The following is a 115343-nucleotide window of genomic DNA, read 5'->3' as shown; positions in this document are numbered from 1 at the left end:
TAGCAACGAATATCGAACCGGCAGAAATACTGCTTTCAGTGAACAACATTGAAGTCGTCTACGACGAAGTAATACTAGTACTTCGCGGTGTGAGTTTAGAAGTTCCAAAAGGGCAGATTGTGACCTTACTGGGCGCCAACGGTGCGGGTAAATCCACAACGTTGAAAGCCATTTCTGGTTTATTGAAAACCGAAGATGGTGAAGTGACGCGCGGCGAAATCAACTTCATGGGCGAGCGTATAGACAACAAAAACCCGGAAGAGATCGTCCGTTCGGGCATCTTCCAAGTTATGGAAGGGCGCCGAATTGTTGAAGATATGACGGTAATAGAAAATCTTCGCTTAGGCGCTTATACACGCACTGACAACGAAGTTGAACAAGACATCGAAATGGTGTTTGACTATTTCCCGCGACTCAAAGAGCGCACTGGCCTGGCGGGCTATTTGTCTGGCGGTGAGCAACAAATGTTAGCGATTGGCCGAGCATTAATGGCTCGACCGAAGATGATTTTGTTGGACGAACCGTCTATGGGGCTTTCTCCACTGCTAGTTAAAGAAGTATTCAGCATTATTAACAAGATCAACAAAGAGCAAGGTATTACCATGCTTTTGGTTGAGCAGAATGCCAACTTCGCTCTTCAAGCGGCCGATTACGGTTACATCATGGAATCAGGCAAAATCGTACTAGATGGCAGCAAGCACGAATTGCTAAACAATGAAGACGTAAAAGAATTCTACCTTGGCGGCGGCGATGAAGATCGCAAGAGCTTTAAGAATCTGAAATCTTACAAACGTCGTAAGCGTTGGTTGTAAGGAGCAAGGATGAACGAACTATTTGATGCGAAAGAATCGTTGTCTCTACAGGCGCGAGAAGAGTCGCTGTTTCAACGTTTGCCAGCACTGATTGAGAATTCGAAAGCCAATAGCGAACATTACGCAGCGCATTTTTCTGAGTTAGATCCTACATTGGCAAACAATCGTGAAGGGCTTGCTCAGCTCCCGATTACACGTAAGTTCAATGTACCTAATCAGCAGCAACTTAAACCGCCGTTTGGTGGCTTAAATAGCGTTGCCATTGGTCAAATGGCGCGCGTATTCCAATCTCCTGGGCCGTTATATGAGGCTCAAACGGATGAGGCCGATTTCTGGCGTATGGGGCGCGCGTTTCACGCTGCTGGGTTCTGTGCGGGTGATTTAGTGCATAACACGCTCTCTTACCATTTCTCTCCTGGCGGATTTATTATGGATGGTGGCGCAAGGGCTTGTGGCTGTGCGGTATTTCCGGCTGGAGTAGGCAATACCGAAGCGCAAATAGAGGCAATTAAACAGCTTCAACCTAATGGTTACACTGGCACACCTTCTTATTTGCTGACGTTGCTACAAAAGTACCAAGAGAAATACAATGAGCTGCCTAGCTTTGAGAAAGCTCTGGTCTCTGGTGAAGCGGTTACAGCAGACATGCAACAGATGTTTGAGGAAAAAGGCATTGCAGTCTTTCAAGCCTACGCAAGTGCAGAGCTTGGTTTGATTGCTTATCAAGTGTCTGGTGAACAAGGATTAGTGATTGCCGAAGATATTATTGTTGAAATCGTTGATCCTGATGGTGTTCCTGTACAACCGGGAGAAGTCGGTGAAGTCGTTGTAACGTCGCTCGATGAGAAGTTCCCGCTGATTCGCTACGCAACGGGAGATTTATCGGCATACCTAGAGACAAGTTCTGATTCTTCACGCACGAATGCACGAATTAAGGGCTGGATGGGACGAGCAGACTCCGCGGTGAAAGTAAAAGGGCTGTTTGTTTATCCGCATCAGATCCAAGAAGTCTGTCGTCGCCACGATATTAAAGGCTCCTTGAAAATTGAGCGCGATGGCTTCAACGATGCCATTACTTTCTGTTGTCATGATGTGCATGTATCAGCAGAGGACATTCAAGCAACACTCCAGTCTGTCACTAAACTGAAAGGCAATGTCCAGTTTGTACCGAACCAAGCGGAGCAGCCGTTAATCAATGATCTTCGCAGTTAACTCATTGGTGGCATAAGTGCAGTAGAAAGTGGTTGTCATAAAAAACTAACAACGTCAGACAAAAGGCTAGAAAAGGGATACCACATTGCGCTGCGTATCCCTTTATTTTTTACTACCGCAATCAGGGAGCGGGTAAATGAAACAGGCACCAATGATTAACACACAATTCTGGGATGATTTGTTTATCCGAGGCACTATGCCTTGGGATGCCCAATCGACACCTCAAGAACTCAAGGACTATCTCGACAATTCACTTCATGTAGGCCAGTCAGTGTTTATTCCTGGGTGTGGTGCCGCTTATGAACTGAGCACTTTTATTCAATATGGGCATGACGTGATCGCGATGGATTACAGCCAAGAAGCGGTAAAAATGGCGCAATCAACGTTAGGTAACTACAAAGATAAAGTCGTATTGGGTGATGTATTTAATGCCGATTTTTCTCACTCGTTTGATGTCATTTACGAGCGGGCCTTTCTCGCAGCACTACCGAGAGATATGTGGTCAGAATACTTTTCGATGGTGGATAAATTATTGCCAAGCGGAGGTTTTCTAATTGGTTTTTTCGTCATTGATGATAATTACCTATCACGCTTTCCTCCATTTTGTTTGCGAAGTGGGGAGTTGGCATCTTTTCTAGAGCCCACGTTTGAACTTGTGAAGTCCTCAGTGGTGGCAAACAGTGTTGAGGTTTTTAAAGGCAGAGAGCAATGGATGGTGTGGCAGAAACGTTAGTCGTCACTGAGACTTCTTTAGAAAGTATTCGCGGAAACTGTCTGGTTCTTTTTTAATCGCTGAAAAGTAAGTCACAAATGTATGATATTTGGTCGATGCCATGAGCCAGAGAGCGATAATAGGAAAAAGTACAAAACTAACAAAAAAAAGTTTATGTTCATCTTCAAGAAGGAATAGGCCAAGAGCGTAAACAAGGAACTGAAAGTAAATATTGATTAAGTTGATTTCTGCCGCTTTAGGTTTGCCTCTAACAATCATCATGTTTGGGATAACAAGCAGTAGAGTCATGACCCCAGCAAAAGAAAAGCTTAGAGCCAAGAAAGTATCAGTAGTTAAGTGCTCAGACGACTGGTCAATCAATATTGCCAGCAACGTTACTGCCATGCCGCCTCCCATCATAATCAAGGTAATGACTGCCACGCCAACAAGAAAAACCCAAATAGAAAGGTAATGGTTGTCAAAAAACTCTTCTGCCTTCAATCTTTTAAACCTCATCGATACATACTGTGAAATAACAGAGGTTACTTCACTCTATTCCTGTTGAGGGGATACTCACACAGAAAGAATACGTATGTAAAATATCAATAAGCGTTAGTTTTAAAGGCGGGAGTTACCCCCATAATAGGTCGAAAGGTATTTCAGAATGGCTTCGCGATTATCACCCGGCAGTTCATCCATCCCTTGCTCTTCAATCATCCAGTCTAAGGTTTCATCTCATCGTTGGCGGCTTAGTCATTGTTGTGTGACCATGTGTAACGAATGACAGGCTGAGCAGACTGCCGCGACGAGTTCCATATTCTCTCCTGGCGCTAATATCCCATCACCAGCTGATTTGACCTCCACTTCAGATGAAGCAGTATTCCAATCTGGTGGCGTGTAGGGTTTTGGGTTGCTAGCCATGCAATGATTGCGGCTCGCGCACCCGGGTCTTTTACGCCGGGAAAGACCATGTTTGTGCCCGGAGCAAACTCCTGTGGTGACGCCAAAAACAGCATCCAGTTTTTCTGCGTCCCATTGACCTTGATGCTGTTTGATGGCTTCGCTGTAATTGAAGCCTGTAAAGCCGGCAATATCACGCTCTGCTAAGCCCCAAAGAGGCAGCCCCACAAGCACTTCCTCCATTTTTCAAACTGGTGACAAGCTTTACACACCATCGCTTGCTGTTCGCCTGCGGCTATCAACTCGTCATTGTTTGCTAAGGCTGAGTAACTTAACAGCGCGAGAAAAGTAAACGAGAGCGGGAAAACCCGCTTATTTAAGGATGTTGCTTTCACTGTTATTCCCCCTTCATGTTTAACCCTTAACAATCAGCGCGATTCGGTGGAAGGTGTTGTTGAGGTAACCTTTCGGGTTCCATGTGATAGCAAAAGGTTGGCCCACCTCTTGGTCATCAGTCGCCTTTGCCCCAACTTCGTAGTAGCCCGCTTGGGGGAATGTCACTTTGGCGTTGAACGTCTGCCAAGCGCTGTCATTGGCTGGGGCTGCGAGTTCGGCATCCATCCATGTTGCGCCAAAATCAATCCTTTCTCGCTGCACTACCGAGAGACCAGTGGCCAGATTACTTTGCTATGGTGGATAAATTGCTGACAAGAGACGGTTTGTTAATTGGTTGTTTCGTTATAGATGATGATTACCACTCTCGCTTCCCTCCATTTTGTTTGCGAAGTGGGGAGTTGGAGGGTTATCTAGAACCGACGTTTAAGCTTGTGGAATCCTCAGTGGTGGCAAACAGTGTTGAGGTTTTTAAAGGTAGGAGCGCTGGATGGTGTGGCAGAAAAGTTGCCGTATTTAAACGCTATGGCATCAAATAATGAATACAAAATCAGCGTCACATAATGCATCTTTTAAAGACAATTATTCTTGTGGTAACGATAAGTGTTGTGAATTGGCGAAGTTGCGAGAAATGTGGATCATGTCCTTTGAAAATATAAGGATATATAATATGGACAAATCATTTTCTCTCATCGATAAGCCTACCTTCTTAGGCTCACTCTTTCTTTTACTCAGCGTCGTTATACCCTTAATTTTATTTCCCACACAAGGTGCGGATTGGATAGCTTCGGCCAAATTTTTCATGACCGATAAGCTTGGTGTGTTATACCTCGCACTGGGTATCGCAGCAATGTGTTTTATGATTTACACCGTGTTCAGCGATCTTGGCCAAATCAAACTTGGTGAAGCCGACGAGCAACCAGAATTTGGTAACGCCTCATGGGCTGCAATGCTATTTTGTGGAGGTATTGGCGCAAGTATTCTGTATTGGGGGTGTATCGAGTGGGCATACTACTATCAATCACCACCATTTCAGTTGGAAGCAGGCAGTGAAGAAGCCATTCGCTGGGCCGCGACTTATGGTCTGTTTCACTGGGGACCGATTGCTTGGTCAATTTACCTTATTCCTGCTCTGCCTATCGCTTACTTCTTTTATGTACGCAAACAACCTGTTTTGAAAATCTCTAGTGCGTTAATGCCTGTATTAGGAGAAAAGCGTGCAAACGGTGGTATTGGCAAGTTTATTGATGTGTTGTTTATTTTTGGTATGTTGGGTGGCGCGGCGACTACGCTTGGCTTAGCAGCGCCTCTTATCAATGGTGGTCTACATCATATCTTCGGTCTTCCAAACAATACCTTCAGCCAAGTGGCTGTATTACTTCTCTGTACTGCTATTTTTGGTTACTCCGCGTATGCAGGGCTTGAGAAGGGGATCAAATTCCTTAGTAACATTAACTTCTGGGGTGCGATGGGCTTGTTACTCTTTATACTTGCCGTTGGGCCAACCGTGTTCATGTTAGAAACGGGCTTAGATTCAATTGGTCGTATGTTGTCTAACTTCTTTGTTATGGCTACCTGGGCGGAGCCGTTTGGTGGTTATGGTGAGTTTACAGATACACACTTCCCGCAAGACTGGACTATTTTCTACTGGGCATGGTGGTTGGTCTTTGCTCCTTGTATGGGATTGTTTGTTGCGCGTATCTCGCGTGGAAGAACGATCAAACAGATGGTCGTAGGTTCTATATTTTACGGTTCTTTAGGTTGTTTCTTATTCTTCATTGTTTTAGGTAACTATGGTTTATCGTTGCAATTGACGGGTGAGCTTGATGTCATTGCAATCCTCAACGAATCAGGCGCGCCAGCGGCTATTTTTGCAACGTTAGACACATTACCGTTAGGGCCAATCGTTATTGGTGTTTTTACACTATTGTGTATCATTTTTACGGCGACTTCGTTTGACTCTATCTCGTACATTCTTGCGTCTGTGGTTCAAAATGATGTGACGGAAGAACCGATGCGCTGGAACCGTTTGTTCTGGGCGTTTACTTTGTCTTTTCTGCCAACCGTCCTAATGTTCATGGGAGGTTTATCGACATTACAAACCGCTGCGATCGTGGGAGGTTTACCGTTGTTAGTTATCTCGGTGATGTTGATGGTGTCCTTTGTCCGCGCGGCGAGCCTAGATATTAAACATCAAGCAGAATACGAAGAGCCAACCATTAACATTGAAGAACTGCCGGAAATTGACCCTTGGTCAACAGAGGGAATGGCTTTGGCGAAATTTGAGCGCTTTAAAGACTTAGCTCAACAGGCGGCTGAAGAAGAGCGCGAAGCAATGGCGGCCCTGATGAGCATGCGTAAGAGAATTCGCGCATTTGCCTTAGAACACAGCTGTGAATCTGGGTTTTCGGACCATCATTTACCAGAAGAGATGCAAACAGAGCTACAGCAACTAACCGAAGCGCTTGAGTTGGCTCAAAAGAAGAAACAAGAACTGTCTGAGCAAGCCCAAGAATCTCGAATGGAATTTAATCATGTGTTATTAGGCGGCGCGTCGGCAGGTTTAGCAACATCGCAGGCTTAAGAACAGGCACACAAGAGCCGAGTACAAACTCGGCTCTTTTTTTGCGTGGATACCTTACAGTTAAAAATTCTGCTCAATCAGTGTTAATGCTTACACTATTTTAGGTTGACCATCTGATGCGGTGGCACCGCCGTCTACAGGTAGGTTTACGCCATTAATGAAAGATGCGTCATCACTTGCCAAGAAAGTCACGACGGACGCAATTTCTTCAGGTTCGGCGGCTCGGCCGAGCGCAATGCGCTCATTGAATTTATCGCGGATTTCCTGCGGCCAGCCGTTCGTCATGTTGGTTTTTACTAAGCTTGGGCATACGGCGTTAATTCTTACGCCCTCCGCACCATGGTCCAATGCCATCGCTCGGGTAAGGTTCACCACTGCGCCTTTACTCGCGCAATAGAATGCGGCACCCCAGTCACCACCCAAACCGGAAACGGACGCGGTATTTACCATACAACCTTTCGTTTTTAAGAGTTCAGGCAAAGCAAACTTCGCGCAATAAACAACACCATCAATGTTTACACCAGAGATCTTCTTCCAGTCTTCCACACTACCTTCAATCACGGAACCAGGGACATGTACGCCAGCATTGTTTACTAAAATATCCAGTTTACCGAAACGGGTAACAACATCAGAAATCAGTGCTGCGACTTTTTCTGGGTCAGAAACATCAATAGAATGCGCAGACACACGCTGTTTATCAAAGCCCTCAACGGCGTTTGCCAACTGCTCTTCATTCCAATCGGCAAGAGCGACGTTTGCGCCTTCTTCATACAAACGTTTTGCGATGGCCAAACCAATACCATTGGCAGAACCAGTGACGAGTGCGACTTTATTTTTTAATCCTCTCATGCGATTTCTCCTTCGAAACTTACAAAAACGGGATCTTGATTTTTCTCTGTGCGCGGCAACATCAGTTTGTCGTTGTCGCTGTAATCTACGGGGATAGCCACCACTGCTGGTCCTTCAACGTCCATGGCTTTATTCAATGTCGGTAGCAATTCGTGTTGACTAGTCACTGCGAAGCCTTTCGCGCCAAATGATTCGGCGTAGGCCTTGAAATCAATTGGTCCAAATTTCACACCAGAGCAGCGCTGATATTTGTTGATCTCTTGCATTTCTACCATGTTGTAGGCGTTATCAACCCACACAATATGGACGATATTGCAGTTCAGTCTAACCGCGGTTTCTAACTCCATGCTCGATTGCATAAAACCGCCGTCTCCCGATATCGATACCACTTTGCTACCAGGTTTTAGTAGGCTGGCACCAATGGCCCATGGTAGTGCAACGCCCATTGTTTGTTGGCCGTTAGACACCAGCATTTGGCGAGCTCGAAAACAGCTCAAGTAACGAGCGATCCAGATGTGGAAGCTCCCCATATCAAGGCATAGCGTGGTATCCGGTGTGATGATAGATTGCATAGCTTTTATTAGCGCCAGTGGATGAAATCCTTGCTTGTTATAGACATTGGGATAGGTTTTGATCACTTGCCGTTGCAGTGCGACCTCTTCCAGTACTGAAAGTGCCGTTGGGGAAAGGCGAGCATATTCAGAGATATAGCTGCCCATCTTGTCTAATGACTGCGCAATGTTTCCGACGATTTCAACACAAGGCTGATAATTAAGTTGGTATTCTGCTGGTTCAATATCGAGGTGAATCACTGGGTTGCGGTGGCTGTTCCAAAGCTCAGGGTCATACTCTATTGGGCTAAAGCCGATGGTGAGAATTAAATCGGCGTCCCGCAGTAAAACATCGCCAGGTTGGTTATTAAACAAACCGACACGCCCAGCAAAGTGATGATAGTAATTGATGTCTACCGTGCCGGCGGCCTGGTAAGTGCCGACAACGGGTAGCTGCGTATTTTGAAGAAACCGAGCGATAGCAGCAGCGTTTTGACTGCGGCTCGCGTGAAGGCCAAGTAAAACCACACAGCGCTTTGCTTTACTGATTCGACTGACCGCTTCTTCGATTGCTGCGATGTCTGCGCAACCAGGCTGTGTGTAAGGCGAGGGGACAATAATGTCCGTTTGGGTTTGCTCGGATAAAACATCTTGGGGGAGACTCAAAAAGCAAGCCCCAGGACGACCTGACTCTGCGATACGAAATGCGTTCGCCATGATCTCGCTTGCGGCGTCCACATGCTGCACTTCAGCACTGAACTTAGTTATAGAGCGAAAAATACTGACGGTATCCATGCTCTGGTGTGTTTGTTTTTGCTGGTCAGTTCGTTTCACCGCACCACCGATAGCAATCAGCGGATCGCCTTCGGAGTTTGCTGTTGCAACCCCCGTAACTAGATTTCCACAGCCAGGGCCTGACGTAACCATTGTGACGCCTGCTTTGCCGGTTAGTCTTCCCATAACGCCCGCCATAAACGCGCCGTTAGCCTCGTGACGTACCGGAATCATTTGGATGTTAGTGTCTTCAATCGCATCGAACAGTCGATCTATTTTTGCACCAGGAATACCGAAAATGTACTTAATGCCGAGAGACTCTAGCTGTTGAGCGATCAACTGAGCTCCATTTTTATTTGAAGGTTTGGATTGCATTTGTTGTCCTTATTATTTGCCTGACTTTGTTACTTTTCCGCCTTTTCTATGGCGGTATTTATATCTTCCGGAGCCAAATTGGCGTTGAGGAAGTCTGTCGATACTGGGGTATCAATCACTAGCCGTGAGACTTTGCCAATCTGGAGGAACCCTGACGAAATGCTGTAATCCTGGATATGACCACCTCCTTGGCGGTCATCGGTAATAAAGTGTTCGTGATAGCCGGGCACATTAATGCCAGTCGTGTATTTAGGACTGCGAAAGCCGGCGACCACGCCTTGCTTATGCGTGAAGCGGAATGTTGGTTGTTCTTTGACCACTTCAAGCATTGGCCGATAAGGGCGTGTTTGTTTAGGTACGGTACGAGTGCGAACTGAATCGAAAACGCCATCAATGCGCACTGCGCAAAATAGGTTATCGCTTGGAACCATGTCGTCTATGAGGTTATGGACTTCATGACGTGACATGCGCGATGTCAGTGGCAGCTCGATATCAGGTTTAAAAAAAGTCATGACAGCAAAGGGCGTTTTTTGCGCTAGGTCTGCCGGGTTTGCGGAGCCATCCGACTTGAGTTGAAAAACTTCCTTATCAAAAGCAATCAACTCACCATCCAATTCATTGAACGTACCTAAACCAAAATCCCCATGTTTCAGCAGTTCTTCTATGGTTGTTGAGCCTTCGTAAACACCAGCTATCAAAGCACTCATTAACGAAGTCTGATAAATCTCACCATCTCCGGTAACGTGATGGTATTCAGAAAATTCTTTCGCTACTTCAAGCGAACAAGCGCATAGAGGGTTATAAAATCCACGCATGAGTAAGACCAGTTATGCAATGAAGAGTATATTTAGATTGACTTCTACACGGTGCTAAATCCAATATAAAAAAGATTTATTTTGATATGGAAAATATATGGAATTTCGCTACCTGAAGTATTTTGTCGCGGTCGCCGAGACTCGTCACTTTACCCGAGCAGCTGAACAGTTAGGGATTGCGCAACCTCCTTTGAGTCAACAAATCAAAAAGCTAGAGCACGAGCTTGGCGTGGACTTATTTAAGCGCTTGTCTAGAGGAGTAGAACTGACCCATGCAGGGCAAGTCTTTTATACGGATGCGGTAAATATTCTTGCTGATGTGGAACGCGCTAAAGCAAAAGCCCGACAGATTGCCCGTGGTGAAAATACGCAGGTTAAAATCGCGTTCGCGACGTCAACATCAACCTGCATTAAGGTATTGGAGAGGATTGGGCGTATTCAAGAGAATGGGGTTCATTTACAGACGGCGGAACTATCAATGCCAGAGCTTGCCACTCAGTTAAAAAGCAAACAACTTGATCTCGCAATCATGCGGCTACCCTGTTACGCCAGTGAGCCTTTTGAGCACAAGGTGTTGTTTAACGACCCGTTTGTCGCGGTGATTCCGGCGGGGCACGAACTGGCAAAATATCCCTGTATCCAGATGAAACAGTTGAGAGGCCATAAAATTTTACTGTTTCCACGAGAGACTGGACCCGCATTGTTTGATGGCATGAGCACACTTTTTGCCGACGCAGGAGTAAGGCTCGAACCACAGTTCGCAGCACCGCAACTTCGTACGACGATTGCCATGGCGCAGGCTGGGTTAGGTATCGCTCTCGTTCCGCGCTCACTGGCTGAACATCTCGATGATTCCGCGACAGTCGCCGAGATTGAGGATATCCCTCTCACTAGTCGTGTTGTTGTTGCTTGGGAGGCGTCTAATCTCAATAAACAAGCGCTAAAAGTAGCCATGCACATCGGTCATGTTGAGGCTTAAAGCTTTGTCATATAACCTGTCGATTGTACCCAACGAACAAAACTTACTGAAGATTGCGACTCTGTTGTCGTATATATTACCTACATCAAGTTGACTTGATAGCTGAACTCTCGTTTTTATCGAGATGATAATGACGAGGACCTTGATTTAATGCATGGTTAAACCGCAAGGGTGATGGATGATTAAAGCGCAAATATTTGATGTATTTTGTGATGAGTTAGCTCAAGGTAATCCATGTGGCGTTGTCGAACTAAATCACTGGCTGAGTGATTCTGAATTACTTCAAATCACTCATCAGGTCGCTCAACCTGTCACATCATTTGTGGTTCAGTCTGGCAGTGACTACCACATTCGCTGGTTTAGCCTAGAAGGAGAGATCAACCTATGCGGACACGGAAGTTTGGGCGCAGGCGCTGCAATCATTTCCAACTATCATAAGAACGAGGTCATTCTACAAAGTCAGTATGGTCATGTTACCGTTACTGGACTGGATGGAATGTATCGGATAGTGATGCCAAGTTGGCTAGCCAAGCCTCATGCCATCCCCTTGGGTATTTCAGGCTTTTCCAATCACCCCGTAGATGCTTTTACAACGCGTGATTTGGTTGTTGTTCTCGAATCAGAAGATGATGTTGTTCGCTATCAACCTAACTTTGATGAGCTGATTAAAATTGATGAGTTTCATGCTGTCATCGTGACGGCTCAAAGTTCTGATAGTGGCTATGTGCTGCGTTACTTTGCACCTAAAATCGGTATTTCAGAAGATCTTGCCACAGGTTCGGCTCAGTGCTCATTGGCGCCTTATTGGTTTGAAAAGCTAGGCAAAGAAAAATTGACGGCTCGTCAGCTATCTCGTGCTGGTGGTTATTTTGAAGTGGCTCGCGGTTTAGAATCTACGATCGTATTGTCTGCACACGTGAAAAGTCGGACTTGAATGCAAACGCCTCTAGCTCTTACACAAGATCTAGAGGCATCCATTTTTTATTGACTTAAACGTGCCGAGCTAAGATTTTAACCCTGCAGCGGTCATCATGACGCGAAATAACATAGACACTAACCCTAATGCAGCGACGCTAACGACCCATATTCCAACCATCCAAGCCCATTGGCGGCACCAATTTTTGATTTTCATACTCACTCCTTATCAACTCGTTAATGGTACGCTTCGCCTTCTTTTACTTTTCCGGAGAAGACGTAGTAACTCCAAAAGGTGTAAGCCAGAATAATCGGGATGATGATCACTGCTCCAACGAGCATAAAGCGCTGACTGCTTGCAGGAGCCGCTGCTTCCCATATTGATATGCTAGGAGGAATGATATTTGGCCAGATACTGATGCCAAGCCCAGCGAACCCGAGAATCACGATCACTAACGCCATCACGAAAGGGCTGCGCTCTTTACGCTTTTTAACGGAGTCGGCAATCTTCAAACATACCAGCCCAGTAATGACAGGTACGGGCAGTAAGTAGAACAAATTAGGCAGAGAAAACCATCTTTCCGCAATGGCAGGGTAAGCAAGTGGAGTCCAAGCGCTCACAATGACTAATGCGGAGATCATCGCCAGTAGTGTTTTGTTAGTGAAGCGGTGCATCGTGTTTTGCAGTTCACCTTCCGTCTTCATGATGAGCCATGTGCTACCAAGCAGCGCGTACGTTGCGACTAAACCCAAACCACAAAAGATGGGAAAAGGGCTGAGCCAGTCGAGTTGGCTACCTACGAAGACGCGGTTTTCCACCGCAAAGCCTTGAATTACCGCGCCAACAACGATGCCTTGGAAAAACGTGGTTAAAATCGAGCCGACCATAAAAGAGCGATCCCAGAACTTTAAGTGATTTTCCAATGCTTTAAAGCGAAACTCAAACGCGACGCCACGAAAGATCAAAGCAATCAACATCAACGTTAAAGGGATGGTTAGCGCTTCAATAATTACCGCGTAAGCCATCGGAAAAGCGCCAAATAGAGATGCGCCTCCAAGCACAATCCAAGTTTCGTTGCCGTCCCAAACTGGCGCGACACTGTTGACCATGACGTCTTTTTGTTTTTCATCCTTGATGAAGGGCATCAGTATTCCAATACCCAAATCGAAGCCATCCATGATGATGTACATCAAAGTGGCAAAAACGATGATCGCGAACCAAATCACGGATAAATCAAAATGCATATTCTCTACCTTAACTTTGTGACAAATTCTAGATGCGGCCTGAAACGGTCGTCATGTCGTGCTCATCGTGTTCGATTGCATCGGGGCCTTTCTTGATTTGGTGGATCATGTAGTAATACCCAAAACCAAACACCAAGCTGTACACAACAAGGAAACACAGCAGGCTGATGCTCATTTGTAGGTCTCCGTGTGCAGAAACCGCGTCACGCGTTTTTTGTACGCCATACACCACCCAAGGTTGCCGACCAACCTCAGTCGTAAACCAGCCAGCGAGTATTGCGATAAGACCAGATGGCCCCATAAATAATGAAAACTTGAGGAACCAACGCGAGGTATAAAGCGTGTTCTTTTTTCGTAACCATATGCTGTAGAAGCTCTGTAAAATCATCAGAAGTCCTAGCCCGACCATGATTCGAAATGACCAAAAGACGATAGGTGAGTTCGGTCGTTCCTCTTTCGGGAAGTCTTTCAGCGCCGGGATTGGCTCAGTTAAACTGTGGCGTAGGATCAAACTTCCTAAAACAGGAATTTCTAAGGCATAGTCTGTGCGTTCTTGTTCCATGTTTGGCATGCCGAACAATATCAATGGGGTTGGTTTGCCATCGCTGTTATCCCAATGTCCTTCGATGGCAGCGATTTTGGCGGGCTGGTGTTCCAGAGTGTTTAGCCCGTGCACATCGCCAATCACGGCTTGGAGTGGCGCAAGGAACACTAAGATCCCGAGCGACATCGAAAACATGGTTTTTACCGCAGTCGATTGATTGCCTCTCAATAAATGCCAAGCGGCTGACGCGCCTACAAAGAGTGCTGAACTGACGAAAGCCGCGACGCTCATGTGCGCCAAACGATAAGGAAATGAAGGATTGAAAACGATAGCAAACCAGTCGGTTGGCACCACACGTCCGTCGACAATTTCATAGCCTTGTGGCGTTTGCATCCAACTGTTGGAGGCAAGAATCCAGAACGTCGAAATGATCGTTCCTAACGCCACCATCGAGGTTGCAAAAAAGTGCAGCTTTTCGCCGACGCGACGCCACCCAAACAGCATTACGCCAAGAAATCCGGCTTCGAGAAAGAAAGCCGTTAACACTTCATAAGTCAGTAATGGGCCTGTGATAGAACCAGCGAAGTCGGAGAAACCACTCCAGTTGGTGCCGAATTGATAAGCCATGACAAGACCAGATACAACACCCATTCCAAAGTTAACCGCAAAAATTTTCGACCAGAAGTGATAGAGCTTTTGGTAATCGGGATTACGTGTTTTTAGCCATAAGCCTTCCAGCACGGCGAGATAGGTGGCCAAACCTATGGTGATAGCGGGGAAAATAATATGAAAGGATACCGTAAAGGCGAACTGTATCCGTGCAAGCATAAATGCGTCGAGGCCAAACATTAAACTTCCTTTGATCTTTTAAGTTTTATGAGAGAGCTATTTTAAAAGGAGCGGAATGAGGGAAGTAGGTACAGACAGTGACTATAAACCTATAACAGATTAAATATTGAAGTGTTATTATTTTGAATTCGGCTTTATGGAAGGGGATTTGCGTTTGGCGAAGTATCAAGAGTTAGTGGAACAGCTTAAAAGGCAGATAAAATCGGGGATATGGCATCCGGGTGACAAGCTGCCTTCGCTGCGTCGCCAATCTGAACACTCGGGTTTGAGCTTGATGACGGTGTTGCACGCGTATCAAATTCTGGAATCTCAAGGCTGGGTCACGTCACAGCCGCGCTCTGGTTATCGAGTCGCGCCCAATATTAAGAGTTCAAGTGAACCCCAAGCGCCAGCAGCAGTTTCGTGGACAGAGCAGGTAGACATCAATGAGTTTATCTTTGATGTTCTGCAGGCGAGCAAAAATCCATCCATGATCAATTTTGGCTTTGCCTATCCAGACCCAAGTTTGTATCCACGCTATCACGTGAATCGGGCGATGAGCGCAGCCGCTCGCAATATGCCGATTTCCACCACCTTTGATAACTTACCGCCGGGAAACGAACAATTACGCACCATCATCGCGAAGCGTTATGCTGCGAAAGGCATTGAAATTTCACCCGATGAAATTGTCATTACGGCAGGCGCGCTGGAGGCGTTAACGCTCAGTTTGCAAGCCTGCACAAGACCGGGAGATTGGGTGGTTGTGGAGTCGCCTGCATTTTATGGTGCTTTGCAATCCTTAGAGCGGTTAGGCTTGAAAGCGCTCTCAGTAAGAACAGACCCAGTCACGGGCATTGACCTAGACTCATTGGAACGAGCGCTGCAAACACACGATGTGAAAGCATGTTGGCTGATGTCGAACTTCCAAAATCCTCTGGGTTTTACGCTCACCAACGAGAAAAAACAAAAGCTGATTGAGCTGACACAGCGATATAACGTGCCAGTGATTGAAGATGATGTGTACAGCGAACTGCATGCCGAGAATGACTCGGTTTACCCACTAAGAATGTTTGATGACACGGGCAATACCATGTTGTGCTCCTCGTTTTCAAAATCATTAATCGCAGGGCTACGTATTGGTTGGGTTGCGGCGGGAAAGCGGGCGCTAGAGGTACAAAAGTTACAGCTAATGAGTACATTAGCGACGAGTGCACCAGTGCAAATGACATTGGTGCATTATTTAACAAGCCGCAATTATGAATTGCATTTGAAGCAGTTACGGAAAAAGCTGTTTGAACGCAAAAGTAAGATGACGGGTCTGCTCAGTGAGCTGTTACCTGAAGCAGTCAACGTGTTAAGCCAAAGCGGCGGGTACTTTATTTGGTTAGAGCTCCCCAAGCATATTGATGCCTTGCCAATATATCGAGAAGCACTAAAAGGTAATATCAGCATCGCACCGGGAAAGATGTTCAGCCTGACAGAACAATACGATCACTGTATTCGTCTTAACGCTTCTTTTGAGCTCAATGACAAATACGTTCATGCTCTCATTCTGCTTGCCAATATTATTCGCGACCATTTGGCGAAATAGCGACTTTCTTCAGTTTTTTGGTTTAATGGAGCGCGCCGGATTTCCGACAACTCGATCGCCCGGCACAACGTCTTTGGTTACGACAGAGCCAGCGCCAACGATGGCCTGGTCGCCAATGGTCACGCCTGGCAGTATGATAGCGCCCCCACCAATCCAAACGTTATTACCGATTTTTACCGGTTTGGCGATCTCATCTCCGGCTAAGCGTCTTTGTGTATCGAGTGAATGAGCGGCTGTGTAAATTTGCACTCTAGGCCCAATCATGACGTTCGCGCCAACCTCAACCTGTCCATTGTCCAGAATAATGGCATCCCAGTTGATGTAGGTGTTTTCTCCGATGGACAAGTGACAACCGTAGGTAAGTTGAAGCGGTGGCTCTATACAGGCGCTGTTTTTTAATTGGACGCCCATTTCCGCCAATAGTTGTCTACGGATATCTGGGTTTGGCTCGTAGTTAAATTGGAAGACAAGCTGCGCAGTTTTGGCGCGCATTAGCTTTAGTTCTTCATCCAGACAATTATAGGTTTCTCCAGAGCGCATCCGAGTCAGTTCTGACATAACAATCATTCCATCAATGTTATTCGCAATAAGGTGCATAATAATTGAAGGTGATTCGAAGTGAAAATTTGATGCTTAAAAATCAGAAAGTTGTCACTGATTTGCCTTGCGTATTCAGTTGGTTGATTGGCTCGTTTAGTACACAAAGACGTAGTCCCTAAATGGCTTAATCGGTTGAAGCCAAAGTGGCAAACCACTCGAAGCGTTTTACGTAGATTACAATATAGTTAATAAGAAGAACTTAATTGAGCCGCTGCGCTATCGATTGATCCAAAAATTTATGACTTATGCGCTCTGGCTTGCTGGCAACGATGAATCAAGAGTGAGCACTTTATGTTCGAACGGGTCATTTCATTTTTAGAAACAACACTGTTTACCTTTAACGAACAACCTATCACGTTGTGGGCGATATTGATGGTGCCGACATGGGGGATTGTCGCTTTATGGTTGTCCAAAATTTTAATCAAAACCGTTACGTCAAGAATGTCCTCATCGGGGAAAGATCCAAACGTTATTCATTTGGTTAAACGGATATTATTTGTCATCGCTCTCGCCATTATTTTTATGACCACACTTTCGATGATCAATGTGCCAATTACCGCGTTTGCCTTTCTGTCTGGTGCCATCGCTATCGGCTTCGGTTTTGGTGCGCAAAACATCATTAACAACTTCATAAGTGGCTGGATTTTGATTGGTGAAAAGCCAATCCGAATTGGGGACTTTTTAGAGGTTGAGGGCGCCAAAGGCACTGTCGAGCAAATAAATACACGTTCAACGCGAATCAGGCGAACCGATGGCGTTCACATGCTCATTCCCAACAGTCAATTGATTGAGAACGTGGTGATCAACTGGACGTTATGCGACAGATTAGTTCGTGGCTCGGTCGTTGTCGGTGTCGCGTATGGGAGCGATGTCAAACAGGTTGCTGCCTTAATGGCGGAAGTGACTTCGCAGCAAGCGCAAGTTCTGAGTTCGCCAGCGCCAGATGTGTTTTTTCAAGACTTTGGTGACAATGCTTTGATCTTCGAATCTTATTTTTGGATTAACTCAACGGTTGAGGGCGGTATTCGCTCGGTCGCAAGTGCCATGCGTTTTGAAATCTACGAAGCTTTCGAAAAGCACGGCATTGAAATCGCGTTTCCACAACGAGATGTGCACATTGATGGGCAAATCAAGTTGTCTAGGGAGAGAAACGGATAGGGCGATAAGCGGTATTGGTGTTCTTATCTTGGTGTCGAGTAACCATAGCGAGGCGGTCACAACACGGATTCACCTCGCTAGAAACCAGTTTGAAGGCGTTATTGGTTGTCCCACATGACTTCGCATTCTTCTTTGATTGCTGATTTTAGCAACTCAATCAGTGGAAAAGCTCTGCGTCCTAGGCTTACCGCGGGCTCTGCTTGTTCTTCCTCTTCGTCTACATCAGTAGGGAGGTTTTCTTCAGCTGCATTTTTCGCCGATAGAGCAGAAGTTAATCTTGATAGCGCGTCAGGAACATCTTGAGCGGAAATTGATCCCGGCACAGTGCCGCTGTGACCCATCATTTTGAGCATATCTAATGCAATATCACCAAACATTGTGACGTTTGAGTGGCTTCGACAACGAAATGTTATGAGCATTTACCTGATCCTGTTTTATATGTTCGCTTTGAAACTAAATTGTAGCTGAAATCAGGCACTAATTAATGTGATGAAGACCGTTGAGCGTTAAGGTTTTTATGAGTAACAATAAAAAACGGGCACGTACGTCTGCATGCCCGTTTAAATACATTATTTGATTATGATGGTTGATGATTTACAAGCTATACGGATCGCCTAGAGCCAATGCGACCCTAGAAGCTGGAGGTTTTCCTAACGCACGGCAAATTTGCCAACCCGCTTCATTGATGACGCTAAGGTCAACGCCCGTTTCAATCCCAAGTTGCTCACACAGATAAAGTACATCTTCCGTTGCAACATTGCCACTGGCACCTTTCGCGTAAGGGCAGCCGCCCAAACCAGCAACCGCACTATCAATGGTGTTGATGCCCATTAACAAGGCTTGGTAAATATTGGCTAAAGCTTGCCCATAAGTGTCATGAAAATGTACTGCGAGCGCGTCTTTTGGCAGTAGCGTTAACAACGAATCCAGCATGGCGATAACGCGATTAGGCGTTGCTTTACCGACAGTATCACCGAGCGAAATCTCATAACATCCCATATCAAACAACGTATTGGCGACCTTGGTAGTTTGCTCTGGCTTGATTACTCCCTCATATGGGCACACCATGGTACAAGACAAGTACCCGCGTACAGGAATGTTATGCTGGTTCGCCAATTCGATAACGGGTTCAAAACGGGCAAGGCTCTCCGCAATGTTGCAGTTGATGTTCTTCTGGCTGAACGTTTCTGAAGCGGAGCCAAACACCGCAATTCGTTTTACACCGCTTTCCAGCGCACGTTCTAACCCTGCGAGATTTGGTGTGAGCGCGCTATAAACCACGTCAGGCTTTTTTGAGATACCAGCGAACACCTGATCGGAATCGGCCATTTGAGGCACCCACCTTGGAGAGACGAAAGATCCCGCCTCAATATGCTTTAAGCCACTGCTGCTTAGTTGGTTAATCAAACGGATTTTATCAACCAGCGTCACTGACGTTTCATTTTGCAGACCATCACGAGCGCCGACTTCGACGATATTAACCTTCGCTGGTAGCATATTCGCGCTCCTTATCTTCACTGACGTTATCCGATATCAAAGCCAAATTCAGCAGGATGGAACCGTGCTGTACTTGGTCCCCGTGCTGATAAAACAATTCGTCGACTTTTGCTGCTACCGGAGCCGTGATGGTGTATTCCATTTTCATTGCTTCGAGTACCAAAAGCGGATCGCCCGCCGCCACTTCGTCACCTTTAGCCACCATAACTGCTGAAATTATGCCGTTGAGTGGTGCGGTTGGACTTAGTTCATCATCTACATCTTTTGCAGAGTCAAAGTTAGGTTGATGAGCGAACGTGCGCTGCTGACCAAGATAAAATAGTGTTGTCTTTTGTTCGTTGCTAAGTGCATTAAAGGTGTAACGCACATTATCAATATCGACGATAAACTGGTTGTCACTTTCAAGCAGGATGACCTGATGCAACTCCTCACCGCATCGGACAGTGAAGTGAGATCCTGTATCTTGCGATGATTGTTGCAAACGTGCCTGATGGTTGGCATTGGCATCCGTGAAGTTAAATCGGTAAACGTTGTCAACTGACAGTCTAAAACCTCGTTTGGTTGGCGCGGGTAACGTTGAGCTGTCTGATTTTGAAATGAGATCATTCCAACGAGCAACCGCCGCCAATGTAAGCCAGATTGAATCCGACACGTCTTGCTGCTCATTTATGCCTTGTTGATGTGTTACGAGGAAACCTGTATCGAGCTCAATCTCGGCAAAGGCTGGCTGCGAAATAATACTGTGCAGATAACCAATGTTTGTCGTTACTCCACGTACGTGATATTGAGTTAACGCCTGCTTAATCTGCTTTAGAGCGATATCACGAGTTTGCCCCCAGACGATCAGTTTGCTGATCATTGGATCGTAATATTCGCTGATGCTATCGCCTTGGGTAACACCACTATCAACGCGTACGCACGCTAGGCGCACACTACTGTCTGATACGGGTTCTTTTAAGTAGTCAATGCGGCCAGTCGACGGCATAAAGTCATTGTCTGTATCTTCTGCGTAAATTCGCAGCTCAATTGAATGACCGTTGTGGGTGATTTCAGATTGCGAAATAGGTAAATGCTCGCCAGCTGCGACTTTTAATTGCCACTCCACCAAATCAACGCCGGTGATCAATTCAGTAACAGGGTGTTCAACTTGCAGACGAGTATTCATTTCCATGAAGTAAAACTCACCGCGGCTATCGAGCAAGAACTCCACCGTGCCCGCGCCAACATAGTCGATCGCTTGAGCGGCCTGAACCGCAGCTTCACCCATTTGTTTACGCAGTTCATCACTAAGACCGGGAGCTGGTGCTTCTTCGACTACTTTTTGGTGACGGCGTTGAATGGAGCAATCGCGATCAGAAAGATAGACACAGTTGCCATGTTGGTCAGCAAATACCTGAACTTCAACGTGGCGAGGCTGCAATATACATTTTTCGATTAGAAGCTGCTTATCGCCAAAGCTTGAAAGTGCTTCACGCTGCGCACCGTCGATGGCCAGAGGCATTTCGGCTGCGCTATTGACCACTCGCATGCCTTTACCGCCGCCCCCTTGGGTTGCTTTAAGCATCACTGGGTAACCGATTTTTTCAGCTTCCGCTAATAAGTGCTCTACGCTGTTGTCTGTGCCGTGATAGCCGGGAACCAAGGGCACGTTCGCCTCTGACATGATTGCCTTGGCTTGAGATTTAGAACCCATTGCCTCAATTGCGCTGGTGGAAGGGCCAATAAAGGCGATGCCATTTTCGCTGCACGTTTTCGCCAGTTTCGGGTTCTCGGAAAGAAAACCATACCCAGGGTGGATAGCATCGGCTTGCCATTTTTTCGCAGCACCGATAATCGCATCGATATCGAGATACGATTCACTCGCCGGAGCGGGGCCAATGAATTCAGCGAAATCCGCTTGTTTAACATGTAAGCTGCTGCGATCCGCTTCGGAATAGACGGCAACCGTCTCTATAGCCATGCTTTTTGCGGTTTTAATGATTCGGCAGGCAATTTCACCGCGGTTTGCGATCAGTATTCTTTTAAACATGATTCCTCCAATTGGCGGCGCGCTTTTCAAAAAATGCAGCTAGTCCTTCTTGTCCTTCACTGGACACGCGAGCGGTTGCAATAGCTTGGCTGGTGTATTCAATTAATGAATGATCGATAGGTTGGTTATCACAGCGTAAACAAAGTGCTTTTGCAGCCTGCATGGCTTGTGGACCGTTGTTGAGCAGGTGATCAATGGTGCGATTGACGGCTTCACGTGGTTGAGAGTCTATCTGATGAAGAATACTCATCGATAGTGCGGTTTCGGCATCAATCAGTTCCGCGGTTAAAAAGTAGCGTCGGCTTTGTCGTTGTCCAATCGCTCGAATGACGTAGGGTCCGATTGTCGCGGGTAACAAACCGAGTTTCACTTCACTCAAACAGAAGCGGCTTTCAGGTGTACCGATAGCGATATCGCAGCAGCAGATAAGCCCAAGTGCGCCGCCAAATGCAGCGCCATGCACCATAGCAATGGTTGGTTTGCTAAAGGTATCCAGTTTGTGCAAGAGCAACGCTAACTGCTGTGCATCTTGCAGGTTTTCCCCCTCGGTTTTGGTGGCCATTGACTGCATCCAGCCAAGATCCGCACCCGCAGAAAAGTGTTTACCTTGCGCCGTTAGTACCAATGCACGTAGAGAGTTGTCTCTCTCAAGTTTTTCCAAGGTGTCGATAAGTGAAGCAATTAATTCATCATTAAACGCGTTGTGTTTCTCTGGTCGATTGAGGCTCAACCAAGCAACGCCATTGCTGTCTTTTTCAAGCAGTAGTCCGGTCATGTGACTTCCTTTGTCTGACATTTCAGTCTGTATTTCAATGCTCGCTAACCATTACTTTTTAAACATCGGTATTCGCGAGGAGTTAAGGTTTGCCTTGCATCCGGCTACATGCGGAAGATGCCAAATTTACTGTCTGGTATTGGCGCATTAAGCGCAGCAGACAGAGCAATGCCGACAACATCACGGGTTTTCGCAGGGTCAATAATGCCGTCGTCCCACAGGCGTGCACTGGCGTAGTATGCATGGCTTTGAGTCTGATATTGCTCCGCAATTGGACGTTTGAACGCTTCTTCTTCCTCTACGCTCCAGCTTTCACCTTTGCGAGTTTTGATATCGCGGGTCACTTGCGCCATCACGCCAGCCGCTTGCTCTCCACCCATGACGGAGATGCGCGCGTTTGGCCACATCCACATCATGGTTGGATCATAAGCGCGGCCACACATGCCGTAGTTTCCTGCGCCATACGATCCACCAATAACCACGGTAAACTTCGGCACGTCTGCACACGCAACAGCAGTTACCATTTTCGCACCATGTTTGGCGATGCCTTCGGCTTCGTACTTCTGACCGACCATAAAGCCCGTGATGTTCTGCAAGAAGAGCAGAGGAATTTTGCGTTGTGCGCACAGCTCAATAAAATGCGCGCCTTTTTGTGCTGATTCCGAAAATAGAATGCCGTTGTTAGCGACAATGCCAATCGGCATACCGTGAATATGGGCAAAGCCACAGACCAAGGTTTCGCCGAACAAGGCTTTAAATTCATCGAACTGGGAATCATCAACAATTCGGGCAATGACCTCTTTAACATCAAACGGCTTTTTAAGATCGGTTCCGACGATGCCGTACAGCTCTTGGGCAGGAAAACGTGGTTCCTGAGGTGCTTTTTGCTTGAGTTGAACGGGTTTCAAGTGGTTGATTTGTGAAACCGCTTGTCTTGCCAACTCTAACGCGTGGTGATCATTTTCTGCGTAATAGTCCGCCACACCAGAGGTGCGACAGTGAACGTCTGCGCCACCAAGATCTTCCGCGCTGACTTCTTCACCTGTCGCTGCTTTTACAAGAGGTGGACCTGCCAAGAAAATCGTACCTTGTTCTTTGACTATGATGGAAACATCACACATCGCAGGAACATAAGCGCCGCCAGCGGTACATAGCCCCATGACCACAGCGATTTGCGGGATACCCTTGGCTGACATTCGGGCTTGGTTATAGAAAATACGACCGAAGTGGTCTTTGTCTGGGAAGACCTCATCTTGGCGGGGTAGGTTAGCGCCGCCAGAATCGACTAAGTAAACACACGGCAGTTGGCATTTTTTTGCAATTTCTTGTGCGCGTAAGTGTTTTTTCACCGTAAGTGGGTAGTAACTGCCGCCTTTTACCGTCACGTCATTGGCGACGATCATGCACTCGGTGCCGTCAATTACGCCAACACCCGCTACTACGCCCGCGCATGGAACGTAATCTGGATACACATCCCAACCCGCGAACTGGCCAATTTCTAAGAAGGATGAACCGGGATCGAGGAGGGCAAGAATGCGCTCACGTACCGGAAGTTTGCCTTTCTTCTGCTGATGCTCGCGGGCTTTCTCACCACCACCATCTTCTATTTGGGCAGTCACGGTATAAAGTTGATCTACAAGTGACGCCATAGAGCGGTAGTTTTCCTGATACTGCTCTGAGTGGGTATTAATATTGGTCGTCAAACAAGCCATAAATAGCCGATCTCCATTCGGTAGACGGGTGACACCACCCGCCTTTATCTATGTTGAATAAGATTTAGGTTGAATAAGGAATTTATTTAGATTCAGAACGCCTAGGTATGTTGATTAGGCGCTTTCGTTAAACAATTCGCGACCAATAAGCATGCGGCGAATTTCTGAAGTGCCCGCACCGATTTCATACAGCTTGGCATCTCGCAACAAACGGCCCGTATCAAACTCGTTGATGTAGCCGTTACCGCCAAGTAGTTGAATCGCATCCAGTGCCATCTTGGTTGCCAGCTCTGCGCTGTAGAGGATCGCGCCAGCAGAATCTTTACGTGTGGTTTCACCACGATCACAAGCGGCAGCGACGGCGTAAACATACGCTTTAGCGGCATTCATTTGTGTGTACATATCCGCGATTTTTGCTTGAACTAGCTGGAATTCACCGATGGATTTACCGAACTGTTTACGGTCGTGAATGTAAGGCACAACGATATCCATACACGCCTGCATGATGCCAAGTGGGCCGCCTGCAAGCACCACACGCTCGTAGTCGAGGCCGCTCATCAATACTTTCACGCCTTGGTTTTCTTCGCCGAGAATGTTTTCCGCAGGGACTTCGCAGTTTTGGAAGACCAGCTCACACGTATTCGAGCCGCGCATACCCAACTTGTCGAGTTTTTGTGCTTGAGTAAATCCAGGGAATCCGCGTTCCACAATAAATGCCGTGATGCCTTTGGAGTGCTGGCTTGGGTCGGTTTTTGCGTAGACAACATAGGTGTGTGCATCAGGGCCGTTGGTGATCCACATTTTGTTGCCGTTTAGCAGGAAAATATCGCCTTTACGTTCGGCTTTAAGCTGCATAGAGACCACATCAGAGCCGGCGCCGGGTTCACTCATAGCAAGGGCGCCGATATGTTCACCGGAGATGAGCTTAGGTAGGTATTTCTCTTTTTGCGCTTGTGTGCCGTTACGGTGGATTTGGTTGACGCAAAGGTTGGAGTGGGCGCCGTAACTTAACGCAACCGAAGCGGATGCTCGGCTGATTTCTTCCATAGCGATAACGTGGGCGAGATAGCCCATGCCTGCACCACCAAACTCTTCGCTGGTGGTCACACCTAAAAGACCCATGTCACCTAATTTGGACCAAAGATGGTTTGGAAAGTCGTTAGTTTGGTCGATAGATTGCGCTAGCGGCGCAATTTCTCTTGCAGCAAAACTATTGATTTGCTCGCGAAGCAAATCGGTATTTTCGTCATAAACAAAGTTCAGGGAAGAGTAGGTAGATTTCATTGCGTGTCCTTGCCTTTACGTCACCTACATCCCAGAGTTGAGGTGTTAGGTGACTTTTTCGCCTTTCATGGATCTCAGTGTGTTTTGGCATCGCAACTGCGCAGCATTTAACTCCATCATTACCGCTTGAATGTCGTTTGCTTGCTGTTGCAATGCTGCCTTCTTCTCTTCGATCAACCGAATCATATAGTTCAACTGCTCAGTACTTTGATCGGTATCGTAGAGTTCAAATAACTCTTTGATATCTGCAAGAGAAAAGCCCAATCGCTTACCTCGCAAAATCAGTTTTAGTCGAATTCGATCACGACCATTGTAGATTCGAGTGTTGCCTTTACGTTCTGGAGTTAGGAGACCTAAATCTTCGTAGAAGCGAATGCTTCGAGTAGTAATGTCGAACTCTTTCGCGAGCTCGCTGATCTTAAATGTGTTCATTCCTTAACCTTACGACTTTCGTATAACATTTACATGAATATACAATTCGTTAACGTTAAAGTAAACAAACAACATCCACTCTTGAGCCTTGATATCACTCGCATTTACTCGAAATCAAAGAATCACTCGAACAAACAATAATCTCAAACTTGACGTTAACGTAAATGTTAGTATAGTTATGACGTAAACGTCAACAAAAGGTTAATGGAATGAAAAATGAAACATGGATTGTTGCCGCTAAGCGAACGCCTATCGGCTCTTTTCAAGGTGCATTAGCTTCAACAGATGTCACGGAACTCGGTGCGAAAGCCATTCAAGGGGCGCTAGCCGAAAGCCAACTCGATGTGCACAAAATAGACGAAGTGTTGATGGGGTGCGTTTTACCCGCCGGTGTGGGGCAAGCGCCTGCAAGACAAGCAAGCCTTAAAGCTGAAATGCCACAATCGATTGGTTGTACGACACTGAACAAAGTTTGTGGATCGGGTATGAAAACCGTGATGCTGGCATATGACCTTATTCAATCTGGTAATGCGCATGCTGTCATCGCTGGTGGCATGGAAAACATGTCGTCTTCTCCTTATCTATTAAAGAAAGCGCGTGATGGTTTCCGTTTAGGTCACGAGCAAGTGCTTGATCACATGTTTTATGACGGTTTGCAGGATGCCTACCAAGGCGAGCTGATGGGTGTCTTTGCAGAACAGACGGCGCAAAAGTATCAGTTCAGCCGTGAAAGTATGGATGCCTGGGCGCAGCAGTCGGTGACTCGTGCGCAGCAAGCAATCGAGCAAGGTTTGTTCAAAGAAGAGATCGTGCCTGTTAACGTAAAAAGTCGGCGCGGCGAAACCTTGGTTGTAGATGATGAGCAACCGAGCAAACTCGACGTCACTAAAATTCCTACCTTACGCCCTGCGTTTGCCAAAGATGGCGGCGTAACCGCAGCAAACTCTAGTTCCATTTCGGATGGTGCGTCGGCAATGATCTTAGTCGATAGTGAGTTTGGTCGTCAGGAAAACCTTCAGCCTCTAGCCAAAATTGTCGCGTACAGCACGCATGCAAGACAGCCTGATGAGTTCACCATCGCACCAGTCTTCGCGATTGAATCGCTGCTGGAAAAAACGGGCTGGGACAAATCAGACGTGGACCTTTGGGAAATCAATGAAGCTTTTGCTGTCGTGACTCAATACGCGGTGAAAGCTCTCGAACTGGACGAGAGCAAAGTGAACCCTCGCGGAGGGGCGTGTGCGCTGGGGCATCCAATAGGCGCAAGTGGCAATCGAATCCTTGTCACTTTGATTCATGCGCTAAAACAAACTGGTGGTAAGCGTGGCGTTGCATCGCTTTGTATTGGCGGCGGCGAAGCTACCGCTATCGCGATTGAAATCTGCTAAATCACTCTCAACAAAGTTTCACTTACATAACAGTAGTCAGTAACAAGCTGAAAAATACAAGGATGTCATCATGACAGAACAAGTAAAGCAGTATATCGGTGGTGAATTTGCCATCTCCGATTCAAAACAATGGCTAGATGTAACCAACCCGGCAACCAACGAAGTGATTGCACAAGTACCTTGTGCCACGGAATCGGAAATGAATGCGGCGATTGCCAGCGCAACAGAAACGTTCAAACGCTGGAAAGAAGTTGCAGCGCCGGAGCGTGCTAGATTGATGTTGCGCTACCAACATCTGTTAAAAGAGCAACACGATGAGTTGGCGATACTGCTTTCAAGTGAGACAGGCAAAACCCTCGCGGATGCAAAGGGTGACATTTGGCGTGGGATTGAAGTCGTAGAACAAGCGGCGAACATTTGTAGCTCAATGATGGGCGAAACGGTTGAGAACGTCGCGACCAATATTGATGGTTACTCTTACATTCAACCGCTCGGCGTTTGTGCTGGCATTACACCGTTTAACTTCCCTGCGATGATTCCATTGTGGATGTTCCCGATGGCGATCGCTTGTGGCAACACCTTTGTTTTGAAGCCGTCAGAGCAAGTGCCACTAACGGCAATGAAACTGGCGGAGCTGTTTGAACAAGCTGGCGCACCAAAAGGCGTATTGCAAGTTGTTCACGGGACCAAAGAGCAAGTCGACCGCATTCTGACTGATCCAGCTGTTCGTGCGATCTCTTTTGTTGGCTCTGTGCCCGTTGGTGAGTACATCTACAAAACAGGTACAGACAACCTGAAACGCGTGCAGTCATTTGCAGGTGCTAAGAACCACATGGTCATCATGCCGGATGCAAACAAACAGCAAGTCATCAATAACCTAGTTGGCGCGTCAGTTGGTGCAGCAGGCCAACGCTGTATGGCGATTTCGGTTGCCGTATTTGTCGGCGAAACCAAAGAATGGATTCCAGAGCTTAAAGAGGCGTTAGCTCAGGTTCAGCCTGGCGCGTGGGATGATGAAACCGCCGGTTATGGTCCACTGATTAGCCCTCAAGCGAAGCAGCGAGTGGTGAATCTGATTAATGAAGGCAAAGCGTCAGGCGCGAATTGTGTTCTGGACGGGACAGACTGCCAAGTACCTGGCTTCCCGAACGGTAACTGGGTGGGGCCAACACTGTTTACTAACGTGACCACAGACATGTCGATTTATCAGGAAGAAATTTTCGGGCCTGTACTGTTAACTATGGAAGTGGATGACCTAGATGAAGCGATTGAACTGATCAATGCAAACCGCTTTGGTAATGGTACGTCTATTTTCACGGCGAACGGCGCTGCCGCGAGAAAGTATCAACACAATATCGAAGTAGGTAACGTAGGAATCAACGTACCGATTCCGGTGCCATTGCCGTTCTTTTCGTTTACTGGGTGGAAAGGCAGCTTCTACGGCGACCTGCATGCTTACGGTAAACAAGCGGTTCGCTTCTACACCGAGACGAAAACTGTCACCGCGCGTTGGTTTGAAGATGACATTCCAAGCGGTCCAAACATGACTATTCAACTTAGCTAATTACTGGATTAGCGACACCTCTAGCCAAGCCCTTCATCCTTTTAGAGGGCTTGGCTCGGATACAAATGCAACGAATTAGACCTTAGGACTTCAAGATGGATTTTGAATTAAACGAAGATCAACTCGCGTTTGCCGAAGTAGCAAAGCAGTTTGCAGACCAAATGTTAGCGCCGCACGCGGCCGAGTGGGATGAAAACCATCACTTCCCTAAAGATGTACTGCGTCAGGCGGGTGAGCTGGGCTTTTTGAGTATCTACACGCCACCAGAGCACGGTGGCTTGGGGTTATCTCGTTTGGATGCGGCGATCATTTTCGAGCAGTTGGCTATGGGTTGTACCGCGACTACTGCGTTTATGACCATTCACAACATGGCGACGTGGATGATCACCAGCTTTGCCAAAGCCGAAGTGGCGCAGCAATTTAGCGCGGATCTAATTTCGGGTGAAAAGCTCGCTTCCTACTGTTTAACCGAACCTAATGCCGGCTCTGACGCCGCTTCTCTAACGACTAGTGCAGTGCGTGACGGCGATGAGTTTGTCCTGAATGGCGCAAAAGTGTTTATCTCTGGTGCGGGTGATACGGACGTTCTTGTCGTGATGGCGCGTTCGTGCGGCGAAGGAGCGGGTGGCGTTTCTGCATTCGTTGTTCCTGCTGATTGCGAAGGCATTAGCTACGGTAAAAAAGAAGCCAAAATGGGTTGGAACTGCCAGCCAACTCGCATGATTACCTTCGAAAATGTCCGCATTCCGGCTGACTATCTGTTGGGTGAAGAGGGAGAAGGCTTTAAGTTCGCCATGCTTGGCCTTGATGGTGGTCGAATCAATATCGCTACTTGTTCCGTCGGTACTGCGCAACAAGCACTGAACGAAGCCAAGCAATATATGAACGAACGCAAACAGTTCGGCCGTTCACTGGCGCAATTTCAAGCGTTGCAGTTCAAGCTTGCTGATATGGCGACTGAGCTGGTCGCTGCGCGTCAAATGGTGCGACTCGCTGCCGCTAAACTCGATGCCCAGCACGCAGAAAAAAGTGCGTACTGTGCCATGGCAAAACGCTTTGCTACTGATGTGGGCTTTAAAGTCTGCGATCAGGCGCTGCAAATTCACGGTGGCTATGGCTACATCAAAGAATATCCAGTCGAGCGCCATTTCCGAGACGTTCGTGTTCACCAAATTCTTGAAGGTACCAACGAAATCATGCGTCTGATCGTCGCAAGACGATTACTAACGGAAGGCGTTGAGCTGCTTTAATCAGCGAGACACAGCCTTACCCAAAGAAATTAAAAAGGACTGAAAGATTATGACGGCACAAATCAAATTAGAGCGCGAAGCGCATATTGCCAAGCTCACGATTAGTAATCCGCCAGCGAACACTTGGACACTTGAGTCTTTGAATCAGCTAAAAGAGTTGGCGATTGAACTTAGCAATGATCGCTCTATTTATGCGTTGGTTTTAACAGGCGAAGGCGAGAAGTTCTTTTCTGCTGGAGCAGATCTTAATAACTTTGCATCGGGTGATAAATCACAAGCAGCAGACATGGCGTTCGCATTTGGTGAAGCGTTTGAAGCGCTGTCTGCATTCGATGGGGTTTCTATCGCAGCGATTAATGGCTATGCGATGGGCGGCGGTCTGGAAGTGGCGATGGCGTGTGACATTCGTATCGCAGAAGAACAAGTACAAATGGCACTTCCTGAAGCATCGGTAGGTTTGTTGCCGTGTGCGGGAGGGACGCAAAACCTGACCGCGTTGGTAGGTGAAGGTTGGGCGAAGCGTATGATCCTGTGTGGCGAGCGTGTGACGGCCGAGCGAGCGGAAAAAATTGGTTTAGTCGAAGAGGTGGTGGCGAAAGGTCAAGCACTCGAAGCGGCTATGGAGCTAGCACAGCGTGTTGCGAGCCAATCACCGAAATCCATTTCTGCGTGCAAAACGCTCATTCAAGGTCGACGCAGCCAAACTCACGCGGCTGGATTGGTTTTAGAGCGTGAACTGTTTTTACAGCTGTTCAATACACAAGATCAGACTGAGGGTGTGAATGCGTTTTTGCAAAAGCGCAAGCCACAATGGACAAACAGCTAGCGGAGGCCAAATGACAGGTACAGTAAATGTTTCAAAGCTTAAGTGCGCTGATGGCTCTGTTATTGGTGTGCTGGAGCTTGATAATCCAGCTGCTCTCAACGCGTTGAGTTACGTGATGATTGAGAAGTTGTACAAACAGCTGAATGAATGGCAAACGGACGACAGCGTCGTCGCGGTATTCTTGCATGCTCAAGGTGAAAAAGCGTTTTGTGCTGGCGGAGATATTCAAGCGATCTACCGTGCACTTGAAAACAAAGAGCAAGATTTTGATTCTGCGTTTTCAGCGATGGAAACCTTCTTTGACCTCGAATATCGCTGTGATCATCTTATTCATACTTATCCAAAACCGATCATCGCGTGGGGACATGGTTATTTGATGGGCGGGGGAGTTGGCCTGTTTATGGGTGCCAGCCATCGCGTTGCAGAAACCACCACACGCTTTGCAATGCCAGAGATTAAAATTGGCCTTTACCCAGATGTAGGTGCGACGTACTTCCTAAACCAGTTGCCAAAACATTTGGCACTGTTCTTAAGTTTGACGGCTTGTCAAATTAACGCAACAGATATGAAAGCGTTGGGGTTAAGCCAATGGATTGCACAGCCAGAAAACAAGCAAGTGCTGCTGGATCTGCTGGCATCGGTAAGTTGGAAAGGTGAAGCGAACATCAACGAAAAAATCGCCACTACGCTGCGTTCGGTACACGTGGACGAGCCAACCGAAGGGATGTTGATGCCCTATGCGGAATTGATTGAGCAGTTATGTTCGGGTGACTTAGCGTCAATTGTTGATGCAATCAGCCGTGCTAACGTTGATAACAAGTGGTTCGTCAATGCGCAGAAGTCACTGAACTATGGCAGTCCGTTGTCGCTCAGTATCACTTATCAGCAGTTAACGCAGTATCAAAACCTCTCTTTGAAAGCGTGTTTTGATATGGAATTTAACCTAACACTACGTTGTGGCTTAGAAGGTGATTTTAGAGAAGGGGTTCGTGCGCTGATTATTGATAAAACCAATCAACCGACTTGGCAACATCGCACGGTTTCTGACATAACGCCACAAGTTTTGGAGCGCTTCTTCTCGCCAATTGACTCAGCAGAATACCCACTGACCGCATCGTCGGTAGCTATAGCGGCACTTTAGTACAAGGAAGAAATACGATATGGACAAAATTGCATTTATTGGCCTTGGTAACATGGGTGCGCCTATGGCTAAGAATCTACTCAAAGCGGGCTTGAACGTCGAAGTATTTGATTTGAACCCAAACGCAGTTGAGGAGTTGACCGCATTGGGCGCTTCAAGTGCCGATTCCGTTCAGCAGGCAGTACAAGGTGTTGACGTGGTTGTCACTATGCTGCCAGCGAGCCAACACGTTCAAAGCGTTTATCTTGGTCAAGATGGCATCTTAGATAGCGTCGAATCAGGTACCTTGCTGATTGATTCTTCCACCATCGATCCTACGACTGCTCGTTTGGTTGGCGAAAAAGCATCGCAACTTGGTATCAGTTTTGTTGATGCACCAGTATCTGGTGGCGTTGCGGGCGCAGCAGCAGGTACGTTAACTTTCATTGTTGGCGGCTCACAAGAGAACTTTGTTCAAGCCAAAGCGGTGCTTAGCCACATGGGTAAAAACATCTTCCATGCAGGCGATGCTGGAGCTGGTCAGGTGGCGAAGATCTGCAATAACATGATGTTGGGCATTTTGATGAGCGGCACCTGTGAAGCACTCAATTTAGGGATGGAAAACGGACTCGATCCCAAAGTGCTTTCCGACATCATGTTGCAAAGTTCAGGACGTAACTGGGCGCTAGAGCTTTATAACCCTTGTCCAGGTGTGATGGAAAATACGCCTGCAAGCAATGGTTATCAAGGCGGCTTTATGAGCCAGTTAATGGCTAAAGATCTGGGTCTTGCGATGGAAGCGGCGGTTGCCTGTCAAACCTCAACGCCAATGGGCAGCTTGGCTCGTAATCTGTTTAATTTTCACAACGGTCAGGGCAACGGGCAAAAAGATTTTTCAAGCTTGTTTGAGTTCTACCAAAAGCAAAATCAGGCCTAAGGAGCGCTTATGGAGTTAGCAAATAAGGTCATTGCGATCACGGGGGCAGGGCAGGGGCTGGGTAAACAAATGGCACTGTCACTGGCGGAAAATGGCGTTCATCTTGCGCTTATCGACCTCAATTCAGAGCAACTGGCTGAAACGAAAGCGGAATGTGAATCTCTCGGCGTTACCGCTCGTTTTTATGTGACGAACGTGACTGACGAACAGCAGGTATGCACTGCTTTTGAGCAAATTGAGGCAGATTTCAAGCAGCTCAATGGCGTTATCAATAACGCAGGTATTATGCGTGATGGTATGTTCATTAAAGTCAAAGATGGTCAGGTTAACACGATGTCGCTGGAACAATTTCAGTCTGTTCTAGATGTGAATGTAACAGGCACTTTCCTGTGTGGCCGTGAAGCGAGCAAGGTAATGCTGAACACCGATAGCAAAGGGGTTCTGATCAACATATCCAGCGTTGCGCGTGCCGGGAATATTGGTCAAACCAACTATTCAGCATCTAAAGCGGCGGTAGCCACCATGGCAACGGTGTGGGCGAAAGAGTTAGGGCGTTTCGGAATTCGCTCAGTGGCGATTGCTCCGGGTGTCATCAAAACTGCCATGACAGACCAAATAAAACCTGAAGCGATGGAACGTTTAATCGGAATGATTCCGGTTGGACGTTTAGGTTTGGCGGATGAAATTTCATCGACCATAAAATACGTGTTAACCAACGAATTCGTGACCGGACGAGTGTTCGAAGTCGATGGCGGAATGCGAATGTAACCCCCTCTGCAACATAAAAAAGGGGAGCGAGTTTGATTGTCCGCTTCCTTCCACTTTCTTCTTTCTTTTATTGCTTCTATCTGAAAAATGTATTGGATGCATGGTCGACTGCTATCTCATCGAACGGTATAAAAATTGATTCTATTTCTAATGTGAATGGTTAGTTCTATATTGCTTGTCATGTAAATGTATTAACTCACAACTAAGACGATCTTTTGTCTCACTAACGAGATCGTCATTCTTGGTGTGTAAAAAACACTCTTATTGGTCATATTGTAACCGAAAACTATTTCGGCATCTAAAGATGGTGATTTATTATTCAGCGCAAAATACATGGGAATATGAGGCTGACTGAATAACCTTCAGTTGTCTTAATAATAAATAATCAGAATTCTCAATTACACTGAAGTAACTACCCATTAGGGAAGAGCAATAATGTCACTATTTCATTCGCTTAGGACGATGCCGCTATTATTGGGGTGTCTGTGTTTTTCTGTTCAGGCCTCCACAGAAAAGGTGGAACAGGAAGGTAAGTTTTTACAGTCGTTAGAAGGCATCGAAAATCAAATTTACGCATTACCTCAGAGTTCTTTAGCTTTGATTGAAGCGTTAGAAGAAGAGTCTTTACTACAAAACCAACCAACAGCGCTGTTGGTGCGTTACTGGCTTGCCAAGGCCACGGTTTTAGAGCTGCTAGGGCGCGTAGAAGATAGTCAGAGTGTCGTTCAAAAAGGATTGGAGCTTGTACGTCCACAGAGCCATGAGTATCTCCTGTTTAAGTTGATTCAGATGCGAACTATGGTTGGAAAGAGCGATATCGATACCGCGCTTTCTGCGTTGGATAGCTTGTTGGAAACATCGCGTGAGAATGGTGATAAGCAACTTGAATCAGAAATCCTGTTGCTAAAAGGACGCTATTACGATGAGCAAGGTGAGTTTAAAAAATCCTATGCTGCACTTATGTCGTCCATGGATGCGGCTGAATCTTCAGGTGTTCACGGGCTGGTCGAACGTGCAGCACTAGAGCTAGGTGACGTACTTGTCAAAATTCAGGGTTACGACCGATCTGAGGCGCTTTTGGAACAAGCATATCGCTATTTTAGGGATAGGCGTATGTCGTTCAATGAGTTGTTGAGCGTTTTGACGATAGCGAAACTTCATAAAGCACAGTTCCAATACGAAGAGGCGATAGCGTCATATCAGCGAGCGTTAAAGCTGGCTCAAATTATCGGTGATGGACGCTTTAGATTTCGAGTTAACCTTGAACTTGCAGCTTTATATCGCGAGACGAAACAAGAAAAGAAGATGGTTAATCACTTGAAGCTGGCGGAGAATTTACAGTACAGAGAAACGTCTAGCGCGTATTTGGCAACATTTAAGTTGTTACAAGCCGAATATATGTTAGAGCAGCAGCAATTTGAAATACTTTTAGCGATGATCGCGCCAATGCTGCCGGAGACTATAGAGAGTCGATACGTCAAGCAACAGCAAATGGAGCTACTAAAAGTCGCCGCTATGGCCTATGCGGGAAGCAATGACTTTAAACTAGCATTCGAAACTTACGGTAACTATCACGATAAATTTATCCAATTTAGCAATCAAAGAGAAGTTGAAAATCTTGAGCGCCAGCAGACGTTATTTGAGTTGGAACGACTTGAATATGAGAACGAAGATCTCAACTGGAACAATGTTTTGCAGCGTATGGAGCTAGAAAATAACCGTCGTACTTTTTACTTATTGGGTGAAGCGCTACTTGCGCTCATCGGTGTTCTATTTTTGATGGCGGTAGTATTTCTCGTCGTCAATCGCTCGCGTTTGAGAATGCGTCGCCTCGCAAAGACAGACACATTGACAGGGTTGTTCAATCGCCGTTTTTTAGAGGACTGGTTCACTATGCCAGTAGAAGTGAGGCGTGAGCGAAAAGAGAAACCGGTACCTCAATCTAAGCAAGAAAAAATACAACACTTTGTTTTTGAGCAAGTCGAGCAAGTTAAGTACGGTTATCTAGCTTTAAATAAATGGGTAGATAGCAAACTCGATAAACAGAAAATGGTGCCAAATAAACCACAATCGGGGCCAGTAACTTTAGCGTTAATCGATGTGGATTATTTCAAGCAGGTAAATGATACCTATGGGCATGTGTTTGGAGATACCGTACTAACGGGCGTTGCCAAAGTGTTGGAGGAAACTGTACGTGAAAACGACATTGTTGCTCGCTTTGGTGGTGAAGAGTTTGTTGTTGTTATGCCCAATACAGACCATGAAAACGCCCTTATTACTGCCGAACGTTTACGTAGCGCTTTATCCCTACATGGCTTTGTTACGGAACAGAAAGAAGAAGTGAGAGTGACCTGTAGTTTTGGAGTCGTTACCACTGAAGATAATGAGATGAGCTTTAAATCACTTTGCGATCAGGCCGATAAATTGCTTTATCAAGCGAAAGCGAACGGACGCAACTGCGTGAAAGGTCGCTCGCTAGCGTAACAGAAATCAAGAGTTCAGGCTCATCGCACGATGAATCTGAACTTATCCCTCCCATTTACTTTGATAGCCAAGTGACTTTGAGATCCTTGCTTCGAATATAAAACGCTGAATCTAACATCTTAAAGTCACTTGGCGATATTACTTAAAAATGGCTTAAGGATATCGAATCGCATATTCATGGCGTTCAACATAACCTCTCTTTTTGCCTCCTTCACCTTCAAAGTGCGAATGCCAGTTGTGTCTACAAAACTATAACAAACTAGTGTGTCTATTCTTTGTACAAATAAACCGTGTACAGGTGAAATGATTAGTGGTCGATATAAATTTTTTGTGGCACAGATTTTTGTTGTTCAAAAATCAACTCGTTCATCATCGTTTTAAAAATAGAGAAAGAGTTAAGTGTTTGATTTTGTTTTTCTTGTTTGTTTGTTCTTAAACTGAAATCTAGTTATCCCGACAAGTTCTTACCGAGCGATTTTTCGTACACCCTCAACTTTTCATCCTTTTTTACTAACATTTTTCTTTAAAAATAATTTGAGTTCGAATTAATTTTCAGGCATTTTATATTTAACTAACCGTTCAATTAAAAATAACAGGGACGCAAAATGCCAAAGGTGGGGATGCCTGAAATCAGAAAACCGCAGCTTGTGAAAGCGACAATGTCAGTGATTGATAGAGTCGGTTTACACGCGGCGAGTATTTCGTTAATCAGCAAAGAAGCCGGTGTATCAACGGGGATTATCAACCACTATTTCGGTGGTAAGCACGGATTGCTGGAGGAAACGATGCGAGAAATCTTGCGTCAGCTTTCGTCCACTATCACACAGAAGTTACGTGAGCTGCCAAGTGATGCTCATCACCAAAGAATTAATGCAATCATTGACGGTAACTTTGTCGGCTATCAGGCAGAAAACCAAGTTGCTAAGACTTGGCTGGCGTTTTGGTCGTACTCAATGCATGACGAGCAGCTCAAGCGTTTACAGCGTGTCAACGAACGACGTCTATTGTCCCACCTAAGAAAAGAACTCAAAGCATTATTAAATGCAGAGCAGGCTGAATTGGTTGCTCATGGTATTGCATCACTTATTGATGGAATTTGGCTGCGCGGAACGCTCAACCCGCAAGGCATTGATGCAGAAAGAGCGAGAATCATCATCAACGATTATCTCGAAAAACAACTTACGTTTTATTCTGAAAAAATATAAAAGTTACAGGTCTTCAAAATGGAAATGAAAGCACACTATATCAATGGTGCGATGTACGACGGGTGTTCAGATGAACACTTCACCACTTACAATCCGGCGAATGGTGAGCCATTGGCCAACATTAAACAAGCGAACCAAGACGATCTTCAAGCAGCGATTGAATCGGCAAAAAAAGGTTTTGCTGCATGGTCGGCGATGACTGCGATTGAGCGCAGCCGTATTTTACACAAAGCCGTTGCCATTTTACGTGAGCGTAATGACGAGTTGGCTGCATTGGAAGTGGCAGATACTGGTAAGCCCATTCAAGAAGCTATCGCGGTTGATGTCACAACAGGTGCCGATGTTCTTGAGTACTACGCTGGCCTTGCTCCAAGTCTACAAGGTGAACAGCAGCCGCTCAGCGACGATCAGTTTTTCTATACACGTCGTGAGCCATTGGGCATTTGCGCGGGTATTGGCGCTTGGAATTATCCAATTCAAATTGCGATGTGGAAATCGGCGCCAGCACTGGCTGCGGGCAACGCAATGATCTTCAAGCCATCAGAAGAAACACCATTAACGGCGCTTAAGCTCGCCGAAATTTATTCAGAAGCGGGCATGCCAGATGGCGTATTTAATGTCGTGCAAGGGGATTACCGAGTAGGACAGATGCTAACGGCGCATCCTGATATCGCAAAAGTGTCATTCACGGGTGAGTCAGGCACCGGTAAAGTCGTCATGAGTGACAGCGCTAAGACACTAAAACAAGTAACGATGGAGCTTGGTGGTAAGTCTCCACTGATTATTTTTGATGATGCGAAGTTAAACGATGCCGTTTCTGCGGCCATGGTGGCGAACTTCTACACCCAAGGTGAGGTTTGTACGCACGGTACACGTGTATTTGTCCATGAAGGTATTTATGACGACTTTATCGCACAGCTTAAAGCCCGAACCGAGTTGTTAGTCGTCGGCGATCCGCTTGATGAGAACACGCAAATTGGCGCGCTAATCTCTAAAGATCATGAATCGAAAGTTCTAGGAGCGATTGAAGCCGCGAAAGCGAGTGGCGCGACGTTACTGACTGGCGGCTACAAAGTAACAGACAATGGCCTAGCTAATGGTAACTTTGTTGCTCCAACCGTATTTGTCGATTGCGATGATGACATGAGCCACGTTCAACAAGAAATCTTTGGCCCGGTAATGTCAGTTCTGAAATTCCGCGATGAGTCGGAAGTGATTGCGCGTGCAAATGGCACCGATTATGGCTTAGCGGCAGGTGTATTTACTCAAAACCTATCTCGTGCGCACCGTGTGATCCATCAAGTTCAAGCGGGTATTTGTTGGGTGAACACATGGGGTGACTCACCTGCGGAAATGCCAGTTGGCGGCTACAAGCAATCAGGTGTTGGCCGTGAAAACGGAGTCGAAACCCTTAAACATTACACACAAACGAAGAGTGTTCTGGTTCAGCTAAGCGACTTCGAAAGCCCTTACAAATGATACTACTCATAGTAGATAACTGACCACTTTAGCTTGTTAAAATGCTCGATAACTACGTTGTCAATTTTGATTGTAGGTTAACTACTTATCAAAATTTCCGCCTTGTTCTCAAGCATTTTTCCTACGCTAATTTCGTTCACTTATCTACGGTGATGAGTATTAACTCCTAGGAGAATAAAAATGCAACAACACTACGATTACATCATCGTCGGTGCGGGTTCGGCCGGCTGTGTGTTAGCGGATCGCTTAAGTGAAAGTGGTCAAAATTCGGTCCTATTACTCGAAGCGGGTGGGTCGGATAAAAGTATTTTTATCCAAATGCCAACAGCGCTTTCTTACCCGATGAACACTGAAAAATACGCGTGGCAGTTTGAGACGGTTGAAGAGCAAGGGTTGGATGGTCGCCAACTTCATTGTCCTCGCGGAAAAGTTCTGGGCGGTAGCTCATCTATCAACGGCATGGTTTACGTTCGCGGACACGCTTGTGACTTTGACCAGTGGGAAGAGGAAGGCGCGAAAGGCTGGAATTATCAGTCGTGTTTGCCTTATTTCCGTAAAGCAGAGTCTTGGATTGGTGGTGCTGATGAATATCGGGGTGATCACGGTCCAGTCGGCACATGTAACGGCAACGATATGAAGCTCAACCCGCTGTACCAAGCTTTTATTGATGCAGGCAAAGAAGCGGGCTACCCAGAAACAAAAGATTACAACGGTTATCAGCAAGAGGGCTTTGGCCCAATGCATATGACCGTCGACAAAGGCGTACGCGCTTCGACCTCTAATGCATACTTAAGCCGTGCTAAAAAACGCAAAAACTTCACCCTAATGAAGAGGGTGACGGTTCATCGAGTTTTATTAGAAGAAACTGGTGCAGAAGGAAAGAAAGCGGTAGGCGTTGAATTTGAAAAGTCAGGTTCAATTCAGCAATGTTTTGCGAATAATGAAGTGATTTCGAGTGCGGGTTCGGTTGGCTCCGTTCAGCTGTTGCAGCTTTCAGGCATTGGCCCTAAGGCAGTATTAGAAAAAGCGGGCATTGAGGTGAAACACTCGTTGGAGGGAGTAGGTAAAAACCTGCAAGATCACTTAGAAGTGTACTTCCAATATCACTGTAAACAACCTATCACGCTCAACAGCAAATTAGGTTTGGTGAGCAAGGGCTTGATTGGCACTGAGTGGATATTAACTCGCAAAGGCCTTGGTGCGACTAACCACTTTGAATCGTGTGCATTTATCCGCTCTCGAGAAGGGCTAAAGTGGCCAAATATTCAATATCACTTCTTGCCAGCGGCAATGCGTTATGACGGGCAAGCTGCTTTTGATGGTCATGGTTTCCAAGTGCACGTTGGACCTAACAAGCCAGAAAGTCGCGGGTCGGTCGAAGTTGTCTCTGCGAATCCGAATGATAAGCCGAAGATTGAGTTTAACTACATTTCCACTGAACAAGATAAGCAGGATTGGCGTGATTGTATTCGCCTTACTCGCGAGATCCTCAATCAGCCAGCCATGGATGAGTTTCGTGGGGATGAGATCCAACCCGGTCTGAACATCACAACGGATGAACAGATTGATGAATGGGTGAAGCAAAACGTCGAGAGTGCTTACCATCCATCTTGTACCTGCAAAATGGGCGCAGATAATGACCCATTAGCCGTCTTAAATGAGCGATGCCAAGTACGCGGTATTCAAGGCTTGCGTGTGGTGGACTCTTCTATTTTCCCAACCATTCCGAACGGTAATTTAAATGCGCCAACGATTATGGTGGCAGAACGCGCCGCGGATATGATTTTGGATAACGCCCTAGAAACGTCGAACAACGTACCAGTTTGGATTGCACCGGACTGGCAAGAGATGCAACGAATGCATCCGCCAAAAAGAGATCTCGATTCGATCTCATAAAATGAAAAAGTCAGTAATCATTACAAGGAATTCAACATGTCTAAGATGACAAAAATCTTCTCAACAATTGCACTAAGTACTTTAGCAACAGGCGCTTACGCCAACCAATGTGAAACGGTTCGTTTCGCAGATGTAGGTTGGACTGACATCACTGCGACCACTGCCGTTACATCAGAGTTACTTAAAGGGTTGGGGTACAAAACGAAGACTGATCTTCTGTCTGTGCCTGTAACTTACTCCTCTATGGCTAATGGCGATATCGACATTTTCTTAGGTAACTGGATGCCAACGATGGAAGGTGATATCGCGAAATACCGTGATGCAGGTACTGTTGAAACCGTACGCGCGAACCTCGTTGGCGCAAAGTACACGCTAGCTGTTCCAAAATACGTTTATGACGCAGGCGTAACCAACTTCGCTGACCTAGTAAAACATGCCGACAAATTTAAAGACCGCATTTACGGCATTGAACCAGGAAACGATGGCAACCGCTTAATTCAGTCAATGATTGATAGCAACGCATTCGGCCTAAAAGATTTCAGCCTAGTTGAGTCCAGTGAAGCTGGCATGGTGTCTCAAGTATCACGTGCCGCACGCCGCAATCAATGGATTGTGTACCTAGGTTGGGCGCCGCACCCAATGAATAGTAACGTTGAAATGGAATATCTAGCGGGTGGCGATGACTTCTTCGGTCCTAACTACGGCGGCGCGAACGTCTACACAAACGTACGTAAAAATTACCTCGCTGAGTGTCCAAATGTAGGTCAGCTAGTGAAAAATCTAGAGTTTAACCTAGAAATGGAAAATGAACTGATGGAAGCGATTCTTAACCAGAAACAAAAGCCATCAAAAGCAGCGCAAGCATGGTTGAATGCAAACCAAGAGCAAATTGAAGCGTGGCTAGAGGGCGTGAAAACGGTAGATGGCCAAGATGCGCTAACAGCTATTACAAACTACTTAAAAACAAACGCTTAATAAGCAGTATTTGAGCTCGTTTTTTTAAAGAAAGTGGGCAGAATTTTGCCCGCTTCATTAACACAAAGGTTTTATTTTGAATTTTATTACGGACAACAAACTACCGTTGGGCCAATGGATGGAAACTGGCGTCGATTGGTTAACCATCAATGCATCGGGTTTTTTCGATGCAATCTCTATTACACTTGAAACGATCATTCTTTTCGTGGTGGACATTTTTAAATGGATGCCACCTGCAGCGCCAATCATTATGACGGCGGCAATTGCTTGGTTCTTACATCGCAGCATTCCTCTTGTCGTATTTATCGTGTTGGCCTTACTCGCAATTCTCAACCTTGGTTACTGGCAAGAAATGCTGGAAACCTTTGTCCTTGTGTTTGCAGCGACAACGATTTCCGTATTAATTGGCGTGCCGTTGGGCATTATGGCGGCGCACCGTCCTTGGTTATACACCTTGTTGCGGCCAATACTCGATTTGATGCAGACCGTACCGACATTCGTTTACCTAATTCCAACCTTGGTTCTGTTTGGCTTAGGTATTGTCCCTGGTCTAATCTCGACCATCATTTTCGCTATCGCTGCGCCAATTCGATTGACGTACCTCGGCATTATTAAAGTGCCGGAGGAGCTACTTGAAGCGGGTAAAGCATTTGGTGCCAGCCGCATGAAGCTACTGTTTAAGGTGGAGTTACCTGCGGCATTGCCAAGTATTATGGCTGGCGTTACGCAGTGCATTATGTTGTCTCTGTCTATGGTGGTCATTGCGGCGCTTGTTGGTGCTGATGGACTTGGTAAACCAGTCGTACGCGCACTGAATACGGTAAACATCTCGCAAGGTTTTGAAGCTGGTTTAGCGATTGTACTCGTTGCCATCATTCTTGATCGCTTGTGTAAAGCACCAAACCAGAAGGAGGCATAATCATGGACGCTATTACTATTAAAAATCTTGATGTCGTTTTTGGTCAGCAACAAGCACAGGCGCTAGCACTACTAGATCAAGGGAAGTCTCGACAAGAAATCATTGATGAAACTGGCCAAGTGGTTGGGGTTGATAATGTTTCGCTGAACGTGAAACAGGGTGAGATCTGTGTCTTGATGGGGCTTTCAGGCTCGGGTAAATCAAGTTTGCTGCGAACGGTTAACGGATTGAACGATATTTCTCGTGGCTCTCTGAAAATTAAAGATGGCGACGATATGGTTGAGCTCTCTAACTGTGACGAACAGAAACTGCGCCACCTTCGTACGCACCGCGTGTCCATGGTGTTTCAGAAGTTTGCATTGATGCCTTGGTTAACGGTGTTAGACAATGTAGCGTTTGGTCTAGAGATGCAAGGCATTGGTAAAGCAGAGCGTCGTAAAAAGGCGCGTGAACAGCTCGAAATGGTCGGTTTATCTGAGTGGGAAACCAAATTCCCGCACGAGCTTTCTGGTGGTATGCAGCAGCGTGTTGGCCTAGCGCGAGCGTTTGCGATGGACACAGATATCTTGTTAATGGATGAACCGTTTTCAGCACTTGATCCATTGATTCGTGCTCAGCTTCAAGATGAATTGATTCTGCTTCAAGAAAAGCTAAACAAAACCATTCTTTTTGTAAGTCACGACTTGGATGAGGCGCTTAAAATCGGCAACAACATCGCCATTATGGAATCAGGAAAGCTGATTCAACATGGCAAGCCAGAACAGATCATTCTTGCTCCAGAAAACGATTATGTGGCGGACTTTGTTGCTCACACTAATCCATTAAATGTGCTGAAGGGACGTTCCTTAATGCGTGACGATTTGGTTCGCGAAGATACGCGTGTTCTGATTTGCCCTGATAAAGATATTTGGGTGATACAAGAGAGCAAGGGGTTAAGTTTAGCGGATAAAGGTAAATCGTTGATTCAATGGAAGAGCAATTCTTCGAACCTTGACGAAGTTAATGAAAACTCTCTGGTTCAGGTTAGCCCAGAAATCAGTATGCGAGAAGCGATTGAACTTAAACAGCGTAGCAATCAGCCTCTGCTTATGGTTGAAGATAATAAGCTGGTTGGTGTGTTAAGCGACAATGAGCTTTACGATGCATTGCTTGGTAATTTTAAGTCAGAGCAAGTTGCGTAAAGTTGACGCAGAACCAAGTAAAAAAGAGCCGCACATTAATGCGGCTCTTTTTAGTTTAAACAATGAGTTAAGTCGCTAAGCTAAGACAATGGTCGACTATAGAGTCGTAATTACGTCATCCATTGCAAGGCGCGCTTTTGGAAGACCATGATTATAATCTTCCCCATCTTTATGGTAGCCAATCGCTAGCGCAACTTCACAAATATGGCCCTCGAGCTCTTCTTTAAACTCTTCTCCAATCAGAGCCGGATCGACACCTTCCATCGGTGTTGAATCAATGCCTAGTCGTGCCAATGTGTGTAGTAGGTTGCCTAGTGCCAAATAGACTTGTGCTTTTGTCCAGTTTCCGTTGAAGCCATTTTCGTCCGTATTTGCATCGGCAAAAGCGTAAGCACCCATAAAGTTGTTGTACATCTCCGCTGGCAAGTGGCCAGATGTTACTTCTGCATCCACACGCTTCGCAAATTTCTCTTTAGTAAATTTAGGATCGTAAGCAAACAGAATCGTATGTGATGCGGCTTTCGCGTGTGGTTGGTTAAACTGATGCATATTTGCAAACGTATTGTGGAAACGTTGCTTCGCTTCATCACTTTCAATAACGATGAATTTCCATGGTTGTGAGTTGATAGAAGACGCCGACAAACGCAGTGCTTCTTTGATTATCGCCATGTCTTCTTGAGAAACGCGCTTGGTTTCATCATATTTTTTTGCAGTGTAACGGCTATTTAGATCGGTAATGATTTGATGGGACACGTTTATATCCTCTTTATGTGATGACAGATGAGGATGCACTAGCATCGACAACCATGCGTACCTCGAATATGGGTTCATGATAATGGATATTTTTTCATTGATAAGAGGGTGTTTATTTAAATCACTTTTTACTTTTTGTTGAAAATCGATGTGAGTTGATCGATTTGAAACTTAAATGTCCTTATTTGGAAGCTTTTATTTGATACTAAATTAAACTCATATTGAGGCGTAGGGGAAAGCAACATGAACGTGATTGAAGTTTTTAATGATAGCTATGAACGTTGTACTTCAGATCAGGAGTTTTTCGACTTGTTCTACAAAAATTTATGGTCGAAAAGTGCCAACTTTAGACAGAAGTTTGACGGTATAGACATGCACCAACAAGTGAGAATGCTTAGAGGGTCTATCGTATTTTTTATGATGGCAGATACCTCGACCGAAGCGCACAAAATGGTGGAAAAGTATGGGAAAAAGCATGCAAGTGCAGATATTGGTATAGAGCCGCAGGATTTTGATGTTTGGCTTGAGAGTTTGTTAGAAACGGTTCGACAGTGTGATTCCGGGTATGATGCCGATGTTGAAACCGCTTGGCGAACATGCTTTAAAACGGGCTTAGAAGTAATGAAACAAGAATGTGATAAAGAAGATGGGCACATCCTTAAAGCGAGTACTAAATAAGGAAGTAACGTGAGTGGTCGTTACTTCCTAGGGTCAGAACCTTACTTATCTTGTGTCTCTTTATTCTTTTTCACCGCTTCGGCGATATCACTGACAGCTTCGACAAGATTGATCGGCATTGGAAAAATAATAGTGGATGTTTTGTCTGTAGTGATTTCAGTGAGTGTCTGCATGTAACGTAATTGCAGTGCATTCGGTGCTTCGTTGAGCATTTGCGCTGCTTCTTTTAATTTATTTGAAGCCTCTAACTCACCAGTAGCGTGAATGATCTTCGCCCTACGGTTACGTTCTGCTTCTGCCTGACGGGCTAGGGCTCTGACCATGCTGTCATTTAAATCAACATGTTTGACTTCAACCGTAGCAATCTTGATTCCCCAGTCATCAGTCTGTTGATCGAGAATGGATTGTAAATCCTTATTGAGGCGTTCTCGCTCTGATAGCAATTCATCGAGTTCATGCTGACCCAATACCGAGCGCAGCGTGGTTTGTGCTAACTGGCTGGTGGCATCGCTGTAGCTTTCAATATTGTTAATCGCCATTTGAGGATCGACTACGCGAAAATAAACGACCGCGTTGACGCGCACAGAAACGTTATCTTTGGTAATCAAATCTTGTGTCGGCACATCCAAAACGACAGTACGTAAATCAACCCTCACCATTTGCTGAATAAATGGGATAAGGATGATCAAACCAGGTCCTTTGACTTCTTGAAATCGACCAAGAAAGAACACAACCCCACGTTCGTATTCTCTCAAAACCTTGAACATTTGGGTCGCTAGTGCGAACAGCAGCACCACGATCACCGCAACGGTATAGAGCATCATAAAGCGCCTCCTATTTATTTTGGCGGTCATCAGGCATCACAGTTAAGGTCAGCCCTTTAACATTAACAATGGTGACGTGATCACCTTGTTTGAATTGTTGATGGTCTTTGGCTTTAGCTCGCCATAACGCACCGTTGAGTTGAACGCGTCCTTCGCCATCGATAAAGTCATCGCTTACCACGGCGACCTTCCCAGGGTAAGTCTCTAAACCCGTCGTTACACGCCGGCGACGAATTTTGAGCAGCAGGCCGACGGTCAGCACGATTAGAGCCACGGAAAATATGGCAATACCAAAAATCAAAGGAAGGGCGATCTGGAATCCTGGTAACTCACTGTCCATGAGAAATATCGAACCGAGTACAAAGGCGACAACGCCGCCTAAGCCCAAAATACCAAAGCTCGGGCTGAATGCTTCCGCTATCATTAGTGCAATACCGAGTAACAGCAGACCAAGACCTGCGTAGTTGACGGGCATCATTTGTAGTGCGTACATGGCAAGAAGCAGACAAATCCCACCTAGCACACCGGGTAAGCCAATTCCTGGGTTGTAAAATTCAAGAAGTAAACCGTAGATGCCGATGAGCATTAGGATGTAGGCAACGTTTGGATTGGTGATAACGGCTAACATTTCTGCTCGCCAATCTGGCGTTCTTTCAACCCATGTTGGATTTTCAAGTGACAATGTCACAGTGCGATTGTTTACTTTAACAGTTTGCCCATCTATGGCTTTGACTAAGTCCTCTGGCGAATTGGCGATGTAATCGATCACGTTTAATTCTAATGCTTCTGTTGCATCCAAGCTCGCCGCCTCGCTTACTGCTTTCTCTGCCCATTCTGCATTTCGTCCATGAAGTTTTGCTAAGCCTTTAATGTAGGCTTTGGCATCGTTAATTACCTTTTTCTCCATTGCGGTTTTAGCGGGAACTTTCTCTGAGCTTTCGTTGGTTCCTTCTGGCGTTTCTTCCGCGTTTTGATCTTTGCCATCATCCGATGAAGGAGGTTGAGGCGCACCACCTAACGCGACGGGCGTTGCAGCTCCGAGGTTTGTCGCTTCAGCCATGGCGGCTACGTGACTAGCGAGCAAGATGTATGTTCCTGCACTGGCAGCTCTAGAACCAGATGGGCCGACCCAAGTTGCAATGGGAGTCGAGGAGGTGGTAATCGCGTGAATAATATCTCGCATTGCGCTATCTAAGCCGCCTGGTGTGTCCATCTCTAAGATCACTAAACTGACACCGTTTAGTTGAGCTTCTTCTATTTCACGAGATAAATAGTCGCTAGTAGCAGGCCCTATAGCGCCTTTGATAGGAACAATCCAAACGGTATTCGCCAGTGCTTGACTGGCAATCAAGAGTAAAGGTAAGAACCATATCCATAGTCGTTTCATGCAGTCCTCCTTGTGTGGTCACAGGGACTTTTTGAAATCCTAATTCAAGTATATCCAAATAACTTAGAGATGCTTGAGTATAGGTTCTAATGAATAAGTTCCCGAGGCTAATTAGGAGACTACTTTTTTATATATAAACGCTGTGTGAGATAGTAAACTAAAGCAAATTATTGGTAATTGTGATGTTTATGTTTATTGTTCAGCGTTTGATTAAGTTGGCCGTTATCTGTGCCGTATTCTTTACTATTTTCGATCTGATCTCCTATGGAGAGGTGACTTGGTTTCAACGGTTTTTGGCTTTTCTACACTAAACTCAGATTTCAATACGTTAGCTACTCATAAGGCGATAGGTTTCTTCCTATTCGCCTTATTACTCCCTCTTCAACCAAAGCCTTAAACAAAGCAATACTTAACTCGTTTTTTCAACTTCCTGTCGGTGGAAAAAACGCCAAAATGCAACTAAATTCATATCAATGACAAGTTTAAGGTATGTAGTTGATGAGGCAATTCAGCGCAATCGCACTAGCTGTTGTAACACTCATTTTGAGCCAAACAACAACCGCAAGAAACGCGAAGATGTTAGGTGATATCTCCCTAGTTCAGCCCATACAGGGTGATCCTAATGTGGATATTAAGCTAGCGAGAATTGGCTGGCATCTCTTCCGCGATCCTCAATTATCGTCAAATGGTAATGTCAGCTGCGCGACATGCCACAATCTGCAAACCAATGGCGCTGAAAATACACCAGTCTCTACGGGGGTGAAAGGTGATGGAATTAGAAATTCTATAACAGTGTTTAATGCAGCGTTAAATTATCGTTTTTTATGGGATGGTACGGAAAACACCTTGATGGCTCAGATTGATGGTCCAATCCATAATCCAATGGAAATGGACTCAAACTGGCAAACAATAGAGCAATATGTAAAAGAGAGTGAACATTATCAAGCGCTATTTAATCGTGACGGTGAATTGCCGATTAACGTTCATAATATCAAGTCCGCTATTGTGGAGTTTGTTGAAGGGCTGCAGACGCCTGGCGCACCATTCGATGCTTACTTATTGGGTTACACGCATGTATTGAGTGAACAGCAAATCAGAGGTTGGAAAACATTTCAGACTTCAGGTTGTGTGCAGTGTCATCAGGGCAAAAATATCGGCGGAGCGATGATCCAAAGGTTCGCCTATTTCAAGGATAAGCCAGTAGTAGAGGACTCGGGCAGGCAACTCGTTACGATAGAAGATGAAGAGCGATTCTATTTTAGAGTAGCCAGTTTACGCAATGTCGCGCTAACGAGTCCTTATTTTCATAATGGGCAAGTCGATAAGTTATCCGACGCGATACAAATCATGGCTAAAACCCAGCTCGGTATAACGATGAACGATGAGAATGTCGCGGACATTGAAGCATTCTTGCAGTCGTTGACAGCACCTAGACCCATAATTTTAGAGGTGTTGGAAAATGAATAAATTCAAACTGATCAACTTTTGCTTTTTTATTGGGATACTGACGTGCTGCACACTGGCGTATATGTCGTATATGAATTCAAAAAACGCTCAAGAATTTCATGCAGGGCTAATGAATATCGGACATGAGTTGATTGAAGAGCGTGATGTTATCGTGAACCGATATGCCGTTGAAGATAGGAAAAACTATGAGTTAACAACATCTTTAGTAGAGATAGAAATCGCAGCACAGGCACTGTTGGAATCATCAAAGGCATCAGTTTGGTTTCCCGTGACACCCAATCGTATAAAAGTTAGGGATACGCTTGAACAGTTTAAGGAGCGAGTGCTTCAAACAACGTTGAAGCTTGATATGTTAATTGGTGTTCAGGTAGAAAATCGGTATGCATTACTCATGTTGTTCAATTTATATCAGCAAGATGTTTCTACCGAGAGCGGTCAATCTTTGGGTGGCAGTCGTTATCTTGAATTTCTCAACCAGTTGCTTCTAACACAAACTGAAGTTGAGAGTGAAAAGGAAGCGAACTTCCTTAAACGGCTTCAAACGAGTGATAAAAGAATTGAATTGCTGACGAATGAACTGCTTGATCACACTTATATTGAGTTTGTCGAAAGCTCAGAGCATCGGTTACTCAATATTGCTCAAAGTGAGGCGCGTTTTACGTGGTTGTTTGTATTTATCGCGGTGATGTTTCTAGTTAGCGCGTTTGTTTATCAGTCACATCACCGAATGCATAACTTAAAACAGTTGAATCTTGAAATTGAAGAGGCGAGAAACAAAGCCGAGCGAGCGGCAAAAGCGAAATCAAATTTTCTCGCTGCAATGAGTCACGAACTAAGGACGCCGATGAATGGTGTACTAGGGCTTTCTCAAATGATTGCAGAAGAGACCAAAGAGCCGACGACGAAAGAGCATATTAGGGTTATTCTTGATTCTGGCCAGCATCTGATGACTATCCTCAACGATATTTTGGATTTTTCTAAAGTTGAAGAAAACAAACTGGAATTTGAGCAAGCTAAGTTTAAGCTCGATCAAGTGCTTTCTCCGGTGTGTAGCGCAATAAAACCACTTGTTGATGAAAAAAATATCGAGTTAATCTTGGAAAACGAGGTTTCTGAATATACTGAATTTACTGGAGATTGTGCGCGTTTACGACAGATCTTGTTTAATCTCGCCGGTAACGCGGTGAAGTTTACCAACGAAGGGCATGTGCTGGTTAGAACTGAGTTAGATGAATCGAATCAGTTGTTGGTCATGCGCGTGAGCGACACCGGTATTGGTATTGCGCCAGACAAACACGAGCATATTTTTAACTCGTTTGAGCAAGCAGACTCATCAACGACTCGAAGGTTCGGCGGAACAGGGCTTGGGTTAGCCATCGTCAAAAAACTAACCGATTTGATGGGTGGCCATATTACTCTGAAGAGTATAGAAGGCGTTGGAAGTCAATTTATCGTTGAGTTGCCGATTCCTTGGGTAGAATCTGCTCCGAAAAAGCAGCAAGAAGCACCGAAACCTCGCGCAAAATCACACCATTTAAAGATACTACTTGCTGATGATAACCGTGTGAATGCCATTGTGGCAAAAGGGTTTTGCGAAAAGCTTGGGCATGAAGTGGAAGTTGCAGAAAATGGATTAATCGCGGTTAAAAAGGCGAAAGAGAACGAGTACGACCTGATCTTGATGGACAACCATATGCCCGAGATGAATGGCGTTGAGGCGACACGCGTTATCCGACAAGAGTTAGGTATCAAGACATTACTCTTTGCGTACACGGCAGACGTATTTCGTGAAGCTCACGATAGCTTTATTGAAGCAGGAGCAGACCATGTGCTTACGAAACCGCTACAGCATGAGAGCTTTTCAGACGCTCTCAAACAGTTTGCCGCCAGACTCGAACCGAAACAGAATCCGCCACTAACGAGTGACAGCAATGTGCTTCAATTGCAACGTAAGCCAATCGAGAACTTAAGGTTAACAGAGGAAGAACTCTCCCGCTCAGGCATGTTTACTTCTTTACGAGATGAGCCAGAAGCGCTCGACGAGTTGCTAAAAAGCATTATTGTCGATTTTGAGACTTCGGTTGATGAACTTATTGAATACTTTATGGCTGAAGACTTTGCTTCATTAGCGCTGACGTTGCACAAAACGAAAGGGATGGCACTGAACCTAAGTTTACCTATTTTGGCGAGCCAAACGGAGACCCTGGAAACTCAACTTAAAGCCAACCAAAGTCCCGAGATTGAGCAGTTACAGATGCTGATCAATCGGTTACAGGTCAACATCCATCAGTCTCATAGACTTTTGGATGATATCCAGAAGAACAATGCCGATCCTCAACAGATTTTATAGTCCCTGTGAGTGCGATGCTTTCCTTAACTCATTTTGTTGTGGTTTACTGTGGCAAGGACGGATAGTGTTGATTCGTCGTCGGAAAATCAGGGAGTTAGAATGAGTAAGCATTCCGCTTTAATCAAATGGCATCGTAAAGCTGGCGAAGAGTTTAGTGATAATAAGTATAGTCGGGCACACATTTGGCAATTTGATGGAGGGTTGCAAGTCCCAGCATCTCCATCTCCCCACGTAGTACCATTACCACTATCCGTAGAAGAAAACGTTGATCCAGAAGAAGCGTTTGTCGCGGCACTTTCTAGTTGTCATATGCTCGTTTTCCTGTCTATTGCAGCAAAGCGACGTTATGTTGTGGACAGTTACTTCGATGAAGCGGTAGGGGAGCTTGAAAAAGGCGAAAACGGAAAAGAGTGGGTATCAAAGGTAACGTTAAACCCTAAGATAACATTTTCAGGTGAAAAACAACCGACACCATCTCAATTAGAAAAACTGCACCACATGGCCCATGAGAATTGCTTTATCGCCAACTCCGTTAAAACAGAAGTGACAACGCTTATTGCGAATTAAGTGGAGCTCTTTATCAAAAAGCGCGGCCTATTGCGGAGTTATATTAAGCCAGCAGTCATCCTGCTGGCTCGTTCATCTAGACGACACCTTGCTCAATCATTGCATCAGCGACTTTTCTAAAGCCTGCAATGTTGGCGCCTAAAACTAAATTTCCAGGTTGGCCAAACTCTTTACTGGTTTCGTTTGCATTGATGAAAATATTTTTCATGATGGTTTGCAACTGACTATCCACTTGTTCAAACGTCCAGTTTTGCATGCTGGCGTTTTGCGCCATTTCAAGTTGACTGGTTGCAACGCCGCCTGCATTGGCTGCTTTTGCAGGCCCATAAGCTATGTCCGAGTCCACGATAATATTGGCAGCATCACGGGTGGTTGGCATGTTCGCCCCTTCACTAATCAAAATACATCCGTTTTCGATAAGAGCCAGTGCGTCGTCTGACGTTAATTCATTTTGAGTCGCACAAGGGAAGGCAGCATCAGCCTGATATCGCCAAACAGCATGTCCTTCATTAGGATAGTCGCCCTCTGGTGTGTATTCTGCTTCAGGGTAAGTTTCTAAATATTCTTCTAAGCTTGCTCTTTTCACTTCTTTCAGTTGTTTTAGGAGCTTAAGATCAATACCGTGCTCATGATAGATCGTACCTCGAGAGTCGCTGCATGTAACTGGCGTTGCTCCCATATGGTACAGTTTTTCAATGGCGTAGATAGCCACGTTGCCAGCACCAGAAACGAGGCAAGTTTTCCCTTTCAATGAATCGTTGCGGTCGTTGAGCATGCACTCTGCAAAATAGACGGCGCCATATCCTGTCGCTTCTTTTCTGGCGAGTGAGCCACCCCAAAGCAGACTCTTGCCTGTAAGCACACCTTCGTAGCGGCCCGTCAATCGTTTGTATTGACCAAACATATAGCCAATTTCGCGCGCCCCGACACCGATATCGCCTGCGGGCACATCGGTGGTAGGACCGATGTGACGGTACAACTCGTTCATAAATGATTGGCAAAATCGCATGATCTCGCCGTCGGATTTTCCTTTAGGATCGAAGTTTGAACCGCCTTTGCCGCCACCGATAGGAAGGCCAGTCAGTGCGTTTTTAAAGATTTGCTCAAAGCCGAGAAATTTTATGATGCTCGCATTGACTGAGTGATGGAATCTCAATCCTCCTTTGTACGGCCCCAAAGCAGAGTTGAATTCAACTCGATAACCTTTGTTTACTTGTACATTTCCAGCATCATCAACCCAAGGAACTCGAAACATGATTTGACGTTCTGGCTCGACGATCCTCTGGATAATCGCTTGTTCCTTATATTTATTATTGCCTTCTATTACCGGCGCGAGAGAAGTTAATACTTCTTCTACCGCTTGGTAAAATTCTTTTTGCGCAGGGCTACTGTGTTGCAACGCAACAATAGTATCGTGTATGTATGACATAGATTTCTTCCTTGATGTGAATAGGCAATCAGTTTATATGAATGTATTTCCATTAAATAGTGATTTTGACCAAGATTCAATGGTTGTAGTGGTCTTTCCTGCGGATGAGAATGTGCAGCTTCTAACCCAGGCAGTGTTGGTTGAGATAGGTAGGGCGAGCTAAGTAAGCGGGTGGTTGAGTGATCAGTTTCACATATAACAAGCAGAAATCACTTTAGTCGATGTTGTTGTGCAGTTACGCAAATTGTTTATGTTAACGTCATGTTAAAGTTTTGGTGTGTGATAACTTGTGAAAAGACAACTATATGGATGAGCTTAAGGTTCTGAACTCGTTTATTCAGCAGAATGGTCTACCAGCGTTTGGCCACCTTGATGGAATTCCAACATCGTTACAGCTAGATAAATTTACTTACCTCGATGAGATGGATAAGCCAGTGTCTAAGTGGCGCCGTTACCGCGATTATAAGCAGTTTCAGTTCGTCAATTTGGTCACACCTGATTACGTCATTGGAGTAGCGATTGCTGATATACGGTATTTAGCATCCGGCTTTTGCTACCTGTTTGATATTAAAAAGAATAAGTTGATTGAGCAACAATGGTTGAAACCTTTTAATATAGGTTATCAAACTCAGCCTTCCAGTTGGTGCAGTCTTGCCCATCTTGCTAACAAAAGAATTCAGTTTTCTATTAAGGATGGTATTTGGCACGTCCACTTTGTGACAGAGTCAGTCAATGCGGATCTCTATTTACGTCCAGAAAATATGAGTTTGCCATTAATGTTGTGTACGCCAACAGGTTATGCGGGTTGGACATATACTCAGAAGCACAATGCGTTAGCAGTAGACGGTAACTTGTTCATATTAGGAAAAGAGCAAGATCTTTCAGAGGTGGCTGCTGGTTACGATTTTTCCGCTGGGTACATGCGGCGAGAAACAAGTTGGCGCTGGGCGAGTATCAATTGCTTTGAGGATGACAGGCGTCTGGGGTTGAACTTGGCAGCTGGCGTTAATGAAACTGGCTATTGCGAAAATGTATTGTGGATTAATGGTCAGCGTCACTTTTTGCAACCTGTGCAGTTTCAGTTTTCACGAAGTGATGAAGGGCAAAAGTGGCATATTACGTCTGAAGATAAACGAGTTAACTTACAGTTCATGCCTTTGAATCGACGCTCAGAGAAGAAAAATTTTTGGCTTCTCAAAAGTAACTTTCGTCAGTACATCGGTTATTTCTCTGGCTATATTATCGATGGAAATGGTATCAAACATCAGTTAGAAGAAGTTATGGGTCTTACTGAAGATCACTATGCAAAATGGTAGAAACACAATGGATTGGACGCAGTTGATGGACCGCCCAGAATTACTTCTGATGATTCTGGCTCCAGTTTTCTTTTTCTGCATGCTTGCCGAATATTGGTTCGGACAAAGAAGGGGACGCTTGCCTGAAAGCGCGACGTATTACTTCCCTGAAGTAGCGTGTAATTTTGTTCTTGCGGGCTTACACCAAGCGACAGACATACTCACGGGTTTACTGATTGCTCAGTTGTATTTGTGGTGGTTCGATTGGCGTTTGTTTGATATCGAAATGAGCGTCTCAGCTTTTCTTTTACTTGTTGTCCTGCAAGATTTTTTCTATTACTGGTTTCATCGGGCTAGCCATCGTATTCGTTGGATGTGGGCCGCGCACGTTGTTCATCACAGTTCGGAAAGAATGAACTTCAGTACCGCCTTTCGTCAAAGTTTAATGTATCCGCTAGCGGGGATGTGGATTTTTTGGTTGCCCTTGGTGATTATTGGTTTTGAGCCAAAATGGGTTGTCTTCGTTGTGTTGTTTAATCTGGGCTTACAGTTTTTTGTTCACACCCAATCAATTCGTTCGCTCGGGCCACTAGAGTGGGTATTTAACACGCCGTCTCATCATCGCGTTCATCATGGTGTGAACCGTCAGTACATCGACAAAAATTATGCGGGTGTATTAATTATTTGGGATCGAATGTTCGGAACGTTTGAACCAGAGGTGGAAACGGTTCGGTATGGGGTTTCTAAACCTGTAAACAGCTTTAATCCCATCCGCGTGACGTTTGCAGAATGGAAAGACATGTTTTATGACGTAACTAGACCAAACTTATCATGGAAACAACGCTGTCGCCGTTTGTTCGCTCCGCCATCGGATTTTTATGAGTAAATTGAGATAAAGAGATTGGAGCGGGCAGCGGGAATCGAACCCGCATCATCAGCTTGGAAGGCTGAGGTAATAGCCATTATACGATGCCCGCGCATCGATAGGACTCAGTTAATATGCCACACTGGACGAAAAAGAAAAGTCTTTTCTCATCAAATGTTTGTCAGTTGCCTAAAAAAGTAGCGGACTGATGTTAAAGTGTTCATTGTCTCTGGTTTTTTGTGGCACTCGCGATTTCGCTACTAAGCCTAGAGGGTCGTAAACACCGAATTCTTGGGTGTTTAGATGTTGATGATATTCAAGATTTTCTGTGTAAAGGTTAATCTCGTTTATTGAACAGTCACGTTTCATGGTCAAGACTAGATATTGAAATGATTACTTTTTACTGTTGATGCGTATGTATAACACAGGGTAATTCTGCTGAAACAGTCAGCTTAACCAAAGGAGATTTAACATGATGAGAGGTTTGATATTAGGGCTGGTGGTGATGCTGGTATCTGCTTGTACTACCGTTACAACCGATGTGGATAAACAAGCCGACTTTTCAGCTTACAGAACGTTTGACTTCGGTGCTCAGGCGGAAGCTCCTACCAGTATTGATGGTCGACGTATTGAGCAAGGGCTTGCTGAACAGCTTGAGGGTAAGGGTTTAATTAAGGTAAATAGTGGCGGTGACCTTTACGTACATCATGATATCGTAGAAGAATCCGAGCTTGTTTCTTCAGGATCGTCGGTGAGCTTTGGCTATGGCTGGAATAGCTTTGGTGTGATCACTTCAAGCCCGGAAAGATATAAAGAACGTAAGTATGGGAAGTTGGTGGTTGAACTGGTTGATGCAAAGGCTAATCAAGTCGTTTGGAAAGGCGTTTCAAGTCGTAAACTGTCTGAGTCAATGAGCTCTGAGAAAAGAGAATCTCTCATCCAAGAAGAAATCGCGAAGATGTTTGAAAGCTACCCTTACGGTGAAAAATAATTAGTATTCTTAACGATTAAGAATACTAATTGCCAATAGTTACGCACAGGGTTAAAAGAACTTATTATTTTGGTTTTGGTTACCTTTGTGCGTACGATTCTGATTGCTTTACTCGGACTACTTTTCTGCTTGTTGGCTCCGAGCATGAGCTTGGCGCACTCACACCCAAATTTTCTTTCCTTTCATAACCAGAATATCGCTGTTGACGCTAAGTCGAAGCACTTTTCAGAACATCCTATCTCTCCAATACAACAAGACTATCCGAGTTTAAACAGCCGGAATATATTGAGGGTTATCCATGCTAAGGAAATGAGCTCGAACGACGATGTAGAACCCGAATGGTTTGAAATGCTTGATGTAGCATGGTGGGCGCATCGTTCGGCAATTTACTCGATGAAGCGGCTAAAACGCATCGGTAATGAGGCTTTAGGTTGTTGTATTGAAAGTATTTTTACTCACTCTAAATACAGAATCGGCGTGAGAAAAGAGTCGAATTTCATATGCCGCTTTATACATGCTCGCTAACACATTCCATGTTTTTGCAACTTTTGGTTAATTATGCTTAGGAGCGGTTTATGTTTGATTCGATCATTCAGGTCTTGAGTGCTTTTTGGCATCAAGATTTCACGGCGTTAATGGCGCCAGGCAGTGCAGGTTTGGTTTATTTTGTTGTTGCTGTGAGTATCTTTTTGGAAAGTGGTTTTATTCCTGCTGCACCTTTCCCATGCGACAGTGTCGTCGTATTATCCGGTACGCTGGCGGCGGTTGGCGTCCTTGACCCAATTATGATCATGTTGGTAATAGCTGTTAGTGCGGGGTTGGGAAGTTGGGCGGCTTATTTACAAGGCAAGTGGCTAAATCGCTTACCTAAGGTCCAAGGCTGGGTGAGTGCGGTTCCTCAAAAGCGTTTGGAACAAGTCGACGTATTACTCAGTAAACATGGATTGGTTGCGCTTTTGTGCGCGCGGTTTATTCCGGTTGTTCGTTCCCTATTGCCATTAATGATGGGGTTGCGAGTGAAACGTATTAGTAAATTCCATTACTTTGCGTGGCTGAGTGCGATTTTATGGACGCTGATATTATGCGGTTTTGGTTCATTACTTCCTTTGTTACCAGAAAATATGAGCAAAGCGATCACAATGCTATTAATGGCGGCACCAATAATTACTCTTGTGATTGGAGTGCTTAGTTTCTTGTTTGTTAAAGCACGTCGAGCGTTCTGTAAACCCAAGGATGTGTCTGAGTTTTCCCAGTAAAAAGAAAGGCGCATACATTGCGCCTTTCTTTTTGAGTGTCGTTAGGGTTTCGAATTTAATAGCCAATGCTATATAGGTATTCGCCAACTTCTTTGCACTGAGACTTGTAGATGTTCTCTACTTCAGACTCATTCTTATCTGCTGCTTTAAATTCAAGTTCGGCAGACGATAGCTGGTCAAAGCTGTAGTCTCTCTCAGACATTAAGTAGTGTCTGAACATCGCTCTGTGTTCCGGAACTGCAATACGTGCGTTAGAAACGTTGGCACACTCTAACAGAGTGTCGTTACTCATTTCTTCTGGCTTAGTGTCTGTGTTTGCTAAGGTTGAGCCCGCTGCAAATAGTAATGCTAGTGCGATGGTTGTAGCGATTCTTGTCATTATATGGACCTCAAATTGGTTCTAGTAACAATGAGCATATTGGTTCTTATCGTTACATTTTCGTGTTCTCTGTATGTCATAAAAAGTTAAACAACAGAGAAGGCGTTGCGACCATGAGTAAAGACGTACATTAAGTTCGCTTCCTTTCTTCCTGAGAGGCGATAAAGAGAGCGTTGACTCATGAGTCCGCCATAACTGTCTAGAGGTAAGCGAGATGCTTGTTTTGCCAACTCCAGTAGTGGCGGAGAAGAGAAAGCAATAAGTAAAAAATAATCAGGAGTAAAATCTGATGATAAAACGCCATCAGTAGCTGATGTTCGGCGACAGGAGACAAGCCCGAACAACTCGCGCTTTATATGTAGGTAGTAACTTTCTGATCCCCAAGAACTCAGAGAAGCTGAGGCATGAAAATCAGTGTGTGCTAGCTCAAAATCGTCTTGTTGAGAGAGTTTAAGTAGGCGCTCGGAAGTGTAATGTTTGGTGTGGTGCCACTCATGCGCATATGAAGCTGTGATGAGCCCTGAGAGCAGGGACAAAGAAAGCATCAATAATATACGGTGTAGATAACGCAAGAAGTAACCCTAAACATATAAAGCCACAGTTACCCACCATGATTAAGGAATCTTAGTGGAACTATGATAACGATGAAAGCCAGTGTCTGATGAACTCAGCGTATACTAACGAGATGGAAGGGGGATGAACAGAGTTTTCTGATCGCACTTAGGTATATCAGCGAATAACACAATAGTTTTCGCTTTCGAGTAAGCGAAAATGGAAAGAGAGTCGTTGCACAAGGACGATTAAGCTAACAGGATTATTACTGGGGAAGAAATAGAATCTTCTTTTTTCTTCCCCATATGTGTCGCATCGGTATTACGCGCTTGCGTAAATAACGCTGCCGCCTTTTATAGTGTCAATGATCTCGCGAGACAACTTCTCTGGCAAAGCAGGGCAACCCCAACTGCGTCCGAGGTATCCATTCTTCTTGATGAAGGAAGGGTTTGCGTAATCGGCACCGTGCACGACAATGTAACGCTCGCGAGCTTTGTCGTTTAATCCAGAGCTTAGCCCATCTAATCGAAGTGAATAGCCATTTGAGCCGTAGTAAGTGGTATCAGTCAAAAAAGTGCCCAATGATGTTTTTCGCGAGTTCACGACATTTGAAAACTGTGTCGCTGTTTTCTTTCCGCTGTTCACGCCGTGAGAAACATACGTATTGTAGATTAGCTTCTTTTTATCTAAATCAACCACATAAAAACGCTTTTCAGTTGATGGTTTACTATAGTCGATGATCGTTAGTACCGACTTCTTTCTATCGGGTGTCTTCTGATAAGCGATGTAAGCGTCACTGAACAACTTAAAGTCTACTATGCCATCTAGCTTGGCTTGTTTAAACACATGCTCAACTTGCTTTGGTCGTAAATGATCCCTGGGTTCGTTATCTGATTGTTTTGCAAAAGCAAAAGGTGAGACAGACAACAGCGCACATGTAAATAATAAAATTAACTTTTTCATCTTGGCTAAATAAAACTCTATGGTGTTACAAATTTACCGATTGCTTCATGCATTCGTTAAAACAACATGCACATCAATATAATTCTATTCCCAATGTTTCTTATTGCACGCTTAGGTGCTTAATATTGGGTTGACGATAAGTTTTCGAGTTAAAAACTAACTAATTGAAACTTATATAAAATATGAAGTTTAACGATGGTTTCTATAAACTTCAGCGTAAATAATATCTGATATATGTAATTAATAAAACTGTGTTTAAGGATATTTGTGAAGTTGCTAATTTATAAAAACGGCGTTTTATTTTTCGTGCTTTAGAAACTCTTTTTATTTCAATGTGTTTTCTTTTTCTACGCTTTATCCAATACCTCAAAAGTTTGTGATTTAACTCGTAACAAATCGTAACGCCGAATCGTTATGTGTATAAGTGCATTTATAATGTATGAATAAACAACAGGGTGGTAAGAAAAGGCAGTAAAACAGCGGTGAATCGGTTGTTTTTAATTCACGATTGACAAAGCTAAGTCCAAGTCGTACAAAAATTGAACTTGTGAATGTATCGTTTAAGTGAGAGTGATGAGCTCGACAAAAGTGAAGTGATGCGTGCTATTGTTTATTCTCTAATTTATTCGATTACATAAGGAAGGGTAGATAGTAAAAATTGAAAAAATAATTCTATCGTGTGGATTAAAAAATATAAATAGTAAAAATTCGAAATTAAAAGATAAGAACGCCAGATATTAATTCATTAAATTTTTGAACATGAGAGTAAACTCTATCTATTATGTTTGGTTTGGTGTGAGAGTGCTCGTCTCATTAAGAAAAGCGCTCAAATTTATTTAAGGACGGTTATGACAGCATTTAATAAAGTGTTTATTGTCACTCCCAATGTTAATGATTTTGCAATGTTGCAAGAGTCGCCATTGGAAATGTCTCTTCAAGTAACGGCAAGCAAACCTATCCAACTCTATGGAGAGTCTGTTAAAGCCAGTTGGAAAAGTATTGATATTGAATGGTTAGACGTTAAGGGTGAAAAGCCATTACCCAGGCCTGATATTGCAGCATGGGGATCTTTTACTCTTGCTGTATCCGCTTCTATTGCGGATAAGCTCGATGTGTTGAGCGAGAATGTCGAATTTTTACCATTAAATCTACAAGGAAAGCCTTGGCGAGCATTAAACATTGTCACTCAAATTGATGCCATTGATACCTCTGCTACCGAGTATAATCTTCGTCATGGTAAGCTAAGTCGTGCTAGACCGTTTAAGAAACTCGTTTTGAATAGAGAAGCCGTTAATGAATCTGACTTGTTCAGAGTAAAAGGTGCTGGGCTCAGAACGTTTTGTACGGACAAAAAAGGTGGCTTGTACGATAGCGTCAAAGCGCTGAATTTGACCGGTTTGGATTTCAAGGAAGTGCTGGTTTAAAAACGAATAAATAGTGATTTACTCAACTAAAGTCATAGATATAGGTATGGGGGAACAAAAGCTGAGCATCTATCAATGAAGCTCATATACAGCTAAATACAGCCGCCACAGTTGTGACTGCTGTACGTCTCCCCTTAACTTATGTTCTTGAAACCCTAATTGAGCTGACCATGGACGCATCAAATCGACTGTCGTCATTTGCCGATTGCCACCACAAGCTCAATTGTTCTTTAGTCATTGGTTTGCCAAATAAATAGCCTTGCATATAGTCGCAGCGGTATGCCGATAACCATTCATGCATCATATTGTGTTCAATACCTTCTGCTGTAACCGTTTTATTTTGGGCATGGCATAGCTCAATAATAGGTTTGATCACATGTCCGTTGTTGGTGTTCATCAATGTAACGAGGAACTCTCGATCAAATTTGATTTTTTGAACCGGATACTGAACGAGCTGAGTTAACGATGTGTAACCAGAACCAAAGTCATCAATTGCAAGATGGTAGCCACGTTTTGATAGCTCATCAAGTAGGGCCGTGCCTTGTTGTTCTGCGGCAAAGGTTTCGGTTATTTCTATCTCAATACATTCTGGTTTAACACTGTGCAGTGTCGCTTGTTCATGGATGTAGTTTGCCATTTCTATCGAGTTTAGCTCTGCTGATGAAAGATTGACCGAAAGAACAATATCCTTACCGAAAATATTCCTTAATTGATGGTATTCCGCCGTTGCATTGGCGAAAACCCAGCGGTCAATTTTATCAAATAATCCGGCTTGCTCTGCAATTGGAATAAACTCCTTTGGGGGGATAGGGCCGATACCTTCGGCTTCCCAGCGCAACAAGACTTCTAACCCCTCAATTTCGTTGCTTCGATTGTTCATATAGGGTTGAAAAACAAGGTGGAATTCTTCCTCTACATTGCTTTTTCGGAGCGCACGTTCAAGCTGACTTCGTCTTTGAGACTCAATATTGAGAGCGGCTGAATAATAGGCGTATTGATTTTTCCCTGCCCGTTTTGCTTGATACATAGCCGCATCGGCACTGGAGAGTAACTTCGCGATGTCAGTACCGTCTTGAGGATATTGTGCAATACCTACGCTTGCCGTAACGGGAAATGAATTACTCCAAGATGAACTGAGATTACTAATCGGTTTTAGTAACTCTGATGCAAGCAAATCAGGCAAGCGTTTTACCTCTTGATTTGAGCTCAGCAAAATTGCAAATTCGTCACCAGATAACCTGGCGGCAAAGCAGGGGCTGTTGTAATCGTGCGAGAACTTTTGACAAGCATTCTTGATGTGTGATGAGAACACTTTTAATAAGTTATCTCCCAATTCATGCCCGTATTTATCATTCACGTATTTAAAGTTATCAAGATCGACGTAAACAACCCACAGAAACTGCGAAGGGGAGATAAGTTCACGAGTGGCAAGCTCATGAAAACGATGGCGATTGGCGAGTTGCGTCAGGTGATCCGTTTCAGCTAGGCGTTTTGTCTTTTTATAGATGACATTAAGTTCCTCATACATATCAAAAAAGCGTGCAGAGAGGCGTCCTATTTCATCGTTTGTTTCTAGCTTTTCAATATTGTCACGTTGATTAGATTCAAGTTCGTTCAGCTGCTTATCAAGGCGAGAAACAGGGCGCAACACATAGCGGTACAACACCAAAATGATTAATGTGATGGTGAAAAACGCCGCTACGCCAAAGGAGAAAGCAAGTTCTAGCCACACTTTATCGACTTTATTCCACATTAAATATTCGGCAGGAGAAAGCACGGCATAAAAGTGCGGCAGCAGCTCAATGGTTTGAGCGAGAGGAATATCAAGATAAATGGGTTTGTCGGCGAAAGTAATCACGCTGTGCGTGTCAAACTCGATTTCATGCTTAATCTCGTTAAAGGCTTCAAGTGATACGGAAACTACCACAAAAAACACATTTTTCGAGTCAAAGCTCAAAGGGTGAGTCCCCGTTCTTTTGTCGACGACCTCATATTGAAGAAGAATGCTTTGTCCACTGGAGTTATAAATAAAGCCAGTGTGACTGAAAGCCTCTCTCTCATTGAAACTTCGTGATATGTACTCTAACACCTTTGGGTCGACCACGCCCGATGATTCGTAATATTTGTTTTCTGTGTAGTAGAGAAGGTTTTGTTTTCCGTCGAGGATCGCCATGCTCGCATCGCCTTTGTAACCATGGCTCAATACTTCAGCGGTCTCGTCTAATCGGTTAAACAAGACTCGTTCACGATAGGGGTTGTTATGATTTACCAAATAGTCTTGTAATACATCACTTTTACTGAGCGTATAGGCATAGCTATTAAGAAAAATATTCGCTTGTCGAAACTGCCCGGCGAGCTTTTCCATCTGCAACTGAATATAGCTGTCTTCCCGCTTGATGAGCGTCACTTTTTGAATGCTATAAATAATATAGCTAGATACTAACGCGCTTAATAAGATCACTGGCGCGACAAGCAAAATGACTCTATTGCTTAACTTCATTATGGTTCTTAGTTTCCGTTTGTGTCCCTACAAACGTCGCGTACCAGGTAAGGTACTGAACGGATGATGTGTTTTGGCAAATTGTAACCAGATTGTAAGGTGAGCGTTCTCCAAAATCAGGCAGCTATCTAAGAATTGTGATGACGTGAAAGGTTTCGAGTTTATTAACTAGAGGTTTTCTCAGTAGTAGGACGTCTCTTTTCCTTCCTCCCTGTATAAAACCTAACCGTAATGACAGGGAAATACCGTCATCGAAACGTTTCGATGGTAAAGTGTGACTCAAGTGCACTTTTCCTATTCAATGACAATTGAATTACAGATCATTCTCACACCTTATCGATCTCACACTGGTCAAATTGCGATGACGAATTATTATTTCATCGAAACGTTTCGATGAGTTTTCTGTTAATAACGAAAACACTTTAAAACAGGCGCTCATGGTTGTATGAACGTGTAACCGAAAGGTCGATGAGATGAAAAAAAGTACCCTAATTAACTCAGATATTTCTTACTTGGTGGCGACGCTAGGCCACACTGACGAGATCACGATATGTGATGCTGGTCTACCAATCCCAGAGCATGTTCAGCGAATCGATTTGGCGCTAACGCATGGGGTACCAAGTTTTCTTGATACTGTTCGCGTAATTCTATCTGAGTCCCAAATCGAAGGGATCATCATTGCGGAAGAGTTCTCTGATGCAAGCCCAGTTTTGCATGAAGCGTTGCTCAACGAACTGAGCAAAGAGAGTGAAGAAACGGGCAAATCTATTGAGGTGAGCTACGTGTCACATGAAGCGTTTAAAGCACGCACGGCGCAAAGTCGCGCTATCGTAAGAACCGGCGAATGCTCGCCATATGCGAACGTTATTTTCCAAGCGGGCGTGGTTTTTTAAGCCAGAGATATTGAGGACAGATTATGACTCAAGCCATTCTACAACTAAGCGAAATTGAGAAGGCGTTTCCGGGCGTAAAAGCACTCGACAAAGCAAGCCTGAATGTTTATCTAGGCCGTGTTATGGCGCTGATGGGTGAAAATGGAGCAGGCAAGTCAACGTTAATGAAGGTGTTGACAGGCATTTACCACATGGATGCGGGGAGCATTCAATATCAAGGTCAGCCGGCGGCCTTTAAAGGTCCACGCGATTCACAGGAAGCTGGTATTAGCATTATTCACCAAGAGCTGAACCTGATTCCTGAACTGACGATTGCCGAAAATATTTACTTGGGACGAGAGTTCACTGGCTCCTTAGGGCGTATCCAGTGGGGCAAAATGTATGACGAGGCTGACAAGCTTTTAAAACGTCTGAATGTAAAGCACTCATCAAAAACATTGCTTGGCGATTTAAGCCTTGGTGAACAACAAATGGTGGAAATTGCAAAGGCACTTTCGTTTGAGTCGAAAGTCATCATTATGGATGAGCCAACGGACGCATTGACCGATACCGAAACGGAATCACTGTTTAAAGTGATTAATGAGCTTCGTGCTCAAGGATGCGGCATCGTATACATCTCGCATCGTCTTAAAGAAATCTTTGAAATCTGTGATGATATTACGGTGCTTCGTGATGGTAAGTTTATCGGTGAGTGCAAGGTGTCCGACACTGATGAAGATGGCCTAATTGAAATGATGGTTGGCCGAAAATTAGAAGAGCAATATCCACGTATTGATGTCCAACATGGCGAAACTTGTCTTGAAGTCATTGGTTTGACTGGGTCTGGCGTTCAGGATGTGAGCTTTACTCTCAAGCGTGGTGAGATTCTTGGAATTTCTGGCTTGATGGGCGCAGGCCGCACTGAACTCATGAAAGTCATTTACGGCGCATTACCTAGTGAGCATGGTGTTATCAATCTTGATAACAAAACTATTAACCCGGTTAGCCCGCAAGATGGCTTGGCAAATGGTATCGCTTACATCTCTGAAGATCGCAAAGGCGATGGTTTGGTTTTAGGTCTTTCGGTTAAGGAGAACATGTCACTTTGTTCGCTAAACCAGCTGACCAAAGGCTTCCAGATTCAACACAGCGACGAAGTGATTGCTGTGGAAGATTTTATTAAGTTATTCAACATTAAAACCCCAACGCGAGATCAAATCATCGGCAACTTATCTGGTGGTAACCAGCAAAAAGTTGCGATAGCGAAAGGGTTAATGACGAAACCTAAAGTTCTGATTCTGGATGAGCCGACACGTGGTGTTGATGTCGGAGCAAAAAAAGAGATTTATCAGCTCATCAACAAGTTTAAGGCCGAAGGCATGAGCATCATCTTGGTTTCTTCCGAGATGCCTGAAGTGCTCGGCATGAGCGACCGTATTTTAGTGATGCATGAAGGTCGTATCACTGGCGAATTTGATGCGAAAGACGCCGATCAAGAAAAATTACTCGCCTGTGCCGTAGGCAAAGAGATCAATGAGGAAGCAGCATGAGTACGAATACCATGAGCAAACCAACCGAAACTGGCAACAAGAAGTTGTTCACAAAAGAGTGGCTGATTGAGCAAAAATCACTGATAGCTTTGATCTTTCTGATCGTTGTTGTGTCATTTTTGAACCCGAACTTTTTTACGGTCGACAACATTCTCAACATTCTTCGTCAAACCTCCGTGAATGCCATTATCGCAGTGGGTATGACATTAGTTATTTTAACAGCAGGCATCGACTTAAGTGTTGGTTCGGTATTGGCATTGTGTGGTGCCTTTGCGGCAAGCATGATTGCGCTTGAGGTTCCGGTGCTGGTGGCGGTTCCAACTGCTTTAGTCGCAGGTGCAGCGTTAGGTGCGATCAGCGGTATCATTATTGCGAAGGGTAAGGTGCAGGCATTTATCGCTACGCTGGTTACCATGACGTTACTACGCGGTGTGACCATGGTGTACACCGAAGGTCGTCCAATCTCGACAGGCTTTACTGACACCGCGGATGCGTTCGCATGGTTTGGTACTGGCTACGCGCTAGGCATTCCGGTTCCTGTTTGGTTAATGGTGGTTGTGTTTGCAGCGGCTTGGTATTTACTTAACCACACGCGCTTTGGTCGCTATGTTTACGCACTAGGCGGCAATGAGTCTGCGACTCGCCTATCAGGTATCAATGTAGACCGAGTGAAGATTGGTGTCTACGCCATCTGCGGTATGTTAGCAGCGCTTGCAGGCATTATTGTAACGTCTCGTCTTTCTTCGGCGCAGCCAACAGCGGGTATGGGCTACGAGCTAGACGCTATCGCAGCGGTTGTTCTTGGCGGTACCAGCTTGATGGGCGGTAAAGGTCGTATCATGGGTACCTTGATTGGTGCGCTGATCATCGGTTTCTTGAACAATGCACTTAACCTACTTGATGTTTCTTCCTACTACCAAATGATTGCAAAAGCAGTGGTTATCTTGCTGGCGGTATTGGTAGACAACAAAAACAAGTAATTCATAACAATCTGTATATATAAAACAGTGAATACAAACCGAGTCAGGGGACGTGTACTGGCTCACCCTACACAAAGGACTAGAACGATGAAAAAACTTGCAACTCTTATCTCTGCTGCACTTCTTTCTTCAACCGTATCGGTAGCGGCGCAAGCTCAAGATACCATGGCGATTGTGGTTTCGACGCTAAACAACCCGTTCTTCGTAACGATGAAAGACGGTGCGGAAGCAAAAGCGAAAGAATTGGGGTACGACTTAATTGTACTGGACTCGCAAAATGACCCGAGTAAAGAACTGTCGAACATCGAGGATTTAAGTATTCGCGGCGTAAAAGCAATTCTTATCAACCCAACGGATTCTGATGCAGTGTCTAATGCAATTCGTATGGCGAACCGTTCTAAGATCCCTGTGTTGACATTAGACCGTGGTGCAAGCCGTGGTGAAGTTGTGAGTCACATCGCGTCGGACAACGTAATTGGTGGTGAAATGGCAGGCCACTACATCATGGAAAAAGTCGGCGAAAAAGCAAAAGTCATTCAACTTGAAGGTATTGCGGGCACATCGGCAGCGCGTGAGCGCGGTGAAGGCTTTATGAATGCAGTGAAGGGCAGCGATATGGATCTTCTTGCTAGCCAACCGGCTGACTTTGACCGCACAAAAGGTCTAAACGTAATGGAAAACCTGCTAGCGGCTAACCCGGATGTACAAGCGGTATTTGCACAGAATGATGAAATGGCGCTAGGTGCACTTCGTGCAGTTCAAGCTTCTGGCAAAGATGTCGTTATCGTTGGTTTTGATGGTACGGAAGACGGCATTGCAGCAGTTAACCGTGGCAAACTAGCGGCAACTATTGCTCAGCAACCAGACCTTATCGGTGCTTTAGGTGTTGAAACGGCTGACAAAGTTTTGAAAGGTGAAGAAGTAGAAGAGTACATCCCAGTACCACTAAAAGTAGTCACTAAGTAAGTTTTAAGTTCAATAAATCATCCTAATTTTTGCTCTCTCCTCCGTTTATATCTGTCGTTTAGGAGGTGAGGGCAAACTTACCCAAAATACTGCAAAGTGTGGGGTATAGATGCCTTTGGCTTTTTGTCGAGACTCCTTCGTCAGGAAGAGAAGTTAAAGTCATCTAATGTATTTTCCTAAACAGTTTTTAAAAAGGGTTCATTCAGAACCGAGGATAACCGTATGAATAAGTTAGTGGTGTTAGGTAGTGTAAACGCTGACCATGTTCTTCAAGTGCCTTCTTTCCCTCGCCCAGGCGAGACGCTGCATGGTCGCAACTATCAAGTTATCCCAGGTGGCAAAGGTGCCAACCAAGCCGTCGCGGCGGCGCGATTAAATGCAGACATCGGTTTTATCGCTTGTGTGGGCGACGACTCATTCGGCATTAACATTCGCGAAAACTTCAAAATGGACGGCATCGATATCACTGGTGTGAAGATGCAGCCAAATTGCCCGACAGGTATCGCGATGATTCAAGTGTCGGACAGTGGTGAGAACAGCATTTGCATTTCAGCTGAAGCGAACGCCAAACTGACAGCAGAAGCGATTGAGCCAGATTTAGAGCGTATTCGCCAAGCAGATTACTTGCTAATGCAATTGGAAACGCCGATGTGCGGCATTGAGAAAGCTGCGCGAATCGCGAAAGATGCCAAAACCAATGTCATTCTGAACCCAGCGCCAGCTCGCGAACTGTCAGATGAATTACTGTCTTGCATTGACGTGATTACACCAAATGAAACGGAAGCTGAAGTTCTGACAGGTATTACTGTAACAGACAACGAAAGCGCGCAAGAAGCGGCGAATGTGCTACATGGTAAAGGTATAGAAATTGTTATGATCACACTCGGTGCAAAAGGCGTTTGGCTAAGCCAAAACGGTCGAGGCGAAATCATCTCGGGTTTCCGCGTTGAAGCGACGGATACTACCGCTGCGGGCGATACATTTAATGGGGCATTCGTCACTGGTCTCCTAGAAGGTTTACCTTTAGAATCAGCGATTAAGTTTGCACATGCGGCGGCTGCAATTTCTGTGACCCGCTTTGGCGCGCAAACGTCGATTCCAACCCGCGAAGAGGTGGACGCGTTTCTCGCTGAACAATAAGGCGCACAACGCCTCATTAAAATAGGAGTAGTAACATGGCGACGATGAAAGACATCGCAAAACTGGCAGGGGTTTCCACTTCAACAGTGAGCCATGTTATTAACAAGACGCGTTTTGTGAGCGAAGAGATCTCTGAACGCGTTAACAATGCCGCAAAAGAGCTTAACTACTACGCGCCCTCTGCGTTGGCGCGTAGCCTCAAAGTCAATCGTACCAAAACCATTGGTATGCTCGTGACAACCTCAACCAACCCATTCTTTGGCGAAGTCGTAAAAGGCGTAGAGCGCAGCTGCTACCAAAAAGGCTACAGCCTCATTTTATGTAACACCGAGGGTGATAACGAACGTATGCGTCAATCCATTAATACGCTATTGCAAAAGCGTGTCGATGGTTTGATTTTGATGTGTTCGTCGCTAGAAGGAGAGCGTATCGATGTATTTGAGCGTTACCCAGATATCCCAGTAGTGGTAATGGACTGGGGGCCGATGCTATTTACAAGCGATAAAATCCAAGACAACTCACTTCGTGGCGGTTACTTAGCGGCGAAATACTTAATTGATTGCGGCCATACCGAAATTGGGTGCATCACTGGCCCTTTGATTAAACACCAAGCGCAAATGCGATACGAAGGTTATAAGCGAGCAATGAACGAAGCGGGCTTGGAATTTAATGCCAATTGGATCATTGAATCGGACTTCGAGTGTGAGGGTGGGTATCAAGCGTTCAAAAAAATGGCTCAGCGTGGCGCATTACCTAGCTCGATTTTCGTCTCTAACGATATGATGGCGATGGGGGTGATTAACGCCGCAAATGAGCTCGATATTAAAGTGCCGGACGACCTGTCCATTATTGGTTACGATGACATCCATATCGCGAAATTTATGTCGCCATCGCTAACTACCATTCATCAGCCTAAGTACCGTTTGGGGCAGGCTGCCGTTGAGACTCTTGTCCGAAAGTTGGATGAAAAGTCAACAGAGGCACAGGTCGTACAATTAGAACCGACTCTAGTGGAACGAAAAAGCGTCAAGAGGTTAAAGTCAAACGTCACTGAATGACGTGTGATGTTGAGCTAAAAAATTAAAAAAGTCGTTTCTCTTTATACGATAAAGCCTTACTATCGTCGTTGATTATAAATAAAACTATTAATTGTTGTCTGGCGGATTAGTTAAATGTTATCAAAAGGTTACGCTAAGTTATCTGTAAAACACCCTTGGTTTCACCGAGTTAATGTTATTACAGTTGTATTGATTTTTTTTGTGAGCTGCTATCAGCTACTGGTTAATGAAGCATTTGAGTACGCAATTGGCTTTATTATTACACTTTTGGCGTCAGCTTTATTTGCATCAGCTTCTGCATTCAAAAAACGCTATCTAGGCTTGGATTCATAGGCACGTCTATTTCCAACATCGTTCAATAGCATCATTTATTGCTTTCAAGTAAACATTGAACTGAATTATGATCGAGTGCATCAAGAGGAGGACAAATGTCCTCCTTTTTGTTGGGGATCACGCTCTAATATAAGCGTATTCCAAACAAAATAATAAAGGACATGTTATGGACCTCTTTGCCTTACTCGATATTAATAATACTCTCGTTAACATTCCGATCGGCGACGGCTACGCAATGAGTTGGATCGAAGCTTTCGGTACCGTTTTTGGACTGCTTTGCATTTGGTTTGCCAGCCAAGAAAAAACCATCAACTACTTATTCGGTTTGCTGAATGTCACGCTTTTTGCCGTTATCTTTTTTCAAATTCAGTTATACGGATTATTGCTTCTTCAATTGTTTTTCTTCTGTGCGAACATTTACGGCTGGTATGCGTGGACCCGCCCAAACGCACAAGGTGAAACGCTGGAAGTTCGCTGGTTAAATAAACAGAAACTTATTACTTCTGCCTCTATTAGCGTTGCATGTATCGCATTATTAACGATCTATATCGACCCATTTTTCTTTGCGCTAGCAAACATTGCTGTTGATAGCTTGAATCTCTTTGGTGCTGGCTTGGCTGAACCGGTGCTTGAGCCTGACGCGTTCCCGTTCTGGGATGCAACCATGACAGTACTTTCTGTTGTTGCACAAATTCTGATGACACGTAAATACGTCGAAAACTGGATTCTATGGGTTGTGATTAACATTATCAGTGTGGGTATCTACGCGACGCAAGGTGTTTACGCAATGTCTGTTCAGTACGCGATTCTTATGTTCATCGCTGCCAATGGCACGCGTGAGTGGGCTCGTAGCGCTAAGCGCAATGGCGATAAAACCTTAGCGCACGCTGCTGCGTAAGGAACGAAAAATGGCCAAACAACCTCATATCGGAGTGGATGAAACACAAATCTCTCCCCTCGTTATTGTATGCGGCGAGCCAGATCGAGCGAATCGTATCGCGGCATTATTTGATGATGCAGAAATGGTGTCGGAAAACCGCGAGTACCGTGTGTTTACCGGCAACTACAAAGGCAAGCCTGTTTCAGTGTGTAGTACAGGTATAGGTGCGCCATCGATGATCATCGCAGTGGAAGAGCTAAAACAGTGCGGTGTGACTCATGTGGTACGCGTTGGATCGGCGGGGGCAATGCAATCAGGCATTCATATTGGCGAGTTGATCATTGCCGAAGGCGCGGTAAGAGATGAGGGCGGCTCTAAAGCGTATGTCGATTCGTCTTATCCAGCCTACGCAAGCTTTTCACTGTTAAAGGAAGTTGAGCGTTACTTGTCGATGCAAAAAGTGCATTATCATTTTGGTGTGGTGCGTTCTCACGACAGTTTCTATACCGATGACGAGGATGCAATATGCCAACATTGGAACAAGAAAGGCATCTTAGGTGCAGATATGGAAACCTCTGCGCTGTTTACGGTCGGTCGACTACGAGGCCTTCATGTGGCTTCGATATTAAACAACGTGGTGCTGTATCAACAAGATGTGAAAGAAGGGGTTGGTCAGTACGTTGATGAGGCCAAAGTAATGATGCAAGGTGAGAAGAGTGCCGCGATTACGGCATTAGAAGCCTTGGTTGCTCAGCGTTAGCCAGTCTCTATCTCAGTAAGTCACATAAACAGAATAGATGTAAAGCGACAGGTCACTGTCGCTTTTTTATTTGGAGTTACGGGGTACAATCCACCTTAAATAGTTGTCCGTAACTTTTTCTGAGAGAGCAGAAAATGAAAATCAGCCCTTATCCGACTGGTCGCTTCAAAACATACCTTGAAGAAAAGAGTGCCACCTTTCGCGATTTGATTTATCAATGCCAAATAAATTCGCGTTACTTTGATGCTGGGGAAGCAATTCTCCGCCAAGGTGAGCAACTTCAGTACTTGTATGTTGTGCCAGTAGGTCGAGTCTCGATGAACATATTGGCCGCAAATGGACGACGTTTTCAATTAGGGGAAGCTAACTGCGACTATCATATTTATGGTGAAATGGAGTTCTTCACTCAGACCCCTTGTCAATGGAATGTGATAGCAGATGAACATATGCAGGTTGATGTTATCTGTATCCAAAAACTAACCGAAGCACTGCAAAATCATCCCCAAATGATGGTGTTCTTCGCTTCAGCATTGGCTGAGGATTATCAAGACTCCATGGATATCTACACTAATCGTTTGTTGCATCCCATTACTTACAACATTGCCTATGATCTTCTCGTCCGTAATCAGACGGATAAGTTGCTTGGTGGTTTTGATAAAGTGAACCAAGAGGCTGAGCGGTTTGGCACCTCAGGCCGAGTCTATCGACGTGCAGTTAAGGACTTGATTGAAAAGGGATTGATTACAAAAACGGACAACGGTTTGGAGATTATTGATGAGCTGGCACTCAAAGCGTTTATTGAAGCGCATGAATGATACGCCCAGGTATTGAAACTGATGGGTTTTATAAGTCTTTGATATATCTAAGTCTTGAGTAAACGTAACTAATGTAAAGTACCTTAAATTTTGTTGAATGCATTAAAGAGTAGCGTTATATTGCGAACGCGTATGATAATAGATCTCATTAAGGCTTAACAAAATGAAAAAATTCGTCGGTGCGGCTATGCTGTCGTTATTTACTGTTTCTCCTTCTTTCGCTGCTAAAGTTGTGATTGACCACTACATGGGTCAAACAGAGCTAGAACAATCCCCAGAGCGTGTGGTTGTGATTGGCTTTGGCCCGCTAGATGCGCTGGACAACTTTGGTATCGATCCCGTTGCAGTATCTAACTCGTCTAATCTTCCTAGTTACCTTTCAAAATACAGCAAAGATAACTACACCTCTGCGGGTAGTTTGTTTGAACCTGATTTTGAAACCATCTACATGCAAAAACCGGATTTGATTTTGGTTGGTCCGCGAGCGTCTGCGAAATATGAAGAGCTGAGTGAAATTGCCCCTACAGTTGTTTTTGCGGCGAAAGAGAACCAAGGCTATTGGGAAGGCACGCAAGCGCAATGGCGCAATATTGGTAAGATCTTCAATATCGAAGAAAAAGTAGAGCAGAAAATTGAAGCGCTAGATGCTCAATTCAAAGCAATCCGTGACTACAACCAATCGAACAAAAATGATGCACTAACGATTTTAAGCATGGGTGACAACATCAGCGCGTTTGGTGCCCAGTCGCGATTTGGCGTCATTTATAACGACTTTGGCTTCTTGGAAACGGTTGAGCACGTGAAAACGGGCACTCACGGAGATGTCATTTCTTATGAGTTTATTCGTGAAGCTAACCCGAAAAATATTCTCGTGGTTGACCGTAATTCTCTGACAGGTACGCCGGATAACGATATTCGTAAATCCATGGATAACGACTTAGTCAAAGCGACCGCAGCATATAAAAATCATAAAATCACTTATTTAGATGTGGACGCGTGGTACTTGTCGATGTCTGGTGTGACAGCAACAGAAAAAATGGTCAGTGAGATAAAGCAAACCGTTGAACTGTAATCCAAGATAGCAGAGGTTAACTTTGAAGAAGTTATTGCTAACCCTTGTGGTTTTAAGCACGGTTTCGTTATTTGTTGGGGTGGCAAACATGACGCCCCAACAACTCTTTTCAGGTGATGAGAAAGCATTAGAGCTTTTCTTTACTAGCCGTATACCACGTTTATTTGCCATACTGCTTGCTGGTGCTGGCTTGAGTATTGCGGGTCTTGTCATGCAGCAAATCAGCCAGAACCGATTTGCTGCACCTTCTACAACTGGTACGATCGAATGTGCCATGCTGGGCTACGTACTGAGCGTGGTTTTCTTTGGTAACGACAATCACCTTTGGCTCGTATTTGGCATCTCGGTATTTGGGACGCTAGCGTTTGTTTTCTTTATTCAGCGCATTCAATTTAAGAGCGTGGTTTTTGTGCCTCTTGTCGGGATTATTTTCGGCAATGTCATCCAATCCATGACTACGTTTATCGCTTACAAATATGATGCACTTCAAAGTCTGAATGCTTGGACAGTCGCAAACTTCGCCAACATCTTGCGTGGTGATTTTGAACTGCTGTACATCGCGGTACCAATGGTTATCCTCAGCTATCTTTTTGCCGCAAGGATCTCTGCCGTAGGTATCGGAAAAGATTTCGCGATTAACTTGGGTTTGAATTATCAGCAGGTTGTGACGATTGGCGTGCTATTGGTGTCCATCATGTCAGCAAGTGTCGTGATGATTGTTGGCCAGTTGCCATTCTTAGGGCTTATTGTGCCTAATCTCGTGAGTCACTTTTATGGCGATAACCTCAAAAAGAACATTCCGCTTACGGCCATGTATGGGGCCATTTTAGTGTTGTGTTGCGACTTGGTGAGTCGTTTAATTATTTTCCCTCATGAAATGCCAATCTCTATCGTGATCAGCATATTGGGTGGCGTGGTATTCATCGCTATGTTGTTGCGAGGTAAGCAACATGCGTGATTCAACGAAAATCCTGCTGCTAGGTGGCATTGCGATTCTTTTCGCGTGTCTGTTTATTGGTATTGGGCTAACGGCTGACAACTACCAATATTTTTTGTCTCGTAGAGTTCCTAAAGTATTGGCGATAGTGCTAGCGGGTGTGGCCATTGCTCAGTCTTCACTTGTATTTCAAACCATTACGCACAACCGAATTTTAACGCCAAGTATCATGGGTTTTGATGCGCTGTATGTGTTAACCCAAATTTTGATCGTGTTGATTTTTGGTGGGTTGAGTACCTTAGTTCTTAACTTGTACGTCAATTTCGCGATTGCAGTAATTGTAATGGTGTCGTTTTCGCTACTGCTGTTTGGGTTTTACTTTTCAAAAGGCAGCAAGAACTTGATTACGTTGCTATTGGTCGGCTTGATCTTTGGTCAGCTATTTTCCAATGCGGCGTCATTCTTTTCTTTGCTGATGGACCCAAACACATATGCAATTGTTCAGTCGAAACTGTACGCCAGTTTCAATAATGTCAAAGTGAACTTGGTTTACTTTAGTGCTCCGGCTTTGATGTTTGCATGTTGGTTGTTGTTTAGGATGCATCGCACTTTAGATGTGTTTTGGCTCGACCAAGACAATGCGAAAAGTTTGGGTGTTGATGTACCTAAAGTGACGAGAAATGTGTTTATTATCTCGGCGGTTTTGATTGCTATTTCTACGGCTTTGGTAGGGCCAATCATGTTCTTTGGTTTACTAGTGACCAACTTAAGCCGAGAAATGTTCCGAAGTTACCAACATAAAACGCTATTGGTCGGATGTTCGTTTCTATCCATCAGTTCATTACTTGCTGGGCAATGGATAATCGAAAACGTGTTCAGTTTTGAGACGACGTTGAGTGTCGTAATTAACTTTATCGGCGGTGCGTATTTCTTATACCTGCTGCTGAAAAACAAAGTTGTATAAATATGATAGTAATAGACAAATTAACGAAGGCTTTCGGTTCAAACAAAGTCGTAGACGAGGCCAATACTCAGTTTGAAAAGGGCAAGGTAACATCGATTATCGGTCCAAATGGCGCGGGAAAGAGCACGCTGTTATCTATGGCCTCGCGCTTAACGGAGCGAGATGGCGGTAGTGTTATCATTGATTGCAAGGAAATCGCGGAATGGGACACAAAAGAGCTAGCGAAAAAACTGGCAGTACTTCGCCAAGCTAACTCGATTACAATGCGGTTTACCGTAAAAGAGTTAGTCTCTTTTGGTCGTTTCCCATACTCTAAAGGAAATCTGACTAAAGAAGATCATGAGGTCATAGAACAAGCGATCGACTACTTAGATTTGCAAGATATTCAAGACAAATACTTGGATGAATTAAGTGGTGGTCAGCGACAGCTTGCATTTATTGCTATGGTGATTGCACAAGATACAGATTATGTCTTTCTTGATGAGCCTCTTAATAACTTAGATATCAAACACTCTCTTCAGATCATGAAAGTTGTGCAGCAGTTAGCCCATGACATGAATAAAGCCATGGTGGTCGTGATTCATGATATTAATTTCGCGGCGTGTTACTCAGATGTCATATTGGCGCTTAAGAAAGGCAAGGTTGTGGCGAGTGGTGCGGTTGAAGAGGTTATTCAAGCATCTACGCTAGAGGACATCTACGAAACGCCATTTAACATCATAGAGTTAAACGGTAAGCGCATGTGTACCTATCATTAAGCGAGCTAGTTCGTTTTAAACGAGATCAATAGATAGGCGGGCTTACTTGGTGAGCTCGTCTATGATTGGGCATCGGCTCTCTGCATCTCCAGGACAAGAAGAAACCCAACCTTCAAGTTGCGTTTTGATCTCCATGAGGTGTGCAATTTTTTCTTCAACCTCTCTCAGTTTGTCCATGGTTCTTGCTTTTACTTCGCTACTTTTGCGGTTGGGGTTATGAGCAAGTTGTACGAACTCTTTGCATTCTTGCAACGAAAAGCCTGCGCTTTTTGCGCGTGATACCAAGTTAAGCTCTTGAATATGATTATCTGAATATTCGCGATAGCCAGAGTCGCTACGCGCTGGTGGAGATATGATCCCTTTGTCTTCATATAATCGAATCGACTTAGATGAAAGCCCTGTGAGCTTCGCGACAGCACCAATATTCATGTTTAACCTCCATAACGTTTAAGGCGAGTATATACCGATGTTGTGGATAAGACACTCCTAAATAACAGTCAGTTACCTAGAGTCCCCTTACTCTTTAATCACTTCATGTGGTGGCACACCAAATGCCTTTTTGAAGGCATAAGTGAAGTTAGAAGGGTGGTGGTATCCGGCTTCATAGGCGGCTTCTGTTATCGTCACTAGGCCACGTTCCAAATGTTGCCTAGCAATCTCAAGACGTCGAAAACGAATGTAGCCGTTTATGGTCATATTAAGTGATTGTTTAAATCGGCGCTGCAGGTTTGAAACACTCATTGAGAATTGGCTCGCCAACTTTTCCAAGCGTAGTTCTTGATCAAGGTGAGTTTCAATATAGCTGACAATATCCTCAATCCGACCATCAATGTGTCGTTCAATACTGCTGTTTTTAGCACTGAAATTCTTAGGAATTTGCTTGGTGGCTTGATGTAAAATTTGATAGATCAAGCTTTCGACCTCTAGCTTCTCTTGGAACTCTTGCGGTGTTTCTCTATTTGTTAACGTCTCAGCCAACTCGCATAGCGTCTGGTTAAGCTCCAACTGTTGAAACGCCTGATGAGAGTTAAAAAAGGCTCGATGGCTACAATTTTGCTCAAGGCGGGCCTCTAGCCATTGGGGCTTAACCAATATGTTGATCTTATTAATGAGGTTATCTTTGAGCAGTGAACGACGAAAATTTGCAGGTTTGAGTAAGTTCACCACTACACCCTTAGGGCCGTCGCTCGCGTCTAAATCAAATTGCAAATCGTCGTAGCCAAACGAGAGTCTACCTTCTAAAAGAATAGTGACCAGCAGTGAGGCGTGTGCAGTAGAAACAATATTCGAATCAATAAGTTCTAGACAACGCCCGCCATGAACAAAAATTTGATCATTGTACTGATATGATAGGAACTTACCTTCGGCCAGTTGAGTTTGACAAGGTTGGCCTTGCGTGACAATCCATTGTTTCTCTGTCGCCTCTAGTCTTTGGGTTAAAGCTATCTTGGCAATTTTAGTTCGTTTTGTTGTGACTTCCTGCATTTGACACTTCCTCATAACACTTGTGCGATTTCGCATAACCAAATCGCCTTTGTATTTATAAAACTCATGCTTATTATACCTGAGAATTATTATCATTAATATTTAGGAATGAAGTTATGGAAAGCCCTGCTTGTTCACCTATCAAGCTTTCAAGCCTTTGCCTTGCAGTGGGAATGGCGCTATCAACCCCTGTTTTAGCTCAAGATACTGAGTCACATTTTGAAGAGGTCGTTGTATGGGGAACGAAAGTTTCCAGCAACACTGAGTCGATGTTTGCGGACGACATGTCACTGAAGCAAGCCGATCATATGTCTGATTTACTGCGCGATATTCCCGGTGTGGATGTTGGTGGCACACACTCTGTGAATCAACGTATTACGATTCGTGGTTTGAGCGAAACCGATTTGGACATTCGTCTTGACGGTGCTTCTCAGCATGCGAGCATGTTCCATCATATTGGTAACTTGACGCTGAACCCTGACATTCTCAAATCTGCGGACATTCAGGTAGGTAATAACTCTGTGACTCAAAACGGGTTAGGCGGTTCGGTTTACTTTGAAACGAAAGACGCTCGTGACTTACTTCGTTACGATGAAAAGTTTGGTGCGCGTGTTTATGGCGGCTATGCATCTAACGACAACCAGCAAGGTTCGTTGACACTGTACGGACTTTTGTCCGAAAACATTGATGCGATGGTCTATGGCCATTACGTTACGCGTGATGATTTTGAAGATGGTGATGGCAATAAAACCTATGGTGCTGCAGGTGATGTTTACAACATTCTGGCTAAGCTGGGGTATGAACTAAATGACATCCATCGTTTTGAGCTCTCTTATGACATGTACCGAGACAGTGGAGATTACAGTCCGCGTCCTGATATGTCGGGTAGTGCAAATAATAGCCTGTCGAGCAAGTTACTTATCCCTACGGATTATGACCGCGATACCGTTACCTTGAGTTACGAGTTGCGAGGCGAACAACACCAAGGAAACGTCACTCTTTATAATACCGAGACAGAAATTAAACGTGACGAAACGGTGATGGCCCCTCGTTGGCCCTCGAACCGTTTATCAAAGAACACCGCCAAAAACCAAAACTTTGGTTTGAATGGCAAATTCCAGTCAGATGTTATGTTAGGTGAGTTTGATAATCGAGTCACTTATGGCTTCGACTACATGGATAAAACGTCTTCGAGTTACTACGGTAGTCGTAAGTTTATGGACGAATCGGCGATTTCAACCGCACTGTTTGTAGAAGATCAGTTCTTCTTCTCTGATGCCTTCTTTATTACCGCAGGTATGCGCTTTGATGATTACAAACGCAAAGCTGAGACAGGAACCAGTAATTATGATGATGTGACTTGGGCTCTAGCAGCAGAGTGGGCGGTGACTCAAGATTGGACGTTGTTTGCGAGTGCACGTTCTCTATTTAAAGGTCCAGAGCTAATGGAAACCTTTATTGCTTACCAAGACGTTGCATTTTTAGAGGATGGGTTAAAGCCAGAAACGGGATTGAACACGCAGGGTGGTGTTCGTTTTGATAAAACCTTTGATAAGCATTTCTTTGGGGCGAATATTACGGTATTCCAAACGGAAATTGATGATTACATTGCAGATCAGTACCAAAACGCGACTCAAACTTACCTGATTTACAACTTAGGTGATGTTGAGATTAAAGGCTTTGAGGCAAGTGCTTCTTATGGTTACGACAAGTTTAACAGCAAACTTTCTTACTCTAAGTCGGACACCAAAAACAAGAATACTGGTGGTCCTGTTGCTGGGGGCAATGGGCGTAGCATTGATATGGGTGATAGCATTGCTCTAACTTTGGATTACCAGTCAGACGCTTTAGAAACGATCTTCGGGTGGAACTCAATGTTTGTTCTAGAGGAAGACAACGTCTTTGATGGTCAGCCAAAGAAAGCAAGTTATGATGTACATAATCTATACGCTCAATGGGTGCCGTCTGATATTGATGGACTGTCGGTGACCTTTGGTATTGATAATGTATTTGACGAGTTGTACAGCTCTCACGCGTCTCGTTCTGGTACTGCACGTGGCTTCACGCTTGATGACTACGAGCCGGGTCGCAACTTCAAGCTCTCTGCAGCTTATCAATTCTAACAAGGTTCTTCATAGGACGTTTCAAAGTAACGAGTAAGTTCATGATTAAAGAAAGCACCCGAATAGATAGCGAACACGCTGACAAATACTTAGTGACGCTTTGTCGGCATTTTGGACGAAAAGTTCCTGCTACTTGGAATGAAAATAGCGGTTTGGTGACATTTCCGACGGGAAAAGCGGAGTTTAACCTTTGTGCATCTAGCTTAACTATAACCTGTGAGGCGGATTCAGAAGAGAAACTGAATACGGTTAAGGCGATCATTTCATCGCATATGGATATGTTTTCTCGTCGAGAAACATTAGCACTTAGCTGGGTTCGTTAGCGCTCGTTTAGGGATGCTGTGATAGAAATGGAATGTTAAAAGCAAAAGCCCGCAATCTTATGATTTGCGGGCTTTTATTGTTTGAATGCTATTGCGCTTTCTCAGGCTCTAGGCTTTTTTTTTCCTGCTGCATTTTTGCTAGGAAGTAGATGTTAACGCAAGCAATAAAACCGTTAGTTAATACTACAGGCCAAGAATCAATCATTAGTCCGTAAGCAGTAAATAGCGCACAACCAATAAAGTTAAGGATACGAAGCTTAACAATATCTTTCATAGTTAGCGAAATAGCGACCATGATTGAAGCTGCATAACCTAAAATCTCAACCATATTCATGTCCATTTTTTGACCCTCTTAAAATCTGCCGAATTTTGTCGGTACCAATTCTTCTCATCTTGAGATTAATGAGGAAGCTCCATGCCTCGAATGGTCTTTTTTTGTTGTATGGACGCACTATATCAATGGAAAAACCGTGATAAAAGCCTCAAATCAAGGTTAAGAGAAGGTTAGCGATTACGCAAACGTTTAGGACTGGAATTACTGATAATTTTACTTATTGTGTTGATTGATAATAACGATGACATTAATAGCTCAAACACCATTGAAAGTAAGGGAATATTTACATATGATTGAAAATGATAATTATTTTCAAGTGATGTGTTTATGTATTTTATTATTAGCTTGGTCGTGTTTTTTTTGCTGTATATCAGAACAAAACCGAACTCGTGGTGTGCGGGGATTCATATCGTAAGCCACTTTTGTATCGTTGCATTTTGTCCTGCAATTTATGTTGTTCAATATTTAATCGTTACGTTTTTTTCGTCACCGATATTGATTAAGATGTCATCACGCTCCGGTGTATACAACATTCTCATTGCTTTTCTTCCATTATTGATCGCAACCGGCAGTCTGGCGTTTAGCTGAATGATTTCATCTCTCTTCTTTTCTTAAAACAACTACACTTAATTAGAATAAGGTATCAATTTCATATAATTATTCGATATCTACGCGTCAGCACATGTGTCACATTTCTGTGACTACGAGTAAGTTTTACTTATGTTGCTCGGTAGTAGGGTATTTATCGATTGTTTAATGATTCAATACTTAGTTTAATCGCATAAAGGTGTGCAGTATGCCGCACTAAATTAATAAGAAATTATCTAAAAAGGTTAATGGGAAACGTAAGCCATTAGCGGAGGTCAGATGAGTACGCACACGGTACCGCAGAGCGCGATTGTAAATGCTGTCAAAGGTGAAGTTTTGGTTTTGGGCCTGGACGGAAACGTTAAGGTCATAAAATCAGGGGATGAGTTAAGACCTGGCGAGATTATTATCACAGAAAATAATGCCTCTCTCGACGTACAGATAAATAATGAGCTTTATCTGGTCGACGCAAATTGTGTTGCTTGTCTTCCTGTGCCTTCTTCTGAACCGTTAGAACCAGTATTGGTACAATCTCCAGTTAATGGCTTAGTGACTTTTGACCCAACGGCTATTGGAAGTGCTGACTTCGACGCCAACGATATTGCCGCTATCCAGCAAGCTATTTTAGACGGAGCTGACCCTACCGCTATCTTAGAAGCAACAGCTGCTGGCGCAGGTGCTGAGGGCTCGGCTAATGCTGGCTACGTGACGGTTGAATATAATAACCCGGAAGTACTCGCGTCTACTTTTTTTGAAACGTCTGCGACTCGCAGCGGAGAAGATGATCGCGACGAAGATGACGGTTTGAATGTCACGATCTTTGCTGATGGTGGGCAGTCACTGCAATCTAGCGTAACAGAAGGCTCAATTTCTCTATCTAGCTACCCGCAAACCATTTCTTCTAGTGTGCTGGTTGAAGCAGGGGATCTCGCACTTGATACTGCTTCATTTGTACCTGAAACGTCCTCATTAGAGTCTTTGTTAACCGAGTTAAATAGTGACATTACTTCTGGTGGTCAGCCAGTAGCGTTCGTTTATGACGAAGCGCAAAATGCCATTATCGGCACCCAAGAAGGTAACGAAGTACTTCGTATCGAGATCGAAGCGACATCTTTAGGCCGTGATTTAGAGTTAGAGGTCGTTACCACGATTAGCCAGGGTATTGACCATGTTGCGTCTGTTGCTGATGGCCAAGTATCGATCGTCGGTGATCAAATCAATATTACTTTTGATATTACAGGCGCAGATATTGGTGGTAACAGCATTCAAGCGCCTATTGACTTTACGACAACCGTTATTGATGGCGACGATCCTGCGCCGCAAAACGTTACTTTTGAAAACGTTGAATCTTCTTCTACACCAATCACTGGCACCTTTGTTGATATTGGTAGTGATCAATTGGCAACGGTCACGTTTAATCAAGAAGGGCTTAGTCAATTCGATGGCCTACTGAGTGATAATCAGGCGACAGAAGCGGTACTCTCTGAAGACGGTAGTACTATCACCTTGTCCATTGCGGGCTCGAATGAAACCGTCTTAACCATCAGTCTGAATACTGATGGTACCTACCAATTTGAGCAATTTAAGCCGTTGGAACAAACAAACGGTGAAGATACAATTGAGCTCTCTTTACCAACCACAATCGTCGACTTTGACCAAGATACGGCAAGCAACACCTTTACGATGACCATCCTTGATGGCGATAATCCGGTGATTGAAAACGTGACGGGCTTGTCTTTAGACGAGGCGGGGGTTGACCAAGGTTCACAGGAAGGCGCGGCAGTAACAAGTGGTACTGGGTCGATCACGACAGCGGTCGGAAGTGACATCATTGATCACTATGAGTTGGAACCTACAGAGTTCAATGTTGGTGGAGAACTCCAATCTCAAGGGCAGGTTGTTCAACTAGAACTAGCGTCCGAGAGTAACGGCGTACGTACTTACGAAGGCTTCATCGAGCTGGATGGTGTGCGTATTACCGTATTTGATGTGGCGATTGATGCACCTGCATTGGGCGAATACCAATTCAACTTGTATGAACAACTTGACCATACGGGTGCTAACGATGACTCGCTTACTTTCTCACTGCCAGTTTACGCAGTAGATGCGGATGGTGATCGCTCCTCGATTACCGACGGTTCGAACACACCAGAAGCGGCGCAAATTGTCATTCAAGTTCAAGATGACGTTCCTACGATTGATGGCGTTGATGCGCTAGCCGTCGATGAAGATGATTTATCAAGCATCGGCTCCGATCAAAGCGACTCTGTGCTCGCGCAAGGCAACTTCACGACGACTCAGGGCTCAGACCGTGTCGTAAGTTATCAATTAGAGATCGGCACTGATCCACTCAATGGGTTGGAATCACAGGGTCGATCTATCTCTCTGACGGAAACAACCAATTCAGATGGCAGCTTTACCTATTCTGCAACAGCAGAAGGGGATGCTATCTTCACCTTACAAGTGAACCCTGACGGTTCTTATTCATTTACCCTTGAAGGTCCAATCGATCATGCTGCGGGTAGCGATAGCTTAACTCTAGACTTCACTATTGTCGCAACGGACTTTGACGGTGACACCAGTTCACTTGTTCTACCGGTAACCATTGCCGATGATGTGCCAACCATTAATGACGTTGTCGCTCTTACCGTCGATGAAGATGACTTAAGTTCGGTAGGCTCTGACCAATCACAGCCGACGTCGGTTGAAGGTCAGTTCACGACGACTCAGGGTTCTGATGGCGTCGTACAGTATCAGTTGGATGTAAGCGCTTATCCATTAAATGGCCTGCAATCTCAAGGTCAAACCGTTTCCATTGCCGAAACGCAAAGTGCAGATGGCAGTTACACCTACAGCGCAACGGCAAATGGCAGTGCAGTTTTCACATTAATTTTGAATACCGACGGCTCGTACAGTTTTGAGCTGCAAGGTCCAATTGACCATGCGGCAAATAGCGACAGCTTAACCCTTGATTTTAGCGTTATTGCTACAGACTTCGATGGTGACACAAGCCAAATCGTATTGCCTGTCACCATCGTGGACGATAAGCCAACTATTACCGATGTTGATGCGATTACCGTTGATGAGGATGATTTAGGTACGATTGGCTCAGACCAAACTGACCCGATTTCAATCGATGGCAACTTCACCACCACACAAGGCTCGGACCGAGTAGTGAGCTATCAGCTTGACGCTTCTGCAACACCAGTTGACGGCCTTACATCACAAGGCGTGGCCGTCACGCTGACTGAAAGCGCAAATAGTGATGGCAGCTTTACTTACAAGGCGACAGCGGGTACTGAAGCGGTCTTTACGCTGACAGTGAACACTGATGGCTCTTATAACTTCACGCTTGAAGGTCCAATCGACCACGCAGTAGATAGCGACGAGTTGACACTCAACTTCCCAATTATTGCGACCGACTTTGATGGCGACACCACAAACGCCACGATCCCTGTGACCATTGTGGACGATAAGCCAGTGATTACTGACGTCGACGCCATTACGGTTGATGAAGATGATCTAGCGTCAATTGGCTCAGACCAAAGCAATCCGATTTCTATTGATGGTAACTTCACCACCACACAAGGTTCAGACCGAGTGGTGAGCTACCAACTCGATGCTTCAGCAACACCAGTGGACGGTTTAACATCGCAAGGCGTGGCTGTCACACTGATAGAAACTGCAAACGGTGATGGTAGCTTTACCTACGAAGCAACCGCGGGCTCTGAAGCGGTCTTTACGCTGACAGTGAATACTGATGGATCTTACAACTTCACGCTAGAAGGGCCGATTGATCACGCGGTTGATAGTGACGAGTTGACACTTAACTTCCCAATTATCGCAACCGACTTTGATGGCGACACCGTTACTGAAACCATTCCAGTCACGATTGTTGATGATGTACCGACCATTACAGCGGTGGATGCGTTGAGTGTCGATGAAGATGACCTTACCGGTGTCGGTTCAGACCCAGGCGGTGACCTGTTCGTTGAAGGCGCGTTTACGACTACTCAAGGCTCTGACCGAGTGGTGAGCTATCAACTGGATTCAACTGCTGATCCTGTTGCGGGGCTAACGTCTCAGGGTGAGGCGATTACCTTGGTTGAAACCGCGAATGGTGACGGCAGTTTTACCTATGTGGCGACCGCAGACGGCAATCCAGTCTTCACGTTGAATGTCGCAACAGATGGTACGTACGACTTTACGCTGCAAGGCCCAATTGACCATGCAGCTAACAGCGACAGCCTGACGATTGATTTCCCAATTATTGCCACCGATTTTGATGGTGATACGACTTCGGCAACCATTCCAGTCACCATTACGGATGATGCACCAATCATCGATAATGTTGTGCCTCTGGCTGTAGAGGAAGATGATTTATCAGGTATTGGCTCAGACCAAACTGACGCTGTGTTTGTTGAAGGCGCGTTTACGACTACTCAAGGTTCAGACCGTGTGGTGAGCTACCAACTTGATTCAACTTCTGATCCTGTTGCAGGTTTAACTTCTCAAGGTGAGCCTGTTACTTTGGTAGAGACTGCGAATGCCGATGGCAGCTTTACTTACGTGGCTACCGCGGATGGCAATCCGGTTTTCACCATGAACGTGAATGCAGACGGTACATACAGCTTCCGTCTAGAAGGTCCAATCGATCATGCGTTAAACAGCGATGAGCTAGTACTGAACTTCCCAATCATTGCAACAGACTTTGATGGCGATACGACAACCGCGACTATTCCAGTCACGATTACTGATGACGTTCCAACCATTGATAACGTTGTTCCACTCACGGTGGACGAAGATGATCTCGCCTCAATTGGCTCAGACCAAAACGATGATGCGTTTATGTCGGGCTCTTTCACCACAACTGAAGGCTCAGACAGCGTTGTTAAATACCAGCTTGATGCAACGGCAGATCCAGTAGCAGGGTTGACCTCTCAAGGGGAGCCTGTTGTGCTTGCAGAGACAGCAAATGGTGATGGCAGCTTTACTTACACTGCCACAGCAAATGGCAATGACGTATTTGAATTGGTGTTGAAGCCAGACGGCAGCTACACCTTTACTCTGCAGGGCCCACTAGACCATGCGGTAAATAGTGACAGCCTACAAATTGATTTCCCGATTATCGCAACAGACTTTGATGGCGACACCTCATCGAAGACGTTACCTGTCACCATCGTTGATGATAAACCAACCATCACTGACGTAGACGCAATCCGCGTGGATGAAGATGACTTAGCGACGATTGGCTCCGACGGCTCAGATCCAATTTCAATCGATGGAAACTTCACTACAACGCAAGGCTCTGATGGGGTAGTAAGCTACCAATTGGATGCTGCTGCAACGCCTGTTGACGGTCTAACATCACAAGGTGTGGCCGTCACGCTGACTGAAACCGCAAACGGTGACGGTAGCTACACTTATGAAGCGACAGCAGGAACTGAAGCAGTATTTACGCTGACCGTTAATACGGATGGTTCATACAACTTCACGCTGCAAGGTCCAATCGACCATGCGACAGACAGTGATGAACTGACACTGAACTTCCCAATCATCGCGACGGATTTTGATGGTGATACCACCACAGAAACGATCCCAGTCACCATCGTGGACGATAAGCCGGTTATTACTGACGTCGACGCCATTACGGTTGATGAAGATGATCTAGCGTCAATTGGCTCAGACCAAAGCAATCCGATTTCTATTGATGGTAACTTCACCACCACACAAGGTTCAGACCGAGTGGTGAGTTACCAACTTGATGGCGCATCAACACCAGTTGACGGTTTAACGTCGCAAGGCGTGGCCGTCACGCTGACTGAAACCGCAAACGGTGATGGCAGCTTTACCTATCAAGCAACTGCAGGCACCGAGTCGGTCTTTACACTGACAGTGATCACTGATGGCTCTTATAACTTCACGCTTGAAGGCCCAATCGATCATGCTGTTGATAGTGATGAGTTAACGCTCAACTTCCCAATCATCGCGACCGACTTTGATGGTGACACCACAAATGCCACTATCCCGGTCACCATCGTGGACGATAAGCCAGTTATTACTGCCGTAGATGCCATTACGGTTGATGAAGATGACCTAGCGTCAATCGGTTCAGACCAAAGCAATCCAATTTCTATTGATGGTAACTTCACCACCACACAAGGTTCAGACCGAGTGGTGAGCTACCAGTTAGATGGCTCATCAACACCAGTTGACGGTTTAACATCGCAAGGTGTGGCGGTCACATTAACTGAAACTGCAAACGGTGATGGTAGCTTTACCTACGAAGCAACCGCGGGCTCTGAAGCGGTCTTTACGCTGACAGTGAATACTGATGGATCTTACAACTTCACGCTAGAAGGGCCGATTGATCACGCGGTTGATAGTGACGAGTTGACACTTAACTTCCCAATTATCGCAACCGACTTTGATGGCGACACCGTTACGGAAACCATTCCAGTCACGATTGTTGATGATGTACCGACCATTACAGCGGTGGATGCGTTGAGTGTCGATGAAGATGACCTTAGCGGTGTGGGCTCAGACCCAGGCGGCGATCTGTTCGTTGAAGGCGCGTTTACGACCACACAAGGCTCTGACCGAGTGGTGAGCTACCAACTGGATTCAACAGCAGATCCTGTTGCGGGGCTGACATCTCAAGGTGAGGCGATTACCTTGGTGGAAACCGCGAATGGTGACGGCAGTTTTACCTATGTGGCTACCGCTGACGGCAATCCTGTCTTCACGTTGAATGTCGCTACAGATGGTACGTACGACTTTACGCTGCAAGGCCCGATTGACCATGCAGCTAACAGCGACAGCCTGACGATTGATTTCCCAATTATTGCCACCGATTTTGATGGTGATACGACTTCGGCGACCATTCCAGTCACGATCACGGATGATGCACCAATCATTGATAATGTCGTGCCTCTGGCTGTTGATGAAGATGATTTATCAGGCATTGGCTCAGACCAAACTGACGCTGTGTTTGTTGAAGGCGCGTTTACGACTACTCAAGGTTCAGACCGAGTGGTGAGCTACCAACTTGATTCAACTTCTGATCCTGTTTCAGGTTTAACTTCTCAAGGTGAGCCTGTTACTTTGGTAGAGACTGCGAATGCTGATGGCAGCTTCACTTACGTGGCTACCGCGGATGGCAATCCGGTCTTCACCATGAATGTTAATGCTGATGGCACATACAATTTCCGCCTTGAAGGGCCGGTGGATCACGCGTTAAACAGCGATGAATTGGTTCTGAACTTCCCAATCATTGCAACAGACTTTGATGGCGATACGACAACCGCGACTATTCCAGTCACGATTACTGATGACGTTCCAACCATCGATAACGTTGTCCCACTAACAGTAGACGAAGATGACCTTGCCTCAATTGGCTCAGACCAAAACGATGATGCGTTTATGTCGGGCTCTTTCACCACAACTGAAGGCTCGGACAGTGTTGTTAAATACCAGCTTGATGCAACAGCAGATCCAGTAGCAGGGTTGACCTCTCAAGGTGAGCCTGTCGTGCTTGCTGAGACAACAAATGGTGATGGCAGCTTTACTTACACTGCCACAGCAGATGGCAATGCCGTATTTGAATTGGTTGTGAAGCCAGATGGCAGCTACACCTTTACCCTGCAAGGTCCATTAGACCATGCGGTGAATAGCGACAGCCTGCAAATCGACTTCCCGATTATCGCAACAGACTTTGATGGCGATACGTCGAAAGAAACACTGCCTGTTACCATCGTTGACGATAAACCAACCATCACTGACGTAGACGCGATCCGTGTGGATGAAGATGACTTAGCGACGATTGGCTCTGACGGCTCAGATCCAATTTCAATCGATGGCAACTTCACTACAACGCAAGGCTCTGATGGGGTGGTGAGTTACCAATTGGATGCTGCTGCAACGCCAGTTGATGGTCTAACATCGCAAGGTGTGGCAGTGACCCTGACGGAAACTGCAAACGGTGATGGTAGCTTCACTTACAAAGCGACGGCAGGTTCTGAGTCGGTCTTCACGCTAACAGTAAACACGGATGGCTCATACAATTTCACGCTTCAAGGTCCAATCGACCATGCGGTAGACAGTGATGAGCTGACGCTGAACTTCCCAATCATCGCGACGGATTTTGATGGTGATACCACCACAGAAACGATCCCAGTCACCATTGTGGATGATAAGCCGACCATTACCGATGTCGATGCGATTACCGTTGATGAAGATGACCTAGGCACGATTGGCTCAGATCAGACTGGCCCGATTTCAATCGATGGCAACTTCACTACCACACAAGGCTCGGACCGAGTGGTAAGTTATCAGCTTGACGCGTCTGCAACACCAGTGGCTGGCCTTACATCACAAGGCGTGGCAGTCACACTGACGGAAACCGCAAACGGCGATGGTAGCTTTACTTACGAAGCGGCAGCGGGGACTGAAGCGGTCTTTACGCTGACAGTGAATACCGATGGCTCTTATAACTTCACGCTAGAAGGTCCAATCGACCACGCGGTAGATAGTGACGAGCTGACACTGAACTTCCCAATCATCGCAACCGACTTTGATGGCGACACGTCTGCTGAGACAATTCCTGTCAAGATCGTTGATGACAAACCGACACTTGGTGGCATCGAAGCAACAAGTGTGCAAACGGTTGACGAGGACGATATCCCAACAGTCGGATCTGATGGTACGCAGTCGAACAGCATTGCAGGTAACTTCATCGCGACTGATGGCTCTGATGGCATTGTGGAGTACAGCGTTTCTGACCTGACGACGCCAGTACAAGGCCTGACCTCTGGCGGTCAATCACTGGTTATGGTTGAAGTATCAAACGCAGGTGGCGTTTCAGTTTACGAAGCTCGTATTGATGGCACGACGACACCGGTATTCCGTGTGACCCTCGATGCCTCTGATGACAGCTACGCCTTCGATTTGCTTGCTCCTCTCGATCATCCAAATGCTGATGGCCAAAATGAACTGGTTATCAATTTACCGATAAACGCGACTGACTTTGATGGAGACGTGTCGAACAACATCACCTTACCAATTACGGTTGTGGATGATGTTCCGACCATTGATGGTTTACTAGCAGGCAGCGAACAAACGGTTGATGAAGATGACCTACCAGCAGGTACGGATGCTGCAAGTGCAGAAGATACTGTTATTTCAGGTACTTTTGATATCACCGAAGGTGCTGACCAAGTTGCTTCTATTCAGCTGAGTGACCTGACCACGCCTGTTGCCTCTCTGACTTCAGATGGTGATGCTATCACCTTAGTTCTGTCTTCTAGCGCAAATGGCGTGAACGTATACCAAGGTGTCGCTGGCAATCCTGCTGAAGTGGTGTTCGAACTGACGTTGGATGCAACGAACAACACCTACGAGTTCGATTTACAGAAGCCGCTTGATCATCCAGATGGTAATCAGCAAAACGAGATTGTTATTAACCTCCCTGTGACGGCGACAGATAATGATGGTGATACTTCACCAGCCTTCACATTGCCAATTACCGTTGTGGACGATATTCCAGTTGTTACCAATATTGAAAGTCTACGTGTCGACGAAGATGACTTACCTCTTGGTTCTGATGGTACTAAAGAGCCATTAACTGTATCAGGTGAGTTCGAAGTCACTAGCGCAGATGGTATTGATGCTTTCGAATTGGATCTAAGCTCAAATCCTATCCCGAATCTGAAATCGGGTGGAGAAGAGGTAACACTTTCTCAAGACGTTGGCGCTTCAACTGCTGACGCGCTTGTTTACGTGGGACAAACACCGGGTGGAGTGACGGTCTTCACGTTGACACTTCATCAAGATGGTAAATACGACTTTGAGTTATCTGGTCAGTTAGATCACGCGGTTAACTCTGATGAAATTTTGTTGAATCTACCTGTGAAGATCACGGATGGCGACAACGATATCATCACTGCGACCTTGCCAGTGACCATCGTAGATGACAAACCAACCATTGATGCTATTAGCTCTGGTAGTACCTTGTCTGTGGATGAGGATGATATTCCAAGCCAAGGTTCGGACGACACGCCAGAATCCAATATCATTGGTGGCAACTTTGACGTTACTGATGGTGCCGATTCTATCGTTAGCTTCCAGTTGGATAGCTTAACGTCGCCTGTATCTGGACTTACCTCAGGTGGTCAACCGCTTGAGTTGGTTGAGTTTTCAAACTCAAACGGTGTGATTGAGTACCGAGCTTATGTACAAGGTACGACAGACACCGTCTTTAAACTGACGCTAAATGGTTCAGCAGACAGTTATGAATTTGAACTGTTGGGTGCACTTGATCATCCTGCGGGTAACGATGAGAACTCGTTAGTCATCAACTTCCCAGTCAACGCGACCGATTTTGATGGCGATGTTTCAAATAATATCACCTTGCCGATCACCGTGGTGGACGATGTTCCTGCGATTGTGAAAGTGACAGACACTAGCCAACAAACAGTCGATGAAGATGATCTTGCTGGTGGCTCAGACACGACAAGTAGCGATTCAACGGTATTAACTGGTGGATTTGAAGTCGTTGATGGTGCGGATGAGATTGTCAGTTACCAAGTTTCTGACCTCAATGCCGTTGTGTCTGGCTTAACTTCGAACGGCAACAGCATCGAGTTGAATGTGGTGAGCTCGGTTGGTGGTGTAACCAGTTACGAAGCGGTCATTACTGGCACATCAACTAAGATCTTCACGTTGTCTCTTGATGCGAATAACGACAGTTACCAATTTGAACTATTGGGACCAATCGACCATGACGCTGTTCAAGGTGAAAACAACCTTGTCATTGATATTCCAATTACAGTGACAGATTTTGATGGCGATACGTCATCATCACTGAACCTTCCAATCACCATTGTTGATGACATTCCTGAAATTACATCAGCAGATGCTTTGGCTGTTGACGAGGATGATCTCGCGAACGGCTCTCAGGCAACCAACAAAGACAGCCTAGAAGCAACAGGTAATTTCGATACGGTGGAAGGGGCAGATACGGTTGTCTCTTATCAGCTGGATCTTACTTCTAACCCGATACCAGGAGTAACTTCAGGTGGTCTTGCGGTGACGTTAGTTCAAACCGCGGTAAGCAACAACAACTTTACTTATCAAGGTCAAACACCTGATGGTAACTCAGTGTTCACACTAGTTTTGAACGCTGACGGCTCTTACAAGTTTACGCTTGAGGGTGCGCTAGATCACTCAACTCAAGGCGAAGATACACTCATACTTGATCTCCCAGTCTTTGCGACCGATGTCGATGGCGATACGGCAGGTATTAACTTACCAGTGACGATTACCGATGATGTTCCAACCTTGCACGATGCATCTATTTCGCGTGTTGAGGGACAAGGCAGCCGCACGGTTCGTTTATTCCGAGACCCTGTAGAGGGGGATGATGACCTTGGTGCTGACGGCGCACAAGTGACTTCATTCTCGGCTGATGATTCAGGCATTTACTTTAAGCAGAACGGTGTTGATTCTGATTCTGTCGATTTGAACGGCAGCGACCAAGTCGTATTTGTTCACAAGGTTCTTGACGGAGTGGATACTGAAATCGGTCGTTTGGTTGTTCGAACCGATGGCAGTGTGTCATTCCGTCCGAATGACGATCTTGACCATACCGAAACCGACTCGATTGATTTCACCATAAACGTTGTTGCAACCGATGGTGATGGCGATATCGCAGATGCCGATGTGGATATCTCGATAAGAGACCGCAATGCGCAAATTGACACGTCTACCGTTACTGCGTTCGAAGACCAAGGGCGTGATGGTGTCGTTGTGGGCGTTGACTCTGCAAATACTCAGGACAACTTGTCGACGCTGGATGTTAGCCCTGCGAAAGTCGACTTGGTTATCAATTTACATGATATCGACCGTAACGAGAGCTTAGGTGACATCACTATTCGAGATGCTGATACTCACAACGGTACGTTCTACTACCGAGACGGCAGTGGCAACTACATTGAATTAACATCTGTGGGCAATACGGTTGTTCTCGACGCATCAAATGTTGAGCAGTCATTCAATGGTGAGCTTGTCTCGCTAGATAACTTGTACTTCGTACCAGATCGTCATACATCAACCGATGCTTCTGGTATCGATCCTCGTATCCGCGTGGAAATTCTTAACAATGGTACGCCAGATCATACGATTAATGGTCGTTTAGACATTGAAGTTGCTGCAGTCGCAGATATTGCAACGTGGACGGCAAGCAGCGAATTTAACTACTCGGTTGACGAAGATGGAAACAATGTCGCCCTTAACATCACGGCTGAAACTCAAGACACTAGTAACCCTGAAGGCATTGTATACGAGCTTGTCTTTACACAAGGAGAAGGTAACGCAGAGTTAGTCTATTCAGATGGTAGTGCGATACCAAAATCCGGTGGTGTTTATCTGGTGGATGCAAGCCGAATTGATGAAGTTCAAGTTGATCCGATAGATAACTTCTCGGGCGAAATCAGAATTGATGTCACCGCTATTACGACGGAAAACAACAATCCACTGCTTGGGAAAGATACCGCTCGCTCAGAAACCGAAACCATCATTATTGATGTAAACCCAGTTGCGGATAAAGGTAGTTTTACTGTAAACCGAATTAATGTGTTTGAGGATAATGCTCGAACTCAAAATACGGTAGACCCTGTCACTGATCACGACCCACTCCAATTAAGTGAAGTGATCACCATGAAACCATCAGCGGACTTAGATGGTTCTGAAGCGTTATTTGTGCGCATTTCTAACTTCTCAATTGATGGGGTTACTCTGGTGTGGCTGGACTCAGCAAACCCAAGTCAGATAGTAGAAGTGACCGATTCAGGCGGCAATATACTTTATTACGAAGTGCCAGAGTCTGAATTAGCGAACGTCGAAGTTCTTCCTCCGTTGCACAGCAATGATGACTTTACTTTCAATGTCGAAGGCATTGTGAAAGACACAGCATCATTGTCTACCGGTACGACAGAAGATGTGTTGTCACTGGGCAGTAAGACTGTCATCGTTGGTGTAAAAGGTGTTGCTGACATACCAGACACGGTATTAATTGACGCGGGGAACGTTTGGAACCGGTTCGTAGACGGAGATGTGGCCGGGATAGAGACGACTATCGAAGAGAATGGTGTTGTAAACCTTAACTTCTCGGTTGTATCTGGTGAAGTTGCCGATAGACCACAGGATGATTCAGAAGCCATTACTGTTATCCTGTCCAACATCCCCGACGGTGTTCGTGTCGTAGATTCAGACGGCTCAAGCGTTGACCTCACCTTTGTTGGCTATGATGGTAACGGTCAACCGATTTACGAAGCAAACATCACTGGGCTGAATTTTAATTCCGGTATTCAAATTATTCCGGAAGCCTCTTCAACTGAAAACATTGCGATTACAGGGACGATCATTGTTACCGAGAATGATGGTCATAGTCGTGTGATTGAAAGAGAGGTAAGGATCAAGGTCGAACCCGTTATTGACGCCCAAGATAACTACGTTGTTCGATCGGAGGGAGATGAAGATACGCGCTTTGACATCGATTGGAAACCGACGCTCGTACAAAGCCCTGATACCGATGAATTCTTTAGTGATGTAACCATCTCTGGATTTCCTCCAGGCAGCACGGTCTATGTAGATGGTGTGGCACAAACGCTTGTTTCTGGAACACTAACGCTTTCGCCGCAAGCCGGTGAATCAGAGCAAGATTTTTCCGCTAGAATCTCTCAAAGTGGCTATGTTCAAGTCCAGTTGGAGCAGGATTCAAGTACTGACTTTGACTTGACCACGACCGTCACTGTGAAAGAGATTGACCATGAATATGTTGACGCTTCGAATCCCGGTGAAGGTATCGCTGAGAAAACCATCAATGGTACGGTGAATGTCCAAGTTAATCCAATCGTTGAGCCAGAGGATAAGACGGGGGCAATAGATGACCAAACCCGTCTGCTTGTCACTGAAAGTGGTGGTGGTGCTACCGATATCGTGAAGTCAGACGATCAAGGTAACATTGACTTTACGATCAACACTTCTTTGGGGGGCGAATCTGGTGCTCATATCATTAAATATCAAGAGTTTGATGCGTCTTCAGATGAAGTGGTGACTCAACTTGTTGTTCAATTTCACAATGTGGACCCTGAGATCCTCAACCAATTGGTTATCGTCGGTGCACTAAATGAAGGTGGGGGTCGTTGGACAGTAACCAATGAAGATAACTTCTCAATTAAAGCGCCGTCTGGTCTTGATTTAACACCAAACGATGACAGCGACGATGGCGATAACGGCGGTCTCTCTCAAATTGGCTTAACCATTTACGCAGAAGTGAATGATTTGGGCGAAGATTTGGGCAACGAAAAAGATGCGACGGTCATGCGCCAAACGGATGTGACACTTGAATTTCCTACCGTTCTCACACCGCAAATGAGTGTAGCGGCAGAGATTCAGGTGGCTGATGATGTCCAAATTCAAGCGTTGGAAGATAATTCTATCAACCTTGGTGCTCAGTTAACGTCGAAAGTTGATGCGATTAATGCAGATGGCGTGGAGGATGTCTTGACTATTATCGTCGATCCTTCAGCTCCTGGCATTCCTCCTGGTTTGGTGATTACGGGGACGGATATCGACTTTGTCAATGGCAAATACGTGTTCCAAGCCCATATCGATGCGAGTGGAAATATTACTGGCCTTGATGGTTTGACGATGCACTTGGCAGAAGATTACGCAGGTGATTTCGAATTACCAATTCGGTTCGTCACTAAAGACACTGAGTCCGGTGATGAAAAAGAAAATAATGTCCAGTTTCCAGTTCAGGTTTTACCGGTTGCAGACGTTCCGAGTTCAGCCGGGGATCAGCCGTTGGATAGCGATGTCACACCGAATGTAAAAGTAGATATCGTTGGTACTTTCGGCTTGGATGCAAACAAACAACCTGTAACTGATCTAAATAACGACGTTCCCACGGCGGATGGTGTCGGTTACGAAGATGGCTTAATCCAACTTAACTTGAGTGTTGATTTTGCCGATCAATTTAACAACACTCAAGGTGGTCGAGAAACACTAACGAACATCAAGTTAGAGCTTGATGACACAACATTAGGTGAGTTTGTTGATGCCAATGGTAACAGCTTAGGAACCAGTATTGAGTTTAATGAAGCTGAGATTTTAGCTGGTGCGCTTGACAATGTTCTGTTTAAGCCAAAAGAAAATTACCCCGTAGGTGGTGGCCAAAATACCGTCAAGATTAATATCGAGGGAGAAATTACTGATGAAGCTGTGTTTGATCAGTCTATCTTGAATAACTCTGGCGATAATATAGATGTGAGAACCTTCACTGACGATGTCACATTTGAAGTTACGCCAGTCGTTGATGACATTACCATTACAGGTGCCGATCCGACGCAGCCAATCACGGTGATTGGTGACGAAGATACTTTAATTTCGCTGAATCAATCGGGCTCTGGTGTTTCGATCAGCCTGAACGATAATGACGGTTCTGAGAGTTTCGTTTCACTCAAGTTAACGGGACTTCCTGATGACTTTATCGTTAAATCCAATTCCTCTGATTATGTTGTTAAGAACAACGGTGGGGGCGAATGGAGTATTCAACTAAAAGATCTCACTCAGACGTCCATTGACCTGAGTGACATCCAAATTAAACCGCCAAAACACTTTAGTGGCGAGGCTGAGATAGGTATTACGGTCTTCATTCAAGAGGAGTTGCTACAAGTACCAACGGAACGAAACAACAACTTTACGCTGATTGTTAATCCTATTGGTGATGATGTTGATGTGAATCCCGACACTTCGGCTGCAGGTAATGAGGGCGAAGACATTGTTATTAATGTAAATGCGTTAGTGGTTGATAACAAAGAGTCCATCGGAGATGGTGCAAACTACCAGGAAAATGATCCAGAGACGCTGAGAGTTGAGGTCTCCAATGTCCCTGATGGGGCGAGTGTTTCATTACCTGATGGGACAGTGTTTACTGACCAAGGCGGCGGCATTTTTGTCTTAGAAATCAATGCTCAAGACTTGGATCAAGTGGTGTTTAATTCTGGGGATCGCAACGATAACTCATGGGATGGTTCGCTGCATTTCAAAGTGCAAGCCGTTGATACTGGACTCGATGGCAGTCAAAGCTTGGGCTCCGCAGAGGAGTTTGATGTCACTGTTGATGTTGAAGCAGTGAACGATCGTCCAGAGTTCGTCAACACCGTGGATGTGGAAACACCAGAAGATACGCCATTGCTGCTTGATGGTTTCAGCATTACCGATATTGATGCCGTACTCGATGATCCGAATGCTGAATACGTACTCAATGTGAACGTCGACAGCGGTATCTTGGAGCTTAATCCAACGCTCATCACTACTTACAACCTAACCGTGAGCGGTGATGGTACGGACTCCGTTGAACTGAAAGGCACAGTGGCCGATCTAAACAATGCCATTGCAGACGGTCTGATTGAGTTTAATCCAGACCTGAACTTCTTTGGTGACGTTCAGGTGGACGTGACAGTCGATGACCAAGGTAATGAAGGTATCGTAATTGGTGGGGTAGATGACACCCTAAATACCAACAGCAGCAGCTTCAATATTGAAGTAACAGCGGTGAATGATACCCCAGAAACTACGCCAGTGACGCTACCGGATATTGAAGAAGACAGTGGTGTGTTCTCCATCTCTGAAGCGGATCTTATTGCGAATGCGACAGACGTAGAGAACGATAATCTCACGGTTAGCAATGTTCAGTTAACGGATCCGAATTCGGGCAGCATTACTTTCAACAGTGGCACGGGAGAGTGGGAATTTACCCCAGCACCAGATTACAACGGTCCAGTTGAAATCACGTACACCATTACAGATGATGGCACGACAAATGGTGCATCCGATCCTAAATCGGTTAACGGCAGCGCATCGTTCAACGTAACGGAAGTCAATGATGCTCCAACGACGTCTGAAGTGACACTTTCTGATATCGCAGAAGACAGTACGGCGGTTGATATTACCCAAGCTGATTTGTTGGCGAATGCGTCTGATATTGAAAACGACACCTTGATGGTGAGCAATGTCCAGTTGGTTGATCCAAGCAGCGGCACATTGGATTTCGACAACGTAACAGGTACATGGTCGTTTACTCCTGCGCCTGGCTACAACGGCAAGGTCGATCTGACCTACGACATTACCGACAACGGTACAACGAACGGCGTTTCAGATCCTCAAACGGTGTCAGGAACGGCGACCTTCGAAGTCACTGAGGTGAACGATGCACCGGTAACATCAGAGGTAACGTTGAGTAGTACCGAAGAAGATGGTGGTTCGGTAACTATTACGGCTACTGAGTTGCTGAGCAACGCAAGTGATCCTGAGTCAGACAACTTGACCGTCGATAATGTTGTGTTAGTGGATCCAGCTTCCGGCACGCTGACTCAAGTGAGTGCGACAGAGTGGACGTTTGAACCCGCAGCAGATTTCTTTGGTGACGTTAATTTCACTTATGAAATCACAGATGACGGAACCACTAACGGCGCTCCAGACCCAATTACAATCGCGGGCACTGCAGTGTTGAATGTTGAAGCGACCAATGACGCACCTGAAATCACTGTAACGTCGGTAACGGATACGATCAATGAAGCTGATGGCCAGAAAGTAACGGGTATTAGTGTGAGTGACGTCGACTTTGCGGGCGCACAAGCAAATGAAAGCATGACCGTGACTCTTACAGTTACCGAGGGCGACCTTCGTGTCGAGCCGTCAGCAGGTAGTGGTGTGACTGTTGGGGCGGGGATGGCTGGTGAAATAACCCTAATGGGCACACCAGATAATATTAACTCCGTTCTTGGAGCAACAGACGCTTCTGAGGGTGTATTTGTGGATGCAGGAGATGTCAACGCAGCTTCAATCACTTTATCGGTGAAAGTCGAAGACAACGGCGTGTACTTCGAAAATGCATCGGGTACCGCATTGGAAGCGAATCAAGACTTCACTATCAATGTGACACCTGTAGCTGATGCACCTACATTGAGTATCAATCCTCAGTTTAATTACATTCGTCAAATTGCGGCTAGCCAAACCGCGAGCAGTCAAGGTTTAGCGATTGTCGGAATCATGGCGGCGCTTACTGATATTGACGAGGTGCTGTCTTTGGAGCTAACGGGCGTACCAGCTAGTGCTGAGGTAACAAGTGGCGTTTCTCCATCAGGCATTAGCTTCGATGGTACCACTTGGACAGTACCAAGCGATGAAATTGATACGCTAGAAATTGTCGCAACAGATACTAACAGTGGTATTGATGTCGGTTCTTACGATATTTCGCTTACGGCGATATCAACGGAATCTAATGGCGATGAAGCGCAGTCTTCACCTGTCCAATTTAGTTTGAATGTGAGTAGTGATAGCGACGATATTGACCAGTCAACCGCAGTGGACGACAGCTATTTAGTCGGTGGAGACACAGGTATCAATTTGATTGGTGGCGACGGTGACGACGTTATTCTGGGTGGCGATGGCGATGACGTTCTTATCGGTGGCTTAGGCTCAGATATCTTAACGGGTGGAGACGGCAGCGATATCTTCAAGTGGACGGTAGACTCCGTTGATGAAGGGGCAGTGGATACCATTACTGACTTCACTGTTAACGAAGACAGCATCGATTTACGTGAAGTTATCTCTGATCTCAATAACTCAATGATCGACATGGATGATCTGCTTGGTCACATTTCGGCAGACTACGATGCATCGACGGAAAGTGTTTCTCTGAACATTACGACGGATGCAAATGTTCAACAGACTATTGTCGTGGAAAACTTAGGTACTTCAATCGACTTCAACGGTCTCAGCTCCAACGAGATTGTAGAGTCATTGCTCAACAACGGTGTTATTGATAACGGATAAACCTGTATGCAACATAAAAATGGGCGGCTCTGATAAGCCGCCCATTTTTTTCGGGAAAGCTTGATTTTAAACAGGAGATATTTGAATCGAAATAGAAAGAAAGAGCGAAGCAAAGGGGTTATCTTGTTACGACGTTATAGTGATAGTTGGAAATTAAAATAGCGATAATTTGACGTTAAATCGCCTAAACGTGGATGTCTAGCAAGCTGCCAATGATTTCATTGTTTTTCTCTATGACAGACGCGCCAACTCGGTTATAACCAGCGGCTTGTGCTAGGTTGATGAGAGATTCAACTTTTTGAGAGGGAAGGCTAGGTGTTGAGGCTGTTATTGCGACATCCGAAACCGCAGCTAAATCGATGTTGTGATCAGAAAGCTCTTCTTTTACCTTACTTACATTATTGCTAATGCCATGTGCAGCTTTCTCGGCCATTTGTTGTGACATCTGAACGATGTGGTGTCCAGATTGAATTCCCGATACAGGCATATCACTACTCCCAACATTATGATAGTGAGAGCATAGGTGGAGTTTATAAAACGTTCAAGTGTTTTATATCAATGACTTGATTAGGCAAACAGTTTGGCAAGCATTTCTCTTTCTTCACCAGATAGAACCGGTTTTTGCGCTTTATTTAGTTTCACGCTGATCTCACCTTGTAATGACTTTAACTGACTTGCCGTTAAATCACTGAGCTTTTGTTTAAGTTCATTAAATTGTTGTGCGTTCATCTCAATACCTTCGTCGTGATTCGGTTTATCCGTCGTTGCCCGAAATTCTTCATCCTTTGGATACAACATATTTATTCAACCAAAATAGATTAGAATTTGATCGATTGCTTTTTGTCCGAATATTGTCAAGGTGTGTTAAGTGATACGTCAGATTTTTCCTAAGAAGGTACATAATTACCCACTTTGGGGTAGATGGAAGCGTAAAAAGAAAAAGGGAAGCGATATAGCGCTTCCCTCTTACATATGGTTTGAATGTTACTAACTTACCCTGACGGCAAACTTACTAGCAAGTGAATGAAGCTCTGGGAGCATGCGATAGATAAGATGAAGTTGCTGCAATACCATGCGGGCAGAGCTGTCGTCTTCATCGCGCCATTCGTTTAAGCGTTGCTCGAGTCCAGCATCATCAATATTAGATAGGTCACACTCCTCACAATGCTGGTGAAGCTGTTTATGAAGTACATCCAGATGCTGATGAATACAACGGTGAGCATCTAAAACGAGTTTATGAATTGACTCATCTTCGATGCGAGTTCTGTGCGCGCCTAATGCAGAAATATAGTTCAACATTGCGTGATTTAACGTTAGGAAGCGAAAACTTTCATCAACAGCTGCGCGATATTTGCCAGGCTCCGCCAGCATCGTACTAATCGCAGAAGAGAGTGAGGCATCATTATTGTGGGCCTGGCGGCGAGCGATACGGTAACTCAAATTGTCTTTCTTGCCGATTCTATACTGACCAATGATCTGATCGAGATACTGCTTGTTCGCCTCTATCGCATCCGACATAACTTTGTGAAGCCTTCTCGACTGCCAGTCGGGCAAAATAACTAATACAGCTCCTACTGCAAGCACACACCCGATGAGGGTATCTGCTAGTCGAGGAAGGACAACTGCGTAACCTTCACCTAGTTGATTAAATAAGAAGAGGACGAGCAGTGTAATAAAACCAGTCGCGTACCCATAGTTGTTCATCCGGAAGGCGAAAAACATCACACCAGAGATAACGATAAATACTAACTGGCTTTCTTGAGAAGGGAAAAAAGTCAGCAATGGTACACCAATCAACAAACCAGCTAATGTACCTATTACTCGCGCCGTCAATTTTTGGCGAGTGGCACTGTAGTTCGGTTGGCATACGAATAAAGTGGTTAAGAGTATCCAGTAACCTCGGTCGATGTTGAATATTTGAATGATTCCATAGCCAATCGTTAAGGCAATTGACATACGTAATGCATGCCGAAACAGCATCGAATCTTTGTGTAAATTTGCTGATATACGCTGCCACATCGCTTTTAGCGTGTGTGGGTTGGTATCGGCGAGGGTATCTTCTTCGAGGCCTTCAACATCTGGGTTGTTAATGTTATTAAGCTGTTTTTCTACCGTCGCTAAGTTATTGAATAAATATGTTAACTGCATCAGAAGACGTTTCCAGTGCCCTTGCTTTTGTTCTTCTAGATAAGCAAGAGAGTTTTGTACTTCAGCTAATGCCAGAATAGATTGATCGGTATGGGAGTATTCATTTCCTAGCTGAATGGCTAGTGCAATATCACGACACGCTTGGGCTTGAGACTCCAAAAGATATTTAAAACGAAACAGCACATCAGAACGTTCAAATTCGGTCGCTAAATCCTGATAGCGATAATGGCTAGAACTGACTCGTTCGTGAATGTCTTGAGCGATGAAATAAATATTTAAAAATCGGTCACTAGGCCCATCAATGTGACCCCGTTTCGATCGGTTAAGTAATGTGGTTTTACAAACGTTTAGTGCCGTAACCGTGGCAGCATTGCATTTTGCAGCTTCAATCCGCAGCGGTTGTGGCGTCAAGTTGGTCACAGGGTGAAAAAGCTTGGCTTTCGCATCAAGATAATTCGCCATTTGGAAGAACACATTGGCTAAGCTTTGTTGCACCGGTTGAAGAGGCCAAAATATCTGCCAAATCATGGACATGAAGTAATACCAGGCGGCACCAGTCAAAAGCAGTAGTGGCTGAAACCAAATGTTGGTGCTTTCATGTGCGCCAAGCATAGTATAAATAGCGATCAGCAACGAACCAAAAGCAATACTCGCGTACTTAGGACCTATCGCCCCAAGAATGATGAAGCCGAAGGTTGAGATAAATAATCCCAACGCAAAAGCCCATGGGGTATCGAACAAGATTTCAATTGAAAAAGCAGCAAGCGCAAAACAGAGAAAGGTGAGAATCAGAGCCTTGATGCGTCCAGTGAAACTGTCATCACTTTCAGCCAAAGCAGCAGCAATAACGCCTAATATTAATGGCGTTATCAGCGTGTTTTGCTCGAAGTACCAAGTTGGGATAACCACACCCAGTAAGGTAATGAGGATAAGAACGCTGTAATTTATCGTCTTGTTTGCCCAATATAGCCGAAATTTAGAAGTTGCTTGCACAATGCGCCTTATGTTTCCGATGAAGAACAGGGGGAATACTACCAGACCCACTATAGCGCGTTTATGATTTACTTTAAGAAAAATTCGTGGTTGCTGATAAAATCAGCAGGGATGTCATTGACTTATATTAAAGCTGCCAGGTCATGTATTGAGGATTGTAAAGCCAGCTTCAAATAACCTCAGCTTTAGGTTATTAAATCGACAGTAATGTGAATTTTATTAAAGAATAGAAGAAGAAGCTTACTTAGGAGCTCGCCGTTGCTACAATTTAGCGCCTTAAAATGATATAAATCGACAACTTCTAAACTAAAAGGCGCACGTTTCATGCAGCTTACTGCCACTAGCAAAGCACAGTTTTTTATTCAAAATGAGTACCATCACGTCGAAATAAAAGAGAACAGTGTTTTATTAAGCTCGATAGGCAGTGAAGAACATATTCCTTTTACGATCTGGAATGGCAAAGTTAGCGTAAAGCGTGGGTTATTATGGAGCTCTTTACAGTTTTTTGCTCATGAACACGAAGGCAAACAACAAAGCTGGCTAGTCCAAGGTTTACCGTGGCCACAATGCCGAAAGTTCGCGCTTGAGGCCGTTCGTCAATATCAAGAGTGGCACAACACTCAGTGCCGAAAACTGGCTGAGTATCTACCTAAGTGGGAAGAAGAGCTTTACAAACTAAAGCACTTGCCTGCTTACTTATCGCATTCTCAAGTGGTCTCCTGGGTTGAAAGTCTTAACCAAGAGTTAAGCGAGATGAAAACCACCCTAGAAGAAGCCAAAATGCGAATGCCGAATCGTATGTCGCAAATAGAGCCTTGGCTCATTGATACCTCTGAGGCGCTTGGTGAGCGTAATCGCGATTGGCTAGAAGCAGAACGTCCAAATTGGGAAGTGCTGTTTAATCAAATTGAATCCTCTCCTTTGAATTTATCCCAGCAATATGCGGTATTACTCAACGACGACCACAACTTAGTTCTTGCTGGTGCCGGCTCGGGCAAAACCAGCGTTTTAACCGCACGAGTTGCCTATTTGTTGCAAAGCCATCAGGCTCAAGCAGAAGAGCTTCTCATGTTAGCGTTCGGTCGTGATGCGGCGACTGAAATGAAAGAACGCTTAGTAGATAAAGTGGGCATGGCGGCAGACGGTGTGCGCGTCAACACATTCCATCAGTTGGGCTTGTATATTCTTAAACAAGTCGAACAGCAACCTGTCGAAATTAGCCCTTTAGCGTTGGACGAAAATCAACGAACGGCATGGTGTGTAGACTGGTTGAAAAAACATTGGATGACACCCACCAACTTTAAACGTTGGCAAAAACATTTAGACAAATGGCCGATTGCGTACCTAAAAGGGGATGATGAGTTAGGAAGCCATTCAGAAAATCCAAAACTGATCGCTTGGCTAGATTCGCAGCTGTCTCATTTAGCGGCGGTAGGGTTGACCAAAAAGCAAGTACAAGAAAAGCTCGTAAACCACCAAGACTATACGCGTTTAAATAGTGAACTCGCCTTATGCTGGCCATGTTTTACAGCGTGGCAGAAAATGCTTAAAGAAAGCAACCAAGTGGATTTCCCAACCATGATCAGTCGTGCGACAGATTATGTGAATAAAGGAAAGTTTGTCTCGCCATGGCGCTTTATTATGGTCGATGAGTATCAAGATATCTCTCCAGACCGTCTGGCATTGATTGAAGCACTGTGTGAATCCACTCAGAAACAAGCAGGTGCGACGTTATTTGCTGTTGGCGACGATTGGCAAGCGATCTATCAGTTTGCAGGAGCGGATGTCGATCTTATCACTGGCTTTAAAGAACGCTTTGCTCACTCAACCGTTCATCACTTAGATACAACTTATCGTTTCAACAATCAGATTGGTGATGTAGCGAATACATTCGTGCAGCAAAACCCATCGCAGTTGCCGAAAACACTAAACAGCCACAAACAACGCAAGCAGAAGAGCGTACATACCGCGCCGAGCAATCAAGTGGAAAAGATCTTGGATCACTTGAATCAACAAGCCAAGCAAACCAAGTCAGTTTTATTGCTAGGACGTAACCATTATCACAAGCCCGATTTGTTCGACGATTGGTTGCGACGTTTCCCTAATCTCGATATTCGCTTTATGACTTGCCATGCGAGTAAAGGACGCGAAGCTGACTTTGTGATTATTCTTTCTGTGGATGAGGGGCAATTCCCCGCTAAGAAGAAGCAAATTCACATTGATGGTGCGTTGACGGAGTCCAAAGACAAATTCCCTTACGCAGAAGAGCGCAGGCTATTTTACGTGGCGATTACACGTGCAAAAGAGAAGGTTTGGATCACGCATACTGGTGCGGGGTCTGCGTTCGTTCAAGAGCTCTTTAATGGTGACTATCCCATCGTGACTTCCCGTTAAATGCAGCGTTTAGAATGTTAAAAACAGCAAAGGCGATACTTGGTATCGCCTTTGCTTTATTTGGTTGGCATCAAAGCTTACATACGCTCAGCAAGATAGGCTTCGTAATCCGGCACTTCGATGTCTACTTCTTGCTCAAGAAGAGGGGAGTTAAACAGGAACTTAGCGGTGGCTCGGTTCGTTGCTACAGGAATATTCCAAACACTAGCAATACGAAGAAGCGCTTTAACGTCTGGGTCGTGAGGTACGGCATTCAGTGGATCCCAAAAGAAAACGAGAACGTCGATTTTGCCTTCTGAAATGAGAGCGCCTAGTTGTTGATCACCGCCCATCGGACCACTGATCATGCTCTTGATCGCAAGTCCAGTTTCTTTACTTAGCATGTGTCCTGTCGTGCCAGTTGCGTAAAGGAAGTGACTCTGTAGCTTTTCTTTGTTTTCTTTTACCCAGCGAAGTAGCTCAGGTTTGCAGTTGTCGTGAGCAACCAAAGCCACATGTTTATGGGTTGGCATGGTACGAATGGTTTTTTGCATCAAGATGTTTCCGTTTGTATGATTTTAAAATTGTTGTGACTCAATAGAACACGTTTTTGGTCTTTCAATCAACAGCCTTAACACGGAATGTCGGCCTATATTCTGACGGAGATAACGATTCTTCGATCGTGTCGTCATGAAGCGTCTTCGGAGTCAGTGGTTTGATGGTTGGTGAGGCATGTTTGTCATAAGCTTCACCTCTTAAGTAATGCGTTGCTTGCATCAGGGAAAGCCGACCTTGCTGCACCATTTTATCTGTTGGTGCGAAGAGTACTTTGTTACGTAACAGGCCTCGATATACACCATGACTTAAGTACACAGAAACTAAACCGATCTCCTCAGCTTTGCCGGCACTGCGCAGCTCACTGATGGCCGCTTCAATCGCCACTGCACTGCCAACAATGTAATCTATATTTCCCATATCGATCACACGTTGAACTAGGTTACGTTGTAACTCCTTGTCGTTGTCTGCCCAAAATGAGTCAACAATGTTGATATCACTTCCTTGTATCGCTTCATAAAATCCGGCAGTAACGGGTTTCGTACCACCACGAGTTCGCGGCCCCAAAAGTAAGGCAATGTTGGTTTTTCCTGACCCCTTTGGATGGCGAGCTGCCAAATATTGACCCGCTTCGTATCCCATCCAATGCCAGTCAACACCGACAGTCCCTTTTAGCAACTCACTTTGTTCTTCATCCAAGTCGAGTTGGTTCACAGTAGCAAAAACGGGAGTATTCCCCACCCAATTTTTAAGTGAATGCTCGTAAGCCTGTGGGTCCACGGTCCCAAGGATAACCGCATCTGCTCCCCATTGATTACACAGTGCGAGTTGTTGTTCTTGACGGGTTTTGTTTGGGTAGCCGCCCGCTTCAAGGACTCGTAGCTCGACACCTTCTCTTTTCGCTTCGGACACCATTCCATAGTTTACTGACAACCAGTATGAATCCTTTAGGTGAGGGTATATTGCACATATTTTCTCTGCGGCAACCGCTGGCAAAGAAGCAACTAGGGTTAAAATGGCTGCAGAATGTTTGAAAAATGTGCGAAATGCGTGTTGATTTTTAACCATGAAATGAAGTTCGTTGGCATAGATTAAGTAAACACTGCAAAATATAACGTAATATGTCGCTGAACACGAACATTAAGGTCATGAAAATATGCTGCTAGCAACTGCAAGCATCGGTCGTAAACTTTTGTTGTCTTTCATTGCGATGGCAATACTGGTCATGTTATCGGCACTTATTGGTGTGTCTGGATTTTCTTTGGTTGCCAAAACCGAAAGAAATGTCGTGGATTCTGCGATTCCCGCCATGATTGAGGCGAGGCAAGTATCTGAGTTGAGTACTCGTATTATTTCGTCTGTACAAATGTTGTCGAACGCAAGAAACGAGCAGGAAAGAAAGGAGTCAGGGCGAGTGCTGTTCGAACAGCTCGAGTCTTTACTCACTCACATCAAGGAGCTCGGGAGTGAGTCGTTCGATTCTCAATTGTTAGAAGCTTTAGAGAATAACGTCCAGAACGTTATCGACAATTTGGCAGAACTCGGTGTTTCGGTTGAAAAAAAGCTGTGGCTTGCAAAAGAGATAGATACTCGTGTTGAAGAAATGCGTCTGCTCAGTGAAGAGCTAGAACAACTAACTCGTACGCAAGTTCAGAATACGAGCACCATTGCTGTTGCTAACGTCACGCATATTTATGACTTATTGGAATCGAATAAAAAATCGCAAGTTTATCAGGCGCTAGATGCACTGGTGGAGGTCGATCTTGATCTGACGGAACGATTGCATGAACTGCACTTGTTGGCCTTTAAAATGTTGAATCAAATTGAAGAGGCTCGGACATTAACGAATATTGAGCGAATTCAACAGGTTCAAAGTGATTTCGATAGCAACCTCAAAATCATGCAACGCCGTGTACTCGCTGTGGAAGATCCTACGCGCTCTAAGCAAATGAGCCAACTGCTCATAGAGCTTGGTAAGCGTCAGGTCGTATTTTCTATACTGATGCAGCAATACGAGAATAACGAACAGTCACAACAGCTGATGCAAAAGACATTAGAGTTGTTCTCAGAGCTTAATGGCACGGTCAACAAATTGGTTGATGATTCAAACAAAACCACTACCGTCGCTGTAGACCAATTGACCAGCACATTGAAATTCGCTCAATGGTCTCTAACCGTTATTTCAATTGTTGGTTTGATTGTATTGGTGCTGATTTTATGGCGTGTGGTGTACCTTTCTGTTGTGAAGCGGTTAGCGGAATATTCCGCTGCGTTACTGTCTGTGGCACAGGGTAACTTAGCGGTTGAGTTGGAAGTGAAAGGCAAAGATGAGTTGGCGCATATGGGGCAGGCCATCATCACGGCTCGTAATACCGCGCAAGCACTGAAAGTGGTAGCAGAGGGTGAAGCTCAAGCCAAGCGAGAGCTTGAGGAGCATAAAGAGCATTTAGAAGAGCTCGTTGAGCAGCGCACTTCGCAGTTAAAACAAGCAAACCGCCGTTTGAATGAAGAGGTTTTGAATCACGCTAAAGCTCGCAAGCAAGCAGAGCAAGCGAGCCGAGCAAAATCGGCTTTCTTGGCGACGATGAGCCATGAGATAAGAACGCCAATGAACGGAGTGTTGGGGACAGCACGCTTGCTGATTGACTCAGGCCTCAACCCAATTCAAAAGCGTTATGCGGAAATCATTAATCGTAGTGGTAAAACGTTGCTCGCGATCCTTAATGATGTACTGGATTACTCCAAGATTGAAGCGGGGCATTTAGAAATTCGTCACATGGGCTTTGATTTACACCAAATGGTGGAGGACACTTTCCAGTTAATGAACAGTCGAGCACAAGAGAAGAAGCTGCTGTTCTCCTACCATATTGAAAGTGATGTTAGTCGCTACTGGAAAGGGGATGTCACCAGAATCAGTCAGGTGCTGAACAATCTTGTTGGTAACGCGATTAAGTTCACTGACGAAGGAGAAATTGATATCTACGTTAGCCTGAACCCAGAGGACGAGTCGCAAGTCCTGTTTGAAGTATCAGACACTGGAATAGGAATTGCCAAAAAATACCAGAGAACGTTGTTTGATGCCTTCACGCAAGCTGAAGGTGGGATGAGCCAAACTGGAGGCACGGGGCTTGGACTTGCTATCAGTAAGCGAATCATTGAAGCGATGGGCGGTGTTTTAGAAGTCGATTCCGAAGAGGGAAATGGTAGCCGATTCTGGTTCTCTATTCCGTTAGAGGAAAGCGAACCTGTTGAAACAGGAACCGTGGCAACCGCACGTTGCAAAGTGAAAGCAAAGGTCTTGCTGGTAGAAGATAATGAAGTCAACCGAGTGGTCGCGGAAGGTTTTCTAGAAAGCATGGGGCATCAAGTCGTGATGGCAGAAAACGGCTCACAAGCAGAGCAACTGATCAGCACACAAGATTTTGATATCGCTTTGGTCGACATCAACCTCCCTGATTGTGATGGAACTGAGTTGATCCAACGCTTAAAGCGGATTGAGTGTGATAAGCCGGCCAATAAAGCGCTTGCCGTCACGCCAATGATTGCAGTGTCTGCGCACGTTTTTGCGGAAGAAGTTGAGCGCTATCTAGCCGCTGGTTTTGACGGATACTTGCCTAAGCCATTGGCAAAAGAGGCACTCGCGGCATTGATTCAGGATGCGCTAGACGGAAAGCCGTTGTTGTTGCCACAAAATGCCGACTGTACCCCGTTTGATCAAATTTCGCCTCAAGAACAAGAGCTACAATCAAAGGTCGTTCAAGCACCCCAAAAAAAGGAACCCGATGTGGTTATCATTAATCCGAGCGTGATTGAGTCCGATATGAAAATCTTGGGCAGAGATAAGATGTTGCACATTATTAATCTGTTTAGATCCACCAGCACTGATGTATTAAGCAAACTGCAAGCGTCTGCTGAGGACAATGATAGTAAAGAAGTAAAGAACCTTGCCCATAAATTAAAGGGCAGCGCGGGAAGTTTAGGACTAACTGCATTAATGAACGCTTGCCAAGCAATTGAAGCCGCGGCTCAACCTTTAGATACCTATAATGCGACTAAAGATGATTTAGTTTCTCAAGTGTCTGCATCAATTCAAGCTCTGGATGAGTTAATGGCGAAGTAATCCATCGAGCATTGAAAATAAAAAAACCTCCGGCTTTCCGGAGGTTTTTTCTATTCGGTCATGTCATCTTCCCACTCGAATCGAGTGTCTAGGGCATAAGGGTCATCATCAAAAGGATGTTCCACTTTGCCACGCAAGTATTCGAGTTGATGCTCAAGCATATTGACCGTTTCGTAGTCTCCCTCAGAACAAGCAACGTAAATCTGTTGTTCAAGAGCGGCAATGTTATCTCGGATACCCATGAGAACCCCCTTAAATCATCATCGATTCTCAAAACGATTATAGTCAAGTAATCCAAATTCGATCGGTTGTTTTGTACGGTACCAATTGTGTAAACGATCGCTAAATGACCAGAATTTTTCTGAGCTTCTACGAATCGCAAAATTATCCAATAACTTAACGTAATCGGACTCGTTTTGGATGGCACTAAATTGATCGACAAAATCTTTTACTTGGTTTTCGTTGATCGAGAAAAATGCCGCAGGGTAGCTTCCCACAACGCCGCGTACAATGGTCATGTCATCGTTAGCAAAGTCACGGTTACTTTCTTCATCAAACAAGCTAGAGATGTTTGTGTGTGCATTGTTGTGAAGTAAGGTGAACAATTCATCTTCCCCTGATTTACTTCTCACCATAAGCATAGTGATTTGCGGAACGGTTTTCAGGCCTTCACCACGAACGTGGTCAATACGTTTTAGTTGCTTTTCACTACTCGCAGAAAGAGCCGTGTCTTGAATTTCGTAGCGAGGCAGAAGCACATCTGAGACATGTTCTCTCAACAACTCCACCAACTCCGTTTTTGGATCGTCACTCTTATACTGAACGCTGGTTGGTTGGTTAAACGGCTTCACATTTCGTTGTAAAAAGTCACTCAACTGCGGGCTTTGATCTTTATACCAGCTAGATTGAAGTTCATGGCGCATATCGGCGGGTAACAACGAGATAAAGTTACTTTCGCCTTCTAGACGCAAGAAGTCCATAAACATTCGTGTCATGAGCTGGTGGCCGAAGTTACCGTAAACGTCAAACCCAGCAACAAGCAAATAGTGGATACGCTCTAGTAACGCGTAGTCAAGAATCCACACTGTTTTAGGCTGTTCACCAACTAACCCTTGAACAACAGAAGCACTATCAAAATGGCGGAATATCGTTAATGCCGCATTATGGTTGGTGCCATTACCATCCCAAATTACTTCGGTGGATAGGTTTTCACCTTCTTTAAACCAGTTATTAGTGAACTCAGATTTAGCCTCTAGGTAGCGAGCTTGTTGACGCGCGTACTTGACCCAGTTGGTAACAGGTAGCGTGTTACTTTCTTGCTCTGCCGGTAGTTTTAGATTATCAGCCTGAGATCGGTAAAACTCATTTACTTCTGGGATGTCTGCTTTATCTGGATCAAGGAAAAACACCCAAAAGCGATCATTGATAACATTCAATGCCAGTTGGCCACGACAAACTGGGCCTTTGATGTATGCCATTATTGTATTTTGTGCATTATCTAGCATGAACTTAAAGCGCGACTTCACTGGAAGGTCGATGAATGATGTCATCGGGTTTGCAGCAACTTCTGGTTCATAACTCGGTAGCTGACTAACCATGTAATCAGCATCAATAAACCAAGTTTTCCAGTTCTCTATGCGTTGCTTGTTTAACGCGAATGGCATGTGAGTTTTATCTACTATGGTCCCTTGCTCTGGAATAATTCGATAAAACACACGTTCAACCCCTGGATCATCGTACGGGCGACGCGTTGAAATACGTTTGACGGGCTGTCCTGGTGGTGTAGCAGAGCGGACGAGCGTGAAGAATCGGGGATCTTCATCGAGTTCCGAAAAGTAGAGATGAGATAAAAACAAATGCTCATATATATACCTAGCCATCAGCTGATTTTTCAAATCAGAGTGGTTAAGTAATGTTTCGTACTTATCTATTTGCGCTTGCTCATTCTCACTAACAGGTTGGTGAACGTTCATTATTGCGCCGTTTTCCAACCAAGTCATGAGTGTGTGGTATTCACTGTTTGATAGATTTGGCATACCAAAAGGCATGCCCCAGGTTGGGTTATCCTTTTCGTATTGCTCGTATTCTTCAATCGTTGGACAGGTTTGCTCTCGGTCTATCGAAAAGTCAAAGCCTTCTAACTGGACTTGGTCAGGCAATGGGTGGCGCTCTTTTTGCTGTAGCAAACGTGCGATAAGGCCTGCGTCAATGTTGGCTGCCATGCTTTGATCACGTTCGTTGAGAACCGGATGAAAACCCGCATCGCGCCACTCTTGGGTTGTTTCTGCATCTTCGAATAAGCGTGTTGGTGCTGCGGCTGTGAGTCTTGTTCCTTCATATACCAGTGCTTTACTCGCACCACGGTCAATGCCCTCAACAGAAGAGAGCTTAAGCTGACATGGTGCATCGTAGCACGCGTGGCAGACGACACAGCGGTTATCCATAATGGGTTTAACTTCGCTTTGGAAGAAGTTTGCTTGAGGGGTTTCTACGTCAACTGTGCGTTCACGCACGAGCTGTGGACCAAACAGTTGGTCATAGTTAAGACCAGCATAGGTTGCACAGCCGGCAAACAAAGTAGCAATGCAAAGTGTAAAAATTAAGCGCAAATTCATTGAGTTATTTTACGTGATTAGAATTTGCATTAATTAAAGCAAAATAAGCGGTCAATTACCAAAAGTTGGGTCAATTAGCGTTAATTTTTCTGTTGATTGTCTGAGCGCTTGAAAATATAACCCTGGCGGTGGACTGTCTGAATTCTGTCTGTTGGAACACCTTCGTGAACTAGACGCTTTCTCATTCTGCTCATGTGCATATCGAGTGCTCGATCATGTTCAGTAAATTCACGTTTTAGTACTGTTTCGTAAAGAAAAGGCTTACTAAGTACTTGATCTTGATGGTGAGTGAGAGTTTGCAGCAGCTTAAATTGAATGCTTGTTAACTGAACAGATTTCTTGTTTGGCAAGTAATTGAGTACCACAGAGTGAGTGTGCTTATCTAGTAATAGCTCCTCATCATTATGGTGAACGCCGTTGTGTTGGCATTGGGAAGTTTTTCCATTTGAAACCTTGGAGTCAAGCACACGGGTACCTTAATTATTAATAGTAGTAAAACGTATTATCATTAATATTTATATAAAAGCAATCAGGTACTTTATGAGCACTGTGATATGCGTAGACAATCTTAATACTTGAGATTAACAGTAGTGATGAATGGTGCGATGTCGCTCTGAACTAAAGTGCTATTGGAGTGCGTATTAGCTACAAATAACGGTGTAATGTTAGGCAAAGATAGAAAGAATTCTCATTTAGTAAATTCGCTTATCCGCTATTTGTGAACTATACATTCTGTTGCAGGAAGCACTTTTCTAATACACACAGAGGTTTATATGACAGCGAAATATGGCGTTAAACGCCGATTAGCGATTCTTGCCGCCGCTTTAATCGGTGCGACAAGTAGCAGTATCGCAGCAGAGAAACCAAATATTCTCGTCATTTGGGGTGATGATATTGGCCAGTCCAATCTCAGTGCTTACACGTTTGGCTTGATGGGGTACAAAACACCAAATATAGATAGTATCGCCAAAGAAGGCATGATGTTCACTGACTATTACGGTGAGCAATCTTGTACAGCGGGCCGTTCTACTTTCATTACGGGCCAAACCGTTCTTAGAACAGGTTTGAGTAAAGTGGGGCTTCCAGGTGCTGATCTTGGCTTGAAGGAAGAGGACGCAACCATTGCCGAAATGCTGAAGCCGATGGGCTATATGACAGGGCAATTTGGTAAAAACCACTTAGGTGATAAAGATGAGCACCTTCCTACTAATCACGGCTTCGATGAATTTTTTGGCAACCTTTATCACTTGAACGCCGAGGAGGAGCCAGAAAACGTCGATTATCCTAAAGATCCTGAGTTTCGTAAAAAGTTCGGTCCGCGCGGCGTTATCCGTTCGTACGCTGATGGCAAAATTGAGGATACAGGACCTCTAACTCGCAAGCGCATGGAAACCGTGGATGAAGAGACGTTAGATGCGGCACTCGACTTTATGGATCGTGCCGTCAAGGCTGAAAAACCTTTCTTTGTCTGGTGGAACGCAACTCGTATGCACTTCCGTACTCATGTGAAAGAAGAGAACTCTGGAAAAACAGGTATCAGCGAGTATGCAGATGGTATGGTCGAGCATGATAACCATGTAGGTCAGCTACTGAAAAAAGTGGATGATTTGGGTATTAAAGACAACACAATCGTCTTTTACTCCACCGATAATGGCCCACACATGAACTCGTGGCCAGATGCAGGTACAACGCCATTCCGTGGAGAGAAAAATACCAACTGGGAAGGTGCGTACCGAGTTCCTGCGATGGTACGTTGGCCGGGTAAAATTAAAGCTGGCTCTGTTTCGAATGATATCATGCATCACATGGACTGGATGCCAACGTTCGTTGCTGCCGCGGGTGATGACAAGATCAAAGAGAAATTGCTCAAAGGTTATAGTGCGAATGGTAAGAAATTCAAAGTTCACCTAGACGGCTATAACTTCCTACCATATTTGACTGGTAAAGAGGATAAGGCCCCACGAGAAGAAATTTTTTACTTCTCAGATGATGGAGACTTAACTGCACTTCGCTATAACAAATGGAAGCTGGTCTTTATGGAGCAACGAGCAAAAGGCACGTTGCGTATTTGGGCTGAACCATTCACCACACTTCGTGTTCCTAAGATCTTCAACTTGCGTATGGATCCTTACGAAGTGGCTGATATCACTTCTAACACTTACTACGATTGGATGCTAGACCGTGCTTACATGCTTGTTCCTGCGCAAGCTTACGTAGGCAGATTCCTTGAAACGTTTAAAGAGTTCCCACCAAGGCAAAAAGCAGCAAGCTTCTCGCTCGATCAAGTGATGGAGAAACTAAAAGAGAACCCAAATAAGTAGGAAAAGCTAAGTGAAGTATCACTGACCCGTCCTGATATGGGTTGACACTTTTTAACTAAAACGCTCGATGTACTTCATCGGGCGTTTTGTATTTTAAAGCCGTATGAGGCCTCATTTGATTATAGATATCTACGGACTCTGC

Annotated in this window: 87 protein-coding genes, 1 tRNA gene and 2 pseudogenes (1 of these 90 running past the window's edge); 52 read left to right on the top strand and 38 right to left on the bottom strand. The window is 45.0% G+C overall.

The genetic code is table 11. The annotated features are described in order from the left end of the window. From NL626_RS08365 to NL626_RS08355, 3 genes are all read left to right on the top strand, one after another. Positions 1–812, top strand: partial view of an ABC transporter ATP-binding protein gene (locus NL626_RS08365; RefSeq protein WP_054574668.1) — the 3' portion only. 10 nt of this gene lie to the left of the window's left edge; 812 of the gene's 822 nt are visible here — the last part of the coding sequence; the start codon falls outside the window, past its left edge; its stop codon occupies positions 810–812. 9 nt (positions 813–821) lie between these two features. Beyond that, positions 822–2024, top strand: coding sequence for a phenylacetate--CoA ligase family protein (locus NL626_RS08360; RefSeq protein WP_170890151.1), 1203 nt, complete (start codon positions 822–824; stop codon positions 2022–2024). Between the two features lie 136 nt (positions 2025–2160). After that, positions 2161–2757 carry a methyltransferase domain-containing protein gene (locus tag NL626_RS08355; RefSeq protein ID WP_005382731.1) on the top strand — a complete coding sequence of 199 codons (597 nt, stop codon included), beginning with the start codon at positions 2161–2163 and terminating at the stop codon, positions 2755–2757. A gap of 3 nt (positions 2758–2760) precedes the next feature. Here the strand turns inward: NL626_RS08355 and NL626_RS08350 are convergent, their stop codons facing one another. The 3 genes and pseudogenes from NL626_RS08350 to NL626_RS08340 all read right to left on the bottom strand — a co-directional run. Further along, on the bottom strand, positions 2761–3252 hold the full coding sequence (locus NL626_RS08350; protein WP_253657220.1) for a hypothetical protein: 492 nt from the start codon (positions 3250–3252) through the stop codon (positions 2761–2763). A 102-nt stretch (positions 3253–3354) separates the two neighbouring features. Then, a pseudogene (locus NL626_RS08345) lies at positions 3355–4031 on the bottom strand (cytochrome c family protein). 19 nt (positions 4032–4050) lie between these two features. Further along, positions 4051–4293 (bottom strand): annotated as a pseudogene (locus NL626_RS08340) (molybdopterin containing oxidoreductase); the annotation flags it as partial. On the opposite strand from NL626_RS08340, the gene NL626_RS08335 reads away from it, so the two are divergent. Together NL626_RS08335 and NL626_RS08330 are read left to right on the top strand one after the other, a co-directional pair. Further along, entirely contained in the window at positions 4260–4568 is a 309-nt protein-coding gene (locus tag NL626_RS08335; protein ID WP_226083206.1) for a TPMT family class I SAM-dependent methyltransferase, read from the top strand. The pseudogene NL626_RS08340 and the gene NL626_RS08335 overlap by 34 nt on opposite strands. A gap of 131 nt (positions 4569–4699) precedes the next feature. Next, complete coding sequence (locus NL626_RS08330; RefSeq protein ID WP_064354691.1) at positions 4700–6613, top strand: BCCT family transporter; 1914 nt, start codon at positions 4700–4702, stop codon at positions 6611–6613. A gap of 90 nt (positions 6614–6703) precedes the next feature. On the opposite strand, the gene NL626_RS08325 is transcribed toward NL626_RS08330, so the two are convergent. The 3 genes from NL626_RS08325 to budA are packed head-to-tail and all read right to left on the bottom strand — an operon-like array spanning position 6704 to position 9977. Beyond that, entirely contained in the window at positions 6704–7462 is a 759-nt protein-coding gene (locus NL626_RS08325; protein WP_054574665.1) for an SDR family NAD(P)-dependent oxidoreductase, read from the bottom strand. Continuing rightward, entirely contained in the window at positions 7459–9162 is a 1704-nt protein-coding gene (alsS, locus tag NL626_RS08320) for an acetolactate synthase AlsS (RefSeq protein WP_047008215.1), read from the bottom strand. Before alsS ends, NL626_RS08325 begins: the two co-directional genes overlap by 4 nt. A 29-nt stretch (positions 9163–9191) precedes the next feature. Further along, positions 9192–9977, bottom strand: coding sequence for an acetolactate decarboxylase (gene budA / locus NL626_RS08315; protein ID WP_005382707.1), 786 nt, complete (start codon positions 9975–9977; stop codon positions 9192–9194). A 97-nt stretch (positions 9978–10074) separates the two neighbouring features. On the opposite strand from budA, the gene NL626_RS08310 reads away from it, so the two are divergent. Together NL626_RS08310 and NL626_RS08305 are read left to right on the top strand one after the other, a co-directional pair. After that, positions 10075–10956, top strand: a complete 882-nt coding sequence (locus tag NL626_RS08310; RefSeq protein WP_213903275.1) for a LysR family transcriptional regulator — start codon at positions 10075–10077, stop codon at positions 10954–10956. Between the two features lie 178 nt (positions 10957–11134). Beyond that, positions 11135–11890, top strand: coding sequence for a PhzF family phenazine biosynthesis protein (locus tag NL626_RS08305; RefSeq protein WP_186585396.1), 756 nt, complete (start codon positions 11135–11137; stop codon positions 11888–11890). A gap of 69 nt (positions 11891–11959) precedes the next feature. On the opposite strand, the gene NL626_RS08300 is transcribed toward NL626_RS08305, so the two are convergent. From NL626_RS08300 to NL626_RS08290, 3 genes are read right to left on the bottom strand one after another with little or no spacing between them, the layout of a single operon-like run. Continuing rightward, positions 11960–12088, bottom strand: coding sequence for a DUF2474 domain-containing protein (locus NL626_RS08300; RefSeq protein ID WP_005373267.1), 129 nt, complete (start codon positions 12086–12088; stop codon positions 11960–11962). Positions 12089–12108: 20 nt separating this feature from the next. Beyond that, entirely contained in the window at positions 12109–13116 is a 1008-nt protein-coding gene (gene cydB / locus NL626_RS08295) for a cytochrome d ubiquinol oxidase subunit II (protein ID WP_047101326.1), read from the bottom strand. A 28-nt stretch (positions 13117–13144) separates the two neighbouring features. Next, a complete protein-coding gene (locus tag NL626_RS08290) occupies positions 13145–14509 on the bottom strand; it encodes a cytochrome ubiquinol oxidase subunit I (protein WP_005382691.1) in 1365 nt (454 codons plus the stop codon). 136 nt (positions 14510–14645) lie between these two features. On the opposite strand from NL626_RS08290, the gene NL626_RS08285 reads away from it, so the two are divergent. After that, positions 14646–16079, top strand: a complete 1434-nt coding sequence (locus NL626_RS08285) for a PLP-dependent aminotransferase family protein (protein WP_301338844.1) — start codon at positions 14646–14648, stop codon at positions 16077–16079. A 9-nt stretch (positions 16080–16088) separates the two neighbouring features. On the opposite strand, the gene NL626_RS08280 is transcribed toward NL626_RS08285, so the two are convergent. After that, positions 16089–16637 (bottom strand): sugar O-acetyltransferase, encoded by a 549-nt coding sequence (locus NL626_RS08280; protein ID WP_253657219.1) that lies wholly within the window; start codon positions 16635–16637, stop codon positions 16089–16091. A gap of 333 nt (positions 16638–16970) precedes the next feature. On the opposite strand from NL626_RS08280, the gene NL626_RS08275 reads away from it, so the two are divergent. Further along, positions 16971–17837: a mechanosensitive ion channel family protein gene (locus tag NL626_RS08275; protein ID WP_253657218.1), complete on the top strand. Its 867-nt coding sequence runs from the start codon at positions 16971–16973 to the stop codon at positions 17835–17837. Positions 17838–17935: 98 nt separating this feature from the next. Here NL626_RS08275 and NL626_RS08270 read toward each other — a convergent pair whose 3' ends face one another. The 7 genes from NL626_RS08270 to NL626_RS08240 all read right to left on the bottom strand — a co-directional run bounded on the left by NL626_RS08270 (position 17936) and on the right by NL626_RS08240 (position 25566). Continuing rightward, complete coding sequence (locus NL626_RS08270; RefSeq protein WP_005373256.1) at positions 17936–18256, bottom strand: DUF1840 domain-containing protein; 321 nt, start codon at positions 18254–18256, stop codon at positions 17936–17938. A gap of 175 nt (positions 18257–18431) precedes the next feature. After that, complete coding sequence (locus tag NL626_RS08265) at positions 18432–19334, bottom strand: hydroxymethylglutaryl-CoA lyase (protein ID WP_253657217.1); 903 nt, start codon at positions 19332–19334, stop codon at positions 18432–18434. Continuing rightward, on the bottom strand, positions 19315–21363 hold the full coding sequence (locus NL626_RS08260; protein WP_253657216.1) for an acetyl/propionyl/methylcrotonyl-CoA carboxylase subunit alpha: 2049 nt from the start codon (positions 21361–21363) through the stop codon (positions 19315–19317). Before NL626_RS08260 ends, NL626_RS08265 begins: the two co-directional genes overlap by 20 nt. Further along, positions 21356–22138, bottom strand: a complete 783-nt coding sequence (locus tag NL626_RS08255) for an enoyl-CoA hydratase-related protein (RefSeq protein ID WP_213899175.1) — start codon at positions 22136–22138, stop codon at positions 21356–21358. Before NL626_RS08255 ends, NL626_RS08260 begins: the two co-directional genes overlap by 8 nt. A 104-nt stretch (positions 22139–22242) precedes the next feature. Then, positions 22243–23850, bottom strand: a complete 1608-nt coding sequence (locus NL626_RS08250; protein WP_213965457.1) for a carboxyl transferase domain-containing protein — start codon at positions 23848–23850, stop codon at positions 22243–22245. Between the two features lie 114 nt (positions 23851–23964). Beyond that, complete coding sequence (locus NL626_RS08245; RefSeq protein WP_005373245.1) at positions 23965–25134, bottom strand: isovaleryl-CoA dehydrogenase; 1170 nt, start codon at positions 25132–25134, stop codon at positions 23965–23967. 45 nt (positions 25135–25179) lie between these two features. After that, positions 25180–25566: a MerR family DNA-binding transcriptional regulator gene (locus tag NL626_RS08240; RefSeq protein WP_005373242.1), complete on the bottom strand. Its 387-nt coding sequence runs from the start codon at positions 25564–25566 to the stop codon at positions 25180–25182. A gap of 209 nt (positions 25567–25775) precedes the next feature. Between NL626_RS08240 and NL626_RS08235 the strand changes: the two genes are divergently transcribed. The 14 genes from NL626_RS08235 to choV all read left to right on the top strand — a co-directional run bounded on the left by NL626_RS08235 (position 25776) and on the right by choV (position 43558). Then, positions 25776–26954, top strand: coding sequence for a thiolase family protein (locus NL626_RS08235; RefSeq protein WP_046264876.1), 1179 nt, complete (start codon positions 25776–25778; stop codon positions 26952–26954). 70 nt (positions 26955–27024) lie between these two features. Next, positions 27025–28518: a CoA-acylating methylmalonate-semialdehyde dehydrogenase gene (locus NL626_RS08230; RefSeq protein ID WP_253657215.1), complete on the top strand. Its 1494-nt coding sequence runs from the start codon at positions 27025–27027 to the stop codon at positions 28516–28518. Between the two features lie 95 nt (positions 28519–28613). Then, positions 28614–29768, top strand: coding sequence for an acyl-CoA dehydrogenase family protein (locus NL626_RS08225; RefSeq protein ID WP_005373226.1), 1155 nt, complete (start codon positions 28614–28616; stop codon positions 29766–29768). A 49-nt stretch (positions 29769–29817) separates the two neighbouring features. Beyond that, entirely contained in the window at positions 29818–30594 is a 777-nt protein-coding gene (locus NL626_RS08220) for an enoyl-CoA hydratase (RefSeq protein WP_239932186.1), read from the top strand. Between the two features lie 10 nt (positions 30595–30604). Next, positions 30605–31735: an enoyl-CoA hydratase/isomerase family protein gene (locus NL626_RS08215; protein ID WP_253657214.1), complete on the top strand. Its 1131-nt coding sequence runs from the start codon at positions 30605–30607 to the stop codon at positions 31733–31735. A gap of 19 nt (positions 31736–31754) precedes the next feature. Next, entirely contained in the window at positions 31755–32651 is an 897-nt protein-coding gene (gene mmsB / locus NL626_RS08210; RefSeq protein ID WP_253657213.1) for a 3-hydroxyisobutyrate dehydrogenase, read from the top strand. 9 nt (positions 32652–32660) lie between these two features. Next, a complete protein-coding gene (locus NL626_RS08205; RefSeq protein ID WP_033906450.1) occupies positions 32661–33419 on the top strand; it encodes an SDR family oxidoreductase in 759 nt (252 codons plus the stop codon). Between the two features lie 435 nt (positions 33420–33854). Next, complete coding sequence (locus NL626_RS08200) at positions 33855–35903, top strand: tetratricopeptide repeat-containing diguanylate cyclase (RefSeq protein WP_253657212.1); 2049 nt, start codon at positions 33855–33857, stop codon at positions 35901–35903. Between the two features lie 605 nt (positions 35904–36508). After that, positions 36509–37108, top strand: coding sequence for a transcriptional regulator BetI (betI, locus tag NL626_RS08195; RefSeq protein WP_017820329.1), 600 nt, complete (start codon positions 36509–36511; stop codon positions 37106–37108). A gap of 18 nt (positions 37109–37126) precedes the next feature. Further along, positions 37127–38587, top strand: coding sequence for a betaine-aldehyde dehydrogenase (gene betB, locus NL626_RS08190; RefSeq protein WP_064354705.1), 1461 nt, complete (start codon positions 37127–37129; stop codon positions 38585–38587). 180 nt (positions 38588–38767) lie between these two features. Next, entirely contained in the window at positions 38768–40483 is a 1716-nt protein-coding gene (gene betA, locus NL626_RS08185) for a choline dehydrogenase (RefSeq protein WP_005373209.1), read from the top strand. A gap of 36 nt (positions 40484–40519) precedes the next feature. After that, positions 40520–41458 (top strand): choline ABC transporter substrate-binding protein, encoded by a 939-nt coding sequence (locus NL626_RS08180; protein ID WP_005382646.1) that lies wholly within the window; start codon positions 40520–40522, stop codon positions 41456–41458. A 76-nt stretch (positions 41459–41534) separates the two neighbouring features. Further along, positions 41535–42377 carry a choline ABC transporter permease subunit gene (gene choW / locus NL626_RS08175; protein ID WP_005392552.1) on the top strand — a complete coding sequence of 281 codons (843 nt, stop codon included), beginning with the start codon at positions 41535–41537 and terminating at the stop codon, positions 42375–42377. A 2-nt stretch (positions 42378–42379) separates the two neighbouring features. Continuing rightward, entirely contained in the window at positions 42380–43558 is a 1179-nt protein-coding gene (gene choV / locus NL626_RS08170) for a choline ABC transporter ATP-binding protein (RefSeq protein ID WP_064354706.1), read from the top strand. 96 nt (positions 43559–43654) lie between these two features. Here choV and NL626_RS08165 read toward each other — a convergent pair whose 3' ends face one another. After that, a complete protein-coding gene (locus NL626_RS08165; RefSeq protein ID WP_064354707.1) occupies positions 43655–44311 on the bottom strand; it encodes an NAD(P)H-dependent oxidoreductase in 657 nt (218 codons plus the stop codon). A gap of 243 nt (positions 44312–44554) precedes the next feature. Here NL626_RS08165 and NL626_RS08160 point away from each other — a divergent pair, with 243 nt between their 5' ends. Then, positions 44555–44989, top strand: a complete 435-nt coding sequence (locus NL626_RS08160) for a globin (RefSeq protein WP_017633662.1) — start codon at positions 44555–44557, stop codon at positions 44987–44989. Between the two features lie 41 nt (positions 44990–45030). Here the strand turns inward: NL626_RS08160 and NL626_RS08155 are convergent, their stop codons facing one another. Together NL626_RS08155 and NL626_RS08150 are read right to left on the bottom strand one after the other, a co-directional pair. After that, a complete protein-coding gene (locus NL626_RS08155; protein ID WP_005373196.1) occupies positions 45031–45813 on the bottom strand; it encodes a slipin family protein in 783 nt (260 codons plus the stop codon). Between the two features lie 10 nt (positions 45814–45823). Beyond that, positions 45824–47200, bottom strand: a complete 1377-nt coding sequence (locus NL626_RS08150; protein ID WP_253657211.1) for a nodulation protein NfeD — start codon at positions 47198–47200, stop codon at positions 45824–45826. Between the two features lie 498 nt (positions 47201–47698). Between NL626_RS08150 and NL626_RS08145 the strand changes: the two genes are divergently transcribed. From NL626_RS08145 to NL626_RS08135, 3 genes are all read left to right on the top strand, one after another. Then, a complete protein-coding gene (locus NL626_RS08145; protein WP_017820324.1) occupies positions 47699–48667 on the top strand; it encodes a cytochrome-c peroxidase in 969 nt (322 codons plus the stop codon). Beyond that, a complete protein-coding gene (locus NL626_RS08140; protein ID WP_253657210.1) occupies positions 48660–51017 on the top strand; it encodes an ATP-binding protein in 2358 nt (785 codons plus the stop codon). Before NL626_RS08145 ends, NL626_RS08140 begins: the two co-directional genes overlap by 8 nt. Positions 51018–51116: 99 nt before the next feature. Further along, positions 51117–51584: an OsmC family protein gene (locus NL626_RS08135; protein ID WP_017820322.1), complete on the top strand. Its 468-nt coding sequence runs from the start codon at positions 51117–51119 to the stop codon at positions 51582–51584. Between the two features lie 76 nt (positions 51585–51660). Here NL626_RS08135 and gdhA read toward each other — a convergent pair whose 3' ends face one another. Further along, positions 51661–53013 (bottom strand): NADP-specific glutamate dehydrogenase, encoded by a 1353-nt coding sequence (gdhA, locus tag NL626_RS08130; protein WP_005373174.1) that lies wholly within the window; start codon positions 53011–53013, stop codon positions 51661–51663. 305 nt (positions 53014–53318) lie between these two features. Between gdhA and NL626_RS08125 the strand changes: the two genes are divergently transcribed. Next, positions 53319–54329: a DUF2804 domain-containing protein gene (locus NL626_RS08125; protein WP_253657209.1), complete on the top strand. Its 1011-nt coding sequence runs from the start codon at positions 53319–53321 to the stop codon at positions 54327–54329. 7 nt (positions 54330–54336) lie between these two features. Next, complete coding sequence (locus NL626_RS08120; protein WP_005373167.1) at positions 54337–55194, top strand: sterol desaturase family protein; 858 nt, start codon at positions 54337–54339, stop codon at positions 55192–55194. 16 nt (positions 55195–55210) lie between these two features. Here NL626_RS08120 and NL626_RS08115 read toward each other — a convergent pair. After that, positions 55211–55285, bottom strand: a tRNA-Gly gene (locus NL626_RS08115). A gap of 360 nt (positions 55286–55645) precedes the next feature. Here NL626_RS08115 and NL626_RS08110 point away from each other — a divergent pair. From NL626_RS08110 to NL626_RS08100, 3 genes are all read left to right on the top strand, one after another. Continuing rightward, positions 55646–56164, top strand: a complete 519-nt coding sequence (locus NL626_RS08110) for a DUF4136 domain-containing protein (protein ID WP_005382627.1) — start codon at positions 55646–55648, stop codon at positions 56162–56164. An 87-nt stretch (positions 56165–56251) separates the two neighbouring features. After that, positions 56252–56689, top strand: coding sequence for a hypothetical protein (locus NL626_RS08105; protein WP_253657208.1), 438 nt, complete (start codon positions 56252–56254; stop codon positions 56687–56689). A 50-nt stretch (positions 56690–56739) separates the two neighbouring features. Then, positions 56740–57420: a DedA family protein gene (locus tag NL626_RS08100; RefSeq protein ID WP_017633654.1), complete on the top strand. Its 681-nt coding sequence runs from the start codon at positions 56740–56742 to the stop codon at positions 57418–57420. Between the two features lie 55 nt (positions 57421–57475). On the opposite strand, the gene NL626_RS08095 is transcribed toward NL626_RS08100, so the two are convergent. From NL626_RS08095 to NL626_RS08085, 3 genes are all read right to left on the bottom strand, one after another. Continuing rightward, the gene (locus NL626_RS08095) at positions 57476–57799 is read right to left on the bottom strand and encodes a hypothetical protein (RefSeq protein ID WP_253657207.1); all 324 of its coding nucleotides are present in this window, start codon (positions 57797–57799) and stop codon (positions 57476–57478) included. Between the two features lie 86 nt (positions 57800–57885). Then, entirely contained in the window at positions 57886–58344 is a 459-nt protein-coding gene (locus NL626_RS08090) for a hypothetical protein (RefSeq protein ID WP_017633653.1), read from the bottom strand. 328 nt (positions 58345–58672) lie between these two features. Further along, positions 58673–59314, bottom strand: coding sequence for a murein L,D-transpeptidase catalytic domain family protein (locus NL626_RS08085; protein ID WP_005373154.1), 642 nt, complete (start codon positions 59312–59314; stop codon positions 58673–58675). An 848-nt stretch (positions 59315–60162) separates the two neighbouring features. Here NL626_RS08085 and NL626_RS08080 point away from each other — a divergent pair. Further along, positions 60163–60738: a DUF1629 domain-containing protein gene (locus tag NL626_RS08080; protein ID WP_053349404.1), complete on the top strand. Its 576-nt coding sequence runs from the start codon at positions 60163–60165 to the stop codon at positions 60736–60738. Positions 60739–60877: 139 nt separating this feature from the next. On the opposite strand, the gene NL626_RS08075 is transcribed toward NL626_RS08080, so the two are convergent. Then, a complete protein-coding gene (locus NL626_RS08075) occupies positions 60878–63238 on the bottom strand; it encodes an EAL domain-containing protein (protein WP_253657206.1) in 2361 nt (786 codons plus the stop codon). Between the two features lie 473 nt (positions 63239–63711). Between NL626_RS08075 and rbsD the strand changes: the two genes are divergently transcribed. The 13 genes from rbsD (at position 63712) to vctC (ending at position 76323) form a co-directional block, all read left to right on the top strand. After that, on the top strand, positions 63712–64131 hold the full coding sequence (rbsD, locus tag NL626_RS08070; protein ID WP_017635387.1) for a D-ribose pyranase: 420 nt from the start codon (positions 63712–63714) through the stop codon (positions 64129–64131). Between the two features lie 23 nt (positions 64132–64154). Then, a complete protein-coding gene (rbsA, locus tag NL626_RS08065; RefSeq protein WP_253657205.1) occupies positions 64155–65660 on the top strand; it encodes a ribose ABC transporter ATP-binding protein RbsA in 1506 nt (501 codons plus the stop codon). Next, positions 65657–66640, top strand: coding sequence for a ribose ABC transporter permease (gene rbsC / locus NL626_RS08060; protein WP_005382618.1), 984 nt, complete (start codon positions 65657–65659; stop codon positions 66638–66640). The genes rbsA and rbsC overlap by 4 nt, the downstream gene beginning before the upstream one ends. An 87-nt stretch (positions 66641–66727) precedes the next feature. After that, positions 66728–67606, top strand: a complete 879-nt coding sequence (gene rbsB / locus NL626_RS08055; RefSeq protein ID WP_005373143.1) for a ribose ABC transporter substrate-binding protein RbsB — start codon at positions 66728–66730, stop codon at positions 67604–67606. A gap of 222 nt (positions 67607–67828) precedes the next feature. Then, positions 67829–68746 (top strand): ribokinase, encoded by a 918-nt coding sequence (gene rbsK, locus NL626_RS08050; RefSeq protein ID WP_054574640.1) that lies wholly within the window; start codon positions 67829–67831, stop codon positions 68744–68746. 35 nt (positions 68747–68781) lie between these two features. After that, on the top strand, positions 68782–69804 hold the full coding sequence (locus NL626_RS08045; RefSeq protein ID WP_025767871.1) for a substrate-binding domain-containing protein: 1023 nt from the start codon (positions 68782–68784) through the stop codon (positions 69802–69804). A gap of 499 nt (positions 69805–70303) precedes the next feature. Beyond that, the gene (gene pnuC / locus NL626_RS08040; RefSeq protein WP_171344893.1) at positions 70304–71035 is read left to right on the top strand and encodes a nicotinamide riboside transporter PnuC; all 732 of its coding nucleotides are present in this window, start codon (positions 70304–70306) and stop codon (positions 71033–71035) included. 10 nt (positions 71036–71045) lie between these two features. Continuing rightward, a complete protein-coding gene (locus NL626_RS08035) occupies positions 71046–71777 on the top strand; it encodes a nucleoside phosphorylase (RefSeq protein ID WP_171344892.1) in 732 nt (243 codons plus the stop codon). 134 nt (positions 71778–71911) lie between these two features. Then, complete coding sequence (locus NL626_RS08030) at positions 71912–72592, top strand: Crp/Fnr family transcriptional regulator (RefSeq protein ID WP_005382613.1); 681 nt, start codon at positions 71912–71914, stop codon at positions 72590–72592. A 163-nt stretch (positions 72593–72755) separates the two neighbouring features. Next, entirely contained in the window at positions 72756–73664 is a 909-nt protein-coding gene (locus NL626_RS08025; protein ID WP_005376635.1) for a siderophore ABC transporter substrate-binding protein, read from the top strand. 22 nt (positions 73665–73686) lie between these two features. Further along, positions 73687–74622 (top strand): iron chelate uptake ABC transporter permease subunit VctD, encoded by a 936-nt coding sequence (gene vctD / locus NL626_RS08020; RefSeq protein WP_017820306.1) that lies wholly within the window; start codon positions 73687–73689, stop codon positions 74620–74622. Then, positions 74615–75565, top strand: coding sequence for an iron chelate uptake ABC transporter permease subunit VctG (gene vctG / locus NL626_RS08015; protein ID WP_005376631.1), 951 nt, complete (start codon positions 74615–74617; stop codon positions 75563–75565). Before vctD ends, vctG begins: the two co-directional genes overlap by 8 nt. Positions 75566–75567: 2 nt before the next feature. Beyond that, on the top strand, positions 75568–76323 hold the full coding sequence (gene vctC / locus NL626_RS08010; protein ID WP_017635379.1) for an iron chelate ABC transporter ATP-binding protein VctC: 756 nt from the start codon (positions 75568–75570) through the stop codon (positions 76321–76323). 42 nt (positions 76324–76365) lie between these two features. Here the strand turns inward: vctC and cueR are convergent, their stop codons facing one another. Beyond that, positions 76366–76752 carry a Cu(I)-responsive transcriptional regulator gene (cueR, locus tag NL626_RS08005; RefSeq protein WP_005376627.1) on the bottom strand — a complete coding sequence of 129 codons (387 nt, stop codon included), beginning with the start codon at positions 76750–76752 and terminating at the stop codon, positions 76366–76368. A gap of 87 nt (positions 76753–76839) precedes the next feature. Then, the gene (locus NL626_RS08000; protein WP_053307613.1) at positions 76840–77808 is read right to left on the bottom strand and encodes a helix-turn-helix domain-containing protein; all 969 of its coding nucleotides are present in this window, start codon (positions 77806–77808) and stop codon (positions 76840–76842) included. Between the two features lie 116 nt (positions 77809–77924). Between NL626_RS08000 and NL626_RS07995 the strand changes: the two genes are divergently transcribed. Together NL626_RS07995 and NL626_RS07990 are read left to right on the top strand one after the other, a co-directional pair. Next, positions 77925–79931, top strand: a complete 2007-nt coding sequence (locus tag NL626_RS07995) for a TonB-dependent siderophore receptor (protein ID WP_005382608.1) — start codon at positions 77925–77927, stop codon at positions 79929–79931. 41 nt (positions 79932–79972) lie between these two features. Then, a complete protein-coding gene (locus NL626_RS07990) occupies positions 79973–80254 on the top strand; it encodes a DUF2218 domain-containing protein (protein ID WP_033906471.1) in 282 nt (93 codons plus the stop codon). A gap of 88 nt (positions 80255–80342) precedes the next feature. On the opposite strand, the gene NL626_RS07985 is transcribed toward NL626_RS07990, so the two are convergent. Then, positions 80343–80594, bottom strand: a complete 252-nt coding sequence (locus NL626_RS07985) for a YgjV family protein (protein ID WP_005376619.1) — start codon at positions 80592–80594, stop codon at positions 80343–80345. 861 nt (positions 80595–81455) lie between these two features. Between NL626_RS07985 and NL626_RS07980 the strand changes: the two genes are divergently transcribed. Beyond that, positions 81456–100076, top strand: coding sequence for a retention module-containing protein (locus tag NL626_RS07980; RefSeq protein WP_253657204.1), 18621 nt, complete (start codon positions 81456–81458; stop codon positions 100074–100076). 184 nt (positions 100077–100260) lie between these two features. Here the strand turns inward: NL626_RS07980 and NL626_RS07975 are convergent, their stop codons facing one another. The 3 genes from NL626_RS07975 to yccS all read right to left on the bottom strand — a co-directional run bounded on the left by NL626_RS07975 (position 100261) and on the right by yccS (position 103217). Continuing rightward, a complete protein-coding gene (locus NL626_RS07975) occupies positions 100261–100563 on the bottom strand; it encodes a hypothetical protein (protein WP_054730279.1) in 303 nt (100 codons plus the stop codon). Between the two features lie 80 nt (positions 100564–100643). Beyond that, a complete protein-coding gene (locus NL626_RS07970) occupies positions 100644–100874 on the bottom strand; it encodes a hypothetical protein (RefSeq protein WP_005376575.1) in 231 nt (76 codons plus the stop codon). 189 nt (positions 100875–101063) lie between these two features. Next, positions 101064–103217: a YccS family putative transporter gene (gene yccS / locus NL626_RS07965; protein WP_031781171.1), complete on the bottom strand. Its 2154-nt coding sequence runs from the start codon at positions 103215–103217 to the stop codon at positions 101064–101066. A 324-nt stretch (positions 103218–103541) separates the two neighbouring features. On the opposite strand from yccS, the gene helD reads away from it, so the two are divergent. Continuing rightward, positions 103542–105611 carry a DNA helicase IV gene (helD, locus tag NL626_RS07960; RefSeq protein ID WP_253657203.1) on the top strand — a complete coding sequence of 690 codons (2070 nt, stop codon included), beginning with the start codon at positions 103542–103544 and terminating at the stop codon, positions 105609–105611. A gap of 77 nt (positions 105612–105688) precedes the next feature. Here helD and NL626_RS07955 read toward each other — a convergent pair whose 3' ends face one another. Together NL626_RS07955 and torT are read right to left on the bottom strand one after the other, a co-directional pair. Next, the gene (locus NL626_RS07955) at positions 105689–106144 is read right to left on the bottom strand and encodes a methylglyoxal synthase (RefSeq protein ID WP_005376571.1); all 456 of its coding nucleotides are present in this window, start codon (positions 106142–106144) and stop codon (positions 105689–105691) included. A gap of 64 nt (positions 106145–106208) precedes the next feature. Further along, entirely contained in the window at positions 106209–107258 is a 1050-nt protein-coding gene (torT, locus tag NL626_RS07950) for a TMAO reductase system periplasmic protein TorT (RefSeq protein WP_258479008.1), read from the bottom strand. 43 nt (positions 107259–107301) lie between these two features. Between torT and torS the strand changes: the two genes are divergently transcribed. Continuing rightward, positions 107302–110265 (top strand): TMAO reductase system sensor histidine kinase/response regulator TorS, encoded by a 2964-nt coding sequence (torS, locus tag NL626_RS07945; RefSeq protein WP_053307617.1) that lies wholly within the window; start codon positions 107302–107304, stop codon positions 110263–110265. Between the two features lie 50 nt (positions 110266–110315). On the opposite strand, the gene NL626_RS07940 is transcribed toward torS, so the two are convergent. The 3 genes from NL626_RS07940 to NL626_RS07930 all read right to left on the bottom strand — a co-directional run bounded on the left by NL626_RS07940 (position 110316) and on the right by NL626_RS07930 (position 113347). Beyond that, positions 110316–110507, bottom strand: coding sequence for a hypothetical protein (locus NL626_RS07940; protein ID WP_005376565.1), 192 nt, complete (start codon positions 110505–110507; stop codon positions 110316–110318). Between the two features lie 18 nt (positions 110508–110525). Then, on the bottom strand, positions 110526–112880 hold the full coding sequence (locus tag NL626_RS07935; RefSeq protein WP_213960644.1) for a fatty acid cis/trans isomerase: 2355 nt from the start codon (positions 112878–112880) through the stop codon (positions 110526–110528). An 80-nt stretch (positions 112881–112960) separates the two neighbouring features. Then, complete coding sequence (locus NL626_RS07930; protein ID WP_137282695.1) at positions 112961–113347, bottom strand: winged helix-turn-helix domain-containing protein; 387 nt, start codon at positions 113345–113347, stop codon at positions 112961–112963. Positions 113348–113653: 306 nt separating this feature from the next. On the opposite strand from NL626_RS07930, the gene NL626_RS07925 reads away from it, so the two are divergent. Then, the gene (locus NL626_RS07925) at positions 113654–115201 is read left to right on the top strand and encodes an arylsulfatase (protein ID WP_253657201.1); all 1548 of its coding nucleotides are present in this window, start codon (positions 113654–113656) and stop codon (positions 115199–115201) included. A 55-nt stretch (positions 115202–115256) separates the two neighbouring features. Here the strand turns inward: NL626_RS07925 and NL626_RS07920 are convergent. Then, positions 115257–115343: integrase core domain-containing protein (locus NL626_RS07920; RefSeq protein WP_138939050.1), on the bottom strand; the 87-nt coding region annotated here is incomplete at its 5' end.

It is taken from the genome of Vibrio sp. Y58_MX_L22, assembly GCF_024181865.1.
Lineage (GTDB): Bacteria > Pseudomonadota > Gammaproteobacteria > Enterobacterales > Vibrionaceae > Vibrio > Vibrio alginolyticus.
The sequence above is the reverse complement of the archived record's forward strand: the minus strand, read 5'-3'. Positions and strand labels throughout refer to the sequence as shown.

Excerpts from the sequence above, each read along its gene's own strand:
- NL626_RS08360 (WP_170890151.1), top strand. The coding sequence starts at position 822 with ATGAACGAACTATTTGATGCGAAAGAATCGTTGTCTCTACAGGCGCGA.
- NL626_RS08355 (WP_005382731.1), top strand. The coding sequence starts at position 2,161 with ATGAAACAGGCACCAATGATTAACACACAATTCTGGGATGATTTGTTT.
- NL626_RS08350 (WP_253657220.1), bottom strand. The coding sequence starts at position 3,252 with ATGAGGTTTAAAAGATTGAAGGCAGAAGAGTTTTTTGACAACCATTAC.
- NL626_RS08335 (WP_226083206.1), top strand. The coding sequence starts at position 4,260 with ATGTTGCGCCAAAATCAATCCTTTCTCGCTGCACTACCGAGAGACCAG.
- NL626_RS08330 (WP_064354691.1), top strand. The coding sequence starts at position 4,700 with ATGGACAAATCATTTTCTCTCATCGATAAGCCTACCTTCTTAGGCTCA.
- NL626_RS08325 (WP_054574665.1), bottom strand. The coding sequence starts at position 7,462 with ATGAGAGGATTAAAAAATAAAGTCGCACTCGTCACTGGTTCTGCCAAT.
- alsS (WP_047008215.1), bottom strand. The coding sequence starts at position 9,162 with ATGCAATCCAAACCTTCAAATAAAAATGGAGCTCAGTTGATCGCTCAA.
- budA (WP_005382707.1), bottom strand. The coding sequence starts at position 9,977 with ATGCGTGGATTTTATAACCCTCTATGCGCTTGTTCGCTTGAAGTAGCG.
- NL626_RS08310 (WP_213903275.1), top strand. The coding sequence starts at position 10,075 with ATGGAATTTCGCTACCTGAAGTATTTTGTCGCGGTCGCCGAGACTCGT.
- NL626_RS08305 (WP_186585396.1), top strand. The coding sequence starts at position 11,135 with ATGATTAAAGCGCAAATATTTGATGTATTTTGTGATGAGTTAGCTCAA.
- NL626_RS08300 (WP_005373267.1), bottom strand. The coding sequence starts at position 12,088 with ATGAAAATCAAAAATTGGTGCCGCCAATGGGCTTGGATGGTTGGAATA.
- cydB (WP_047101326.1), bottom strand. The coding sequence starts at position 13,116 with ATGCATTTTGATTTATCCGTGATTTGGTTCGCGATCATCGTTTTTGCC.
- NL626_RS08290 (WP_005382691.1), bottom strand. The coding sequence starts at position 14,509 with ATGTTTGGCCTCGACGCATTTATGCTTGCACGGATACAGTTCGCCTTT.
- NL626_RS08285 (WP_301338844.1), top strand. The coding sequence starts at position 14,646 with ATGGAAGGGGATTTGCGTTTGGCGAAGTATCAAGAGTTAGTGGAACAG.
- NL626_RS08280 (WP_253657219.1), bottom strand. The coding sequence starts at position 16,637 with ATGTCAGAACTGACTCGGATGCGCTCTGGAGAAACCTATAATTGTCTG.
- NL626_RS08275 (WP_253657218.1), top strand. The coding sequence starts at position 16,971 with ATGTTCGAACGGGTCATTTCATTTTTAGAAACAACACTGTTTACCTTT.
- NL626_RS08270 (WP_005373256.1), bottom strand. The coding sequence starts at position 18,256 with ATGCTCATAACATTTCGTTGTCGAAGCCACTCAAACGTCACAATGTTT.
- NL626_RS08265 (WP_253657217.1), bottom strand. The coding sequence starts at position 19,334 with ATGCTACCAGCGAAGGTTAATATCGTCGAAGTCGGCGCTCGTGATGGT.
- NL626_RS08260 (WP_253657216.1), bottom strand. The coding sequence starts at position 21,363 with ATGTTTAAAAGAATACTGATCGCAAACCGCGGTGAAATTGCCTGCCGA.
- NL626_RS08255 (WP_213899175.1), bottom strand. The coding sequence starts at position 22,138 with ATGACCGGACTACTGCTTGAAAAAGACAGCAATGGCGTTGCTTGGTTG.
- NL626_RS08250 (WP_213965457.1), bottom strand. The coding sequence starts at position 23,850 with ATGGCTTGTTTGACGACCAATATTAATACCCACTCAGAGCAGTATCAG.
- NL626_RS08245 (WP_005373245.1), bottom strand. The coding sequence starts at position 25,134 with ATGAAATCTACCTACTCTTCCCTGAACTTTGTTTATGACGAAAATACC.
- NL626_RS08240 (WP_005373242.1), bottom strand. The coding sequence starts at position 25,566 with ATGAACACATTTAAGATCAGCGAGCTCGCGAAAGAGTTCGACATTACT.
- NL626_RS08235 (WP_046264876.1), top strand. The coding sequence starts at position 25,776 with ATGAAAAATGAAACATGGATTGTTGCCGCTAAGCGAACGCCTATCGGC.
- NL626_RS08230 (WP_253657215.1), top strand. The coding sequence starts at position 27,025 with ATGACAGAACAAGTAAAGCAGTATATCGGTGGTGAATTTGCCATCTCC.
- NL626_RS08225 (WP_005373226.1), top strand. The coding sequence starts at position 28,614 with ATGGATTTTGAATTAAACGAAGATCAACTCGCGTTTGCCGAAGTAGCA.
- NL626_RS08220 (WP_239932186.1), top strand. The coding sequence starts at position 29,818 with ATGACGGCACAAATCAAATTAGAGCGCGAAGCGCATATTGCCAAGCTC.
- NL626_RS08215 (WP_253657214.1), top strand. The coding sequence starts at position 30,605 with ATGACAGGTACAGTAAATGTTTCAAAGCTTAAGTGCGCTGATGGCTCT.
- mmsB (WP_253657213.1), top strand. The coding sequence starts at position 31,755 with ATGGACAAAATTGCATTTATTGGCCTTGGTAACATGGGTGCGCCTATG.
- NL626_RS08205 (WP_033906450.1), top strand. The coding sequence starts at position 32,661 with ATGGAGTTAGCAAATAAGGTCATTGCGATCACGGGGGCAGGGCAGGGG.
- NL626_RS08200 (WP_253657212.1), top strand. The coding sequence starts at position 33,855 with ATGTCACTATTTCATTCGCTTAGGACGATGCCGCTATTATTGGGGTGT.
- betI (WP_017820329.1), top strand. The coding sequence starts at position 36,509 with ATGCCAAAGGTGGGGATGCCTGAAATCAGAAAACCGCAGCTTGTGAAA.
- betB (WP_064354705.1), top strand. The coding sequence starts at position 37,127 with ATGGAAATGAAAGCACACTATATCAATGGTGCGATGTACGACGGGTGT.
- betA (WP_005373209.1), top strand. The coding sequence starts at position 38,768 with ATGCAACAACACTACGATTACATCATCGTCGGTGCGGGTTCGGCCGGC.
- NL626_RS08180 (WP_005382646.1), top strand. The coding sequence starts at position 40,520 with ATGTCTAAGATGACAAAAATCTTCTCAACAATTGCACTAAGTACTTTA.
- choV (WP_064354706.1), top strand. The coding sequence starts at position 42,380 with ATGGACGCTATTACTATTAAAAATCTTGATGTCGTTTTTGGTCAGCAA.
- NL626_RS08160 (WP_017633662.1), top strand. The coding sequence starts at position 44,555 with ATGAACGTGATTGAAGTTTTTAATGATAGCTATGAACGTTGTACTTCA.
- NL626_RS08155 (WP_005373196.1), bottom strand. The coding sequence starts at position 45,813 with ATGATGCTCTATACCGTTGCGGTGATCGTGGTGCTGCTGTTCGCACTA.
- NL626_RS08150 (WP_253657211.1), bottom strand. The coding sequence starts at position 47,200 with ATGAAACGACTATGGATATGGTTCTTACCTTTACTCTTGATTGCCAGT.
- NL626_RS08145 (WP_017820324.1), top strand. The coding sequence starts at position 47,699 with ATGAGGCAATTCAGCGCAATCGCACTAGCTGTTGTAACACTCATTTTG.
- NL626_RS08140 (WP_253657210.1), top strand. The coding sequence starts at position 48,660 with ATGAATAAATTCAAACTGATCAACTTTTGCTTTTTTATTGGGATACTG.
- NL626_RS08135 (WP_017820322.1), top strand. The coding sequence starts at position 51,117 with ATGAGTAAGCATTCCGCTTTAATCAAATGGCATCGTAAAGCTGGCGAA.
- gdhA (WP_005373174.1), bottom strand. The coding sequence starts at position 53,013 with ATGTCATACATACACGATACTATTGTTGCGTTGCAACACAGTAGCCCT.
- NL626_RS08125 (WP_253657209.1), top strand. The coding sequence starts at position 53,319 with ATGGATGAGCTTAAGGTTCTGAACTCGTTTATTCAGCAGAATGGTCTA.
- NL626_RS08120 (WP_005373167.1), top strand. The coding sequence starts at position 54,337 with ATGGATTGGACGCAGTTGATGGACCGCCCAGAATTACTTCTGATGATT.
- NL626_RS08110 (WP_005382627.1), top strand. The coding sequence starts at position 55,646 with ATGATGAGAGGTTTGATATTAGGGCTGGTGGTGATGCTGGTATCTGCT.
- NL626_RS08100 (WP_017633654.1), top strand. The coding sequence starts at position 56,740 with ATGTTTGATTCGATCATTCAGGTCTTGAGTGCTTTTTGGCATCAAGAT.
- NL626_RS08095 (WP_253657207.1), bottom strand. The coding sequence starts at position 57,799 with ATGACAAGAATCGCTACAACCATCGCACTAGCATTACTATTTGCAGCG.
- NL626_RS08090 (WP_017633653.1), bottom strand. The coding sequence starts at position 58,344 with ATGCTTTCTTTGTCCCTGCTCTCAGGGCTCATCACAGCTTCATATGCG.
- NL626_RS08085 (WP_005373154.1), bottom strand. The coding sequence starts at position 59,314 with ATGAAAAAGTTAATTTTATTATTTACATGTGCGCTGTTGTCTGTCTCA.
- NL626_RS08080 (WP_053349404.1), top strand. The coding sequence starts at position 60,163 with ATGACAGCATTTAATAAAGTGTTTATTGTCACTCCCAATGTTAATGAT.
- NL626_RS08075 (WP_253657206.1), bottom strand. The coding sequence starts at position 63,238 with ATGAAGTTAAGCAATAGAGTCATTTTGCTTGTCGCGCCAGTGATCTTA.
- rbsD (WP_017635387.1), top strand. The coding sequence starts at position 63,712 with ATGAAAAAAAGTACCCTAATTAACTCAGATATTTCTTACTTGGTGGCG.
- rbsA (WP_253657205.1), top strand. The coding sequence starts at position 64,155 with ATGACTCAAGCCATTCTACAACTAAGCGAAATTGAGAAGGCGTTTCCG.
- rbsC (WP_005382618.1), top strand. The coding sequence starts at position 65,657 with ATGAGTACGAATACCATGAGCAAACCAACCGAAACTGGCAACAAGAAG.
- rbsB (WP_005373143.1), top strand. The coding sequence starts at position 66,728 with ATGAAAAAACTTGCAACTCTTATCTCTGCTGCACTTCTTTCTTCAACC.
- rbsK (WP_054574640.1), top strand. The coding sequence starts at position 67,829 with ATGAATAAGTTAGTGGTGTTAGGTAGTGTAAACGCTGACCATGTTCTT.
- NL626_RS08045 (WP_025767871.1), top strand. The coding sequence starts at position 68,782 with ATGGCGACGATGAAAGACATCGCAAAACTGGCAGGGGTTTCCACTTCA.
- pnuC (WP_171344893.1), top strand. The coding sequence starts at position 70,304 with ATGGACCTCTTTGCCTTACTCGATATTAATAATACTCTCGTTAACATT.
- NL626_RS08035 (WP_171344892.1), top strand. The coding sequence starts at position 71,046 with ATGGCCAAACAACCTCATATCGGAGTGGATGAAACACAAATCTCTCCC.
- NL626_RS08030 (WP_005382613.1), top strand. The coding sequence starts at position 71,912 with ATGAAAATCAGCCCTTATCCGACTGGTCGCTTCAAAACATACCTTGAA.
- NL626_RS08025 (WP_005376635.1), top strand. The coding sequence starts at position 72,756 with ATGAAAAAATTCGTCGGTGCGGCTATGCTGTCGTTATTTACTGTTTCT.
- vctG (WP_005376631.1), top strand. The coding sequence starts at position 74,615 with ATGCGTGATTCAACGAAAATCCTGCTGCTAGGTGGCATTGCGATTCTT.
- vctC (WP_017635379.1), top strand. The coding sequence starts at position 75,568 with ATGATAGTAATAGACAAATTAACGAAGGCTTTCGGTTCAAACAAAGTC.
- cueR (WP_005376627.1), bottom strand. The coding sequence starts at position 76,752 with ATGAATATTGGTGCTGTCGCGAAGCTCACAGGGCTTTCATCTAAGTCG.
- NL626_RS08000 (WP_053307613.1), bottom strand. The coding sequence starts at position 77,808 with ATGCAGGAAGTCACAACAAAACGAACTAAAATTGCCAAGATAGCTTTA.
- NL626_RS07995 (WP_005382608.1), top strand. The coding sequence starts at position 77,925 with ATGGAAAGCCCTGCTTGTTCACCTATCAAGCTTTCAAGCCTTTGCCTT.
- NL626_RS07990 (WP_033906471.1), top strand. The coding sequence starts at position 79,973 with ATGATTAAAGAAAGCACCCGAATAGATAGCGAACACGCTGACAAATAC.
- NL626_RS07985 (WP_005376619.1), bottom strand. The coding sequence starts at position 80,594 with ATGGACATGAATATGGTTGAGATTTTAGGTTATGCAGCTTCAATCATG.
- NL626_RS07980 (WP_253657204.1), top strand. The coding sequence starts at position 81,456 with ATGAGTACGCACACGGTACCGCAGAGCGCGATTGTAAATGCTGTCAAA.
- NL626_RS07975 (WP_054730279.1), bottom strand. The coding sequence starts at position 100,563 with ATGCCTGTATCGGGAATTCAATCTGGACACCACATCGTTCAGATGTCA.
- NL626_RS07970 (WP_005376575.1), bottom strand. The coding sequence starts at position 100,874 with ATGTTGTATCCAAAGGATGAAGAATTTCGGGCAACGACGGATAAACCG.
- helD (WP_253657203.1), top strand. The coding sequence starts at position 103,542 with ATGCAGCTTACTGCCACTAGCAAAGCACAGTTTTTTATTCAAAATGAG.
- NL626_RS07955 (WP_005376571.1), bottom strand. The coding sequence starts at position 106,144 with ATGCAAAAAACCATTCGTACCATGCCAACCCATAAACATGTGGCTTTG.
- torS (WP_053307617.1), top strand. The coding sequence starts at position 107,302 with ATGCTGCTAGCAACTGCAAGCATCGGTCGTAAACTTTTGTTGTCTTTC.
- NL626_RS07940 (WP_005376565.1), bottom strand. The coding sequence starts at position 110,507 with ATGGGTATCCGAGATAACATTGCCGCTCTTGAACAACAGATTTACGTT.
- NL626_RS07935 (WP_213960644.1), bottom strand. The coding sequence starts at position 112,880 with ATGAATTTGCGCTTAATTTTTACACTTTGCATTGCTACTTTGTTTGCC.
- NL626_RS07925 (WP_253657201.1), top strand. The coding sequence starts at position 113,654 with ATGACAGCGAAATATGGCGTTAAACGCCGATTAGCGATTCTTGCCGCC.